The organism is Xanthomonas rydalmerensis (genome assembly GCF_033170385.1).
GTDB classification, from domain to species: Bacteria; Pseudomonadota; Gammaproteobacteria; order Xanthomonadales; family Xanthomonadaceae; genus Xanthomonas_A; species Xanthomonas_A rydalmerensis.
The window spans coordinates 385931-499861 of the sequence record NZ_CP126170.1; the positions used below are offsets into that span (position 1 = coordinate 385931).

Annotated in this window: 105 protein-coding genes and 1 tRNA gene (2 of these 106 only partly in view); 56 read left to right on the forward strand and 50 right to left on the reverse strand. The window is 68.7% G+C overall.

Features of this window, described 5'->3' with window-relative positions; translation table 11 throughout:
* Positions 1-110, reverse strand: the 5' end (the start) of a protein-coding gene (locus QN245_RS01680; RefSeq protein WP_160964488.1) for an energy transducer TonB. The gene continues 895 nt to the left of window position 1, outside the view; the window shows 110 of its 1005 coding nt (coding positions 1-110); its start codon is at positions 108-110; its stop codon lies beyond the left edge, outside the window.
* A gap of 171 nt (positions 111-281) precedes the next feature.
* A complete protein-coding gene (locus QN245_RS01685) occupies positions 282-890 on the reverse strand; it encodes a TIGR00645 family protein (protein WP_017908501.1) in 609 nt (202 codons plus the stop codon).
* A gap of 113 nt (positions 891-1003) precedes the next feature.
* Here QN245_RS01685 and QN245_RS01690 point away from each other — a divergent pair, with 113 nt between their 5' ends.
* The 4 genes from QN245_RS01690 to QN245_RS01705 all read left to right on the forward strand — a co-directional run bounded on the left by QN245_RS01690 (position 1004) and on the right by QN245_RS01705 (position 6677).
* Positions 1004-1693, forward strand: a complete 690-nt coding sequence (locus QN245_RS01690; RefSeq protein WP_184449937.1) for a glutathione binding-like protein — start codon at positions 1004-1006, stop codon at positions 1691-1693.
* A gap of 70 nt (positions 1694-1763) precedes the next feature.
* Entirely contained in the window at positions 1764-3995 is a 2232-nt protein-coding gene (locus QN245_RS01695) for a S9 family peptidase (protein WP_317844384.1), read from the forward strand.
* A gap of 46 nt (positions 3996-4041) precedes the next feature.
* Positions 4042-4623, forward strand: coding sequence for a cytochrome c oxidase assembly factor Coa1 family protein (locus QN245_RS01700; RefSeq protein ID WP_317844385.1), 582 nt, complete (start codon positions 4042-4044; stop codon positions 4621-4623).
* Between the two features lie 248 nt (positions 4624-4871).
* The gene (locus QN245_RS01705; protein ID WP_317844386.1) at positions 4872-6677 is read left to right on the forward strand and encodes a DUF885 domain-containing protein; all 1806 of its coding nucleotides are present in this window, start codon (positions 4872-4874) and stop codon (positions 6675-6677) included.
* Positions 6678-6722: 45 nt separating this feature from the next.
* Here QN245_RS01705 and QN245_RS01710 read toward each other — a convergent pair whose 3' ends face one another.
* A complete protein-coding gene (locus QN245_RS01710) occupies positions 6723-7094 on the reverse strand; it encodes a hypothetical protein (RefSeq protein WP_184449945.1) in 372 nt (123 codons plus the stop codon).
* A 283-nt stretch (positions 7095-7377) separates the two neighbouring features.
* A complete protein-coding gene (locus QN245_RS01715) occupies positions 7378-7842 on the reverse strand; it encodes a hypothetical protein (RefSeq protein ID WP_317844387.1) in 465 nt (154 codons plus the stop codon).
* A gap of 1163 nt (positions 7843-9005) precedes the next feature.
* Here QN245_RS01715 and QN245_RS01720 point away from each other — a divergent pair.
* Together QN245_RS01720 and hemB are read left to right on the forward strand one after the other, a co-directional pair.
* Positions 9006-9254: a hypothetical protein gene (locus tag QN245_RS01720; RefSeq protein ID WP_010340624.1), complete on the forward strand. Its 249-nt coding sequence runs from the start codon at positions 9006-9008 to the stop codon at positions 9252-9254.
* A 205-nt stretch (positions 9255-9459) separates the two neighbouring features.
* Positions 9460-10452 carry a porphobilinogen synthase gene (gene hemB, locus QN245_RS01725; RefSeq protein ID WP_160964472.1) on the forward strand — a complete coding sequence of 331 codons (993 nt, stop codon included), beginning with the start codon at positions 9460-9462 and terminating at the stop codon, positions 10450-10452.
* A gap of 199 nt (positions 10453-10651) precedes the next feature.
* Here the strand turns inward: hemB and QN245_RS01730 are convergent, their stop codons facing one another.
* Positions 10652-11641 (reverse strand): NAD-dependent epimerase/dehydratase family protein, encoded by a 990-nt coding sequence (locus QN245_RS01730; protein WP_317844388.1) that lies wholly within the window; start codon positions 11639-11641, stop codon positions 10652-10654.
* A gap of 91 nt (positions 11642-11732) precedes the next feature.
* Between QN245_RS01730 and QN245_RS01735 the strand changes: the two genes are divergently transcribed.
* Positions 11733-12620, forward strand: coding sequence for a LysR family transcriptional regulator (locus QN245_RS01735; RefSeq protein WP_184647390.1), 888 nt, complete (start codon positions 11733-11735; stop codon positions 12618-12620).
* 117 nt (positions 12621-12737) lie between these two features.
* On the opposite strand, the gene QN245_RS01740 is transcribed toward QN245_RS01735, so the two are convergent.
* Positions 12738-13493: a DNA/RNA non-specific endonuclease gene (locus QN245_RS01740; protein ID WP_184449955.1), complete on the reverse strand. Its 756-nt coding sequence runs from the start codon at positions 13491-13493 to the stop codon at positions 12738-12740.
* A gap of 196 nt (positions 13494-13689) precedes the next feature.
* Here QN245_RS01740 and QN245_RS01745 point away from each other — a divergent pair, with 196 nt between their 5' ends.
* A complete protein-coding gene (locus QN245_RS01745) occupies positions 13690-16197 on the forward strand; it encodes a PepSY domain-containing protein (RefSeq protein ID WP_317844389.1) in 2508 nt (835 codons plus the stop codon).
* 193 nt (positions 16198-16390) lie between these two features.
* On the opposite strand, the gene QN245_RS01750 is transcribed toward QN245_RS01745, so the two are convergent.
* A complete protein-coding gene (locus QN245_RS01750; RefSeq protein ID WP_317844390.1) occupies positions 16391-17290 on the reverse strand; it encodes a TolB family protein in 900 nt (299 codons plus the stop codon).
* 52 nt (positions 17291-17342) lie between these two features.
* Here QN245_RS01750 and aroE point away from each other — a divergent pair, with 52 nt between their 5' ends.
* The 13 genes from aroE (at position 17343) to QN245_RS01815 (ending at position 32099) form a co-directional block, all read left to right on the forward strand.
* A complete protein-coding gene (aroE, locus tag QN245_RS01755; protein ID WP_160964462.1) occupies positions 17343-18191 on the forward strand; it encodes a shikimate dehydrogenase in 849 nt (282 codons plus the stop codon).
* A 49-nt stretch (positions 18192-18240) separates the two neighbouring features.
* Entirely contained in the window at positions 18241-18567 is a 327-nt protein-coding gene (locus tag QN245_RS01760; RefSeq protein WP_184647382.1) for a hypothetical protein, read from the forward strand.
* Positions 18568-18606: 39 nt separating this feature from the next.
* Positions 18607-18963 (forward strand): hypothetical protein, encoded by a 357-nt coding sequence (locus tag QN245_RS01765; RefSeq protein WP_255421808.1) that lies wholly within the window; start codon positions 18607-18609, stop codon positions 18961-18963.
* A 67-nt stretch (positions 18964-19030) separates the two neighbouring features.
* On the forward strand, positions 19031-21160 hold the full coding sequence (gene dinG, locus QN245_RS01770; RefSeq protein ID WP_317844391.1) for an ATP-dependent DNA helicase DinG: 2130 nt from the start codon (positions 19031-19033) through the stop codon (positions 21158-21160).
* 198 nt (positions 21161-21358) lie between these two features.
* Complete coding sequence (locus QN245_RS01775) at positions 21359-22642, forward strand: HlyD family secretion protein (RefSeq protein ID WP_160964457.1); 1284 nt, start codon at positions 21359-21361, stop codon at positions 22640-22642.
* On the forward strand, positions 22639-24810 hold the full coding sequence (locus QN245_RS01780) for a peptidase domain-containing ABC transporter (RefSeq protein ID WP_184647378.1): 2172 nt from the start codon (positions 22639-22641) through the stop codon (positions 24808-24810). Before QN245_RS01775 ends, QN245_RS01780 begins: the two co-directional genes overlap by 4 nt.
* Positions 24811-24836: 26 nt before the next feature.
* Positions 24837-25004: a hypothetical protein gene (locus QN245_RS01785; RefSeq protein ID WP_167087915.1), complete on the forward strand. Its 168-nt coding sequence runs from the start codon at positions 24837-24839 to the stop codon at positions 25002-25004.
* Positions 25005-25074: 70 nt separating this feature from the next.
* Entirely contained in the window at positions 25075-26160 is a 1086-nt protein-coding gene (locus QN245_RS01790; protein ID WP_184647376.1) for an ATP-grasp domain-containing protein, read from the forward strand.
* Positions 26157-26765, forward strand: coding sequence for a DUF6624 domain-containing protein (locus QN245_RS01795; RefSeq protein ID WP_184647374.1), 609 nt, complete (start codon positions 26157-26159; stop codon positions 26763-26765). The genes QN245_RS01790 and QN245_RS01795 overlap by 4 nt, the downstream gene beginning before the upstream one ends.
* Before the next feature lie 363 nt (positions 26766-27128).
* Positions 27129-27626 (forward strand): hypothetical protein, encoded by a 498-nt coding sequence (locus tag QN245_RS01800; RefSeq protein ID WP_237475203.1) that lies wholly within the window; start codon positions 27129-27131, stop codon positions 27624-27626.
* A 523-nt stretch (positions 27627-28149) separates the two neighbouring features.
* Positions 28150-29673, forward strand: coding sequence for a catalase KatB (katB, locus tag QN245_RS01805; protein ID WP_317844392.1), 1524 nt, complete (start codon positions 28150-28152; stop codon positions 29671-29673).
* Positions 29674-29737: 64 nt separating this feature from the next.
* Positions 29738-30295: an ankyrin repeat domain-containing protein gene (locus tag QN245_RS01810; protein ID WP_184449973.1), complete on the forward strand. Its 558-nt coding sequence runs from the start codon at positions 29738-29740 to the stop codon at positions 30293-30295.
* Positions 30296-30527: 232 nt separating this feature from the next.
* The gene (locus tag QN245_RS01815; RefSeq protein ID WP_317844393.1) at positions 30528-32099 is read left to right on the forward strand and encodes an SDR family NAD(P)-dependent oxidoreductase; all 1572 of its coding nucleotides are present in this window, start codon (positions 30528-30530) and stop codon (positions 32097-32099) included.
* A gap of 206 nt (positions 32100-32305) precedes the next feature.
* Here the strand turns inward: QN245_RS01815 and QN245_RS01820 are convergent, their stop codons facing one another.
* Positions 32306-32773 carry a metallophosphoesterase family protein gene (locus QN245_RS01820; RefSeq protein ID WP_184449976.1) on the reverse strand — a complete coding sequence of 156 codons (468 nt, stop codon included), beginning with the start codon at positions 32771-32773 and terminating at the stop codon, positions 32306-32308.
* A gap of 375 nt (positions 32774-33148) precedes the next feature.
* On the opposite strand from QN245_RS01820, the gene tcuC reads away from it, so the two are divergent.
* The gene (gene tcuC / locus QN245_RS01825; protein WP_317844394.1) at positions 33149-34456 is read left to right on the forward strand and encodes an MFS transporter; all 1308 of its coding nucleotides are present in this window, start codon (positions 33149-33151) and stop codon (positions 34454-34456) included.
* A gap of 91 nt (positions 34457-34547) precedes the next feature.
* Here the strand turns inward: tcuC and acpA are convergent, their stop codons facing one another.
* The 16 genes from acpA to ilvD all read right to left on the reverse strand — a co-directional run bounded on the left by acpA (position 34548) and on the right by ilvD (position 47171).
* A complete protein-coding gene (acpA, locus tag QN245_RS01830; RefSeq protein ID WP_317844395.1) occupies positions 34548-36260 on the reverse strand; it encodes an acid phosphatase in 1713 nt (570 codons plus the stop codon).
* 162 nt (positions 36261-36422) lie between these two features.
* Entirely contained in the window at positions 36423-36713 is a 291-nt protein-coding gene (locus QN245_RS01835; RefSeq protein ID WP_184647366.1) for a hypothetical protein, read from the reverse strand.
* 34 nt (positions 36714-36747) lie between these two features.
* On the reverse strand, positions 36748-37743 hold the full coding sequence (locus QN245_RS01840; protein WP_184450108.1) for an AI-2E family transporter: 996 nt from the start codon (positions 37741-37743) through the stop codon (positions 36748-36750).
* A gap of 260 nt (positions 37744-38003) precedes the next feature.
* Positions 38004-38393: a VOC family protein gene (locus tag QN245_RS01845; protein WP_184449980.1), complete on the reverse strand. Its 390-nt coding sequence runs from the start codon at positions 38391-38393 to the stop codon at positions 38004-38006.
* Positions 38390-38728, reverse strand: coding sequence for a hypothetical protein (locus QN245_RS01850; RefSeq protein WP_184647364.1), 339 nt, complete (start codon positions 38726-38728; stop codon positions 38390-38392). Before QN245_RS01850 ends, QN245_RS01845 begins: the two co-directional genes overlap by 4 nt.
* Before the next feature lie 28 nt (positions 38729-38756).
* Complete coding sequence (locus tag QN245_RS01855) at positions 38757-39068, reverse strand: hypothetical protein (RefSeq protein ID WP_317844396.1); 312 nt, start codon at positions 39066-39068, stop codon at positions 38757-38759.
* Positions 39065-39361 carry a DUF2695 domain-containing protein gene (locus QN245_RS01860; protein WP_317844397.1) on the reverse strand — a complete coding sequence of 99 codons (297 nt, stop codon included), beginning with the start codon at positions 39359-39361 and terminating at the stop codon, positions 39065-39067. The genes QN245_RS01855 and QN245_RS01860 overlap by 4 nt, the downstream gene beginning before the upstream one ends.
* A 69-nt stretch (positions 39362-39430) precedes the next feature.
* On the reverse strand, positions 39431-39775 hold the full coding sequence (locus QN245_RS01865; protein WP_317844398.1) for a hypothetical protein: 345 nt from the start codon (positions 39773-39775) through the stop codon (positions 39431-39433).
* A 31-nt stretch (positions 39776-39806) separates the two neighbouring features.
* A complete protein-coding gene (locus tag QN245_RS21465) occupies positions 39807-40277 on the reverse strand; it encodes a DUF1161 domain-containing protein (protein ID WP_255421809.1) in 471 nt (156 codons plus the stop codon).
* Between the two features lie 5 nt (positions 40278-40282).
* Complete coding sequence (locus tag QN245_RS01875) at positions 40283-40822, reverse strand: hypothetical protein (RefSeq protein WP_317844399.1); 540 nt, start codon at positions 40820-40822, stop codon at positions 40283-40285.
* 681 nt (positions 40823-41503) lie between these two features.
* On the reverse strand, positions 41504-41755 hold the full coding sequence (locus QN245_RS01880) for a hypothetical protein (protein ID WP_317844400.1): 252 nt from the start codon (positions 41753-41755) through the stop codon (positions 41504-41506).
* A gap of 67 nt (positions 41756-41822) precedes the next feature.
* Positions 41823-42185, reverse strand: coding sequence for a hypothetical protein (locus QN245_RS01885; protein WP_317844401.1), 363 nt, complete (start codon positions 42183-42185; stop codon positions 41823-41825).
* Between the two features lie 85 nt (positions 42186-42270).
* A complete protein-coding gene (locus QN245_RS21485; RefSeq protein WP_425612897.1) occupies positions 42271-42741 on the reverse strand; it encodes an Imm8 family immunity protein in 471 nt (156 codons plus the stop codon).
* Between the two features lie 353 nt (positions 42742-43094).
* Complete coding sequence (locus QN245_RS01890) at positions 43095-43682, reverse strand: hypothetical protein (protein WP_317844402.1); 588 nt, start codon at positions 43680-43682, stop codon at positions 43095-43097.
* Positions 43683-43997: 315 nt separating this feature from the next.
* Positions 43998-44588, reverse strand: coding sequence for a hypothetical protein (locus QN245_RS01895; protein ID WP_317844403.1), 591 nt, complete (start codon positions 44586-44588; stop codon positions 43998-44000).
* Between the two features lie 744 nt (positions 44589-45332).
* A complete protein-coding gene (ilvD, locus tag QN245_RS01900; protein WP_317844404.1) occupies positions 45333-47171 on the reverse strand; it encodes a dihydroxy-acid dehydratase in 1839 nt (612 codons plus the stop codon).
* A gap of 243 nt (positions 47172-47414) precedes the next feature.
* Between ilvD and QN245_RS01905 the strand changes: the two genes are divergently transcribed.
* The 5 genes from QN245_RS01905 (at position 47415) to QN245_RS01925 (ending at position 51824) form a co-directional block, all read left to right on the forward strand.
* A complete protein-coding gene (locus tag QN245_RS01905; protein WP_425612898.1) occupies positions 47415-48776 on the forward strand; it encodes a glycoside hydrolase family 5 protein in 1362 nt (453 codons plus the stop codon).
* A 102-nt stretch (positions 48777-48878) separates the two neighbouring features.
* Positions 48879-49433 carry a DUF1190 domain-containing protein gene (locus tag QN245_RS01910; RefSeq protein WP_184449995.1) on the forward strand — a complete coding sequence of 185 codons (555 nt, stop codon included), beginning with the start codon at positions 48879-48881 and terminating at the stop codon, positions 49431-49433.
* Positions 49434-49467: 34 nt separating this feature from the next.
* Positions 49468-50649, forward strand: coding sequence for a glutathionylspermidine synthase family protein (locus tag QN245_RS01915; protein WP_317844405.1), 1182 nt, complete (start codon positions 49468-49470; stop codon positions 50647-50649).
* A gap of 67 nt (positions 50650-50716) precedes the next feature.
* Positions 50717-51316 carry a hypothetical protein gene (locus tag QN245_RS01920; protein WP_184647479.1) on the forward strand — a complete coding sequence of 200 codons (600 nt, stop codon included), beginning with the start codon at positions 50717-50719 and terminating at the stop codon, positions 51314-51316.
* A 229-nt stretch (positions 51317-51545) separates the two neighbouring features.
* Complete coding sequence (locus QN245_RS01925; protein WP_317844406.1) at positions 51546-51824, forward strand: hypothetical protein; 279 nt, start codon at positions 51546-51548, stop codon at positions 51822-51824.
* A 415-nt stretch (positions 51825-52239) separates the two neighbouring features.
* On the opposite strand, the gene QN245_RS01930 is transcribed toward QN245_RS01925, so the two are convergent.
* The 8 genes from QN245_RS01930 to QN245_RS01965 all read right to left on the reverse strand — a co-directional run bounded on the left by QN245_RS01930 (position 52240) and on the right by QN245_RS01965 (position 61107).
* Entirely contained in the window at positions 52240-53538 is a 1299-nt protein-coding gene (locus QN245_RS01930) for a DUF58 domain-containing protein (protein ID WP_167087925.1), read from the reverse strand.
* 205 nt (positions 53539-53743) lie between these two features.
* Entirely contained in the window at positions 53744-54736 is a 993-nt protein-coding gene (locus QN245_RS01935) for an AAA family ATPase (protein ID WP_184647347.1), read from the reverse strand.
* Entirely contained in the window at positions 54733-55920 is a 1188-nt protein-coding gene (locus QN245_RS01940; protein ID WP_317844407.1) for a DUF4350 domain-containing protein, read from the reverse strand. Before QN245_RS01940 ends, QN245_RS01935 begins: the two co-directional genes overlap by 4 nt.
* Positions 55917-57602 carry a DUF4129 domain-containing protein gene (locus QN245_RS01945; protein WP_317844408.1) on the reverse strand — a complete coding sequence of 562 codons (1686 nt, stop codon included), beginning with the start codon at positions 57600-57602 and terminating at the stop codon, positions 55917-55919. The genes QN245_RS01940 and QN245_RS01945 overlap by 4 nt, the downstream gene beginning before the upstream one ends.
* Positions 57592-58644 (reverse strand): stage II sporulation protein M, encoded by a 1053-nt coding sequence (locus tag QN245_RS01950; protein WP_317844409.1) that lies wholly within the window; start codon positions 58642-58644, stop codon positions 57592-57594. Before QN245_RS01950 ends, QN245_RS01945 begins: the two co-directional genes overlap by 11 nt.
* Positions 58641-59318, reverse strand: a complete 678-nt coding sequence (locus QN245_RS01955) for an RDD family protein (RefSeq protein ID WP_184450007.1) — start codon at positions 59316-59318, stop codon at positions 58641-58643. Before QN245_RS01955 ends, QN245_RS01950 begins: the two co-directional genes overlap by 4 nt.
* A gap of 173 nt (positions 59319-59491) precedes the next feature.
* Complete coding sequence (locus QN245_RS01960) at positions 59492-60403, reverse strand: DUF2167 domain-containing protein (RefSeq protein ID WP_425612899.1); 912 nt, start codon at positions 60401-60403, stop codon at positions 59492-59494.
* A 143-nt stretch (positions 60404-60546) separates the two neighbouring features.
* Positions 60547-61107 (reverse strand): RBBP9/YdeN family alpha/beta hydrolase, encoded by a 561-nt coding sequence (locus tag QN245_RS01965; RefSeq protein WP_317844411.1) that lies wholly within the window; start codon positions 61105-61107, stop codon positions 60547-60549.
* 29 nt (positions 61108-61136) lie between these two features.
* Here QN245_RS01965 and QN245_RS01970 point away from each other — a divergent pair, with 29 nt between their 5' ends.
* A complete protein-coding gene (locus tag QN245_RS01970) occupies positions 61137-61706 on the forward strand; it encodes an Lrp/AsnC family transcriptional regulator (RefSeq protein ID WP_317845432.1) in 570 nt (189 codons plus the stop codon).
* Positions 61707-61715: 9 nt separating this feature from the next.
* Here the strand turns inward: QN245_RS01970 and QN245_RS01975 are convergent, their stop codons facing one another.
* Positions 61716-62267, reverse strand: coding sequence for a gamma carbonic anhydrase family protein (locus QN245_RS01975; protein WP_160968720.1), 552 nt, complete (start codon positions 62265-62267; stop codon positions 61716-61718).
* Positions 62268-62532: 265 nt separating this feature from the next.
* Between QN245_RS01975 and QN245_RS01980 the strand changes: the two genes are divergently transcribed.
* The 5 genes from QN245_RS01980 (at position 62533) to QN245_RS02000 (ending at position 67882) form a co-directional block, all read left to right on the forward strand.
* Positions 62533-64041, forward strand: a complete 1509-nt coding sequence (locus QN245_RS01980) for a right-handed parallel beta-helix repeat-containing protein (protein WP_317844413.1) — start codon at positions 62533-62535, stop codon at positions 64039-64041.
* Positions 64042-64094: 53 nt separating this feature from the next.
* A complete protein-coding gene (locus QN245_RS01985) occupies positions 64095-65372 on the forward strand; it encodes a carbohydrate porin (protein WP_317844414.1) in 1278 nt (425 codons plus the stop codon).
* Between the two features lie 37 nt (positions 65373-65409).
* Entirely contained in the window at positions 65410-66315 is a 906-nt protein-coding gene (gene aroD / locus QN245_RS01990) for a type I 3-dehydroquinate dehydratase (RefSeq protein WP_317844415.1), read from the forward strand.
* A gap of 48 nt (positions 66316-66363) precedes the next feature.
* Complete coding sequence (locus tag QN245_RS01995; protein WP_317844416.1) at positions 66364-67671, forward strand: MFS transporter; 1308 nt, start codon at positions 66364-66366, stop codon at positions 67669-67671.
* A gap of 73 nt (positions 67672-67744) precedes the next feature.
* Positions 67745-67882, forward strand: a complete 138-nt coding sequence (locus tag QN245_RS02000; protein ID WP_317844417.1) for a hypothetical protein — start codon at positions 67745-67747, stop codon at positions 67880-67882.
* 206 nt (positions 67883-68088) lie between these two features.
* On the opposite strand, the gene QN245_RS02005 is transcribed toward QN245_RS02000, so the two are convergent.
* On the reverse strand, positions 68089-70518 hold the full coding sequence (locus QN245_RS02005; protein ID WP_317844418.1) for a membrane-bound PQQ-dependent dehydrogenase, glucose/quinate/shikimate family: 2430 nt from the start codon (positions 70516-70518) through the stop codon (positions 68089-68091).
* Positions 70519-70815: 297 nt separating this feature from the next.
* Here QN245_RS02005 and QN245_RS02010 point away from each other — a divergent pair, with 297 nt between their 5' ends.
* The 5 genes from QN245_RS02010 to QN245_RS02030 all read left to right on the forward strand — a co-directional run bounded on the left by QN245_RS02010 (position 70816) and on the right by QN245_RS02030 (position 79436).
* The gene (locus QN245_RS02010) at positions 70816-72006 is read left to right on the forward strand and encodes an efflux RND transporter periplasmic adaptor subunit (protein ID WP_184450022.1); all 1191 of its coding nucleotides are present in this window, start codon (positions 70816-70818) and stop codon (positions 72004-72006) included.
* A gap of 10 nt (positions 72007-72016) precedes the next feature.
* Complete coding sequence (locus QN245_RS02015; RefSeq protein ID WP_317844419.1) at positions 72017-75145, forward strand: efflux RND transporter permease subunit; 3129 nt, start codon at positions 72017-72019, stop codon at positions 75143-75145.
* Positions 75142-76575, forward strand: a complete 1434-nt coding sequence (locus QN245_RS02020) for an efflux transporter outer membrane subunit (protein ID WP_317844420.1) — start codon at positions 75142-75144, stop codon at positions 76573-76575. Before QN245_RS02015 ends, QN245_RS02020 begins: the two co-directional genes overlap by 4 nt.
* A gap of 431 nt (positions 76576-77006) precedes the next feature.
* A complete protein-coding gene (locus tag QN245_RS02025) occupies positions 77007-77864 on the forward strand; it encodes a PA4780 family RIO1-like protein kinase (RefSeq protein ID WP_184450029.1) in 858 nt (285 codons plus the stop codon).
* 612 nt (positions 77865-78476) lie between these two features.
* A complete protein-coding gene (locus tag QN245_RS02030; RefSeq protein ID WP_317844421.1) occupies positions 78477-79436 on the forward strand; it encodes an alpha/beta hydrolase in 960 nt (319 codons plus the stop codon).
* 398 nt (positions 79437-79834) lie between these two features.
* Here the strand turns inward: QN245_RS02030 and mnmG are convergent, their stop codons facing one another.
* Complete coding sequence (gene mnmG / locus QN245_RS02035; protein ID WP_184647324.1) at positions 79835-81724, reverse strand: tRNA uridine-5-carboxymethylaminomethyl(34) synthesis enzyme MnmG; 1890 nt, start codon at positions 81722-81724, stop codon at positions 79835-79837.
* Between the two features lie 509 nt (positions 81725-82233).
* Positions 82234-82755 (reverse strand): hypothetical protein, encoded by a 522-nt coding sequence (locus tag QN245_RS02040; RefSeq protein ID WP_160968700.1) that lies wholly within the window; start codon positions 82753-82755, stop codon positions 82234-82236.
* A 164-nt stretch (positions 82756-82919) separates the two neighbouring features.
* Between QN245_RS02040 and QN245_RS02045 the strand changes: the two genes are divergently transcribed.
* From QN245_RS02045 to QN245_RS02060, 4 genes are all read left to right on the forward strand, one after another.
* Complete coding sequence (locus QN245_RS02045) at positions 82920-83879, forward strand: pyridoxal-phosphate dependent enzyme (protein WP_317844422.1); 960 nt, start codon at positions 82920-82922, stop codon at positions 83877-83879.
* Positions 83864-84478 (forward strand): YdcF family protein, encoded by a 615-nt coding sequence (locus tag QN245_RS02050; RefSeq protein ID WP_425612900.1) that lies wholly within the window; start codon positions 83864-83866, stop codon positions 84476-84478. The genes QN245_RS02045 and QN245_RS02050 overlap by 16 nt, the downstream gene beginning before the upstream one ends.
* 53 nt (positions 84479-84531) lie before the next feature.
* The gene (locus QN245_RS02055; protein ID WP_160968694.1) at positions 84532-84960 is read left to right on the forward strand and encodes a ketosteroid isomerase-related protein; all 429 of its coding nucleotides are present in this window, start codon (positions 84532-84534) and stop codon (positions 84958-84960) included.
* A gap of 116 nt (positions 84961-85076) precedes the next feature.
* Positions 85077-86591: an ArnT family glycosyltransferase gene (locus QN245_RS02060; RefSeq protein ID WP_317844423.1), complete on the forward strand. Its 1515-nt coding sequence runs from the start codon at positions 85077-85079 to the stop codon at positions 86589-86591.
* Here QN245_RS02060 and bioC read toward each other — a convergent pair.
* From bioC to bioB, 6 genes are all read right to left on the reverse strand, one after another.
* Complete coding sequence (gene bioC / locus QN245_RS02065) at positions 86559-87449, reverse strand: malonyl-ACP O-methyltransferase BioC (RefSeq protein WP_184450042.1); 891 nt, start codon at positions 87447-87449, stop codon at positions 86559-86561. The genes QN245_RS02060 and bioC overlap by 33 nt on opposite strands.
* A gap of 124 nt (positions 87450-87573) precedes the next feature.
* Complete coding sequence (locus QN245_RS02070; RefSeq protein WP_184450044.1) at positions 87574-88356, reverse strand: SDR family oxidoreductase; 783 nt, start codon at positions 88354-88356, stop codon at positions 87574-87576.
* 732 nt (positions 88357-89088) lie between these two features.
* Positions 89089-89850 (reverse strand): pimeloyl-ACP methyl ester esterase BioH, encoded by a 762-nt coding sequence (gene bioH / locus QN245_RS02075; protein ID WP_317844424.1) that lies wholly within the window; start codon positions 89848-89850, stop codon positions 89089-89091.
* Between the two features lie 49 nt (positions 89851-89899).
* Positions 89900-90253 carry a DUF7079 family protein gene (locus QN245_RS02080; protein ID WP_317844425.1) on the reverse strand — a complete coding sequence of 118 codons (354 nt, stop codon included), beginning with the start codon at positions 90251-90253 and terminating at the stop codon, positions 89900-89902.
* On the reverse strand, positions 90250-91455 hold the full coding sequence (gene bioF / locus QN245_RS02085) for an 8-amino-7-oxononanoate synthase (protein WP_317844426.1): 1206 nt from the start codon (positions 91453-91455) through the stop codon (positions 90250-90252). The genes QN245_RS02080 and bioF overlap by 4 nt, the downstream gene beginning before the upstream one ends.
* A gap of 105 nt (positions 91456-91560) precedes the next feature.
* Positions 91561-92604 carry a biotin synthase BioB gene (gene bioB, locus QN245_RS02090; protein ID WP_160968680.1) on the reverse strand — a complete coding sequence of 348 codons (1044 nt, stop codon included), beginning with the start codon at positions 92602-92604 and terminating at the stop codon, positions 91561-91563.
* 49 nt (positions 92605-92653) lie between these two features.
* Here bioB and QN245_RS02095 point away from each other — a divergent pair, with 49 nt between their 5' ends.
* Both QN245_RS02095 and QN245_RS02100 read left to right on the forward strand, forming a co-directional pair.
* Positions 92654-93391, forward strand: a complete 738-nt coding sequence (locus tag QN245_RS02095) for a ComF family protein (protein ID WP_184647304.1) — start codon at positions 92654-92656, stop codon at positions 93389-93391.
* A gap of 231 nt (positions 93392-93622) precedes the next feature.
* Positions 93623-94129: a SecDF P1 head subdomain-containing protein gene (locus QN245_RS02100; protein ID WP_160968676.1), complete on the forward strand. Its 507-nt coding sequence runs from the start codon at positions 93623-93625 to the stop codon at positions 94127-94129.
* 254 nt (positions 94130-94383) lie between these two features.
* On the opposite strand, the gene ubiA is transcribed toward QN245_RS02100, so the two are convergent.
* Positions 94384-95286: a 4-hydroxybenzoate octaprenyltransferase gene (gene ubiA, locus QN245_RS02105; protein ID WP_317844427.1), complete on the reverse strand. Its 903-nt coding sequence runs from the start codon at positions 95284-95286 to the stop codon at positions 94384-94386.
* Positions 95287-95598: 312 nt separating this feature from the next.
* Here ubiA and QN245_RS02110 point away from each other — a divergent pair.
* The 5 genes from QN245_RS02110 to QN245_RS02130 all read left to right on the forward strand — a co-directional run bounded on the left by QN245_RS02110 (position 95599) and on the right by QN245_RS02130 (position 99531).
* Positions 95599-95675 (forward strand) — tRNA-Arg (locus tag QN245_RS02110).
* A 378-nt stretch (positions 95676-96053) separates the two neighbouring features.
* Positions 96054-96887 carry an alpha/beta fold hydrolase gene (locus QN245_RS02115; RefSeq protein WP_317844428.1) on the forward strand — a complete coding sequence of 278 codons (834 nt, stop codon included), beginning with the start codon at positions 96054-96056 and terminating at the stop codon, positions 96885-96887.
* Between the two features lie 24 nt (positions 96888-96911).
* Positions 96912-97115: a hypothetical protein gene (locus QN245_RS02120; RefSeq protein ID WP_160968670.1), complete on the forward strand. Its 204-nt coding sequence runs from the start codon at positions 96912-96914 to the stop codon at positions 97113-97115.
* Positions 97116-97286: 171 nt separating this feature from the next.
* Positions 97287-98375, forward strand: coding sequence for a lipocalin-like domain-containing protein (locus tag QN245_RS02125; protein WP_317844429.1), 1089 nt, complete (start codon positions 97287-97289; stop codon positions 98373-98375).
* A 58-nt stretch (positions 98376-98433) separates the two neighbouring features.
* Positions 98434-99531 (forward strand): lipocalin-like domain-containing protein, encoded by a 1098-nt coding sequence (locus tag QN245_RS02130; protein WP_255421805.1) that lies wholly within the window; start codon positions 98434-98436, stop codon positions 99529-99531.
* A gap of 328 nt (positions 99532-99859) precedes the next feature.
* Here QN245_RS02130 and QN245_RS02135 read toward each other — a convergent pair whose 3' ends face one another.
* On the reverse strand, positions 99860-101389 hold the full coding sequence (locus QN245_RS02135) for a YifB family Mg chelatase-like AAA ATPase (protein ID WP_317844430.1): 1530 nt from the start codon (positions 101387-101389) through the stop codon (positions 99860-99862).
* A gap of 13 nt (positions 101390-101402) precedes the next feature.
* The gene (ubiK, locus tag QN245_RS02140) at positions 101403-101672 is read right to left on the reverse strand and encodes a ubiquinone biosynthesis accessory factor UbiK (protein ID WP_317844431.1); all 270 of its coding nucleotides are present in this window, start codon (positions 101670-101672) and stop codon (positions 101403-101405) included.
* Between the two features lie 176 nt (positions 101673-101848).
* Here ubiK and QN245_RS02145 point away from each other — a divergent pair, with 176 nt between their 5' ends.
* On the forward strand, positions 101849-102187 hold the full coding sequence (locus QN245_RS02145) for a P-II family nitrogen regulator (RefSeq protein ID WP_010341856.1): 339 nt from the start codon (positions 101849-101851) through the stop codon (positions 102185-102187).
* A 500-nt stretch (positions 102188-102687) separates the two neighbouring features.
* Here the strand turns inward: QN245_RS02145 and speE are convergent, their stop codons facing one another.
* A complete protein-coding gene (speE, locus tag QN245_RS02155; protein WP_317844432.1) occupies positions 102688-103539 on the reverse strand; it encodes a polyamine aminopropyltransferase in 852 nt (283 codons plus the stop codon).
* A 353-nt stretch (positions 103540-103892) separates the two neighbouring features.
* Here speE and speA point away from each other — a divergent pair, with 353 nt between their 5' ends.
* The 3 genes from speA (at position 103893) to QN245_RS02170 (ending at position 107855) form a co-directional block, all read left to right on the forward strand.
* Positions 103893-105791 (forward strand): arginine decarboxylase, encoded by a 1899-nt coding sequence (gene speA / locus QN245_RS02160; RefSeq protein ID WP_317844433.1) that lies wholly within the window; start codon positions 103893-103895, stop codon positions 105789-105791.
* Between the two features lie 205 nt (positions 105792-105996).
* Positions 105997-107112 (forward strand): acyltransferase family protein, encoded by a 1116-nt coding sequence (locus tag QN245_RS02165; protein ID WP_317844434.1) that lies wholly within the window; start codon positions 105997-105999, stop codon positions 107110-107112.
* Between the two features lie 92 nt (positions 107113-107204).
* On the forward strand, positions 107205-107855 hold the full coding sequence (locus QN245_RS02170) for a carboxypeptidase-like regulatory domain-containing protein (RefSeq protein ID WP_317844435.1): 651 nt from the start codon (positions 107205-107207) through the stop codon (positions 107853-107855).
* A 78-nt stretch (positions 107856-107933) separates the two neighbouring features.
* Here the strand turns inward: QN245_RS02170 and QN245_RS02175 are convergent, their stop codons facing one another.
* Positions 107934-108860, reverse strand: a complete 927-nt coding sequence (locus tag QN245_RS02175; RefSeq protein WP_160968658.1) for a LysR substrate-binding domain-containing protein — start codon at positions 108858-108860, stop codon at positions 107934-107936.
* 100 nt (positions 108861-108960) lie between these two features.
* On the opposite strand from QN245_RS02175, the gene QN245_RS02180 reads away from it, so the two are divergent.
* From QN245_RS02180 to QN245_RS02190, 3 genes are read left to right on the forward strand one after another with little or no spacing between them, the layout of a single operon-like run.
* Complete coding sequence (locus QN245_RS02180; protein ID WP_317844436.1) at positions 108961-109311, forward strand: carboxymuconolactone decarboxylase family protein; 351 nt, start codon at positions 108961-108963, stop codon at positions 109309-109311.
* Positions 109311-109709, forward strand: a complete 399-nt coding sequence (locus QN245_RS02185; protein WP_167087927.1) for a tautomerase family protein — start codon at positions 109311-109313, stop codon at positions 109707-109709. Before QN245_RS02180 ends, QN245_RS02185 begins: the two co-directional genes overlap by 1 nt.
* The gene (locus tag QN245_RS02190; protein WP_317844437.1) at positions 109706-110260 is read left to right on the forward strand and encodes a DUF4865 family protein; all 555 of its coding nucleotides are present in this window, start codon (positions 109706-109708) and stop codon (positions 110258-110260) included. Before QN245_RS02185 ends, QN245_RS02190 begins: the two co-directional genes overlap by 4 nt.
* 18 nt (positions 110261-110278) lie before the next feature.
* On the opposite strand, the gene QN245_RS02195 is transcribed toward QN245_RS02190, so the two are convergent.
* From QN245_RS02195 to QN245_RS02205, 3 genes are all read right to left on the reverse strand, one after another.
* Positions 110279-111286 carry a pyridoxamine 5'-phosphate oxidase family protein gene (locus QN245_RS02195; RefSeq protein ID WP_317844438.1) on the reverse strand — a complete coding sequence of 336 codons (1008 nt, stop codon included), beginning with the start codon at positions 111284-111286 and terminating at the stop codon, positions 110279-110281.
* A gap of 179 nt (positions 111287-111465) precedes the next feature.
* The gene (locus tag QN245_RS02200) at positions 111466-113517 is read right to left on the reverse strand and encodes a TonB-dependent receptor (protein ID WP_317844439.1); all 2052 of its coding nucleotides are present in this window, start codon (positions 113515-113517) and stop codon (positions 111466-111468) included.
* A 254-nt stretch (positions 113518-113771) separates the two neighbouring features.
* Positions 113772-113931: the final stretch of an SDR family NAD(P)-dependent oxidoreductase gene (locus QN245_RS02205; protein WP_317844440.1), read on the reverse strand. It continues 596 nt past the right edge of the window; the window shows 160 of its 756 coding nt (coding positions 597-756); its start codon lies off the right edge, out of view — the gene reads right to left on this strand; its stop codon occupies positions 113772-113774.

Below are 113931 nucleotides of genomic sequence, written 5' to 3' on the forward strand. Positions count from 1 at the left end.
GCGGCGCTGGGTGGCGCGGCCTCCTCCTGCTTGGAGCAGGCCGCCAGCGCGGCCAGCAACAGGACGGGCGCGACACGGCGCGCCTTGGCGAGTGTGGTGAGTTGCGACATGCGTCCCCCTGAATCCCCGGTGTTGGCAATCAACGATGCGACGGCGGTGCGTTCGCGGTGCTGCGGCCCCCATGCCGCCAGCGCACCCCATCGGTCAATCTAGCATCCGCGGCCGCCGCGTGCGTGGCAGCCGCTGCCATGCGGCAAAAAGCGTGACGCTGCGCGTGTCGGTCAGTGTGCCGGCCGCGCCGGCGCGGACGCGGACATGATCCGGTCGGTCCAGGCGATGCCGATCGCCGACAGGATGAAGATGCCATGGATGATGGTCTGCCACAGCACGCCGGTGGCGGTCAGCGTCGCGCAGCTCTTCAGGTCCACCGTGCCCACGGCGCTGGCCAGTTGCTCCGGCGAGCACATCGGCATGCCGCCGAGCGCGCCGACTGCGATGAAGGTCTTGAGCAGGTGGATCGAGGAGATGCCGATGATCGACAGCGCCAGCTTGACCTTGAGCACGCTGGCGTTGACGTGGCTCAGCCACTCCGGCTGGTCCGGGTGGCCTTCCAGGCCCAGCCGCGACACGAAGGTCTCGTAGCCGCCGACGATCACCATCACCAGCAGGTTGGAGATCATCACCACGTCGATCAGGCCGAGCACGATCAGCATGATCTGCTGTTCGCCCAGGCTCGGCGCCTCGTGGATCAGGTGCCACAGCTCCTTGCCGAACAGGAACACGTAGACGCCCTGGGCCACGATCAGTCCCAGGTACAGCGGCAACTGCAGCCAGCGCGAGGCGAAGATCAGGTTGGACAGGGGATGCAGGCGGGGCCGCTCGGGAGTCATGGCGTGGTCTGGAATGCTGCGTTGCGGGAGCGGCCAGGGTACCCGGCCGGCGGTGACACTGCCAAGCCGGGGGGCGCCGCTACACTCGAAGGTCCCTGTCCCGGAGCGCCGCCATGATCGATTTCTACTACTGGCCCACCCCCAATGGCCACAAGGTCACCCTGTTTCTCGAGGAGGCCGGGCTGGACTACACGCTCAAGCCGGTCAACATCGGCGCAGGCGAGCAGTTCGCGCCCGCATTCCTGGCGATCTCGCCGAACAACAAGATGCCGGCCATCGTCGACCATGCTCCGGCCGACGGTGGCGCGCCGCAGAGCGTGTTCGAGTCCGGCGCCATCCTGCTGTACCTGGCCGAGAAGACCGGCCGCTTCCTGCCGGCCGATCCGCGCGGGCGCGTGGTCGCGCTGGAGTGGCTGTTCTGGCAGATGGCCGGCCTCGGCCCGATGACCGGGCAGATGGGCCACTTCAACGTCTATGCGCCGGAGAAGATCGGCTATGCGATCGAGCGCTACGGCAACGAGGTGCGGCGCCTGCACGGCGTGCTGGACAAGCGTTTGGCGCACAGCGCCTACCTGGCCGGCGACGACTACGGCATTGCCGACATGGCCAGCTACCCGTGGATCGAGGTGTACCCCGGCCTGACCCCCGACTACGCCGCCTTCCCGCACCTCAAGCGCTGGCACGACGCCATCGCCGCACGCCCGGCTACCCAGCGCGCCTACGCATTGAAGGAGCAGGTGAACCCGAACGCCGGCAAGCCGCTCAGCGACGCCGAGCGCAAGCACCTGTTCGGGCAGCGCTGAGCCGGCGCGCTTCTCAAATCCCGGGCGCACGCGCATCATCCGTGCGCTCGGTGCTCCATCAGGAACCTTCATGCGCTCTCTGTTCGCCGCTCTCGCCCTCATGCTCGCCACGCCCATCGTTCCCGCCCACGCCGAGAAACTGACCCTGGAGGCCATCACCGGCAGCAAGCCGCTGTCCGGGCCGACCCTGATGAAGCCCAAGGTGGCGCCGGACGGCTCGCGGGTGACCTTCCTGCGCGGCAAGGACAGCGACCGCAACCAATTGGATCTGTGGGAATACGACATCGCCAGCGGGCAGACCCGCATGCTGGTGGATTCCAAGCTGGTGCTGCCCGGTACCGAGACCCTGAGCGACGAGGAGAAGGCGCGCCGCGAGCGCCAGCGCATCGCCGCCTACACCGGCATCGTCGAATACCAGTGGGCGCCGGACGCGCAGGCGTTGCTGTTCCCGCTCGGCGGCGAGTTGTACCTGTACGACCTGCGCAAGACCGGCAGCGCCGCGGTGCGCAAGCTGACCCACGGCGAAGGCTTCGTCACCGATCCGAAGATCTCGCCCAAGGGCGGCTACGTCAGCTTCGTGCGCGGGCGCAACCTGTGGGTGATCGACCTGGCCAGCGGCCAGCAGCACCAGCTCACCCGCGACGGCAGCGAGACCATCGGCAACGGTGTGGCCGAGTTCGTCGCCGACGAGGAAATGGACCGCCACACCGGCTACTGGTGGGCACCGGACGATTCGGCGATCGCCTTCGCGCGCATCGACGAAACCGAGGTGCCGGTGCAGAAGCGCCCGGAGGTCTATGCCGACCATACCGAGGTGGTGGAGCAGCGCTATCCGCAGGCCGGCCAGCCCAACGTGAAGGTCCAGCTCGGCACGATCGCACCGCGCGCCGGCGCGCAGCCGCAGTGGATCGACCTGGGCAAGAACCCGGACATCTACCTGGCGCGGGTGGACTGGCGCGATCCGCAGCGGCTGACCTTCCAGCGCCAGTCGCGCGATCAGAAGCGCCTGGAGCTGATCGAGGCGACCCTGGCCAACGGCAAGCAGCGCGTGCTGATCACCGAGACCAGCCCGACCTGGGTGCCGCTCACCTACGACCTGCACTTCCTCAAGGACGGGCGCTTCGTCTGGGGCTCGGAGCGCAGCGGCTACGAACATCTGTACCTGGCCTCGGAAGACGGCCGCACGCTGCGTCCGCTGACCCAGGGCGAGTGGGTGGTGGACGAGTTGCTGGCAGTGGACGAGGCCGCCGGCAAGGTCTATTTCTCCGCGACCAAGGAGTCGCCGACCCAGACCCAGCTCTACGCCGTACCGCTGGCCGGCGGTGCGATCGAGAAGCTGTCCAAGCCCAACGGCACGCATGCCGCCAGCTTCGCCAAGAACGCCAGCGTCTATGTCGACAGCTGGTCCAACACCACCACGCCGCCGCAGATCGAGCTGTTCCGCGCCAATGGCGAAAAGATCGCCACCCTGCTGGTCAACGACCTGGCCGATCCGCAGCATCCCTATGCGGCCTACCGTGAGGCGCAGCGTCCGGTCGAGTTCGGCACCATGACCGCCGCCGACGGCAAGACCCAGCTGCACTATCGGCTGATGAAGCCGGACGGGTTCGATCCGGGCAAGCGCTACCCGGTGGTGGTCTACGTGTACGGCGGCCCGGCCGCGCAGACCGTGGTCGACGGCTGGCCCGGTCGCGGCGATGCGCTGTTCGACCAGTACCTGGCCCAGCACGGCTATGTGGTGTTCTCGCTGGACAACCGCGGTACGCCGCGCCGCGGCCGCGATTTCGGCGGCGCGCTGTACCAGCACCAGGGCACCGTGGAAGTGGACGACCAGTTGCGCGGCGTGGCCTGGCTGAAGGCGCAGCCGTGGGTGGATGCGGCGCGCATCGGCGTGTACGGCTGGTCCAACGGCGGCTACATGACCCTGATGCTGCTGGCCAAGCACAGCGAGGCCTATGCCTGCGGCGCCGCCGGCGCGCCGGTCACCGACTGGGGCCTGTACGACAGCCACTACACCGAGCGCTACATGAACCTGCCCAAGGCCAATCCCGACGGCTACCGCGACAGCCGCGTGGCCGCGCACCTGGACGGGCTGACCTCGCAACTGCTGTTGCTGCACGGCATGGCCGACGACAACGTGCTGTTCACCAATTCCACCTCGCTGATGAGCGAATTGCAGAAGCGCGGCAAGCTGTTCGAGCTGATGACCTATCCGGGCGCCAAGCACGGCCTGTCCGGCAGCAACGCACTGCATCGCTATCGCACCACCGAAGCCTTCCTGGCGCGCTGCCTCAAGCCCTGAGCGCGCCGTTTCGTATCTTCGATTTCGCACGACAAGGAGTGACGTCATGTCGAGTCCGCCGCCGCTGCCCGGCACGCCCGGTCCCACCTCCACCACGGCGCTGCCACCGGTCAAGCGCGGCTGGTGGGCGCGCCACTGGAAGTGGGCGGTGCCGCTGATCGTGCTGGTGCTCGGCGCCCTGCTGCTGGCGTCGATCGTGGTGTTCGTGCTCGGCATCGCGCGCGTCACCAAGTCGTCCGAGCCGTACCGGGTCGGCGTGATGGCCGCACAACACGATCCGCGCGTGGCGGCCGCGCTGGGCGCGCCGATCAAGGACGGCATCATGCCCAGCGGCAGCTTCAACAGCAGCGGCGGTGGAAGCGGCAATGCCGAGCTGAGCGTGTCGCTGCACGGCAGCCGCGCCAACGGCACCCTCTACATCGAAGCCGAGCGTCATGCGGGCGAGTGGCACTACACCACCTTGCAGGTACTGCCGGATGCGGGCGAGGCGATCCCGCTGCTCGATGCACTCGGGCAGGGCGATGAGGCCGACGACGAGGAAGCGGATGGCATGGCGGTCGAGGCGCCGCCGGTGCCCGCAACGAACGCAGACCACGCCACGCCGGCCGAGGACGCCGCAACCAAGTAAGCGGCGGCGAACGTTCTCTGCCGTCTTTGTCGTTGCGAGGTGCATGGCGCCATGGGCGTGGGACCGTTGTATCGCCCGTGTCCGCAGTGATGCACTCCGAATTGCCATCACTGCACGCGCGCTGCGCCGGCTGCAATGCAGGACCGCCCATATGCTGCACCGCCGCGTGGTGGCGGCCATGACCTCCGGCAGATGGCCGATCGGCCTGCGCCGCGTACCGTCCTGACATCATCTGTCGGAGCTGCGCCATGAAGCCACGTGTCCTTGCCATCGCCCTGACCCTGGCGCTGGCGGCGCCTTTGCCGTTCCAGGCGCTGGCGGCTCCGGCCGCACCGCCCGTTGCAGCGGCGAAGCGTGCGCCGGCCTGGGTGGAGCGCAGCAATGCGTTTGCGCAGATCCTGCTGCAGGCGCAGGCGCCGTTCCAGGCCGAGGAAGTGAGCTTCTTCGGCGTGCCCGGATTCGACGACCAGGTCTCCGATTTCGGTCCCGACAACCCGCGGCGTTTCCGCGAGGCCACCGCTGCCGCGCGCCGCACGCTGCAGGAAAAGCTGCAGGTGGAGCGCGATCCGAATGTGCGCCAGGATCTGACAATCCTGATCCACGCCGCCGATCAGTCCATCGAAGGCAGCACGCTCAACGAGCGCTTGCTGCTGCCCTGGGCGGATGCGCCGCAGCACGTGTTCGGCGGCATCAACAACCTGTTGTCCGAGCAGGTGCCGGCGGCGCGGCGCGCCAAGGCACTAGTGCGGCTGCAGCGCTACGTCGGCCTGGCGCCGGGCAGCACCTCCAGCCTGCTGCTGGCGCGGCAACGCTACGAAGAAAAGCGCGCTGACGGCAGCCTGCTGCAGCCGACCAAGCGCGAGGTCGAACAGGCCTTGAGCAACGTCGAGACCTACGCCAAGGGCATCCGCGCGCTGTTTGCCGAGTACAAGATCGCCGGCGCAGACGCGGCGCTGGCGGCGATGGACCAGCAGTTCCAGGACTACGCCACCTGGACGCGCAAGGTGGTGCTGCCGCAGGCGCGCGAGGATGCGCGCCTGCCGCCAGAGCTGTATGCGTTCCAGCTCAAGCAGGTGGGCATCGACATCGCACCGCAGGTGCTGATGCAGCGCGCGCAGCTGGAGTTCATGGAAACCCGCGCGACGATGCAGCAGCTGGCGCCGCTGGTGGCCGCCGCCAAGGGCCTGCGCGGCGACGATGCCCGCGACTACCGCACAGTGCTGCGCGCGCTCAAGCGCGACACCATCCCCGACGACAAGCTCGAGGCGCACTACCGCAGCGTCATCGACCGCATCGATCCGATCATCCGCCAGCAGCGCATCGTCGATGTGCCGCGGCGGCCGATGCAGATGCGCCTGGGCTCGCCGGCCGAGAGCGCCGCGCAACCGGCGCCGCATTTCCGCCCGGCACCGCTGGTCGGCAACACCGGCGAGCAGGGCACCTTCGTGCTGCCGCTGGGCAATCCGGACAGCGCCGGCAAGGGCGAGCACTACGACGACTTCAACTTCGGTGCGGCGGCGTGGACGCTGAGCGCGCACGAGGGCCGGCCCGGCCACGAACTGCAGTTCACCGCCATGGTCGAGCGCGGCGTGTCGCTGGCGCGCAGCCTGTTCGCGTTCAACTCGGTCAACGTGGAAGGCTGGGCGCTGTACGCCGAGGCCGAAATGGTGCCGTACGAACCGCTGGACGGGCAGTTGGTGGCCCTGCAGTTCCGCCTGCTGCGCGCGGCGCGGGCCATGCTCGACCCGATGCTCAACCTCGGCCTGATCGACCGCGAGCGTGCGCGCCTGGTGCTGGAGAACGAGGTCGGCCTGTCGCCGGCGATGGCGCGGCAGGAACTGGACCGCTACATGGTGCGCGCACCTGGCCAGGCCGGCAGCTACTTCTACGGCTACAGCCGCATCCTGGAACTGCGCATGCGCACCGAACTGGCGCTGGGCGCCAAGTTCGACCGGCTGAAGTTCAACAACTTCCTGCTGGACCAGGGGCTGCTGCCGCCGGACCAGCTGGCCGCGGCGGTGGACGAGGAGTTCGTGCCGTTACAGCGCAAGTGAGGGCCATCGTGCCGCTGCGGGGACGCGCAGCGGCACCGACAGGAGTCAGTGCGAGTAAGGAACGCGCTCGGGCCGTTGCCGCCCCGTCCAGTCGCTGGCCTTGCCGCCGCCGACCGGGCAAATACGCACGTACTGGTAGACCGCATCTACCGCTTTCTGCGTCCACGGTTTGAAGCATACGTTTCCGACGCAGCAAGGGCCGGTCGACGTCGGCCAAGGACAGTAGCCAGGTACCGCGACCCATACGCCGGCTTGAGGAGTCACCGGCATCCAGTTCTTGTCCTTGCCCTTGCAGCCTTGCGTGCACAAGACGAAGGGGTCGTTGTCGCGACAGGCAAGGTCCTCATAGACCTGCTGCGCCCCAGCGACGCCCTGAAATCCCAGGAACGCAACCAGAATCCATATCCATTGCTTCATCGCACTTCCCTCTGTCGAAAGCGGTCCATCCCAGACGTTCGGACCAAACGTGTCATTGCGGGGCGGGCGATACCCCGAACCCGGCCCCGCGAACGGGCCGTGCCGATTCTGCCCGCAAATAGCTTAGCAAGGGTTTCATCGCGCGAGGGGATGCCGGGCGCCATGGCCCCCAACCCGGTCCATCGGGGCTGGATGCGGAAGATGTGTTCTTGGAAGCCGGGGGTGCGCCAGCGGCGGGCGCCGGCCGGACAGGGTAGCAGGCCGCTGCCCGACCTGACCGGATTCAGTGAACGGGCGGCGGTACAGGCTGCGGGGCAGCCGGCGCCGGCGCCGGTGTTCCCGGCGGCACCCAGATCGCCATGCCGGCGGCGCGCTTCTGCGTAGTGGGGATGCCGATGCCCAGGCCGCCGCCGACGTGGCCGCCGTAGCTGCCCGCGCCGACCGACAGGCCGCCGCCGGAGCGTTGCGAACCCACGCCCATCAGTACCACGCCATTGGCGCCGAGCTTGGCCGCGTCGCGCTTGAGCCGGGCCACCGCCGCGTCGGTCTGGCCCTGGGTGCCGAAGCCGGCCGCGCTGGAGGATTCGAGCTGGGCGATATCCACCGCGCCCGGCGGCGGCGCGGAGTAGATCTGCACCAGTGCCGGGTCGATCGGCGGGCGCGCCGCACCGACCATCACCTTGGAGGAACTGGCGCAGCCGGCCAGGGCCAGCAGCAACGCCAGCGGCAACAACGGTCGGATGTTCATGGCTTTACCCCCGTGTTCGGATCTCACGCGATCATAGGCGGGCCGGGTGAATCGCGCCGAACCCGGCGCCGCCACCCTGGCAGGGCCGCCGTGATCCCCGTGCCAAGAGTCGGGGAGGCCGGGAGGGCAGCACGCCGCCGCGTTGCGCAGTGGCAGGATCGTCAGTGCTCGTAGGGCACGCTTTCCGGACGCCGGCTCGGGTCTGTCCACTCGCCTTGCTTGACGGCGGCAGGGCAGATGTCTTCGTACTGCTTCACGGCCACGATCGCGGTGGGCGTCCACGCGCCGCAGTGCGAGCCGTGCTTGCAGCAGCGGACCGGACTGGGCCGCAAGCAATATCCGGGGTCTGCCTGCCAGGAGCCGCTGATCGGGTCGACCGGCTCCAGTTCTTGTCCACGCCCTTGCAGCCTTGGGTGCAGAACACGAAGGGGGCGTTATCGCGGCACACGAGCTTCTTTTAGACGGGGGCGGCGATGGCGGGGAACGACAGCAGGCAGATCGCGAAAATCCATATCCAGCGCTTCATGGGCTGCTCCGAGATGAAGACGGTCCAGGGTTTCCGTCCCGCATTAAGACGATCCAGTGCGCGCCTCCCCTACCGGATTGCCTGGGTGCTCGGTGTGCGCCGTGACCGTGGATCGGCCGCCATCCGCTGGTCGGATGACAGCGCAGTCCTGTTGCAGCACCTGACACAGGTACGCCGGTCGCCGTAGTTGGTCCTGTCGATGCGCGGCGTGTCTTGGCGTGTCTTCAACACTTCTGGGGCCGCTGTCGCCCCCGGCTCCCGGCGACGTCCAGATCGCCACGCCCGCTGCGCGCATCCGCGTGATGGGGCGCCAATGCTCAGGCCGACACCGACGTGGCCGCCAGCGCTGCCCGCGCCGACCGACAGGCTGCTGCCGCAGCGGTCCGCGTCTACACCCTTCAGGTCCACGCCATTGGTGCCGAGCTTGGCCGCTTCGCGCTTGCGCCGGGCCACCGGGCTTCGGTTCGGTACCGCGTGTGCCGAAATCGGCCGCGTTGGAGTCATCCAGTTGGGCCATCGACCGCCTCCGGCGCCGGCCCCGAATAGACCTGCGCCAGCGCCGCACCGGCCGGCGGTCGCGCCGCGCCGGGCTGCGCAGTGCGCTATGGTGCAGGCTGACATTCGCATGGAGGCCGGCATGGGCCTGATCAGTCTGCTGTGGGGCATCGTGGCGTTGCTGTGGATGATCCTGGCCTTCATCCCGCTGCTCGGCTGGGGCAACTGGTTCCTGATCCCGTTCGCCGCGGTCGGCGCGCTGATCGCCGCGATCGGGTTGCTGTTCACCGCGGCACCCAACCGTGGCCGCGCCAAGACCGGCTTGATGCTCAATGCGCTCGTGATCGTGGTCGGGGTGATCCGGCTGAGCCTGGGAGGCGGGGTGATCTGACGCGCGTGCCGGGCGACCGGCATGCTGTGTTGCAACATCCTGCGCTGCCTGCCGCGCCGGCGGGAGTAACATACCCAGCCGACGGCGCCCGTGCGCGGGCCGCCTTGCGTTCACGCCGGTGCCGGCGGCGCGGCCCGGGTGCCTGGCGGCCTCGGACCGTGCGACTGGCGCGGCCTCCCAGATCCGCCCACCCAGGAGCCTGCACGTGGCCCATCCCCACTATCGTCCCCGGCGCATGCGCCGCGATGCCTTTTCGCGCCGCCTGATGCGCGAGCACACCCTCACCGTCGACGACCTGATCTGGCCGGTGTTCGTGCACGACGTGCCCGGCCGCACGCCGATCGCTTCCATGCCCGGCGTGGAGCGGCTGTCGATCGAGGAACTGCTGAAGGAGGCCGAGGCGGCGCTGGAGCTGGGCATCCCGGTCATCGACCTGTTCCCGGTGATCGACCCGACCGGCAAGTCGCTGGACGCGGCCGAGGCCTGGAACCCGGACGGCCTGGCGCAACGCGCGGTGCGCGCGCTGAAGACGCGCTTCCCGGAGCTGGGAGTGATGACCGACGTGGCGCTGGATCCGTACACCAGCCATGGCCAGGACGGCATCATCGACGACCGCGGCTACGTGCTCAACGACATCACCGTCGAGGCGCTGGTGCAGCAGTCGCTGTCGCATGCGCAGGCCGGCGTGGACATCGTCTCGCCGTCGGACATGATGGACGGGCGCATCGGCGCGATCCGCCGCGCGCTGGATGCCGACGAGCACCTGCACGTGCGCATCATGGCGTACTCGGCCAAGTACGCCTCGGCGTTCTATGGCCCCTTCCGCGAGGCGGTGGGTAGCGCGGGCAACCTCGGCAAGGCCGACAAGACCACCTACCAGATGGACCCGGCCAACGGCGACGAGGCCTTGCGCGAGATCGCCCTGGACCTGGAAGAGGGTGCGGACATGGTGATGGTCAAGCCCGGCATGCCCTACCTGGACGTGGTGCGGCGGGTGAAGGACGAATTCCGCGTGCCCACCTTCGCCTACCAGGTCAGCGGCGAATACGCGATGCTCAAGGCGGCGATCGGCAACGGCTGGCTGGACGAACGCGCCTGCGTGCTGGAGTCGCTGATGGCGTTCAAGCGCGCCGGCGCCGACGGCGTGCTGACCTACTTCGCGCCGCAGGTGGCGCGCTGGCTGCGCGAGGCGCGCTGAGCCAGCGTCTCTCTCTGTCTGTTAGAGCCACCTCAGTCGCGACGTAGCCTTCGAAAAGCGTCGCGACTGAAGTCGCTCCTACACAGCCGTGATCTTGCGATCCATCTGCGTGGCTCTCGTAGGAGCGGCTTCAGCCGCGACCGGGCTTTCCCGTTGCAGCCGGGTCGTGGTTGAAGCCGCACCCGCGCACGCGTCCGCACTACGCCGATGACGTCGCCGCCGGCAAACAACCCAGCCCATGCAGCGTTGCCTCCACCGCCACGTCCAGCGGCGTGTGCGGTTCTTCGCCAAGCAACTCCAGCAGCCGCGCATTGCGCATGCGTAGCGGCTGCCGCCACAGCGGGCGCATCTCGTGCAGTTCGCGCGCCAGCGGCCAGAACGGCAGGGCCAGGGTCAGCAGGGGCCACGGGAAGCGGCGCGTGCGTGGCGACGCCAGGCCATGGCTTTGCGCGACCCGCGCGATCGCCGCGGCCATCTGCGTGCCGTCGGCGTCCCAATGCCCGTCCAGATGCATGCGGGCGAAGGCCGGCAGGCGCGTGCGCTGCTGCAGCAGCGCCAGCATGGTCCGCGCCACGTCCGGCACGTAGGCCCATTGGTGGCCCACGCCCGGATCGCCCGGCAGGGTCACCGTCGCGACCGGCTGTCCCGGCCGCACCAGCCCCTGCGCGAACCAGCTGTTGCCCACGCGCGGGCCGAAGAAGTCGCCGGCACGTACCACGATCGCCCGCGCGCCCTGCGCGGTTGCGGCCTGCAGGCGCCGCTCCAGTTCCACCCGGATCGCACCCTTGCGGGTGAGCGGATGCTGCGGCGCGTCTTCGTCCGGCGCCGGATAGGCATCCGGGCCGTAGTTGTAGACCGTGCCCGGCAGGACCACGGTGGCGCGCTCGGCGATGGCCGCGGCGAGGGTGTTGTCGATCATCGGCAGCACCAGCTCCGACCAGCGCCGGTAGCCGGGCGGATTGACCGCATGCACGATCACCGCGCAGCCCTGCGCCGCCTGCAGCACGTCGGCCCGTTGCAGCGCATCGCCGCGGCGCCAGTGGATGCCGTCGCGCTCCTCGCTGGAGTGGGCGAGGCCGCGCTGCAGGGCGCGCACCTGCCAGCCGGCGTCGCGCAACTGCCGCGCCAGTTCGCCGCCGATACCGCCGCTGGCGCCCAGCACCAGGGCCGTGGAAGAAGATGGGGACATGACAGCGCTCCGTTGAGGTCGGCGGTCAGTGTCGGTGCCGGTACCGCTGAAGAAAATTGGCGAATGTCGCCGACCGGCTATACATTTCTGTATGGACAACACGATCGGCTGGGAACTCTACCGGTCCTTCCTGGCAGTGCTGGAGGAGGGCTCGCTGTCGGCGGCGGCGCGCGCGCTGGGGCTGACCCAGCCCACCGTCGGCCGCCACGTGGCGGCGCTGGAACAGGCGCTGGCGGTGCCGCTGTTCGTGCGCTCGCAGACCGGCCTGCTGCCCACCGATGCGGCCCTGGCCCTGCGTGGCCATGCGCAGGCGATGGCCAGCCTGGCCGCGTCGCTGCAACGCGCGGCGGGCCGCCATGGCGATGCGGTGCGCGGGACGGTACGCATCGCCGCCAGCGAGGTGATCGGTGCGGAGGTGTTGCCGCCGGTGCTGGCGGCCCTGCGCCGCGCGCATCCGCAGTTGCGGCTGGAACTGGTGCTGAGCAACCGGATGCAGGACCTGCTGCACCGCGAAGCCGACGTGGCGGTGCGCATGAGCCGGCCGACCCAGGACGTGCTGGTCGCGCGTCACGTCGGTGCGGTGGCGGTGGCGCTGTTCGCGCACCAGGACTACGTGGACCGGCACGGCCTGCCGCAGGCCATGGAGGAACTGCCGCAGCACGCGCTGATCGGCTTCGATGCGGAGACGCCTTTCCTGCGCGCGGCGCGCAGCGGCCTGCCGCTGTGGCGGCGCGAGGCGTTCGCGTTGCGCGCCGACAGCGACTTGGCGCAACTGGCATTGTTGCGTGCCGGCTGTGGCATCGGCTTCTGCCAGGTCGCGCTGGCGCGGCGCACGCCGGCACTGGTGCCGGTGCTGCCAAAGCAGGTGAATGTCGGTCTGGAAAGCTGGATCGTGATGCACCAGGACGTGCGCGGCAGCGCGGCCTGCAGCGCGGTGTTCGCGGCGCTGGTCGAGGCGATGACGGCGCACACCGCCTGAGGTGCGCGCGCTTGCAGTGGCGGCCGGTTTGCGCATTCGCGCATCCGGCCGCCCCGACCCGGGCAGGGTGTCAGGACGCTGTTACGAATCCCGAATCCCCACTCCCGAATCCCCGCCTTACGGCAGCGTCAGCGCGATCGGATTCGCCTTCATGCTGGCGCTGATCGCCGGGAACGGATCCACGCCGGCCATGGTGATGACGTCGTTGATCGACACCACGTCGCAGTTGATGGTGCTGTCGTTGACGCACATGTAGGCGGCCGCGCCATTGCCCGGCTCGTACACCGCCTTCCACACGTAGTTCGGCACCTGCACGTTGTCGGCGCCGATGCTGCTGCGGGTGCCGCTGTCGAAGGCCGGGCCGGTGACCACGTAGACCTCGCCGCGCTGCTTGGCCAACTGCCGCACCTGCTCCTCGATCCGCGCCCACTCGCCGGTGTTGAGCTTGTGGTCCTGCGGGACCACGTTGGCCATCGAGAAGGTTTCCTTCTCCGAGTTGGTGGTCGAGGCGTCGCCGGCCGGGGTCATGTGGCCGCGGTCGAAGCCGGAGTTGGTGTAGTCCGAGGTATGCGAGCGGTCGGCGGCCGGGATGCCGGTCTCGTCATGGAAGGAGCCGACGCGGCCGATCGATTCGGCGCCGGCGACCTGCTGATCGGTGATGTGTTCGGCCGAGTACAGCGGACCCTTGGTCACGCCCGAGGCCATCAGCACGTATTCGGTATGGCAGACCTCGGTGGTACGGCTGGTGATCGACGCGTCGAGCGTCGGTGCCTTGCCGCCGGCGTAGAGCGTGGGGCAGCTGGTGGCGGCGCTTGCCGCCTGGGCGGCGAACAGGGCAAGCAGGGCAAGACAACCGCGCAGGGAGACGGACATTGCAGGAACCTCGGCTGGTCAGGGGAGTGAAGAAACTGGCGAGGTTCGGTGTCCGTCAGATGACCATTGGATGTGTGGCAAATGGCAACTGCGCCGCTGGTCACGCTTGGCGGTAGACGCCGCGCCACGGCGGTCAATCGCATGCGATAAGCGTTCTCATTTACAATGCGCGACCGCCCCGTCCTGCGCCTCCGCCGTGATCAAGTCGTTGTTGTTCCAGTTGCACTGGCTGCTCGGCATCAGCGCCGGGCTGGTGCTGTCGGTGATGGGGCTGAGCGGGGCCACGCTGGCCTTCGAGGACGAGATCGTGCGCCTGGCCAATCCGCCGCTGGCGGCCATCGCCGCGCGCCATGCCGCCGGCGAGCAGCCCTTGCCGCTGGCCGAGCTGGCGCGGCGCCTGGACCTGGACGGGGCGCACCGCAGCAACCGGCTGCTGATCGACCCGACCGGCACGCGGCCGTCCGCGGTGCGCCTGCCCGGTCGCGACGGCGGCCGCCTGTATTTCGATCCCTACACCGGCGCGGTGCTGCCGGCGCCGCGCCTGGATGGGTTCTTCTCCTTCGTCGAAGACCTGCACCGGCGCCTGGCCGCGGGCGAGCGCGGCAAGGCGGTCACCGGCGCCTGCGCCTTCGTGCTGATCTTCTTCTGCCTGTCCGGGCTGTACCTGCGCTGGCCGCGGCGCTGGTGGAGCTGGCGCGCCTGGTGGGCGGTGGAGTGGAACCGGCAGGGACGCAGCTTCCTGTGGAGCCTGCACTCGGTGATCGGCACCTGGTGCCTGCTGGTGTACCTGCTGATCGCCGCGACCGGGCTGTATTGGTCCTACGACTGGTACCGGCAGGGGCTGGTGGCGATGCTCGGCGGCGATGCCGCGCCCAAGGAGAAAGAGGGCGGCCGCGGCGGCAAGCCACCGGCAGTGGACTACGCGCGGCTGCAGTCGGCCCTGGCGAGCGTGCCCGCCGCGCAGCGCGCCTACCTGGATCTGCGCCTGCCCGGCCGCAGCGGCCAGCCGATCGTGGCCCGTTACCTGCCGCCCGATCCGGCGCACGACCGCGCCTACGACAGCGTGGAGGTCGATCCGGCCAGCGGCCGCATCCTGCGCCGCCTGGAATACCGCGCGCAGCCGCTGGGGCGGCGCCTGCTGACCAGCATGTTCGCGCTGCACAGCGGCAGCTTCTTCGGCCTGCCCGGGCGCGTGGCGATGCTGCTGGCGAGCCTGTGTATGTCGCTGTTCTTCGTCACCGGCTGGATGCTGTACCTGGACCGCCGGCGCAAGAAGCGGGCATTGCGCGAGGCGCGGCGCGCGCTGCCGGGGCTGGTGGGCGAGGCCGCCGCCTCCTGGCTGGTGGGGTTTGCCAGCCAAAGCGGCCTGGCCGAGCGCCTGGCCTGGCAGACCGCCTCGCAGCTGCAGGCGGCCGGCCTGACGGTGGACGTGCGCTCGCTGGCGCAGCTGGACCTGGCGCAGCTGCGCGGCACCCAGCGCGCACTGTTCGTGATCAGCACCTTCGGCGACGGCGAACCGCCGGACGCGGCGCGCGGCTTCGTCCGGCGCGTGTTGCGCCAGGCGCAGGCCTTGCCGGAGCTGCGCTACGCGTTGCTCGGCCTGGGCGATCGCCAGTATCCGCAGTTCTGCGGTTTCTCGCGGGAGGTGCAGCACTGGTTGGATGCACAGGGCGCGCAGGCGCTGTTCCCGCCGCTGGAAGTGGACAACGCCGATCCGCAGGCGCTGGCGCAGTGGCAATGGCAATTGTCGGCGCTCACCGGCGTGGCGGCATCGGCACCGGTGCTGCAGGCGCCGGAGCCGCTGGACTGGCGCCTGGTCGGCCGCGTCCTGCTCAATCCCGGCAGCGCTGGCGCCCCCGTATGGCGCATCGACCTGGCGCCGCCGCCGCAGGCGCACTGGCATGCCGGCGACGTCCTGGAAGTGCAGCCCTGCCACGCCGCCGACACGGTCCACGCCTGGCTCGCCGCGCAGGCGCTGGACGCCGAACAGACGGTGCAGGCCGATGGCGTGCGGCAGCCATTGTGGGAGGCGTTGGCGTCACGCGCGCTGACGCCGCCGACGCCGGGCGACGATCCGCAGGCCTGGGTGGATGCGCTGCCGAGCCTGCCGCTGCGCGAATACTCGATCGCCTCGGTGCCGGAAGATGGCCTGTTGCAGCTCGTCGTACGCCTGACCCTGCGCGCCGACGGCAGCCCTGGCGTGGGCGCCGGCTGGCTGTGCCAGCACGCGCCGGTGGGTGCAGTGCTGCGCGCGCAGGTGCGGGCCAACCCCGGGTTCCGCCGGCATGGCGATGCGCCCATGCTGCTGATCGGCAACGGCACCGGTATCGCCGGCCTGCGCAGCCTGCTGCGCGAGGCCGAGCAGGCCGGCGTGCATGGGCACTGGCTGCTGTTCGGTGAACGCAACGCCGCGCACGATGCGCTGTTCTGCGACGAGTTGCAGTCCTGGCGCGACGCCGGCCATCTGCAGCGCCTGGACCTGTTGTTCTCGCGCGACCAGGCGCACAAGCGCTACGTGCAGGACGGGCTGCGCGAGGCCGCCGACGCGGTCCGCGACTGGGTCGCGCGCGGCGCCACCGTGTACGTCTGCGGCAGCCTGGAAGGCATGGCGCGCGGCGTGGATGCGGCATTGCGCGAGATCTTCGGCGAGGACGCGCTGGATGCGCTCAGCGCCGACGGGCGCTACCGGCGCGACGTGTATTGAGGTGATGCGTCCAGCTGCCGTGGGTCGGGACTGACGTCCCTCCCACAACGGCCTTCTGCTACAGCTCTTGTCTGCCGGCATGGCAGCAGCGTGGGCATCCCGAGATGTTCGGTGGCGGTGCAGGACGGCGCCGGCCCGCTGCACTTCGACACGCCTCGCCATGCAGCCACCCTTCAGCGCGTGGCGTCGCCGTTCAATCGGCGGGCATGCAATCGCTGCTTCCGGTGGCCGCCGGTGCCTTGATCCGGTAAAGGTCGCGCTTGCCGGCCTTCGGCGCGCGGGCGCTGCCGGACAGCAGCAGTTCGCTGGGCTTGGACGCATCCAGCACGGCGCCGGCGGTCTGGCCGTCGCTACCGTTGAACGACAGCGCCAGCGGCTGCGGGTCCGCGTAGCGGCCGCCGGCGCATTGCGCCAGCAGCACCTGGCTTCGCTCGCTGCGGTGGGCACGGGCGAACAGCAGCGCGCGGCCGTCGCCCAGCCAGGCGGCATCGGTGTCGTCGTCGGCGCTGTTGACCCCGGCCAGCGCCGTTGGCTGCGCGAACGTCTGGCCCTCCAAGTGCGCGACGAACAGGTCCAGGCCGCCGGCGCCGCCGCGGCCGTCGCTGGCGAACAGCAGCCGCGTGCCGTCCAGCGAGAGTGCCGGCGCGCGCTCGTTGCCCGGCGAATTCACCGCCGCGCCCAGGTTCTGCGGTGGGCCGTAGCCGCCGTCGGCCAGCACCGGCGCACGGTACAGGTCGGTGCCGCCGTGGCCGCCGGGACGATCGGAGGCGAAGTACAGCCAGCGGCCGTCGGCGCTGAAGAACGGGTCGCTGTCCAGGTTCGGCGAGTTCACCGGTGCGGGCAGCGGCTGCGGGTCGCGCCAGCGGCCGTCGCGCAGCACCGCCTGCCACAGGTCGCCGCCACCGGGCCCGCCGGCGCGGTCGGGACTGGCCCAGACGATGCGCTGGCCGTCGGGCGCGACGCTGCCGCGGGTCTCGTCGGCGGCGGTCGACACCACGCCCATGCCCTCGATGCCGAATTCGGAAAGCGCGAACGCACACGGCGCGCAGAGTAAACTCGCGGCCAGCGCGAGCGGCAGGACAGGGGTCCGCATGTGGGAGTCCATGGAATGTCGCCGCCAGTCTAAAACAACCAACGAGCGCTCCATGCCCAACTCCCGTTTTGCCGTGTTCGGCCATCCCGTCGCCCATTCGCTGTCGCCGCGCATCCACGCCGCCTTCGCCAAGCAGACCGGCATCGCCCTGCAGTACGAGGCCATTGACGTCCAGGCCGATGGCTTCGCCGCGGCGCTGGCCGCCTTCGCCGCGGCCGGTGGCGTCGGCGCCAACGTGACCCTGCCGCTGAAGGAAGCCGCCTTCGCGCTCAGCCTGGTGCACAGCGAACGCGCGCAATCCGCCGGTGCGGTCAACACGCTCAGCTATCGCGACGGCCAGTGGCACGGCGACAACACCGACGGGGCCGGCCTGGTGCGCGACCTGACCGGCCGCAATGGACTGGATCTGCGCGGCCGCCGCGCGCTGCTGCTGGGCGCCGGCGGCGCCGCACGCGGCGTGGCGCCGGCGCTGCTGGAGGCCGGCGTGCAGCAACTGGTGGTGGTCAACCGGGCGCCGGAACGCGCCGATGCGCTGGTCGATGCGCTGGGCGAACCGGCGCGCGCGATCTCGCGCTACTGGGAGGACCTGCGCGAGCTGGGCGATTTCGAACTGATCGTCAATGCCACCACCATCGGCCGCGACCCCACCGCCAGCTTCACCCTGCCGCTGTCGCTGATCAACAGCATGACCCTGGCGGTGGACCTGAACTACGGCGAGGTCGCCATCGCGTTCCTGGCCTGGGCGCGCGCGGCGCGTTGCCGCGACACCGTGGATGGTCTGGGCATGCTGGTGGAACAGGCGGCCGAGAGCTTCGAGACCTGGCACGGCGTGCGTCCGGAGACCGATCCGGTGTACGCCGCGTTGCGCGAGCGCGACGCGGTGCTGGTCAGCGCCGACTGACACCGACGACTGCATCAAGAGGAACGACCGCGTGGACAATGGATTTGCGATGCAACTGCTGACGACCCTGCTGTTCCAGCTGCCGGTCGTGGTGATGTACGTGGTCGGCCTGGCGCTGCTGTTCACGCGGCGTCCTGGCCGGCCACGCACGTTGGCCCTGTGCGGGTTGAGCATCATGCTGCTGGTGATGGTGCTGGGCACGGCGCTGTCGATGTTGCCGATGTTGGCGATGTCGCGCGGCGCCAGCCTTTCCGAGTTCGCCCTGTGGTTGGGGATGCTGCGCGCGGTCCTCGGCCTGATGTTGGCGGTGGGCGTGCTGCTGGTGGTGCTGGCGTTGCGCTTCGCCCTGCCGCCGCGCGTGACGCCGCCGCACTGACCGACGGAACCGGGTTCGAGGGAGGACGTGATGCTGGCGATGGGCGTGCACCCGCTTCTGGACCTGAGCGTGCTGACCGGCGCGCTGGGCCTGCTGGCGCGGCTGTTGCTGCCGCTGATCGCGCTGCTGCTGCTTCCGCGGCTGGCGCCGGGCCACGCCCGAACCCTGGCGCGGTTCGGGCTGACGGTGTTGCTGATGGGCGCGATCCTGCCGCGCCTGTTGAGTGCGGTGCTGGGCTGGGTAGCGCTGATGACACCCCAGTTCCGCAGCACTCATCCGGACGCCTCTGCGCTGGTGCATCTGCTGGACGATGCGCTGTACGTGGTCGGGCTGGGCCTGCTGCTGCGCGCGCTGTGGCTGGCGCTGCCGCGCAAGGCCGCGCCGCCGTCGGCGTAACGCTGCGCGCAACGCCGTTCAGTTCCGGCGTTTCAGTCCTTGCGACGGGACGTGAGAAAATGTCCGGATGACCGATTCCGCTTCGCCGTCGACGCCGCCCGCGTCCGGCCCGTCCCCGCGTCAGCTCACCGAACCGGTCAAGCTGGCCATCCGCGATGCCTACGCCAAGCTGCAGGCCAACACGCCGGGCTTCCGCGTGCGTCGCGCGCAGAGCCAGATGATCGGCGTGGTCTCGCGTGCGCTGGGCACCTCCGGCGGCGTGGGCGTGGCCGAAGCGCCCACCGGCGTCGGCAAGAGCCTGGGCTATCTGACCGCCGGCGTGCCGATCGCGCTGGCCAGCAAGAAGAAGCTGGTGATCAGCACCGGCACGGTGGCGCTGCAGTCGCAGCTGGTCGAGCGCGACATCCCGGCCTTCCTCAAGGCCACCGGGCTTGAGGCCACGGTGGCGCTGGCCAAGGGCCGCACCCGCTACCTGTGCACGCGCAACGTCGCCGAACTGCATGGCGAAGCCGCGCAGGACAGCATGTTCGAGGACGAGGCGCCGCTGTACGACCGCCCGCTGAGCCCGGCCGAGGCCGAACAGGCGCGCGCGCTGGCCAAGGCCTATGCCGACAAGAGCTGGAACGGCGACCTGGATGCCGCCCCGGAGCCGGTGCCGCCGTCGCTGCGCGCGCGCATCACCACCAATGCCGCCGGCTGCGCGGGGCGCCGCTGCTCGTTCGCGGTGCAGTGCCCGGTGCTGAAGGCACGCAGCGAGGTGCGCGATGCGCAGATCGTGGTGACCAACCACGCGCTGCTGCTGTCGGCGCTGTCGCTGGGCGACAGCGACAACGGCCAGCCGCTGATCGCGCCGCCGTCGGACATGCTGCTGGTGCTCGACGAGGGCCACCACATCGCCGGCGTCGCCATCGATCAGGGCGCGGCCAATCTCCCATTGGACGAGATGGCGCGACGCACCGGCCGCCTGCAGGCGCTGGTCGGCGCCGCCTACCGGCTCGCCGACAAGGACCGCATCGGCAACCAGCTGCCCAACGAGGCGGTCGAACTGGCCGCGCAGGTGGCCAAGGGCCTGAAGGCATTCCGCGCCGAGATCGAACGGGTGTGGGTGCCGGAGCCGGGCCAGGACGAGCCGATGTGGCGCGCGCCCAACGGCCGCCTGCCCGAGGACTGGAAACCGCTGATCGACGCGCAGGCGCAGGACACCGGCGCGCTGCTGAACTGGGTGCAGGCCGCGCACCAGATGGCGGCCAAGTCCAAGCAGGAGGATGCGGCCAAGGAGCGCCTGCAGCGCAACCTGGGCATGGCCCTGGAGATGGTCGAGCAGCAGTACGCGCTATGGCTGGGCTGGCGCCGCGAGGACCAGGACGGGCAGCCGCCGATGGCGCGCTGGATCACCGCATCGCGCGATGCCGACCTGATCTGCCATTGCTCGCCGGTGTCGGCCGCGCAGGTGCTGCGTTCGCTGCTGTGGAGCGAGGTGGACGCGGCGGTACTGACCTCGGCCACGCTCACCGGTGGCGGCGATTTCCAGGCGCTGGCGATCGACAACGGCCTGCCCGCGCACGCCGAGATGGTGTCGCTGTCCTCGCCGTTCGACCTGCCCAACCAGGCCGAGTTGATCGTGCCGGCGTTCCCGGTGGCACCGGACGACCGCGAAGGCCATCCGCGCGAGGTGGCGCGCTACCTGGTGCGCGAGCTGGACTGGGGCAAGGGCTCGATCGTGCTGTTCACCTCGCGCTGGAAGATGCTCAAGGTGGCGGACCTGTTGCCGATCGCGCAGCGCAACCGCGTGCTCGTGCAGGGCGACGGCTCCAAGTCGCAGATGATCGGCGAGCACATGCGCCGCATCGCCGCCGGCGAAGGTTCGGTGCTGTTCGGCCTCAATTCCTTCGGCGAGGGCCTGGACCTGCCGGGCGAGGCCTGCACCACGGTGGTCATCACCCAGGTGCCGTTCGCCGTGCCGACCGATCCGCAGACCGCCACCCTCGGCGAATGGTTCGAGAGCCGCGGCCTCAACGCCTTCAACCTGATCGCGGTGCCGCACGCGTTGCGCACCCTGACCCAGTTCGCCGGCCGCCTGATCCGCACCTCCGACGACCACGGCCGCGTGATCATTCTCGATTCGCGGTTGCTGACCAAGCGCTACGGCAAGCGCATCATCGACGCGCTGCCGCCGTTCAAGCGGGTGATCGGCTAGCGGTTGCACGTGCGATGGCGATGGTCGTGCGCGTGTCGCCGACCGCGCCGATCGTCACGCAGCGTGCGGTGTCGTCGCAACAGGAATTGTCTACCGCACCGACCACGCATGTGCAGCTGCGCGCTTGACGGCGTTTATCCGGCAAGCGATAAACATTCACGCGCTAGGAACGCATGCAGCGCCGCTCAGGGGATGGCAATGGCGGACGGATTCTTCAGGGAAGAAGTGTTTCGAGCGCGCCGCGAGGGCTGGCTCGGCGCCGTGCGCCTGGACGCACCACGCTTCGGTTGGGCTTACTTCTGGGTCAGCGTCGCGCTGCTCGTAATTGTTCTGGTGCTGCTGTGCATCGGCAGTTATACGCGACGAGAAGCGGTCAACGGCACGCTGGTACCCGATCGCGGACTGCTGACCATGACGCCTTCCGCATCCGGACGGGTCGTGCGCACGTTCGCCAAGGAGGGTGCAAAAGTACGTGCGGGACAACCGCTGATCGAGATCTCCGGCGAACAGGACAGCGCATCGCTCGGTGATACGCAGGCATCGGTGATCGCGCAGTTGCGCGTCAAGCGCGAGCGCCTGCGTTCCGACATCGAGGAACAACGCAGCCTGTCGCAAGCACAGGATCGCGACCTGCGCACGCGCATCGAGTTGCTGAAGGGCCAGATCGCCAGTACCGAAGAACAGATCGGTCTGCAGCGGCAACGTGCCGAAAGCGCCATGCGCCTGTACGAACAATGGTCCAGTCCCAGTAATCGCGGGGTGCTGACCAAGGTACAGCTGCTGCAGCAGCAGGATGTGGCGATACAGAATCAGGCGCAGCTCAAGGATCTGCAGAAGCATTCGCTGGAACTGCGTCAGCAGCAATCCCAGTTGCGGACACAGTTGGAGCAGCTTCCGGCAACGCTGATCGGAAAGAACAACGAGATCGACCGGCAACTGGCGGACGTCGCGCAGTCGATCTCCGAGAGCGAGGCCCGCCGCGCGGTGATCCTGCGCGCGCCATCGGACGGGATCGTCGGCAATCTGCTGGTGTATCCGGGGCAGCCGGTCGCCGCGCAGCAGCCATTGATGACATTGTTGCCGCGGGACACGCGTCTGCGCGCCGAGCTGTGGGTGTCTTCGCGGGCGGTCGGGTTCGTCAGCCCGGGCGACCGGGTGGTGCTGCGCTATCAGGCATTCCCGTATCAGAAGTTCGGGCGCCATGCCGGCCGTGTCGCGGAGATTTCGCGCAGTGCGATGAGTTCGGGCGATCTGACCCGGTTGCTGGGCCAGGACATCAAGGAGCAGCGTTACCGGGTGATCGTCGAACTGGGTAGCCAGGATGTCGTGGCGTATGGGCGCAAGGAACCACTGCGTCCCGGAATGGCGTTGGATGCGGACATCCTGCTCGAACGCAGGCACTTGATCGAATGGATGTTCGAGCCGGTCTACGAGCTGGCCTCCGGCATGCGCGACATCCCCTCGAACGAGCGTGGATCATGAGCCGGTCCTGGTCGCCCTGGAGGTCGCCGTTCGCGACGCGGATCGTGCCGATCATGCAGACGGAAGCGGCAGAGTGTGGCCTGGCCTGCCTGGCAATGGTCGCGGGTTTCCACGGCCAGAAGGTCGACCTGCCCAGCTTGCGTCGACGCTTCAGCATCTCGTTGCAGGGCGCGCGTCTCGAACGCCTGATGCAAATCGCGCGCACGATCGGTTTCGACGTCAGACCGATGCGCGCTGAGCTCGACTACCTGGCCGCCGTTGGCGGTCCCTGCGTCCTGCATTGGGATCTGAGCCACTTCGTGGTCCTGGAGCGGGTGACGCGAGGCGTCGCGGTGATCCACGACCCTGCGCGCGGACTGCTGCGGCTGCCGTTGGCGGAGGTGGGCAAGCACTTCACCGGGGTGTTGCTGGAACTGGTGCCCAGCCCGAGCTTCGAGAAGGTGGCGGCGCCGCAGCCGGTGTCCTTGCGCATGTTGACCGGCAGGATCGTTGGGCTGCGTCGCGCGCTCGTGCAGGTCTTCGCGCTGGCGCTGGCGATCGAGATGTTGGTGCTCCTGATGCCATTCCAGATGCAATGGCTGATCGACCATGTCCTGGTCTCTGCAGACATGCCGTTGCTCAAGATTCTGGCGATCGGATTTCTGATCGCAGTGCTGGCGCAGACGTCGCTGATGCTGGCGCGCAGCTGGGTGGTCAGTTGGCTGGGTGCCTCGCTCAACAGCCAATGGATCAACAACCTGTTCGGCCACCTGATGCGGTTGCCGCTGGACTACTTCGAAAAGCGGCATATGGGCGATGTGCTGTCGCGGTTCGGATCGCTGAAGTCGATCCAGACCACGTTGACCGGAAGCTTCGTCGAAGCGGTCCTCAACGGCATGACCGGCATGCTGGCGCTGGTGGTGCTGTTCTTCTACAGCGCCAAGCTCGCCGGCGTGGTGCTGGCCGCATTCGCGTGCTACTTGCTGCTGCGCGTGGCGATGTACCGGGTCCAGTTCGGCATCACGCGTGATCAACTGTTCCATACGGCGCGCCAACAGAGCGAGTTGATGGAGTCGGTCCGTGGCATCCAGGCGATCAAGCTGGCCAACAAGCAGGGCTTGCGTCAGAGCCGGTTGTTCGCGGCGACCGTGCAGGCCGCTAGTCTGGATATGCAGTCGCAGCGCATCGGCCTGGCGTTCACGGCATTGAATGGCGGCGTCTTCGGGATCCAGCGCGTCCTGTTGATCAGTATCGGTGGCTATATGGCGCTGCAGGACGCGTTGTCGGCTGGCATGCTGGTGGCGTTTCTCAGCTACGCGGACTTGTTTACCAGTCGGGCGGGAAGCCTGGTCGACAAGTGCATCGAGTTCCGCATGCTGCGACTGCATGCCGAGCGCATCGCCGATATCGCCATGAGCGATCCCGAGCCGCATGCGCTGGGACACTACAGTGGGCCCGAGCTCGCGCCGGAGATCGAGTTCAAGGGAGTGAGCTTCCGTTACTCCGACGACGACCCGTGGGTGCTGCGCCACTTCGATCTCAAGGTCCGCGCAGGCGAGTCGGTGGCCATCGTCGGACCGAGCGGGTGTGGGAAATCCACCTTGGCCAAGCTTCTGCTGGGTTTGCTTGCGCCAACCGAAGGACAGATCGAAGTGGGCGGCGTGGAGATTCGAAGACTGGGGTTGGAGACCTATCGCGGCATGGTCAGTGCGGTGATGCAAGACGACCAGCTTTTCGCCGGCTCCCTGGCCGACAACATCGCGTTCTTCGACCCTGACGCCAGCCTGCAGCGCATCGTGGCAGCCGCAAAGCTGGCGGCCATCCACGATGACATCGTGCGTATGCCGATGGGATACGAATCGCTGGTGGGCGACATGGGATCGATCCTGTCGGGTGGACAACGGCAGAGAGTGATTCTTGCGCGCGCGCTGTATCGGCAGCCCAAGATCCTGGTGCTGGATGAGGCCACCAGCCATCTGGATCGGCAGCGCGACGAGATCGTCAATGCGCACATCAAGGCGCTGAGCATGACGCGCGTGCTGATCGCGCATCGAGAAGACACCATCGCCTCGGCCGACCGCAAGGTCGTGCTGGGGGCGGAGCGGAATCAAGGCGTGCGACATGGCGCCGAAAGACTTGACGCGTCGCGAAGCGTCGAGAAGCTCGCCGGCATCGTCGCTGGCGAATAACCCTGCTGTCTTTCAAGGAGAGTGTAATGGAAAATGTCGTGAACACGGAAAATTCGCGTCCCGTTGCCCAGCGTTTCGCGCGTGAGATGACCCAGGAGGAAGTCAGTGCGATTTCCTGCGGTGGCGGTCAGGACACTCTGATTATCATCGTCGTCGAGGCCGTGGACACCGAGACGGTCATCATCTTCAGCTGATCGGACGGCGCATGGCGGTGCTGCAGCGCCGCCATGCATCTGGCGAGGATGCACAACGGATGTCCGGACGATGCAGGAAGACGCAAAGAACGTATTGATCGTGGCGCCGCAGCACGATACGCACGCGGCGACCATCGCCGCCATGATCGTTGCGGCAGGACATAAGGTGAATTTCTTCGATAGCGGTGCCTGGCCGACGGGCCTGGCCGGATCGATGCTGTGCGATGCACACGGTGCCCGCTTCGTACGCGACGGGGCGCCGCTCTGCTATGACGCTGCCTGGTGCCGACGGTTGCTGTTCAAGAAGCAGGCGCCGCCGGGTGTGCACGAGCAGGATGTAGGGTTCATTCGTTCCGAGGGAATGCTGTTCGACCTCGGCACGCTGGCCGTCATGGGCAGTGGAGTCGGCGTGCAGCGCTGGATCAATGCGCCGATGCAGGCGTTGATGGCGGACCAGAAGGCGTTGCAGCTGTCCACGGCGGCGTCCAGTAGCCTGCGCGTCCCACGGACGCTGATCAGCCACCGTGCGGAAGACATTCGCCGCTTTCGCAGTCGCGAACCGGACGGCGTTGTCGTCAAGCCGTTCAACGTCGGCGCCTGGTCGGAGAATGCCGGCTACAGCGTGTCGTATGCGACGCGCGTCAGCATCGAAGAGACCTTGGCCGATGGCGACGTGAGCGCGTGCCCGACCAACTATCAGGAGGTGGTGCGCCACCGCGGCGATGTGCGCATCGTCTGCCTTCAGGGCGAGTATGTGGCGGTCAAGATGACGCACGCGCTGGAGGGAGAGATCGATTATCGTGCCGTTCGCCACAAGACGACGATTACGTATGCCGAAGCTGCGCTCCCTGATGAGTTGATCGCCAAGCTCGAACGCCTGCGGCGAACGCTGGGCATCGACTTCTTCTGCGCTGATTTCCTTGTGCCAGCGGATGGAGGGGAGCCGATCTTCATCGAGCTCAATCCCGGCGGCCAGTTCCTCTATCTGGATCAGAGGCTCGCGCAACTGGATATCGCACGTAAGTTCTGTAGCTTGCTGGTGTATGGAGCAACTGCGCGTTATCGAGAATTTCCGAAGCCTGTTGCAGCGGCGCCGTCTGCCCAAGCCCCCGCGCGGGTGTCCACCCCTTCCGAAGCGAATCCCCTATGCGAATGATGATGCGCCTGGCCACCGCGGCCACCCTGCTTGCGATCGCTGGCGGAGGTTTCGCCCGTCCTCAACAGGAGCAATCGATGTCCCATTCCGTTGAGGCCGAACACTTCAACGCCGACTACCGGCAGCAGCTCCTGCAGTTGGCCCAAGCCGACCAGCAGATCCGTGCAGACGCCCTGAAGAAATACACGCCGCAGCAGTTGCAGAGTGACCCCGGCAGCGCACGTGCGCTTGCATTGCAGATTCATGCCTCGCAGCAACAGAATCAGCAGACGCTTTCCGCCTTGATGGCCAAGTACGGCTTTCCTGATACGGCGGTCGCCGGCAGTGACGGCGCACATGCAGGCTTTCTGGTGGCACAGCATGTCGGCGACCGGGCGTTCCGCGATGCGTTCCTGAAAGGCATCGAAGCCGCTGCAGAACAGGGACGCTACAGCAAGGAGGATCTTGCGCTGTTCGTGGATCGCAATCGGGTCCTGAGCGGGCAGCCGCAACTTTACGGCACCCAGCACAAGGCCGATGGCAGTCTGTTCGACGTTGAACAGCCCGAACAACTGCAGCAGCGCCGAGCCGCGATGGGATTGCCGCCGGACGTCGCCGGACACTGAAGCACTCAGTACGTGCGGTTCGGGCACCTGGCTATTCTGGCGAGCGTCCGGGCGGCGGGCTCGATCGCGGCGGCGCGCTGGGTCACGAGCTAGGGAGCGGCGCTGAGCTTCTACGGCGGTTCTGTGTTTGCAGATCGGGTGGCCGCGGGCGATAGGGCGCCGAGGCCGGCTGCCAGTGGGCATCTGAATGGCTATGCCACGGCGCGCTGAAGACTTCGCATAAATGAGTGATCTGGTTCGATCTATAGATGTGAGTTCCATCGATAATTCCATGTCGCATAGGCGGCGATCTGTGTTGTCCAGCCCAGATCGGGGACAGGTCGCGCTTACTGGTCTACTATCCCCGCGACAGGGGGAATCATCATGCGAATCGCCAGGCAGTGGGCGTTCGGAGCGGCGTTGTGCGTGCTGACCAGCATCGCCGCGGCGCAGCCGACGGGCACACCGACAGAAGACACCGCGGTGGCGGCGCCGGCCAATCCGGCCTACCGCACGCAACTGCTGCAGTTGATCAGCGACGACGCGCAGGCCCGCGCCGATCTCAAACGGGACTACACCCCGCAGCGGCTGCAGCACGATACCGTCTCACTGCGCGCGTTCGCGCGAGAACTGAGGATGGCGCAGAAGGAAAGCTTCGGGCGCCTGACCGAGTTGATCCGGCGCCAGGGATTTCCCGATGCGCACGCGGTCGGTGCCGATGTGGCGCATGCGGCCTTCCTGATCGCCCAGCGCATCAACGAGCCTGGGTTCCGCGCCGACTTCCAGCGCGGCATCGACGCGGCCGTGCAGCGCGAGGCCTATAGCCGTGCCGATCAGACGCTGTTCGCCGATCGCAGCCGGGCGCTGAGCGCGAAGCGCTAGCCGCCGCCATCGCGGCAAAGCCAGGAAGGGCGGCGACGTTGCACTGGCCCCGTCGCTGTCGCGACGCGCGCGCAACGACGGCCCACTTCGCAGATGCCGCCGCATCGGTCGCGTGCGGAGGTTGTGCGCACGCGCGTTCGGCAATGTCGCTTGCTGCGATGTGGCCCGAAGCCGGCAGACGCCTGTCGCCGATAGACGCCGCAACCTTGTCTCTTGACGTTGTTCGGCCGCGCGTCTTCCGACGTGTGGCGTCCCGTTGTGTCGCTGCCCGCGCATTCCACCACGCGCTGCTGCCGCAGACGGCCTGGCGCGCGTCTACATTTTGCGGCCGATCTGCGCCGGCACGACCTCCGACTGACGTTGCGCCTGCGCTGCAGCTGCAACGCATTGCGCGCTCCACCCGCGTTCGCGGTCACAGTGCATGCGCACGATTGGCCGTGTCGATGGCAGTGATTGCAAGGAACGAATGTTCTGCGCGTCGCACTGCCGCCATGCTGCAGCTCCCTTCACACGAGCCGACGCCATGCGCCCTGGATCCCTGCTGTTGCTTGTCCTGTTGTCGCCTTCCCTGATCCTGTCGGCCAGCGCCGCGCAGTCCACGCTCACTCGCGACAACGGCGCGCCGGTGGGCGACAACCAGAACTCGCAGACCGCCGGACCCAACGGCCCGACGCTGCTGCAGGACGTGCAATTGATCCAGAAGCTGCAGCGCTTCGATCGCGAGCGTATCCCCGAGCGTGTGGTGCACGCGCGCGGCACCGGCGTGCATGGCGAGTTCACCGCCACCGCCGACATCTCCGACTTGAGCAAGGCCAAGGTGTTCGCGTCGGGCACCACCACGCCGGTGTTCGTGCGCTTCTCTTCGGTGGTGCATGGCAACCATTCGCCGGAGACGCTGCGCGATCCGCACGGCTTCGCCACCAAGTTCTACACCAGCGAAGGCAACTGGGACCTGGTCGGCAACAACTTCCCGACCTTCTTCATCCGCGATGCGATCAAGTTCCCGGACATGGTGCACGCGTTCAAGCCGGACCCGCGCACCAACCTCGACGACGATGCGCGTCGCTTCGATTTCTTCTCGCACGTGCCCGAGGCAACCCGCACGCTGACCCTGCTGTACTCCAACGAAGGCACGCCGGCCGGCTACCGCTTCATGGACGGCAATGGCGTGCATGCCTACAAGCTGGTCAACGCGCAGGGCCAGGTCCATTACGTGAAGTTCCACTGGAAGAGCCTGCAAGGCCTCAAGAATCTGGATCCGCAGCAGGTGGTGGCAGTGCAGGGCAAGGACTACAGCCACCTGACCAACGACCTGGTCGGCGCGATCAAGCGTGGCGACTACCCGAAGTGGGACCTGTACATCCAGGTGCTCGCGCCCGAGGACCTGGCCAAGTTCGACTTCGATCCGCTGGATGCCACCAAGATCTGGCCGGGCGTGCCCGAGCGCAAGATCGGGCAGATGGTGCTGAACAAGAACGTGGACAACTTCTTCCAGGAGACCGAGCAGGTGGCGATGGCGCCGGCCAATCTGGTGCCGGGCATCGAGCCGTCGGAAGACCGCCTGCTGCAGGGGCGCATCTTCTCCTACGCCGACACGCAGCTGTACCGCGTCGGCACCAATGGCCTGAGCCTGCCTGTGAACCGGCCGCGCGTGGCGGTCAACAACGGCAACCAGGACGGCGCGATGAATGCCGGCAGCACCAGCAGCGGCGTGAACTACGAGCCGAGCCGGCTCAACCCGCGGCCGCAGGATCCGAACGCGCGCTACAGCCAGCTACCGCTGTCCGGCACCACCCAGCAGGCCAAGATCACCCGCGAGCAGAACTTCAAGCAGGCCGGCGAACTGTTCCGCAGCTACAGCAAGAAGGAGCAGCAGGACCTGATCCAGAGCTTCGGCGAATCGCTGGCCGGCACCGACGACGTGAGCAAGCACCTCATGCTCTCGTTCCTGTACAAGGCCGACCCGGCCTACGGCAGCGGCGTGACGCGGGTGGCCAAGGGCGACCTGGCGCGGGTCAAGCAACTGGCCGCGCAGCTGCAGGACTGATCCGTCCCACGCGCGGCCCGGCGGCGCCATCGCCGCGCCGCGCACCTTCTTGCGGAGACCCCCTATGCGTCGTGTTGTCCTCTTTCTTCTCGGCCTCGCGGTGAGCGCCACGGCCGCCGCCGCACCGGCTGCCCCCGCGACCCCCGATCCGGCTGCGGTGCAGGCGCAATTGCGCAGCTACTTCTTCGATGCCGCGCGGCAGGGCCGCCAGGACATGCTGGCCGAGTTCATCCGCGCCCATTACGACCTCGATACCCGCGACGACAAGGGCTACACCGCGCTGATCCTGGCCGCCTATCACGGGCAACAGGCAGCGGTGGAACAGTTGCTGCGCGCCGGTGCCGACCCCTGCGCGCAGGACAAGCGCGGCAACACCGCGCTGATGGGCGCGATCTTCAAGGGCGAGCTGAGCATCGCCAAGCGGCTGATGCAGGCCGATTGCGCGCCGGACCAGCGCAACAACGCCGGACAGACCGCGGCCATGTACGCGGCGTTGTTCCAGCGCACCGAGGTGCTGAAGGACCTCGCCGCCAAGGGCGCCGACCTGCAGGCCCGGGATGCGCAGGGCAACGACGTGGCCCGGCTGCAGCGCGGCGAGTTCGCGACCGCACCGGCGCGCTGAGCGGTCCCGCCCCGCCTCCGGGGCGGGTGCCGGGTCGGGCAATCGCACGGCGCGTGGATCGCAGGCCCCGGATCGGCGAAAATGCCCGGGTGGCCGGTTCCTCCGGCCCGCCGCGGCCCATGCGTCGCCGTTCCCGCTGCGGCGGGCGGTGTCACATCAGGGTCGCGTGCTGCCCTGTCGGCATCGTGCCGGCGCTCTGCCGCGGCTCGCCGTCGCCCATCCCGGATCTGTCTTGAACGCCACTGCCCCCGTTTCTCCCGACGACCTGCCCCAGGCCGAGCGCCTGCGCATCGCCCTGGACCTGCTCGAGACCATCGCCGCCGACCGGCGCGTGCTCGATACCCTGCCGGAGCCCGAGCGGGTGCGCCTGCTGCAGGTGGTCGCCCAGGTCTTCAACCCCGAACCCAAGGCGCGGCGCAAGCTGCTCAAGGACCAGGCGCGCGAGCGCCACCAGGAGAAGGTGCGCAAGGCCGAGGAACTGCTGGCGCAGACCGGCATTCGCGCGCTGCGGCGCAAGCCAGTGTTCAGCACGCCCAACTATTTCCCGCCGCACACGCCGGCCGCGTTGGCGCATGCGCAAACCGTGGCCGAGACGCCCGCGACGCATTCGCCCGAATTGCGCCACTGTTACGTGTGCAAGCAGAAGTACACCGAACTGCACCACTTCTACGACCAGATGTGCCCGCCCTGCGCCGAGTTGAACTACTTCAAGCGCACCGAGACGGCGGACCTGCGCGGGCGTGTGGCGCTGCTCACCGGCGGCCGGGTCAAGATCGGCTATCAGGCCGGGCTCAAGCTGCTGCGCGCCGGCGCCGAACTGATCGTGACCACGCGCTTCCCGCGCGACTCGGCCGCGCGCTACGCGGAGGAGCCGGATTTCGCCGAGTGGGGCCACCGCCTGCAGGTGTACGGGCTGGATCTGCGCCACACGCCCAGCGTCGAGGCGTTCTGCAGCGAACTGCTGGCGACCCGCACCCGCCTGGATTTCATCGTCAACAACGCCTGCCAGACCGTGCGACGGCCGCCGCAGTTCTACGCGCACATGCTGGCCGGCGAGACCGCCGCGCTGCACGACCTGCCCGAGCACGTGCGCCGACTGGTGGGCCAGTACGAAGGCCTGCGCGGCCCCGACCTGCTGCCGGCCGGGGGAAACACGCTGCCGGCTGGAGCGGGCCAAGGGCGAAGTGGCGCCGACGGCCTGCTGCGCGCCGCGGAGCTGTCGCAGGTGCCGTTGCTGGCCGACGATCTGCTCGCCCAGCAGCACCTGTTCCCGGAAGGGCGCCTGGACCAGGACCTGCAGCAGGTGGACCTGCGCGGACGCAACTCCTGGCGCCTGCTGCTGGACGAAGTGTCCTCGGTGGAACTGCTGGAGACGCAGCTGGTCAACGCGGTCGCACCATTCGTCCTCAACGCGCGGCTCAAGCCGCTGATGTTGCGCACGCCCGAGCGCGACAAGCACATCGTCAACGTGTCGGCGATGGAAGGGCAGTTCTACCGCAACTTCAAGACCACCCGGCATCCGCACACCAACATGGCCAAGGCCGCGTTGAACATGATGACCCGCACCTCGGCGGCGGATTACCAGAACGACGGCATCCACATGAACAGCGTGGATACCGGCTGGGTCACCGACGAGGATCCGGCCGAGATCGCCGCGCGCAAGGTGGAGGAGGAGCGCTTCCATCCGCCGCTGGACATCGTCGACGGCGCCGCGCGCATCGTCGATCCGATCATCCACGGCTTCAACACCGGCGAGCACGTGTGGGGCCAGTTCCTCAAGGACTACGCGCCGACCGACTGGTGAGGCGGCGCCGCTCGACCGGAGCGGTGCGCGCGATGTGCATCCGCTCCGCGCTCGGGGACTAGCCGCGGTCGCGTCCTGCGGTCGTCGCGGTGACGGCGGCGGCGTCCTTCTCGCGGCCCCGGCACTGAACAGCGAAGAACACGCGCGTTCGCCGCCTGCCGCCGCACGCCGCGTGTCCCTGCGTCGCGGCGCCGGACCCGCCCGTACTAGCCCAGGGTTTGCAACTCGCCGCGCGGGCCGGCTGATGTCAGATACAGGTGGCCGAGGCTGATCGGCAGGCGAAAGCGGCGCGGTCCGGCGCTGCCGGGATTGAGGTAGAGCACGCCGTCGCGGGTCTGCAGCGACGGCATGTGCGAGTGGCCGCTGATCACCACGTCCACGCCGTCGGCGACGTGTCCCAGCGTCTTCAGGTCGTGGCGCACGTGCAGGCGCACGCCGTCGATGTCCAGGTCCAGGGTTTCGGGTAGCGCCTGCGCCCACGGCGCGGTATCGATGTTGCCGCGGATCGCGTGCAGTGGCGCCAGTTCCCGCAGCGCTTCCAGCACGGCGGGCTTGCCGACGTCGCCGGCATGCACGATCGCGGCGCAGCCGCGCAAGGCCGCCAGCGCCTCGGGACGCAGCAGGCCATGGGTGTCGGCGATCACGCCGAGATGCAGCGGTCGAACGGGACGCATCGGTGGCGCTTCCTGGTGCGTGACCAGTGTCCAGCCTACGCATTCGGACGTGGTGGCGCCGTCGCGACCGCCGTGTAGGTGCCACGGTCCATGGAGCGAGTCGCGCCAGCGCAGCGAGCGTGGACGCGCAGGGTTCGCACGCCGGCATCGGTGCGTCGGCGTGCAGCGGTAAGCGCGGCAGTGCCCCCGCGATTGGCAGCCACCGGCCCTGCCGGGACCGCGCCATCGCGCTCGAGCATTAACCTGCACGGAGCGGCGCGCGCGCCGAGTGCGGCGGACGCACACGGCGTGTTGTACCGTTGCCATCCGCGTTCAGCCCTCGATGTCGCGCGACCGCGCAGGGCGTTGCCTTTCTTCTCCAGCAGACTTCGACCGATGACCTCTTCCGCTACGCCCCCTGCCGCCGCCGATGCCGCGCCGCACGGCGCCGCCGCCGTGTTCCGCGTGGTCACCGGCAACTTCCTCGAGATGTACGACTTCATGGTCTATGGCTTCTATGCCACGGCCATCGGCCATGCCTTCTTTCCCTCGCACAACGCGTTCGCCTCGCTGATGCTGTCGCTGGCCACCTTCGGCGCCGGCTTCCTGATGCGGCCGATCGGCGCGCTGGTGCTGGGCGGCTACATCGACCGGCACGGGCGTCGCAAGGGGCTGATCCTGACCCTGGGGCTGATGTCGGCCGGCGTGCTGCTGATCGCCTTCGTCCCCGGCTACGGCACCATCGGCGTGCTGGCGCCGGTGCTGGTGCTGATTGGCCGCCTGCTGCAGGGCTTCTCCGCCGGTGCCGAACTGGGTGGCGTGTCGGTGTACCTGGCCGAAATCGCCACGCCGGGACGGCGCGGTTTCTACGTGGCCTGGCAGTCGGCCAGCCAGCAGGTAGCGGTGGTGTTCGCCGCCGCGCTCGGCGTGGCCCTGCATGCATTGCTGTCCGACAGCGTGATGGACAGCTGGGGCTGGCGCGTGCCGTTCGCCATCGGCAGCCTGATCGTGCCGCTGATCTTCCTGATCCGCCGCTCGCTGCAGGAAACCCCGGAGTTCGCCGCGCGCCAGGCGCCGGACCTGGCCGGCATCGCGCGCTCGCTGCGCGCCAATGTCGGGCTGATCCTGGCCGGCGTGGGCATGGTGATGATGACCACCGTGTCGTTCTACCTGATCACCGCCTACATGCCGACCTACGGCCGCGCCGAACTGCATCTGAGCGAACTGGACAGCCTGGTGGTGACCGGCTGCATCGGCCTGTCCAATTTCGTGTGGCTGCCGGTGATGGGCGCGCTGAGCGACCGCATCGGTCGCAAACCGCTGCTGGTGGTCGCCAGCGTGGCCATGTTGCTGACGGTGTGGCCAGCGCTGCAGTGGCTGGTCGACGCACCCTCGTTCGGTCGGCTGCTGCTGGTCGGCGAGTGGCTGTCGCTGCTGTACGGCGCCTACAACGGCGCGATGGTGGTGGCGCTGACCGAGGTGATGCCGGCGGAGGTGCGCACCACCGGTTTCTCGCTGGCCTACAGCCTGGCTACTGCGACGATGGGCGGCTTCACCCCGGCAGTGTCCACCTGGCTGATCCACGCCACCCACAGCCGCGCCGCGCCGGCGCTGTGGCTGTCATTGGCGGCGCTGATCGGCCTGGCCTGCACCTTGCTGCTGTTCCGTCGCCAGCGCGGCGCCGACACGTTCCACGCCGCCTGAGCGCGGCACTGCGTGGAGGAGGGCAGGGCGGCGGCAGTCCGCCGCGCTCTGCCTGGGCAACGCGCCCCCCCGGTATGCGTCCGGCGCCGGTCTAGCTCAGATCCAGTGCGGCAGTCAGATCGCCCGGCACCACGCCGCTGGCGGCGTGCATGGCGCGTTCGCGTTCGACCAGGCCCGGCAACGGCTCCAGGCCGAAGCGGCGGGTGATGAAGCGCAGGATCGAGCCGGTGTCGTAGACGCTGTGGTCGACATGGCCGCGCTTGGCGTGCGGCGACACCACCAGCGCCGGGATACGCGAGCCCGGACCCCAGCGGTCGGCTTTGGGCGGCGCCACGTGATCCCACCAGCCGCCGTTCTCGTCGAAGGTGATGAATACGACGGTCTTGTCCCACAGCGGGCTGTTGCGCAGCGCGTCCACCACCATCGCGATGTGGCGATCGCCGGCGGCCACGTCGGAATACCCGGCGTGCATGTTGAGGTTGCCCTGCGGCTTGTAGAACGTCACCGGCGGCAGCGTGCCGGCCTGCACGTCGGCGAGGAAGCGGTTCTCCGGGGCGCTGTCGCCCAGGCCGCCGTCGCGCAGGTGCCGCGCCCGTGCCGGCGTGCCCGGGGCGAGGTTGGCGAAGTAGTTGAACGGCTGGTGGTGGATCTGGAAGTTGGGGCTGGTCGGGAACTCGCTGGTGTCGCCGGTGTCGCCCTTGCCCTGCACCGCCAGCGCCCAGCCGCCGGCGTACCAGGCCCAGTCCACGCCCTTGGCGTCGAGCGCGTCGCCGATGTGGCGGTGGGTCTGCGGCGGCAGCGTGTTGGGGCTGTTGGGGTCGGCATAGTCCGGGCGCGCCGGGTCCTGGCTGGTGCTGGGCTGGAACGGCGGGCTCAGCGTGTTGATCGCCCAGAAGTCCGGGGTCAGCGCGCCGTTGCGCACGAAGCGCGGCCGGCCGTTGAGCGCGCTGCCCGGCGAATCGTCCTGCACCGCCAGGCGGATCTCGTCGGGACGGTCGCTGGCCAGCACGCTGATCTGCGTCCGCCCCGGGCTGCTGTCGGCCTTGGGATAGTACGGCGCCTGCGCGGCGACCAAGTACTGATGGTTGAGGAACGAGCCGCCGAACGCGCCCATGAAGAAGTTGTCGCACAGCGTGTAGTCGCGGGCCAGGCTCCACAGCCGCAGCGTGGCCGGCGCATCGGCGTAGTGGCCCATCACCAGGCCGCCGGCGTCGCTCCACGCGGCGAAGCCGTCGTTGCGGCCGCCGTTGATCTGCATCTGGTTCTCGTAGAAGCGATGCACCAGGTCGCGGGTCACGATGCCGTGCGGCAGCAGTTGGCCATCGGGCGTGCGCAGCGCGAACGGCGCATTGGGCAGCGGCCCGATCGCGTCCTCGCCGATCTTGTAGCGGCGGTGCGCCACCACCTGTTCGTCCGGTGCCAGCCCGCCCCAGATCGGCGGCAGGATGTCGAGCACGCTGCCGTCGCGGTCCACCTGCCGCGCCTGCGCCGGCGTCACCTTGGACAGCGGCTGTTGCAGCCCCGGGAACTCGGGGAACAGGTTGTTGAAGCTGCGGTTTTCGGCGTAGATCACCACCACGTGTTCGATCTTCTGCCGCAGTTGCCGATCCAGCTCCATCGGCGACAGCGCACGCGCTGGCGCGCGCTTGGCGGTCTCGGCGTGGACCTCGGCGGGACCACCGATCGCGAGCGCGCTGCCGGCCAACGCCAGGCCACCGAGCAGGCGCCGGCGTTGCGGGTTTTCGGGGGTGGTGTCGGTGTCGGCGGGCGTGGTGGACGCAGGATCCTGGGGCGGCTTCTTCACGGGGTCATCGGGCGAGGGAAAGGCACCCGCCAGTGTGGGCCGCGTGAATGACAAGTCAAAGCCAGCTCGTCCCAGCGCCAGACTCGCGTTCAGCGGCCGTATCGCAGAGCGCGCTTCCCGGGTTATGGATGACGCTGCGGCAGGTGGCGCCCGGAGCTACCCTCAGCGGCAGGCGCGCACGCTGCCGAATGCCTGCTCGCACAGCGCCACATAGATGCCCGAGCCGTCGCGCGCTGCCGCGCCGCTGGCGATGGCGGCATTCAGCGCCGGGCCGAGCCGCGCCTCGCCCAGACGCGCAGCCAACTCGGTCAATTGCGCCTGGAACCGGTGCTGCATGTCGGCGATCTGCTGGGCATCGTGCCCGAGCCAGGCGTAGCCCTTGTCGTTGTACGCGGCGGCACCGTGCAAGGTGTCGGCCAGGTCGCGCTGCGGGTCCTGCGGAGCGGTGGGCATCGTGGGTTGGGGGAGAGATATGCGGCAGCGCCGGTCAGGCAGGCTTCCCGGCATCTTCGGCGCCCTCGGCATCGCCCAGCGCATGTTGCACGTACAGGCGCTTGACCAGCACGTAGACCACCACGGTGAGCGGCGCCGCCAGCACCACGCCCATCGGCCCGAACAGCACGCCGATGCCGAACAGCGAGAACAGCAGCAGCGCCGGCGGCAGGTCCACCGCACGCGCCTGGATCAGCGGCTGCAGCACGTGGCCTTCGAGTTGCTGCAGCACCACGAACAGCAGCAGCGCGCCCAGCGCCACCTGCGGGCTGACGGTGAAACCCAGCAGGATCGCCGGGACCGCGGCCACGATCGGGCCGACGATGGGGATGAAGTCCAGCAGCGCGGTCAACAGGCCGATGCCCAGCGCCACCGGCACGCCCAGCAGCCACAGGCCGATGCCGGTCAGGGTGCCGATCACCGCCATCGCCAGCAACTGCCCGGTCAACCACGCACGCAGCGCCTGGCCGCTGGCGGTCAGCGCCTCGTCGGCGACGCCGCGGCGGTCGCGCGGCAGCAGGTGCAGCAGACCCTGCCGATACAGCTTCGGCTGCGCGGCCAGGTACAGCCCGCCGACCATCATCAGCACCGCATCGGTGACGCCGCCGCCGGCCGACAGCACGATGGCGCCGGCATGCGTGGCCAGGGTCGAGGCGCCGTCGCGCAACTGATCGGGGATGCGCTCGATCTGCGGCCCCAGCGGGCCGGACTGCAGCCAGGCATGGAACTTGTTCCAGGCCGCGGGCAAGGTGGCGCGGAAGGTATCGATCTGCGCGGCGACCTCGGCACCGAACAGCAGCACGATCGCCGACAGCGCCAGCACCAGCACCAGGATCACCAGCGCCAGCGCCGCCCACTCCGGCAGCGGCAACCACTTGCGCAGCAGCGTGGCCAGCCCGTGCAGGAGCACGCCCACCACCACCGCGCCGAACACGATCAGCAGCAGCTCCGACAACTGCCAGGCCAGCAGCGCCAGTGCGCCCAGCGCCATGACGACCAGGACCCGCGCCGTGAAGGGACGCAGGGGCGAGGGGGAACTCGGGAGGGAGGCATTCATCGGCGGCGCAGATCCCGATCAGGACAATGAGCGCGGACAGTAGTGATAGCGCAGTGCAGGGCGAGCGAAGATCGAGTGCCGGCCGTCGGCCGCACCCACCCACCGGTCGGCGGCCATGGGCGATGCCGGCGGGCGCCAGCATGTGGGGCGGCTTCGACGCTCGTTGGTCGGGCGCCCAGCGGTAATTGCCGGCGCTACTGCCCTGCGGGCGGTTGCCAGAGTTCCACCTTGTTGCCTTCCGGGTCGATGACCCAGGCGAATGCGCCGTATTCGGATTCGTCGATGCGCTCCAGCACGTGGCAGCCTTCCTCGCGCAGCGCCGCGACCAGGGCGTGCAGATCGTGCACACGGTAATTGATCATGAAGGGGGCCGTGCCGGGCGAGAAGTGCGGCTCCTGTGCCGCCGCGCCGATCGACCAGACGGTGGAGCCGGTCACCGGCGCGCCGCTGTCGTCGTTCCAGGCAAAGGCGGTGCCGCCCCAGGCCTGCACGTCGATGCCGAGATGCCGCTGATACCAGGCCTGCAGTGCGGCCGGATCCTGTGCCTTGAAGAAGATGCCGCCAATCCCGGTGACGCGCTTCATGGAGCCTCCGCTGATCCGATGGTGGGCTGACCGGGCAGCGGTTCGTAGCCGTCGCCGCGGCCGCTCAGCCAGCGCAGTCTACGCTTGCCGGCCCCGGCCAGGTACGCGGCGGCGGCCAGCAGCAGCGGATGCCGCAGGTCCGCATCCGTCATCGTCCTGGCGCGTCCTTCCACTTCGATGCTCAGGAAATGCGCCTGCTCCGCCTCGTCGTCGTAGCTGCGTGCCAGCAGCCGGTCGCGGCCGTCGCTGAAGTGGTAGAGGGTGTAGGCGTAGTAGTAGCCGTCTTCGTCGTCGGGCTCGCTGGCGTCTACGTGGTGGCTGATGTCGACGTGCATGTGGGCTCGGTGTGGACCGCCGTGTTCGTCAGGCCGTACTCGAGACCACGTGGCCTGTCCCGGCGTTGCCGTTCGCCCAGAGCGTGAAATCAGTGCCTGCCGGGAAACATGCAATTGCCTCAGACATCAACAACTGTACCGCTGCCCGGAACGTATCGCCGGGCGACGGGCTGCCGGTGAAGGTGAGGCGGGCCGACCACGGTTGCTGATCGATGCAGAGAATGGCGCACCACTGGCCGGGGACGAGCGCAATCGCCTTGCTTCCTGGCTGCGCAGGATGCAGATGCAGGTCGGCCAGGAAGTGATACGGCAGGCCTGCATCAGGCATATGTCCGGTCACGGCTTGCCCCAGCGCTCCTCGACATTGAACAGCACCTCGCAATCGCAGAAGCCGCCGTGCGCACCGAGCCAGGGGATGACCGACTCCGGCGCGACACCGTGGGACGCGAGGAACTGCGTAGTGAGCCGCAAGGAATGATCGCAGCCATCGGCAAGCGCGTCATTCAAGTGATCGAACAAGGCCCAGAGTGTTTCCTTGGGAAGGGGAAGCGCGGCCTTTTCAGATGTGCGCTGCTCGAACTCCACCTTCCTGCGGAGCGCTTTGCGACCTTGGGCTTTCGGGTCTTCTGTCATTGTCGCTGTCGCTGGTAGAAAACAATGCTGCGGCGGAAGTAGCGGGGAAGTACGGCGCGCGCCGGACGATCAGTTGTCCTTGATCCAGGCCTTGATCGCCAGGTTGACACGCTGGCGGGTCTCGGCATCCGCCTTGCGAACCAGATACGGTGACCGATTGCCCAATACCCCCGGCGCGGTCGACTGCACACGCTCGGCGAGCTGCCCGATAAAATCACGTCCAAGGGCGCGGAACTGCGCAATTTCCTGGGCAGTCAGTGCCATGGTCCACTCGTAACCGACGGGGCCATGGCTGCAGTTGACGTCGAGCAGCAGCGTGTCGCCATCGCGCAGGAGGAACCAGGCATGAGGCGCGTGATCCACTACCTGCATAGCACGTTCCTTCGACGCGCGAGGACAATGCTTCGCGTCCATGTTGCATGCATGACGTAACAGCTCCTGTCGCTTACGTCGACGGCTTGTTCTTGCTGTACACGATCTTCTTGCGTCCTGCCTCGCAACTGCCAATGACCTTGCGATCCTTGACATCGGCGTTGTCGACGGCGTCCAGCGTGTAGTTCTTGACGCCGTGGGCATCGAGTTTCGCGGTGAGCTCTGCCTTCAACTCATCGCAGTTCTTGCCGGCAAGCGCCGGCGACGATACGAGGGCAAGCAACAGGAAGGCGATTGCGTATTTCATGATGGGGCCGATGGTTGAGGAAAGGGATCTTTCGGAGTCAGCAAAAAGAGGTGCCGGATTGACGGTGAAACCGAACACTTGCCTGCAGAGAGCGCTAAGTGAGACCTGCATGTATGCGTCGAGTGTAGCAACTTGCCGATTGCGGCAATCGCCACGGGCCGTCGCACTCTTCTTGCGGTCCGCCATGCCAGACGCGGCAGGCGACGTGCTGACGAGGGTGCGCGAGCCGTACTGCATCGCGTTCAAGGGTCGGCCCAGACGCCCGAGTCGTACATCAGCCGCATGGTGTAGTTGAGCTGCAGGGTCTGGTTAGGGCCGCAGGCGATCTGCGTGATCTTGTCCGACGCTCCAGGTCCGGAGACGGAGATGGACGAGGCGGATCGGAGTGGATCGAACAGGCTGTACCGGTAGCCGCCGTTGCTGAACTCGATCGATGCATTGCCGTTCAGGAACGAGGTGTAGGTGAAAAGCCCAGTCGGCGGCTTCTTGTCGGCGGGATACTGCATCACCAGTTTGCCACCGTCCGACGCCCTGTACTGCAGGTAGCCCGAGGTCCGGTTGACCACCTTCGAGGAACATAGAGAGAACACGCGTTTGCGAGTTTGGCACGTCCACAAGGTGAGTTCTTCCTTGGTGCAGAGCGGGCTGTGTTGGTACTCGCTCTCGGAGTCCTGCAGCGTCGCTTGGGTGATGGAAGGGCCGGGTTCGGAGGCCTGTGCTATTGAGAGTGGCGCGAAAAAGGCTAGAGCGACTGGAGAAAAGGCAAGAAGGACGTGCTTCATGATGGCTGAGTCCGGAGTGCGGCCGGATCGCGAGCTTGCACTTGATGAGGAATCAGCTGCCATTCGACGAATCTGCCGAGATTTCCCGCTCGACCTTCGCCCAGTCTATGACACTGGAAAGCAAAGGCCACACCTTGATGCTCTGATGCAGGCTGTGGGCGAACCCAAGCAGTACTCCGGTGGCCACGGCAACGACGTTGGGGATACAAGACGGACCAAGTGTGTATCCGAAGAGGAGCCCCGAAGCGATGAAGAGTAGGATCCACTGAAGCAGCGATCTGCGATTGTCCCAGACAGCATGCGCGAATGATACTGGGCGATTGCGCGCTGCTTGCAAACGCAAAAGGAACGCTATCCGGGGCACTGCGTCGTCTCTCATCATGAAAGCTGATACCTGATTTTTGAGTGGGATTTTATGATTTCTTGAGCTTGGTCTAGATGCTGGCCGTCATGCGTGAGGCAGAGTATTGCCGTCATCACTAGCGAGCGGAAGACAGCGCCTTGTGTCATATCCGTAGATTGCTTGCCGGACCTAAAAATTCGTTCTTGGAGTTGACCCCCTGAACGTCTCCTGGAGATCTTGGGTGGTTCCATGATGCTTGATGCTGAAGTTGAGCGGCGGGGAAGGCTTCCGCCTTGAGCGATATATTAGGCCACGCAAATTGCAGCGTTCCAAGAGAATCAAGGGAAGTGCTGATCAAGATATGTAGCAGCTTGCTCCGAGAGTGCAATCGGTTCCGGTCCGCCGCCTGTGATGAAATCTGTCATCCGGCCAGGACAGGACAGGCTTTTTCCATTGACGAATACGATGCCGTGGTCGTCGCCGCGATAATCATGCCAGTATCGAGCGACCAGTTGATTGCCCTTATAGACACGGTAGCCGTAGCTACCGAAGGCATCACGTCCAGGTTCCTGTTCGATTCGGTATCGCACGAGTGAGTCCTATGATGCCTAACTCTGGAATTTAGACCCACGGAGCAAGTTCGGCTTGAATGAACTGTTAGGCGACTTCATGCCTAAATTCCTCGAATGGAAGTTCGATGGGGGATAAGATGAACGACACGCCATCTTCCTCCTGCTTCACGTGCCATAGCACGATGCCCTCCGGCGGAATGCCAAGCGCCAATGGAAATACAAAGGGAGGCAGCCATAGCAGGCCAATGTCTCCATCGCCGGCCCAGCCGGCCTCGGTGAACATCTCTCTGGCAATAAGCAGGAATGTATCTACCGCGTCGACGATGAAGTTCTTCGGATCAGCAAGAAAGTGAAGGTTGTCGATCCATTCGAAGCCATAGACGCTGAATGATCGAAGTGCTTCAGGTGCGTACGGGAGCACATGGTGTTTTGGAATGGTGTAAGCCAACGACTAGCCTCCTGTGCGCGTTAACGCTTGAGTTAAGCCACGTCGCGAAACAAAGTCGGCTTGAATGAATTGATGGGCGCGCGGTTCATGCATGCTTGTAGTTCCCGAACTCCCACTCAAAGCACTGGCTCAACTTATGCGTCGCCTCATCCCAAGTTGGCTCATTGATCTGATGTCGGATTTCGTCAATTGCATGTTTAACGGCGTCCCAAGAGTGGTGCTTGACTAAAATCTTCTTGCGTCGAGAAAGAGTGGCCGCATCTCGATTGTGAGCGACAGCCTCTGAGGGAACATTGACGTAGAACAAGTGTGCGCCCTCCTCATTAGCTGAGCTGATGTGTATACAAAGCTTATAATCGACATGCGCAGGATCGTCTGGATCGTCTGGCTGCCATGTCTCAATAGGATCATGGGCGGAGCAATCTTGTGCCTTGAATTGGAGCGTCATAATCGCCAATGAAATGATAGAGGTTGCGCCATTGCACGTAGCCATGAGCCTAAACTTGGACTTGACAGGATGATCCTCAATTGCCCGAACACCGTCAATGATGCACATTACGCAGAACACAGTTGCATATACATTGTGAAAGAGTATGTGTTGTTCGCTATCGGCGTGCTAGGAAGTTCAGGCTTGCTTTATGGCGGCCAAGGCGAGGCTTGTGCTTGAATCAACGTTGTCGAGAACATAGTCGCCCAAACGACGAAGATATATGCAACTACCCAAGTACTCTGAAAAAGCCGAGCATCGCTCTCCAACTCTAGAAATTGGTGCGCTGCCTCAAGGTCGTCAAGAACTTTTCGTGCAGTTACGGTCATCTTTGTTTATTGCCTAATGTTTTGTATGACCGGCATGACCTGGGTTGCCGGGCATGTCAGGTTGATTGAAGGGTTAGGCATGGCTTATTGCCGCTAGGTACAGACTGCTTCAAAACGGGTGCGAAGCTCAGGAGCCTCGGACATAAACCACTCAATCATTTCCCAGCGGTCTAGGTTGCTGGTTGTGTTGCCCATACTTTTTCGAATCTCAAGGAGGAGTGTTCCCATAAGGGAAATCCAATGAGCTGTCTTTTCTTCTACAGGGCGAGGGTCTGACTCTGTGTGATAGAAGAACTGCATGAGTGTGTTGTAGGCACGCACGACTTCGTCGCCTGCAACAAGCGAAAGCTTGAACCCAAGTTGCCTGTACTCGACAGAGAGCATTCGAGCGATGGCGATCTCATCTTTTTTCTGGCCCTTGTATTTCTTGTCGAGTGCAAACGCTGCCTCACTTGTGAACATGAGAAAGAAGGGCTCCAAGATTGAGTTGTAGGTAGCGATCCGATCCTCACGGAGCTTGTCTTCAAGTTCACGGATCCGGACCTGCTGCGAATCCTGCTTGGCTTGGTTAGATGTGATTTTTTGCTGAATGAGCCAGCCCAGTCCACCGAGGAGTACGAGAAGCATTGGCGTGGCAACTGTGGCCACGGCAGAAATGGTGTCGAGAGTTTCTTTTTGCATATGGCTCGGTTCCTTGCGAGTGCTTCGCGATGCCTAACACCTGAATTAAGCCGGCGCCGCAAAGCGGCGCCGGCTTGAATGGCTGTTTAGGCACCAGCACTTGGGGCTGAAGCCTGACTGCCTATTATCCGCTCACCACGGAAAATTTTCGTTCAGGATCGTGCGACGCCCACAACGTGGGAAAATATCCGGAGCCGACCCCGTGCACACCGGGGGCTGGCAGAAAATTCGAGCAACGCTGCTATCGCTCCACCACGACTTAATGCTTGAGTTAAGCCGTGCCGAGAATCGGTGCCGGCTTGAATCGTTAGCTAGCTACCGCAATGCCCAGAAGATTGGTTGACTTCCTCGTAGCATCAACACGTAGTTATCCTTTCCGTGTGCAAAAATGGAATAATTATTTCCAATGAGCCACATGAAATCATTGTTTGTAGAGTCTTTTGACGGCTGGCCGAATGCCTCGACAAGCTTTTTGTAAAGAAAGTCGCCCGAGTACTTTGATCTAAACATGGGCATGTCAAAAGAGATATGTGAGATCTTGGCATCGTCAGTTTTATCTGAGAGGTGATAAGTGACTCTTTCAAAAGGGGAGTCAGCAAGGTTGACCGTGACAATGTCTGGATCGTTAGGGCTAATTTCAATTTTTGCGTCTGGATATGCCCTAATAATCTCGTCCTTCTTCATTCCAATGCGCACTAATCCGAGCCCATTTGGATAAGGGTTTTCGGCAGAAAAAATATTTGCGGCTCTTGCATCAACGAGGTCTTGTTCTAAAGAAGATATCTTGGATTTGAACGCGGAAATTTCTTGGTCTTTCCGTTTCGAAATCCCTTCCAAGGAGCTGCTCTTTTTTTCTGATGTCGCAATGGCATTGGAAAGATTTTGATTGGCCTCTTTCATTTTCATGAGGTCAATCTCTAGTTTGGCGTTCTGTGTGGGCGCTACGATTTGTGTGAAAATTGTTAGGCATAGAAGAAACGTCGCGGCAGCGCTGCCAGATGCAACGATGACTGGGTTGTTACGCCACTCGAAAGGCTGAGGCGACGGAGTGGGATTGGCTTTAATCTTCCTGGCGGATCTTCTTGTCATCTGAATTAGCCAGCTAACTACTGTTGGGCCGCCTAAAAGCGGTGATGCGCCAAGTATCTACCAACGCCAGAAATCTGCAAAGAGGGAATTTCTACCCTTCATCAGCGATTTGCCTGATGGTAGCCCGGCTCCTGAGGTCGATGCTGGCTGCGTTGTCCGACGTCCGAAGTTACACCAGGAAGATTAATGCGTAACGGCACATACACCGCCGAGATTGCTAGAGCAGGTGTTTGGCCAGTTGCAGCTTTGGCATTACAGCCTGCGTACCGAGCAAGCCAATGTTGACTGTATACGGGGCTTCATTTTGGCTAACGGCGAACAGCATCCAGCGCTTATGGGCAGGCCTATCAGATCTAGGCGCATGTGCTGGGGAGTTGCTTGTCTGTGCGCGCAGTCCGCTGGATTGGGCGTCGACGAACTACGCTAGCATCAAGAAAAGCAACGAACAACATCAAGAAAAGCCCCTAGCTGTGGTCCCGCGTCGGGACTGAAGTCCCTCCCGCAGTGCAGTGCCAGGAAGCCATGAAGACCGCGGATTTCCACGGCCTTCAGGGCAACACCTCACCCGTCCAGCAGCGCCTTGTTGCGCACCGCACCCTTGTCCGCACTGGTCGCCAGCAGCGCATATGCCTTCAATGCCGTGCTGACCTTGCGCGGGCGCGATTCGGCTGGTTTCCAGCCGCGGGCGTCCTGCTCGGCGCGGCGCGTGGCCAGCTCCGCGTCGGAGACCAGCAGGTCGATGCGGCGTTGGGGGATGTCGATGCGGATGCGGTCGCCGTCGCGGACCAGGCCGATGGCGCCACCGGCCGCGGCTTCAGGCGAGGCGTGGCCGATCGACAGGCCGGAGGTGCCGCCGGAGAAGCGGCCGTCGGTGAGCAGGGCGCACTGCTTGCCCAGGCCCTTGGACTTCAGGTAAGAGGTGGGGTACAGCATTTCCTGCATGCCCGGGCCGCCCTTGGGACCTTCGTAGCGGATCACCACGACGTCGCCCGCTTTCACTTCGTCGGCGAGGATGCCCTTGACCGCGGCGTCCTGGCTTTCGAACACCTTGGCGTTGCCCTCGAACACGTGGATGGATTCGTCCACGCCCGCGGTCTTCACCACGCAGCCGTCCACGGCGATGTTGCCGTACAGCACCGCCAGGCCGCCTTCCTGCGAATAGGCGTGGGCGACGTCGCGGATGCAGCCGGTGGCGCGGTCGGCGTCCAGGCTCGGCCAGCGCGTGGCCTGGCTGAAGGCGACCTGGGTGGGAATGCCGGCCGGCCCGGCCTGGTAGAAGGTCTGCACCGCGGGGTCTTCGCTCTGGGTGATGTCCCACTGCGCGATGGCATCGGCCAGGCTGCGGCTGTGCACGGTGGCCTGGTCGGTATGCAGCAGGCCGCCGCGCGCCAGTTCGCCGAGGATGGCGACGATGCCGCCGGCGCGGTGCACGTCCTCGATGTGGTACTTCTGCGTGTTCGGCGCCACCTTGCACAGCTGCGGCACGCGCTTGGACAGGCGGTCGATGTCGCGCAGGGTGAACGGCACTTCGGCCTCCTGCGCGGCGGCGAGCAGGTGCAGGATGGTGTTGGTGGAACCGCCCATCGCGATGTCCAGGGTCATCGCATTCTCGAACGCTTCGAAGGTGGCGATGCCGCGCGGCAGCGCGCGCGGGTCTTCGGCGCCGTACCAGCGGTGGCACAGTTCCACTGCGGTGCGGCCGGCCTTCAGGAACAGTTGCTCGCGGTCGGCGTGGGTGGCGACCACGGTGCCGTTGCCGGGCAGGGCCAGGCCCAGCGCTTCGGTCAGGCAGTTCATCGAGTTGGCGGTGAACATGCCCGAGCACGAGCCGCAGGTGGGGCAGGCGCTGCGTTCGAACGCGGCCACCTTCTCGTCGGAGGCGGTGGGATCGGCGGCGATCACCATCGCGTCGATCAGGTCCAGGTTGTGGTCGGCGAGCTTGGTCTTGCCGGCTTCCATCGGCCCGCCGGAGACGAACACGGTGGGGATGTTGAGGCGCAGCGCGGCCATCAGCATGCCGGGGGTGATCTTGTCGCAGTTGGAGATGCACACCAGCGCGTCGGCGCAGTGCGCGTTGACCATGTACTCCACCGAGTCGGCGATGATCTCGCGGCTGGGCAGCGAGTACAGCATGCCGTCGTGGCCCATGGCGATGCCGTCGTCCACGGCGATGGTGTCGAATTCCTTGGCCACGCCGCCGACGCGCTCGATCTCGCGCGCGACCAGTTGCCCGAGATCCTTCAGGTGTACGTGGCCGGGCACGAACTGGGTGAAGGAGTTGGCGATGGCGATGATCGGCTTGTGGAAGTCGGCGTCCTGCATGCCGGTGGCGCGCCACAGCGCGCGGGCGCCGGCCATGTTGCGGCCGTGGGTCGAGGTCTTGGAGCGATAGTCGGGCATGGGAGCAGCGAACGAGCGGGCGGGGAGGCTGGCGATGGTGGCGCGATCGGATCGTTGCTGCTGCAACCGTCCTGGCGCCCACCGGTGGGCCGACCACGTTAGCACGCACGCTGGCGCCGCCGCGCGCCGGCCAGGAGTGCGAAGCGGGTCGCAGACCCGCCTGCCTGCGCTTGGCAGACTGCGGAGGCCGGTGCGTCAGGGGGCGTAGGCCCGGCTCGCCCATCATGACCACAGGAGGTGTCCATGCTCCGGCATGTGCGTTCGTCTTCCGCTGTTTCCTCCCCCACCCCGTCCCTCGCCTCCACCCCGGCCGATCCGGGCCGCCGCAGCGTGCTGCGCGCCGGTGTCGGCATCGCCGCCGGTGCCGCGCTGTGGGGCCTCGGCGGCCAGGCCCGCGCTGCGGGCACGCTGCCGTTCGCCGGCCTCAACCTGTCCGGGCTGGCGTCCAACAATTTCGTGGACAACGCCGTCATCGACCGGCACTACCGCGACATCCGCGATCAGCACATCGCCGCCGCCGGCGCCTGCCCGCTGTTCCGCCTGCCCACCACCGCTGCACGCTTCAGCACCGGCCAGGGCATGCCGCTCAACGCCACGTATTGCGACCAGGTCGAGCAGGTGCTGAATCGGCTCGCGCAGCGCGGCAAGGTGGCGATCCTGGAATTGCACGACTACATGCGCCTGCCGATCAAGGTCGCGAGCAAGTCCGGTTACCGGCGCGATAGTTCCGGTCAGTTGGTAGGGCCCGATGGGCGCGCGGTCACCGATCCCGCCGACCAGACGGTGTGGGACGGCACCTACCGCAAGGGCAATTTCCTGTACCTGGGCTATTTCGATCCTGCCGACAGCCTGCTCAAGCTCTACGAGTACCGCGTGATCGGCACGCCGGGCTGCACGCTGTACAACGCCGCCGGCCTGCCGGACCTGTGGAGCCGCATCGTGCAGCGCTTCCGCTCGCATCCGGCGATCTTCGGCTGGGGCCTGATGAACGAGCCCTACCAGGGACCGGAGCTCAACGCAGACGGCAGCAAGCTGGTGATGGCCGACCACTGGCTGCGCACCGCCACCGCCACCGCAGCGCGCATCTTCGATTTCGACCGGTCGCATTACGTGTTCGTCTGCGGCAACGAATACGCTAGCGCCCGCCGGTGGAAAGAGGTGTCCAACAACCTGGACACGATCCCCGATCCGTACGATCGCATCGTCTACGAGGCCCACAATTACCTTGATAACGAGGGCCGCGGAGGCGGTGCCTGGGCCAATCCCAATGAATCCGTTGCGCCGGACACCGGCATCGAGATGGTCACGCCCTTCATCGACTGGCTGGCACATAGGGGCAAGCGCGGCTTCCTCGGCGAGCACGGCTATCCGGCGGGCAACGCCAGTGCGGAATTGGCGACCAGGCGCATGCTCGCGCACCTGCAGGCCAACAACATCCCCAGCACGCAATGGTGCTTCGGTCCCGGTTGGCCCGACAACGACGTGCTGGGCATGAGTCGCGACGTCGGCATGGATATCCAGGTCAAGTCCAACATCGCCGCGGTGCAGCCGTACTTCGACGCGCGCCTGTCCAGCTACGTGCCGCCGCCGCCGCCCACGAGCTGACGCGTCGCGACCGCGTCCGCCGTGACGTCCAACCGCCGGCCGCGGGTTTCCGCGGCCGGCGGAACCGGGCATCATCGTGGCTGGACTCAGGAAGACGTTGCCATGAAAAGGTCGAAGACGACCGCATTGTTGCTGATGAGCGCCGCGCCGCTGCTGTTTACCGCCTGCGGGCGCGAGCCGGAAGCCAAGGCCCAGGAAGGCCTGTACACCTCGGTGGATGCCTGCGTGGCGCAGACCCACGACATCGCCACCTGCCGCGAGGCCTTCGCCCAGGCGCAGAAGCAGGCAGCCGAGCAGGGGCCCAAGTACGCCAGCCGCGAGCAGTGCGCGCAGGACTATTCGCAAGATCGCTGCGTGGAGCAGCGCGACAGCCACGGGCATTCCTTCATCGGGCCGATGATGACCGGCTTCTTCCTGTCGCAGATGCTCAACAACAACCGCGCCGCCGGGTTCAATGCTGCGCCCGCGTATCAGGACCGGCAGAACCAGTGGCAGCGGCCGGCGTCCTATTCCGGCGGTGCCGGTGCGGCCGCGGCCGGCAGCAGCCTGCGCGGCAACCAGACCATGACCCATATCGGCGCCACACCGAACCGGGCGGTCACCGTCAGCCGCGGCGGCTTCGGCGAATCCGGCGGTGGGCGCGGCTTCGGCAGCTGAGCACGGCTTTTTCCCTCTTCGCACGAGACCCCGCATGAAACGCATCGCGATCGTCGAGCGCGGCGACTGGCGCGCCCAGGCCGCGGAGTACGGTTTCCGCTTCCACACCATCGACGGCCAGCGCTATTGGGACGAACGCGCCTACTACGCGTTCAGCCTGCGCCAGATCGAGCGCGACCTGGAGGATCCCAGCGCCGAACTGCATGCGATGGCGATGGGCCTGCTCGACGACATCGTCGCCAGCGAGGCGCTGATGCAGCGGCTGGCGATTCCGCCGGCGTTCCGCGACTGGATCGCCGACAGCTGGCGGCGCCGCGAGCCGCATCTGTACGGGCGCCTGGACCTGGCCTACGACGGCCGCGGCCCGGCCAAGCTGTACGAACTGAACTACGACACGCCGACGTCGCTGTTCGAATCGGCGTTCTTCCAGTGGCAATGGCTGGAGGACCAGCGCGCGCAGGGCCGCTTGCCGGACGACGCCGACCAGTTCAACTCCATCCACGAGGCCTTGCTGGAGCGCTTTGCCGCGCTCGCCGGCTGGCTGCCGCCGCCGCTGTACTTCGCCGCGGTGCGCGATTCGGAAGAGGATCAAGGCACGGTCGCCTACCTGCGCGACTGCGCCGCGCAGGCCGGCGTCGCTGGCGAGCTGATCGCGATCGAGGACATCGGCCTGTCCAGCGACGGCCGCTACACCGATCTGGACGACACGGTGATCGGCGCGCTGTTCAAGCTGTATCCGCTGGAGGACATGTTCGCCGAGCGCTTCGGCCAGGCGCTGCCGGGATCGGGCCTGCGCCTGCTGGAGCCGCCGTGGAAGGCGCTGCTCAGCAACAAGGGCATCCTGCCGCTGCTGTGGGAGCGCCATCGCGGCCATCCCAACCTGCTGCCGGCCGCGTTTGACGATGGCAGCGCGTTGCCGCCGGGTTGGGTGCGCAAGCCGCTGCATTCGCGCGAGGGCGCCAACATCGTGCTGCATCTTGACGATGGCCGCGTGCTGGAGAGCGATGGCCCCTATGCCGGGCCTTACATCCGCCAGCAGGCGCATCCGTTGCCGGCGTTCGAGGGCCGCTACCCGATGGTCGGCAGCTGGATCGTCGGCGACCGCGCCTGCGGCATCGGCATCCGCGAGGACGACGGCCCGATCACCCGCGACAGCGCCCGGTTCCTGCCGCATGCCATCGTCGAGGACGCGCAGCCGGGTGTGCTGTATGCCTGAGTCTGTGTCGCGCGCCGATGCGGTGTCGCCTGGCGCGCCGCGTCGGCATCGCAACGACGGCACGCCTTTGGCCGCCTATGCGGACCAGGTGGCGGTGCGCTGCCATCGCTGCGGTGCGCCGGGCTGGGTGCTGGCGCAATGGGAGCCTTACCGGTGGCAGGCGCGATTCCGTTGCGGCCAGTGCGCTGCGGGGCTGGACAGCGACGCCGACGATTGGGTGGGCGCGGTGCAGCTGGAAGGTCATCGCGCTTGCGGCCATTGTGGGCACAAGTGGGTGCGGGTGCGTGCGACGTCGACCGGTGCAACCGCAGCGCCCGCGACCTTGCCCGGGCGTTGCGCGCATTGCGGGAAAAGCAGCGCGGTGGCGGTCACCACGTATCGCGTGCGCGATGGATCGCCCTGCGATCCGCATTTCGGCATGCCGCTGGTGCTGGTTGCGCCGACCCGCGCCGGGGTGCTGTGGGCCTACAACCCGCGTCATCTGCAGGAGTTGCAGGACTACGTGGCGGCGACGCTGCGCGAACGCCGCGGCCTGTTCGGTCGCTCGATGGTGGCGCGGTTGCCGGCGTGGATGAAGCTGGCGCGGCACCGCCCACTGATGCTGCGGACGCTGCAGCGCCTGCAGCAGGCCTGCGCGCAGTTGCCGTCGTTGCCTGCGGCAAAGTGAGCGGCAGCGGTATTCGGGATGCTGTAGCCGTCGTCGCGCGAGCGCAGGGTGTGGACCTGATCGACTCGACGCGGTTGACACGCGTTGCGGAAGCGATGATGCGGTGTTGGCGGGGATGCTGGACTGCCGGAGGGGACGCAGCCAGCGTCAGCACGCCGAGGCGTGAAGTACGGCTGACGTGCCCGGCGTTGCGCATCGGGAGAAACGGTGCGCCAGTGGGGCACTGGCCATGACCAATCAGACCAAGGACGCCGTCGTCCTGCAGATCGCCGACGTGGTCGGCCCGTTGCTCGAGCCTCAGGGCTTCGTGTGCCGGCGGCATCGGTTCGAAGCGGCCGATGGCGGCAGCAACCTCCGTGGTTATGAGATTTGTCTTTCCAGGAGCAAGGCGCATCTTGCGTTGCACCTGCGATTGACGCTGCTGGAGCGCAGGTACGAAGAGGTGTTGTCCAAGAGCAGATCGAAGAACGAAGTGGCCTTGTTCTTCACGCATCTGACCATGCACTGACGCGCGTGCAGCGCTGCCCGGCATGCGCGTTTTTGGCATGTTGCGGTTGCTGCGCGTTGCCGACATGGGAGCGGCTTCGGCCGCGACGCACGATGGCGTGAACGTCGGTCGTCTTCGGACGCTGTCGGGACTGAAGGGTGTCTCTAATAACGCGCGTTGCCGCGGCGCAGCCGGACACGTCGTTATCCTCGTAGGAGCGGCTTCAGCCGCGACGGGCATTCCCGGTAGAGCTTGTCGCGGCTGAAGCCGCTCCTACAACGGGACTCTGTGGTTATTCGAGGTCCCCTGAAGTCCCTCCCACAGTGCACCCATCACGCCAGCCTCGTTCTCGTCAGGAGCGGCGGGGCCGATGCAGCCGCCATGTGCTGGCCATACCGCGGGCGGCATGCCACCGCACTGCATCGACAGCGTCGCGCTACAGCAATCCGTCGCGCTTCACCGCCAGGTAGCGCTCGATCAGCGCGGCGGGCAGTTCCTCGCCGGTGACGTCGAGCACCATCACGCCGTGGCTGCGCAGTGCGTCGTGCGCGGCGCTGCGCTGCTGCAGGTAGCGCGCCACTGCACCGGCCTGCACGGCCTGCGGCAGCTCGTGGACGTCCTCGGCCAGCGCCTGGTCCAGTTCGCGCTCGCGCAGGCTGGCCACGCACACCAGGTGGCGGCGCTGCAGCAGGCGCACCGCGGCCAGCAGGTCCTCGATGTCCTCGTCGCGCACGTTGCTGACCAGCATCACCAGCGCGCGGCGGCGCTGGCGCAGCGACAGTTCGGTGGCCGCGGCCAGGTAGTCGGTGGCCACCGGCTGCGGCTGCAGGTCGTAGCTGGCGCGCAGCAGCACGTCGACCGTGGCCATGCCGCGCTGCGGCGCCACCCAGCGCGCGTCGCCGCCGCTGGCCATCATGCCCACCGCATCGCCCTGGCGCAGCGCCAGGTACGACACCACCAGCGCCGCGTTGAGCACATGGTCGAAATGCGACAGGCCGCGTTCGCTGGCCAGCATCCGTCGCCCGGTGTCGATCAGCATCAGCAATTGCTGGTTCTTCTCGTCCTGGTACTCGCGCGAGATCAGCTTGCGCGCGCGCGAGGTGGCCTTCCAGTCGATCTGGCGCAGGCTGTCGCCGATCCGGTACTCGCGCATCTGGTGGAAGTCGGTGCCTTCGCCACGGCGACGCTTCAGGTGCGCACCGACCAGGCGCGAGGCCTGTTCGGCGCTGAACAGGGCGAAGCGGGTCAGCGGCGCGAAGTTCGGATACACGCGCACGGTCTGCGCCGGCCCAGCCAGGCGTTGTTGCCACCACAGGCGCCAGGGCGCATGCAGGCGCAGGTGCGTGCCGTCGAACACGAAGCGGCCGCGCGCGGTCGGGCGCAGCTGGTAGCGCACCTGGGTCTGGTGCGCGGCGGGCAGGGTCAGCCGCTGCGGCAGGCCCTGCAACTCCCAGCCGCTGGGCACCAGGTCGAACAGGTCCACGCGCTGGCGCTGTGCGCTGTCCAGATACAGCACCACCTCGCGCTGCACACTCAGCGGCAACGCCTCGGGCAGCTCACGGCGTAGCTGCGGTGTCGGCCGCCGCCACAGCCGCCACGCATCGAACGCCGCGACCAGCGCGATGGCCGCCGCGACCGCTTGCCAGCTCCACAGCGGTAGCCAGCCCAGCGCCACGGCCAGGCCGTACAGCGCCCACAGCGCAAGCAAGGCCAGCAGGGGCGGGGCGGGTCTCATCGGGGGGCCGGGATTCGGGATTGGGGAGTGGGGATTCGCAGAGGCGCGCACTGGCGGCCGCAGCGCCATGTGGCGGTGAGGCGGCGTCGAGTTACAGGGAGCGCGGTACAGCGGATCGGCCAGGACGCGCTGACGCAGTCAGTGGCATGCGCCGCCGCCGCACCGCGCTGTTGCCAATCCCCACTCCCGACTCCCCAATCCCCGCTCATTTCCGCGGCGCCTCCACCTTGGCCAGCAACGCGCCCAGGGCGTCGTCGGCGCTCTGGCCTTCGATCTGCAGTTCCGGGGCCAGGGCGATGCGGTGGCGCAGGGCGGGCTTGGCCACGTCGCGGATGTCGTCGGGAGTGACGAAGTCGCGGCCGGACAGCACCGCCTGCGCGCGCGCCGCGCGGACCAGGGCGATGCTGCCGCGCGGGCCGGCGCCCAGGGCGATGCCGGGCCAGCGGCGGGTGGCGGCGACGATGCGCACGGCGTAGTCGATGACCTGCGGATCGACCGCGATGGCAGCGGTGCCGGCCTGCATCGCCACCACGTCCTCGGCGCCGAGCACGCGCGGCACTTGCGACAGGTCGAAGTCGCCGGCGCTGCGGCCGCTGGTGACCGCGGTGACCATGCGTGCCTCGTCCTCCAGTTGCGGGTAGTCGATCAGGATCTTCAGCAGGAAGCGGTCCAGCTGCGCTTCCGGCAGCGGGTAGGTGCCTTCCTGCTCGACCGGGTTCTGCGTGGCCAGGGCCAGGAACGGCGGCGCCAGCGGGAACGGCTTGCCTTCGATGGTGACCTGGCCTTCCTGCATCACTTCCAGCAGCGCCGACTGGGTCTTGGCCGGAGCGCGGTTGATCTCGTCGGCCAGCAGCAGATGGGTGAACACCGGGCCGCGGCGGATCTTGAAGCTCTCGGTCTTGGGGTCGTACACGGCGTGGCCGCTGACGTCGCTGGGCATCAGGTCCGGGGTGAACTGCACACGTGCGTAGTTCAGTTCCAGCGCCTGCGCCAGGGCGCGCACCAGCAGGGTCTTGCCGAGGCCGGGCACGCCCTCGATCAGCACGTGGCCGCCGGCCAGCAGCGCGATCAGGATCTGGTCCAGCACCTCCGGCTGGCCGATGAAGGCGTGGCCGACCGCGGCGCGGATCGCCTCGGCGCGTTCGATCAGGGCAGGGCCGGCGAGCGGCGCGACGGCGTCGGAGGAGGCGGTGGTCATAACTGGTTTCTCATCTGGACGAGGAGGCGGATGCGCTCGCGCAAGGCGGCGGGTTGGTTGGGCGGCGGCGGCTGCAGCGCCTGTTCGACCTGCGCCGTCGGCAGTTGCAGGCGTTCGGCGATGGCCGCGGCCTGGGCCGGGCCCTCCAGCGCGGCGGCGATCGGCGCGCGCCGGCGCAGCCGCGCCAGGAACGCCTCGCGCATCGCCGCATGCAACAGGTCGGCGCGGCCATAGCGCAGCAGATGTTCGCCGCTGGCGCGCACGTGTTCCAGCAGCGAGCGGCGGTCGGCCGGCGGTGCGGCAAGCAGCGGCCCGAAGCGCTGCATGCGCGACCACAGCCAGGCCAGCAGGATCAGCAGCGCGGGCAGCCAGGCCGGCCAGCCACGGGTGAACAGGGTGCGCCACAGCGACGGCAGTTCGGCAGAATAGATCAGGTGGATGGTGCCCTGGCCGTAGTTCGGCCCCAGCACTTGCCGAGTCAGCAGGCGGTTTCCGGCTTCGCGCAGCCCGCCCTTGCGCAGGATCGGGTCGTTCTCCATCGGCGAGCCATCGAACATCGCGCCGATCCGGTTGTCCTGGTTCTCGAGGAAGTCCAGCTCCGACAGCACGTCCACGTTGCCATCGCCGTAGGGAACGCGCGCAAACACGAAGTCGTCGTCCTCGCCGCTCCACCAGTTGTCGGGCGTGTCCGGATCGATGTGGAAGCGGCGGCCGTCGCAGAACACTTTCTGCGGGGCTGCGCCCGGCACCGCCATCATCAGGCAGTTGTCCGGGCTGCGCGCCTCGACGGTGATGTCCAGCGCGTCCAGGATCGGCACGTCGCCGTGCTTGACCTCCGCGGTGGGCGTGCGCAGCACCAGATGTCCGCCATGCTCCACCCAGTCCAGCAAGGCGTCGCCGTCGGCCTTGCCGAGCATGCGCGGATCGCCGTACAGCACCACGCTGTCGTGCGGGCGCAGGCGCATCGCCGCCAGGTCCAGGCGTTGCCGCGACTCGGCGCGCACGCCGTCGGCGCGCAGGGTCTGGCGCAGCGCGTACAGCGGGTTGTAGGCGGCCTCGCCGCGCGGCGGCAGCACGATCACCCGCTCGGCGCGTTCGTAGCGGCCGAAGAACCAGGCCGCGGCGACGCTGGCCAGCAGCAGGCCGACCAGGAAGATCAGCGCATTGCGCGTGCCGCTGTTCATGCCTGCCACCGGAACTGGCGCTGCAGGTCGTCGACCAGCGCGTCGAAGGCGCCGTCCTCGGGCAGCCGGCCGGCGTAGGCGGCGTGCTGCCAGACCCGCACCATGCGGGCGAACAGGCTGCGGTCGGCGTCGTCGGGCAGGCGTTGCGCGGCGCGCAGGCACTGCGCCTCGGTGGCGCTGGGCGGCAGCACCAGGTCGGTGCGCTCGCACAGCGTCGCCACGCTGGCCCGGTACAGCAGCGCCAGCGCATCGCGGTGGCGCCCCTCGCGCCAGGCGCGTCGTGCCACCGTCGCCACGTCGTCGGGCAGCGGTTGCGGCGCCAGCACCGGGGTGTGCTCCGGCGCCGCCGGCACCGGCGCGCGTCGGCGCCCGGCGCCGCGCATCCACGGCAGCCAGTGCCTGGCGGTGAGCAGCAGCACCAGCACCAGGATCCCCGCCAGCACCCACATGCCCCACTTGCCGGCGAAGGCGATGGCCTGGGCGGCGGCCTTGATCCATTGGCCGAACGCGGTGAGGTCCTGCTTCTTGTCGTCCGGCTTGGGCGGTTCGTCGGGATTGCGCTTCTTCCAGTAGCCGATGGTGCGCTTGGCGGTCAGCAGCGGGTCGTCGTAGGCGCGGTCGGCGGCGCGGGCGAAACGCGCATCGGCGGCGGGAACGGTGTCGAACACCTCGTCCAGCGGGACCGGGCGCGCGCCGTGGTGCTGGCTGTCGGCGGCGTGCGCGGCAGCGGTCTTGACGTCGGTATCGGTGTCGGTGTCTGCGCCCTGGTCGGCGTCGGTCTCGTCAGCGCCATCGCGCTTGTCGTCGTCGGGGGCAGCGTGCTCCGCCGCGGTCTGCACCGCCGTGTCGGTGGCCGGTTGCGCACGCAGCGCCGCCATCGGTGCGGCGAGCAGGGCCACGCACAGCAGCGCCAGCGGCGCAGAAGTGCGCAGGCGCGCGGCCATCCGCCGCAGCGCCATCTCCACGTCCCAGGCTTCGAGCTGGGTGCGCCGGTTGAGATACAGGCCGAAGCCGGCGCCGACAAAGAACGGTTCGATCAACGTCATCGCCAGCCAGGCGATGGCGTTGAAGCCGATGTCGGCCCACACCGGCGTCTGCTGGCCGATCAGCGACCAGGCCGCGCGTGCGGTTTCCGGCAGCAGGTCGATGGGCACGAACAGGAAGATGGTGGCGATGCAGGCCAGGCTGAGCATGCCTTCGAACGTGGCGAAGACGCTGGCCATCAGCAGTGCATGGCCGTAGATGGCGCCGCCCAGGGTGCGGCGGCGCTCGCGCTGCTGGTCGGCGCTTGCGCCTTCCAGCAGCTCCAGCGGCATGAACACGCTGCGCGCCGGACTCAGCCGGCGCCAGGTCAGGTAGCCGATCAGGGTGCGCCAGCCCCAGCCGCCCTGCGCGCGCACGGTGTCGCGCACGCGCGGCACGTCGCCGAACACCGCACGCGAGATCACGAACAGCGGAATCCGGTCCAGCACCGGCTTCAGCCACCACAGCAGCAGCGGCGCCAGCCACAGCTGGTCGATCGCCCAGGCGCCGAGATTGAGCGCGGCGAACAGCGGCAGGGTGACCAGCAGCCACGGCTTCCAGATCGCCCCGGCATGGCGGCGGACCAGGGCACTGCCCAGTTCCATCGCTTCCCAGGCCGAGCGTGCGCGCAGCACCACGTCCAGGCGCTCAATCCGCATCGATGGCCTCCGCGCGGCCGCGCCCGCCGCGCCACAGCCACGCCAGCACCAGCGTCCACAGCACACCGGAGACGCTGTACTTGATCCACGCCGGCACGGTCGCGATGGACGACCAGAACGCCTCGATGAAGGCGGCCACCAGCAGCATCGCGGCCACGCCCAGGCACAGCCGGGCGCCGATCTTGCCGCCTTCCACCAGCGCGTCGATGCGCCGCCGCCGCCCCGGCGCCAGCACCTTCAGGCCGAGCTGCAGGCCGGCGCCGCCGGCGATCACGATCGCGGTCAGTTCGAACGGCGCATGCCCGGCGACGAAGCGCCAGAAGGTGACGCCGTAGCCGATCTGGTGCAGGTGCCCGGCCACCGCGCCGATGGTGATGCCGTTGAACAGCAGCACCAGCACCGTGCCCAGTCCGGCTAGCAGGCCGCTGGCGAAGGTGCGCAGGCCGATGCTGATGTTGTTCATGATGTAGTGGCCGAACATCTGCCAGTCGGTGCCGCTGTCGCGGCCGAGCTTCTGCGCGCTGGCGGCCGGGTCGTACATGCGCTCGATCTGGCTGACCTGCATCGGGTCCATCAGTCCGTGGATCAGTTCCGGGCGGAACTGCAGCAGCACGAAGATGGTCACCAGCGGCACCACGAACAGCGCGGTGGCCGCGGCCATGTAGCCGGCCTGGCTGCGCACCAACTGCGGGAATTCGGCGAACAGGAACTCCGCCGCGCGCCGCCAGCGCGGACGCGGCGCCCGGTACAGGACGGTGTGGCCCTGCTGCATCAGGTGCTGCAGGCGCGCGGTGACCTGCGGGCTGTAGCCGCGCTTGCACGCCAGCGCCTGCTGCTGGCACAGGCGCCGGTAGCGCGCCGGCATGTCCTCGTCGGCGAGCGGCGGCTGGTGCGCGTTCGGCGGCGTGACCGCATCCGTGGCGTCGTTTGCGGTGGATTTGGGTGCCGGCTTGCGCCCGTTGCCGCTGCCGCTGCGCTGCAGCCAGGCCTCGAACGCCTGCCACTCGTGCTGATGGCGGAGGACGAACTGTTCCTGTTTCATCGGCGGCCCAGCAGCCAGTTGGCCATCGCGTACAGGCGCAGCACCCCGGCCTGGCCCGGCGTGTCGGTCAGCGGCTGCGCCAGCGCGGCCAGTTCCAGTTGCCGCTCCGGGGTGAGGCGCGGCGCGCGCTCGGCGAAGGCGATCAGCGCCGTCTGTTCGGCCGGCAGCAGCGGCCGCGGCGGCGCGAGCGCACTGGCGATCGGCGGCAGCGCCTCGTCCGCGCGCGGCGGCTGGTGCACCACCAGCGTGCCTGCGACCAGGTCGCCCAGGCGCCGCGAATGGGCGTCGAACAGGCAGGCGATCAGGCCGACCGCATAGCCGAACGGCAGCATGTCCACGGTGCGCAGCAGGTTGCGGGTGATCGCCGCCATCCACCCCACCGGCGCGCCGTCGCGCGCCACCACGCGCAGGCCCAGCGCCTGCTTGCCGAGGGTCTGGCCACGCCAGCCCTCCAGCACGATCGGGTAGCCCCAGAACACCAGGAACATCGCCACCAGGTACAAGCCCTGGCCGAGGCCACCGAGCAGGCCGAGGAACATGCCCATGGCGGTGAGCAGGGCGAAGCGCAGCGCCAGGTCGATCAGCCAGGCCAGCGCGCGCGGCACCGCGCCGGCGGCCGGCAGGTGCAGCGCCACGCCCTCGGGCGTGATGACCTCGCGGTAGGTATCGAGCATGCGTGTCACCGCCGCCGCGCGGCGCGGCGGACAAGGGCGCCTGCGATGTGGGGAGGCCGTCCTTCCGTTCGGCCGGCTGCCTGTGGCGGCATGCTGCTCTCGACTGCGTCCTGCTTCCGAAGCGGCACTTTAGCCGGCGTGACGTGAATTGCCCAGCACGCCGGCGGCGCCGATCAGCGCACCGTGCCGCCGTCGCGCTGGCGCCCGGAGAACAGCTTGCGCACGCCGGCGACCAGGGCCATCAGACCGACCAGCACCAGCTTCCAGGCCTTGGCCAGCAGCAGGCCGAGCTTGGCGAACAGGCCCGCCTTGGCCGCCAGGCCGCCGCCGATCAGGGTGGCCACGCCGTAGCTGGCGATCTTGTCGGTGGAGGGGTTGTGGTCGGCGTAACGGGCGCCGCTGTCGAACTCGGCCATCGGCAGCAACTGCTGCATGCCCTCGCGCACCTGCGCCAGTTCGCCCATGCCCGAGACCGCATTGAGGCTGAGGTAGCCATGCCGTCCGAGCACGCGGATGTCGTAGTTCAGGGTGTGCTCGCCCTCGCCCGCGAACGCCAGCTCGCGCGCCCAGTACAGCTTCTTGCTGCCGGTGTCGTAGCGCGGCGGCACCGCCCAGCCGACCAGGTCGACCTGCTCGTAGCCGGCCTTCTTGCGCTGCGCGTTGGACTCGCGCGTCTCCTCCTGCATGTCCTTGAGCATGGCCTGGTAGTCGATCTTGCTGGCGTCCTCGTCGGACACGTAGCCATCGTCGGAATAGGTGACGACCACCGCCCAGCTGCCCTTCTCGTCGAGTGCGGGCTGGCGCGGCACGATCAGGCCCAGCACGTCGTCGTCCGGCGGGTTGCCCCAGTAGCTCTCCAGCACCTTGCGCGCGTCGGCCTTGTCCAGGAAGCGGAACGCCGGGCCGAGATCGAAATGCACCTTGGCCTGCGGCAGTTCGATATGGCCATCGCGGAAATGCAGTGAGCCGACGAACTGTTCGGCGGTCATGTCCGGGCCGCTGTCCTGGGCCAGGGCCGAGCCGGCAGTGGCGCACAGCGCACAGAAAAAAGCGGCCAGCAGGCCGCGCAGCGAGGTCTTGAGCATTGGCGATTCCATTCGTTCGGTGGCGTCCCCACGCCATAGGCGCCTAGTGTCGCGCAAGCGTGCATGGCGCGCCAGTCGCGAACGCGCCCGTTTGGTGGTCCACGGCGCCGCGTGGCGTCCTGCCGGCGATGCGCCGGCAGCGCTCAGTCGGGTGAGGCCGGTGCAGGCCCGAGGCCGGCATCGAAGGCGGCCAGCAACTGCGCGCCGTGCGGCCATGCGCCCAGACCGCTGGCGGCATTGAGGTGTCCCAGTCGGTCGAGTTCGACTAGCCCGCTGCCCCAGTCGGAGGCGCAGCGGCGGCTGTAGGATGGCGTTGCATAGGGATCGTCGCTGCTGGCCACGATCAGGCTGGGAAACGGCAGGCGCGCCGTCGGCACCGGGACGAAACTGGCGGCCTGCGCATGCGGGAACGCGTCGCTGTCCGGATCGGGAACCGCGACCAGGAAGGCGCCGCGCGGCAGGCGGTCGGCGCGCGCGGCCCAATGCGCGACCAGCAGGCAGCCCAGGCTGTGCGCGACCAGCAACGGCGGCGTGGCGCAGTCCTGCACGCAGCGGTCGAGCGCGCGCAGCCAGTCCTGCAGTTGCGGGTGCGCGAACGAGTCCGGTTGCAGCCGGCGCATGCGCGTGTCCTGCCGCTGCCAGAGGGTTTGCCAGTGCTCCGGCCCCGAGTCGCCGATGCCCGGCACGATCACCACGTCCTGCATGCGCTACGCTCCGTCGAAAGGAAGCGTGAGTGTCGCGCTGCCCGCCCGGCATCGCCATGGCGATGCATCGGCGCATGCGGCGTTTTTCCGATGAATCCACGGTGCAGGGCAAGGGGGCGAGGCGAGTGGCGGCGAAGACCTGGCGGGGCGATGCCCTGGATTACGCGATCCTGGAGGCGCTGCAGTGCGACGGACGCATCGCCCTGGCGGCGCTGGGGCGGCGCATCGGGCTGTCGCAGCCGGCGATGTCAGAGCGCGTGCGCCGGCTCGAGGAACAGGGCGTGATCACCGGCTATACCGCCCGGGTCGATCCGCGCGCGCTGGGCCTGGCGACCTCGGCCATCGTCCGCCTGCGCACCACGCATGCGCAGATCGGCGCATGCCTGGAACTGTTCGCGCAGATGCCGCAGGTACTGGACGTGCATCGGGTCACCGGCGAGGACTGCTTCGTGCTGCGCGTGCTGGTGCCCGCGCCGGCGCAGCTGGAGCCGGTCATCGACGCCCTGGCGCGCTTCGGTGCGGTGACCACCAGCGTCGTGCTGCGCAGCGAGACGCCGCGCCCGATCGGCCGTGCGCTGATGGCGTTGGCGGCCGAGTAGCGGCGCCGCCTACTGCGGCGACGCCGCGGCCGCGGCCAGGTAGCGGTCCTTCAGCCGCACGTAGTGCTGCGCGGAGTAGTGCAGGCTCTCGATCTCCTTGTCGCTGAGCATGCGCGCCTTGCGTGCGGGATTGCCCAGCCACAGCTCGCCCTCGCCGACGGTCTTGCCCGGGCCGACCACCGCACCGGCGCCGACGAAGCCGTATTTCTTCACCGTGGCGCCGTCGAGGATGCACGCACCCATGCCGATCAGGCACAGGTCCTCGATGGTGCAGGCATGGATGATGGTGCCGTGGCCCACGGTCACGTCCGCGCCGATCAGGGTCGGGTAGCCGGCCGCGTTGAACGGGCTGTGGTGGCTGACGTGGATGATGGTGCCGTCCTGGATGTTGCTGCGCGCGCCGATGCGCACGTGATTGACGTCGCCGCGGATCACCGTGCCCGGCCACACCGACACGTCGTCCTCCAGCACCACCTCGCCGATCACGGTGCAGGCCGGGTCCACATAGACGCGTGCGCCCAGTTGCGGGGTCTTGTCGAGGAACGGACGGATCGGGGACATGGCGCTCTCCGGCGATAGGGCGGCCGGCGGCCACGCGGCTGGCGATGATAGCGCGGTGACCCGGGCCGGCCGCCGCGCGCCGGCGGGTCCGGGAAACGCCATTGCGGGTGGTGTTGTGCGATAAACGCACCGCCAATCGATATTCGCACTTGAATGGTGCACTGCGATAAAACTAGCGTTGCCGCTGTTCCGGCGCCGTGCCACGGACGCGACGGCGTCCGGCGCGCCGCCGCCGGTGCGGTCCCGATCCTGTTGGAGATGGTGCATGTCCCCTGTGTGTTTCCGCGGCCTGGCCCTGCTCGCGGCCCTGCTTCCCGGCGCCGTGCGCGCCTACCAGGCCGAGCCGCCGCCGCCGGAGCGCAGCGTGCTGACCGTGGATCGCTACGCCGACGACGCCGCCCCGGGCTCCCTGCGCTGGGCGATCACGACCGCCAACCAGGCCCCCGGCCGCTACCGCATCGAGATCGCCGCGGTGGGCGCGCCGCCGTACGTGATCCGCCCGCGTGCGCCACTGCCGGCGCTGCAGGGGCCGCTGCAGGTGGTCGGCCTGGCGCGGGCGCACGACGGCCAGTACATCGCCATCGACGGTGCCGGCTACATTCGCGGCAAGGGCACCGCCGCCTGCCCGGGCGCGGAGAAGGGCCAGTTCGGCACCAACGTGCGCAGCACCACGCTGCCGGGCCTGGTGCTGCGCGACACCCATGGCGTGGAACTGAGCGGCCTGGAGATCCGCAACTTCTGCATCGGCGTGCTGATCAACCGCGCCAGCGACAACGTGCTGCGCGACAACCGCATCGTCACCAACCACGGCGGCGCCGGGGTGATGCTGACCGGCGACGACGGCAACGGCCAGTCCACCGCCACCACCACGGTGCGCAACCGCATCGTGCGCAACGACTTCCTCGACAACGGCGACGGCCTGGAACTGACCCGCGGCGCGGCCTGGAACCTGGTGGCCGACAACGTGTTCCGCTCCACCGACGCCAACCCCGAGCCCTCGCAGGGCATCGAGATCCTGTGGGGCAATGACAACACGGTGCTGCGCAACCGCTTCGAGCGCTACTCCGACGGGCTGCAGATCAACTGGGGCAACCGCAACACCATCGCCGACAACGACTTCGCCGGCAATTCGATCGGGGTCAGCGTCACCGGGCGCGACAACCTGATCGAGGGCAACCGCCTGGTCGGCAACGGCATCGGCATCGCGGTGCGCCCGCAGCCGCGCAGCGAACCAAATCGGTTCAGCGCCAACCTGCTGTCCGGCAACGGCCTGAAGATCGAACGCTGTTTCGCCGGCGGCACCTGCGTCCCGGGCCAGCCGCGCGGCGCCATCGTGTTCGGCGTGCCCGGCCTGGAGCATGCGCCCTTCGTCGGCTCGCGCGGCATCGGCGTCGATCCGGACCCGCGCAAGCGCGCGGCGATCTGCGGCGCCGCCGCGGCGGAGGGCTGCCAACCGCCGCCGAACTTCGGCCAGGCCGCGCCGCAGCTGCGCGCGATCGAACGCGACGCCGGCGTGTCGCGGGTGCAGGGCAGCTTCGTCGGCCGCCCCGGCCACCTCTACACGGTGGAACTGTTCGGCAACCGCCGCCCCGGCGACGACGAGGCCGAACGCTATCTCGGCCGCGTCGAAGCGCCGGTGGATGCGCAGGGGCAGGGCCGGTTTGTGGTGCCGCTGGACGGCGATGCCGTGGAGTTGGCCACGCTCACCGCCACCGTCACCAGCGACGACGGCGCGACTTCGCCGCTGAGCGCACCGCTGGCGGTGGCGCCGTGAGCCGCGCTGCATCGGCTGGCGCTCGCGCTCGCGCGGTACGACGCCCGCCGTCGTTGCCGGCCTGGTCGCTGCTGGCCGCGGCCGTCGCCTTCGTCCCGGCGGTCGCCGCCGCGCAGGACGCCACCGATCTGGCGCACAGCACCTTCAGCGGCGACTGGAACGGCACGCGCAGCGACTGGCTGCAGCGCGGCGTCGCCGTGCGCGGCGACTACGTCGGCGAAGCCATGGGCGTGGTCGACGGCGGCCGCGGTGAGCGCGGCGCGCGCTACGCGCAGCAGGTGCGGCTGGGCGTGGACCTGGACCTGGCCAAACTCGCCGGCTGGGACGGCGGCACGCTGCATGTGACCGTCAACGACCGCCGTGGCCGCAGCACCTCGGCCGATCTGCTCGGCAACCGCTTCCCGATCCAGGAAGCCTACGGCGGCCAGTTCACCCGGCTGACCGAACTGAGCTACGACCGCCGCTTCAACGACGGGCGCAGCTACATCAAGGCCGGCTTCTACGCGATGGGCAACCAGTTCGGCGCGCACACGCTGCTGACCAACTTCGTCAACGCCGCGTTCTGCGCGCATCCGCTGGCGATGTCCGGCAACAGCGGCTGGTACAACTATCCCAACGCGCGCTGGGGCGCGGAGGCGGCGCAGCAGCTGACGCCGGCGACGAACCTGCGGGTCGGCTGGTTCCAGGTCAATCCCAGCACCAACAACAACGTGCACACCGCGTTCGACCTGGACGCGCGCGGCACCACCGGCTCGCTGTTCCCCGTCGAGCTCACCTGGACGCCGGGCGCCGGCGATGCCTATCCGGGCACCTACAAGTTCGGTGGCTACTACGACTCCTCGCGGGTGCCGCGCAAGGGCCTGGATCCGCGTGCCACCACCGGCCGCGACGGCGCCTACCTGCTGGTCGAACAAAAGTTGTACTCGCCCGGTGGCGAGCGCGGCCGCGGCCTGACCGGCTTCGCCCAGTACATGGTCTCCGACCGCGCCACCGCGCAGATCACCCGCTGGTACGCGCTGGGCGGCGTCTACCAGGGCATCGGCCGGCGCAGCCAGGACCGCATCGCCCTGGGCTATGTCGGCGCCGACATCAACCACCGCCTGCTCGACGCGCGGCGTGCGGCGCTGCTCGATGCCGGTGTACCGCCGGACGCGCCGGTGTTCGCGCTCGACACCGCCGAGGAACTCTACGAACTGTCCTACAGCGCGCAGCTCACCCCGTGGCTGATGCTGCGGCCGGATGTGCAGTACATCGTCAACCCCGGCACCTTCGCCTATGCGCGCACCGACAACGCGCTGGCGGTGGGGCTGCAGGTCAAGCTCACCTTCTGAGCGCGCGCTGCGCGCCTCCTTGCCCAGGCCGATCCCGATGCCCCTGTTTCCTTCCCGACTGACCTTGCTGTGCTGCGCAGCCCTGCTGCTGGCCTCGCCGCTGCAGGCCGCGGCTGCGGCGCCTCCAGCAACTGCGCCGGCGTCGCCGCCCACGGCGGCCCCGTTGCCGGCGCCGCACGTCCTGCAGGTTCGCGGGCTCGCTATCGGCGCCGGCCTGCCCAAGATCATCGTGCCGATCACCGCGAAAGACGCCGAGCAGGCGCTGGTGCAGGCGCAGCGCATCGCCGCCTCGCCCGATGCGGATCTGGCCGAATGGCGCATCGATCTGATGGACGACGCCACCGATGCGGCGGCGCTGGCGGCACTGGGGCCGCGCCTGGCGCAGGCGCTGCACGGCAAGCCGCTGCTGCTGACCTTCCGCACCAAGGCCGAGGGCGGTGCGGCGGCGATCGACGATGCCGCCTACGGCGCGCTGTACGCCCGCCTGCTGGAGGCGCGCTTCGCCGACCTGCTCGACGTGGAGATGTTCCGCGATCCGGCGGTGGTGCGGCAGCTGGTGGAGCATGCGCACCGGCAGGGCGTGTACGTGGTGATGTCCAGCCACGACTTCCACGCCACTCCGCCGGTGGCGGAGATCGTGGCGCGGTTGCAGCGGCAGCAGGCACTGGGCGCCGACGTGCTGAAGATCGCGGTGATGCCGCGCGATCCGGGCGACGTGCTGCACCTGCTCGACGCCACCTGGCAGATGCGCCAGCGCAGCGGCCAGCCCTTGCTGACCATGGCGATGGGGCCGCTGGGCGCGGTGTCGCGGTTGTCCGGCGGTACCTTCGGGCAGAGCCTGACCTTCGGCATGCTCGGCAGCGCTTCGGCGCCGGGACAGATCGACGCGGCGCGGTTGCGGCAGGCGCTCGACGCGCTGCAGGCCGCCGCGCCCTCCAAGTAATTCCGCGACGCCGCGGTTCCCGTTCGCCGTTCTTGCAGGAGTGTTGCCATGAGCCATGCCGCCGCCCCGCCTTCCGCGCTCGTCCTGGACCGCATGAGCGGTTTCCAGTGGACGGCGATTGCGGTCTGCGTGCTATTGAACATGCTGGACGGGTTCGACGTGATGGTGATGGCGTTCATCGCCCCGCACGTGTCGGAGGCCTGGCACCTGTCCGGCAAGCTGCTGGGCATCGCGCTCAGCGCCGGGCTGGTGGGCATGGCGCTGGGCTCGCTGTTGCTGGCGCCGCTGGCCGACCGCTGGGGCCGGCGCAACATGATCCTGTGCTGCCTGGCGATCCTGACCGTGGGCATGACCGCCTCGGCGCTGGCCCAGGACATCTGGCAACTGGCCGCGCTGCGCGTGTTCACCGGCATCGGCATCGGCGGCATGCTCGCCGGCGTCGGCGTGATCACCGCCGAATACGCGAGCCCGAAGTGGCGCAGCACCGCGGTGGCGCTGCAGGCCACCGGCTATCCCATCGGCGCCACGCTGGGCGGCTTGATCGCCGCGATGCTGCTGGAACGCTGGGGTTGGCATGCGGCCTTCCTGTTCGGCGCACTCGCCTCGCTGCTGTGCATCCCGGTGGTGCTGGCGCTGCTGCCCGAATCGTTGGACTTCCTGCTCAGCCGGCGCCCGCCGGATGCGCTGGCGCGGCTCAACGGGCTGCTGACGCGCATGCGCGCACGGACCCTGGATGCCCTGCCGCCGCGCCCGCCGGTGCAGGAGAAGGCGGGCTACGCGGCGCTGTTCACCCCGCGCCTGCGCCGCAACAGCGTGCTGATCGCGCTGGGTTTCTTCATGCACATGTTCGCGTTCTATTTCGTGCTGAGCTGGACGCCAAAGCTGCTGGTGCAAGCCGGGGTGTCGGCCGAACAAGGCGTCACCGGCGGCGTGCTGCTGAACCTGGGCGGCATCGTCGGTGGTGCCTTGTTCGGCGGTCTGGCCGCACGCTTCGCACTGCCGCGCTTGACCGCGGCCAGCTTCCTGATCGCCGCACTCGCGATGGCGGCGTTCGCCACGCTCGGCGCGCAGCTGCAGTTGGCCTTCCCGGTGGCCTTCGTGATCGGCGCGGCGCTGTTCGGCTCGATGGCCGGCCTGTATGCGTTGGCGCCGATCGTGTTCGCGCCGACCGTGCGCACCACCGGCCTGGGCTGGGCGATCGGCATCGGCCGTGTCGGCGCGATCCTCTCGCCGATGACCGTCGGCGTGCTGGTCGACGCCGGCTGGCAGCCGGCCAACCTGTACTACGTGCTGGCGTTGCCGCTGCTGGTGGCCATTGCCGCGGTGCTGACGATGCGGCTGCAACCGTCGCGTTGAGGCCGGGGCGGTGCGGGCGCGGGTCTGGTCCAGAGGCCGAAAACAACACGCGTGACGGCTCTGGCGGCGCCACTTGGCCTACGTCACCCTCTCGGCGCCGCCGTCCGGCACTGCGACCGATGTGTCGGCGGTGAAGGCCGGCGACAGTCAGTGCCAGCGCCGGACCGGTACCGACGATACCGCGCGCTGGTACCGCGCCAGCTTCGAATGACGACCCACCACATTTCCTATCGTCGATGGCGTGGTCGACCCGTCCGCGCATGACGTGGTGAGTGTGCAGCGTGTGCGTTGCTCGGCGCCCGGCATGGCGGTGGCGGCCAACGTGCTGCATCCGCTCGAGGCGGCCTGATGCCCCACGGACGCGGAGCCGCGCTATCCAGGGCCACCGCGCGCAGGCGTTGCCTGCGCGCGACCTTGCTACTTGGCGTCCGGCAGCGCGTAGGCGATCACGTAGTCGCCGCGGTCCGGCGACTGCCGCGCGCCGCCGGCGGTGATCACGATGTACTGCTTGCCGTTCCTGGCCGACAGGTAGGTCATCGGCCCGCCCTGGCTGCCCACCGGCAACCGCGCCTTCCACAGTTCCTTGCCGGTGCCGCTGTCGTAGGCGCGCAGGTAGTAGTCCTGGGTGCCGGCGATGAACACCAGGCCGCTTTGGGTGGCCAGGGTGCCGCCCAGGGTCGGCATGCCGATCGGAATCGGCAGGTGCATCTTGAAGCCGAGCGGGCCGGTGTCCTGCACCGTGCCCACCGGCACCTGCCAGGCGATGCGGCGGGTCTTCAGGTCGATGGCGCTCAGCGTGCCGAACGGCGGTGCCTGGCAGGGGATGCCCAGCGCCGACAGGAAGCGGTTCTTGTTGACAGCGTACGGCGTGCCCTTCAGCGGCACCGCGCCCATGCCGGTGTTGACCGCCTCGCCGCCGCTGGAGGCCGCCGCCTTCTCGGCCTTCTGCGGAATCATCTGCACCCACAGGCCCAGGCGCATGTCGTTGGCGAACACCACGTCGTGCAGCGGATCGACCGACAGCCCACCCCAGTTCATGCCGCCCAGCGAGCCGGGGAAGCTCAGCGACACGTCGGTGCCGGGCGCGGTGTACAGGCCCTCGTAGCGCATCTGCTTGAAGGCGATGCGGCACAGCATCTGGTCCAGCAGGGTGGCGCCCCACATGTCGGCTTCGGTCAGATGCTTGGTGCCGATCTGCGGCATGCCCACCGACAGCGGCTGGGTCAGCGCATACGGTTCGTGCGGGATGTCGGCGGCCTTCACCGGCACCTCGCGGACCTCGGTCAGCGGCTTGCCGGTGGCGCGGTCGAGCACGTACAGCTGCCCGGCCTTGGTGCCGATGATCAGCGCCGGCACGCGGCGGCCGTCGGCCATCGGGAAGTCGATCAGGCTCGGCTGCATCGGCAGGTCGAAGTCCCACAGATCGTTGTGCACGGTCTGGTAGACCCACTTGACCTTGCCGGTGCTCGCGTCCAGCGCGGTGATCGAGGCGCCGAAGCGGTGGTCCAGCGCGGTGCGCTCGGCGCCGTACAGGTCGGTGGACGGGCTGCCCATCGGCAGGAACACGGTATTGGAGGCGGCGTCGTAGGACATCGGCGCCCACACGTTCGGCGTGCTGCGCACGTAGGACGTGCCCGCGGCCGGCGGTTGGGTGTCCTGCGGGTTGCCCGGGTCGAAGGCCCAGCGCTGCGCACCGGTGATCACGTCGAAGCCGCGGATCACGCCGCCGGGCATGTCGGCCTGGACGTTGTCGGCGACGCGGCCGCCCACCACCACCGTGGTCCCGGCCACGGTCGGCGCCGAGGTCAACTGGTACAGCGGATCCGGCGCAGCGCCGAGGCCGGCCTTCAGGTCGACCTGGCCGTTCTGGCCGAAGCCGCTGCAGAACGCGCCGGTGTCCGCATCCAGCGCGATCAGCCGCGCGTCGATGGTGTTGGTCAGCACGCGGCGCCGGCAATTCGCGCCGGCCGGCAGCACCGCCGCCGCGACCGGCGAGGCGCCGACCGCGCTGGGCTGCGCCAGCGGCGCATCGGTATCGAAGTAGGCCAGGCCGCGGCAGCGCTGCCAGACCGAGGACTGCGCGTTGATCTCGCGCTTCCACAACTGCCGGCCGCTGCTGGCATCCAGCGCGATGACGTTGTTGTGCGGGGTGCACACGAACAGCGTCTCGCCGATCTGCAGCGGGGTGGTCTGGTCCTCGGCGCCGTTGCCGTCGCTGAGCGCGATGTCGCCGGTGCGGTAGGTCCAGGCCACCTGCAACTGGCTGACGTTGCCGCGGCCGATCTGGTCCAGCGCGGCGAAGCGGCTGCCGCCGGCGGTGTTGCCGTAGTGGCCCCAGTCGCGTTGCGCCTGCGCCGGGGTCACCGGTACCGGTGCCGGGCCGGGGCCGCTGGCGGCCACCGGCGGGTGCGGCACGAACATGCCGGCCAGGCCGCCGGCGCAGGCCAGTGCCAGCACCGCCGCCAGTGCATACGCACCGCGTCCGCCGGGCAGGCCGCGGGCGCGGCGCAGGGTCGGGTAGACCAGGGCGACCAGCAGCGCCAGCACCGCCGGCATCATCAGCCGCGAGACCAGCGGCCAGAACGCCAGGCCCGCGTCCCAGTAGGCCCAGGCCACGCTCAGCACGAAGGCCAGCGCGTAGAGCCAGGCGCCGGCCGGGCGCCGCCGCAGCACCAGCAGCGCCGAGGCCACGCAGGCCGCGCCCATCGCCAGGAAGTAGACGCTGCCGCCGAGCGTGGCCAGGCGGATGCCGCCGACCAGCAGCGCCAGCCCGATCAGTGCCAGCAGCAGGCCGACGCTCCACAGCACGATCCGGCCACCGGCCGACACATCCGATTGGGTTTGCACGTTTTCGATCCTCTGCAGGGTAGGCGCGCGGCGTCCGCTGCCAGCCACGACGGCGGCGAGGGCGGGGCGTGCGCACGATGGCATGCCGCGGCTCGAAAGAGCGTCGGCAGGTTGGGCGATTATCGCATTTGTGTTCGGTAATAGAACGAATGGCCATGTCCGACGGCGCGCTGCTGCGCGCCGGCTCCGACGTTTCTCCGACCTTGGTGAAGCCCGTACAACACACCGTTACAGGGATGGTGCGATGCGACACACCGGTGGAGTAGCGTTGCGCGTTTCTTCCCAGCCGCACTCCCCATGTCCGACCTCTTCCAGGCGCCTCGTCGTCCCGTTCGCTGTGCCCTGTTGCTGGCCATTGCCGTGGCCGGAGGCTGCTCCGGCGACAAGCCGGCGGCCGCGCCGCCGCCGCGGGTGGGGGTGCTGACCCTGGGCGCGCGCACCCTGCCGGTCGAGCGCACCCTGGCCGGCCGCACCGTGGCCTACGAGACCGCCGACGTGCGCCCGCAGGTCGGTGGATTGCTGCGCCAGCGCCTGTTCCAGGAGGGCCAGGAGGTCAAGGCCGGGCAGGCGCTGTACGTGATCGACCCGGCGCCGTACCAGGCCGCCTACGACATCGCGCGCGGCAACCTGGTGCAGGCCGAGGCGGCGCTGGCCAGCGCGCGGCCCAAGGCCGAGCGCACCCGCAGCCTCACCGACATGGACGCGGCCAGCAAGCAGGACGCCGACGACGCGGTGTCCGCGCTGCGCCAGGACGAGGCGGCCGTGGTCGCCGCCAAGGCGTCGTTGCAGGCCGCGCGGATCAACCTCGACTACACCCGCATCACCGCGCCGATCTCCGGCACCATCGGCACCTCCGCCTACACCGTCGGCGCGCTGCTCACCGCCGCGCAGGACGCGGCGCTGACCACCATCCAGCGGCTGGACCCGATCTACCTGGACGTCACCCAGTCCAGCACGCAGATGCTGGCGCTGCGTCGCCAGCTCGATGCCGGGCAGATCCACGCCATCGACGGCAAGGCGCAGGTGCAGGTGCGGCTGGAGGACGGCAGTACCTACCCGCATGCCGGCACCCTCGAATTCGTCGGCACCCAGGTCAACGCCGGCACCGGCAACGTCACCCTGCGCGCGGTGGTGCCCAACCCCGAGCACCTGCTGCTGCCGGGCATGTATCTGCGCGCGGTGCTGCCGATGGCCACCGACCAGGGCGCGGTGCTGGTGCCGCAGCAGGCGGTGACCCGCGACAGCAAGGGCGAGCCGGTCGTGAAGCTGCTCGACGCGCAGAACAAGGTGGTGGAGCGCCACATCCGCACCGGCGAGGCGGTCGGTCACGACTGGGTGGTGGAGTCCGGGCTCAAGCCGGGCGAGCGCCTGATCGTGGTCAACGGCAGCCGCGCCGAACTCGGCAAGCCGGCGCAGCCGTATCCGGTCACCGCCGCCCAGCTCGATGCCGCGCCGGCGCTGCCGGGCGACGACGCCCAGGCCGACTGAGGACTCCCGCATGTCGCGCTTCTTCGTCAACCACCCGGTGGTGGCCTGGGTCATGGCCATCGTCATCGTCCTGATCGGCATGCTGGCCATCCATGGGCTGCCGGTCGAACGCTATCCGCACATGGCGCCGCCCACCATCACCGTGCGCGCCACCTACACCGGCGCCTCGGCGCAGACGGTGGAGAACACCGTCACCCAGCTGATCGAGCAGTCGCAGCAGAGCCTGGACCACCTGCTGTACATGACCTCCACCAGCGCCTCGGACGGCAGCGCGCAGGTCAATCTGGTGTTCGAGACCGGCACCAATGCCGACACCGCGCAGGTGCAGGTGCAGAACCAGTTGCAGTCGGTGATGTCGGTGTTGCCGCAGGCGGTGCAGCAGAACGGCCTGGTCATCACCAAGTCCAGCGGCTCGCTGTTCGAGGTGGTGGCGTTCACGTCCGACGACGGCAGCATGGACAACTTCGATGTCGCCAACTACATGGAATCGAACATCGACGACCAGATCAGCCGCGTCAGCGGCGTCGGCAACATCCAGCCGATGGGCTCGGAATACGCCATGCGCATCTGGCTGGACCCGGAGAAGCTGCGCAAGTACGCGCTGATGCCCTCGGACGTGGAGAACGCGCTGCAGTCGCAGAACACCGACGTGTCGGCCGGCGAGATCGGCGGCCAGCCGGCGCTGCGCGGGCAGCGCCTGGACGCCACCGTGACCACCCGCAGCCGCCTGCAGACCCCCGCGCAGTTCGGTGCGATCGTGCTCAAGAGCGACGCCAGCGGCGCCGCCGTGCACCTGTCGGACGTGGCCAAGATCGGCCTGGGCCCGGAGACCTACGACAGCATCACCCGCTTCAACGGCAAGCCCTCGGCCTCGCTGGGCATCGAGCTCAACTCCGACGCCAACGCGGTGGAAACCTCCAAGGCCATCGACCAGCGCCTGCAGGAACTCAAGCAGTACTGGCCGCACGGCTTCAACTACCACATCGCCTTCAGCACCACCCCGTTCGTCACCACCTCGATCAAGGAAGTGGTCATCACCCTGATCGAAGCGGTGTTGCTGGTGGTCGCGGTGATGTACCTGTTCCTGCAGAACTGGCGCGCCACGCTGATCCCGACCATCGCCGTGCCGGTGGTGCTGATGGGCACCTTCGGCGTGCTCGCCGCCTTCGGTTACTCCATCAATACCCTGACCATGTTCGCGATGGTGCTGGCGATCGGCCTGCTGGTCGACGACGCCATCGTGGTGGTGGAGAACGTGGAGCGGGTCATGGGCCAGGAAGGCCTGCCGCCGAAGGAGGCGACGCTGCGCTCGATGCAGCAGATCGGCGGCGCCCTGGTCGGCATCGTGCTGGTGCTGACCGCGGTGTTCGTGCCGATGGCGTTCTTCAATGGCGTCACCGGCGTGATCTACCGGCAGTTCTCCATCACCATCGCCGCTTCGATGATCCTGTCGGTGCTGGTGGCGATGACCCTGACCCCGGCACTGTGCGTGACCATCCTCAAGCCGCTGCACCAGGGCGAGGCGCCGATCGGGTCGCACGGCCGCCTGGGCTGGTTCTTCGTCTGGTTCAACACCCGCTTCCGGCACCTGTCCGAGCGCTACCGCACACTGGTCGAGCGGGTGCTGGGCCGACGCGCGCTGGGCCTGATCGCCTATGCGCTGCTGATCGCGGTCACCGGCCTGCTGCTGTGGCGCCTGCCCGGCGCGTTCCTGCCCGACGAGGACGAGGGCATGCTCAACGTGCTGGTCAAGCTGCCGGCCGGCTCCACCCTGGAGCAGACCCTGGCGGTGACCGACCGGCTGACCAAGGCCGCGCTGAAGGATCCCGGCGTGCGTTCGGTGCTGTCATCGGCCGGCTTCAGCGTCACCGGCGCCGGCCAGAACGTCGGCATGGCGTTCGTGCGCCTGAAGGACTGGGACGACCGCGACGACGATGCGGCGACCATCGCCGACCATCTGAACAAGGCGCTGGCCGACGTGCCCGACGCGGAGCTGTTCGTGACCTCGCCACCGGCGATCACCGGCCTCGGCGACGCCTCCGGTTTCACCTTCGAACTGATGGACTACGAAGGCGCCGGTCACGCCGCCCTGGTCGCCGCGCGCGACAAGCTGCTGCGGCTGGCCCAGCACGATCCCAAGCTGATGAACGTGCGCTACGCCAGCCTGGAAGACGCGCCGGTGTACGCGGTCAAGATCGACGACGCCAAGGCGCAGGCGCTGGGCGTGGACCCGGGCGACATCAACGCCACGCTCAATAGCGCGCTCGGCGGCGACTTCGTCAACAACTTCATCTACAAGGGCCGCATCAAGAAGGTCTACGTGCAGGGCGATGCCGACGCACGCATGGCGCCGCAGGATCTGGACCGCTGGACGGTGCGCAACGGCGGCGGCGACATGGTGCCGATGTCGGCGTTCACCCGCTCGCACTGGACCAGCGCGCCGGCGGCGCTGGAGCGCTACAACGGCGTGTCGGCGATGGAGCTGACCGGCCAGGCGGTGCCCGGGGTCAGCTCCGGCGCGGCGATGGACGCGATGGCCGAACTGAGCAAGCAACTGCCGCACGGCTTCGGCTACGCGTGGTCGGACATGGCCTATCAGGAAAAGCTGTCGGCCAACCAGGCGCCGGCGCTGTACGGGATCTCGCTGCTGTTCGTGTTCCTGTGCCTGGTGGCGTTGTACGAGAGCTGGTCGATCCCGTTCGCGGTGATGCTGGCGGTGCCGGTGGGCGTGTTCGGCGCGGTGTTGCTGATGACCTTGCGCGGCCTGGAGAACGACGTCTACTTCCAGGTAGGCCTGCTGACCACGGTGGGCCTGGCGGCGAAGAACGGCATCCTCATCGTCGAGTTTGCGCGCGACCTCGAGCACCGCGGCGAAAGCCTGCTCGCCGCCACCCTGCACGCGGTGCAGATGCGTCTGCGGCCGATCCTGATGACCTCGCTGGCGTTCCTGCTCGGCGTGCTGCCGCTGGTGTTCAGCAAGGGCGCCGGCTCGGCCGCGCGCCACTCGCTGGGCACTGGCGTCACCGGCGGCACCCTGGCCTCGATCACCCTGGGCCTGTTCTTCGTGCCGCTGTTCTACGTGATCGTGCGGCGGATGTTCCCCGGGCCGTCGGTCGCCCACTCGGAGACGCAGGCATGAGCGCCGCATCGCGCATGAGCGTGGCGGTGGCCACGCTGCTGGCCCTCTCCGGCTGCACCCTGGCGCCGACCTACGTGCGCCCGGCGGCGCCGGTGCCGGCCGATCTGGCGGCGGTCGACGCGGCGCCCGTCGCGGGCACCGCCACCGATACCCTGGCGATGCCGGACTGGCAGCAGGTGTTCCTGGATCCGCGGCTGCGCCAGACCATCGCGCTGGCGTTGCAGAACAACCGCGACCTGCGCGTGGCGATGCTGTCCATCGACAAGGCGCGCGCGCAGTACCGCCTCCAGCGCGCCGCGCAGTTGCCGTCGTTCGATGCCAACGCCAGCGTGAACCGCAGTCGCACCAGCGCCGCCAGCAACGACGACGGCGTTCCCGAGGTCAGCACCAGCGACACGCTGCAGGTCGGGCTCAGCAGCTGGCAGTTGGATCTGTTCGGACAATTGCGCAGCCTCAAGCAGGAGGCCCTGCAGAACTGGCTGTCCAGCGCCGAGAATCAGCGCAACGTGCGCCTGACCCTGGTTGCCCAGGTCGCCGCGGCATGGCTGACGGTGGGCGCGGACCAGGAACAACTGGACCTGGCGCAGCAGACCCTGGACAGCCAGACCCAGACCCTGCAACTAACCGAGCGTCGGCACGACATCGGCAGCGCGTCCGGGCTGGACCTGGCGCAGCAGCAGACCAGCGTGGAGTCGGCACGTGTCGCCGTCGCCAGCGCCGCCACCCAGCTGGCGCAGGCGCGCGATGCGTTGCAACTGCTGGTGGGCGCACCGGTCGATGCGGCGCTGCTGCCCACCGCGCAGGCCATGCAGGGCAGCGTCGCACTGGCGCCGCTGCCGGCGCACCTGTCCTCGATGGTGTTGCTGCAGCGTCCGGACGTGCTCGCCGCCGAGCACACCTTGCAGGCGGCCAATGCCGACATCGGCGCCGCGCGCGCGGCGTTCTTCCCGTCGCTGAGCCTGACCGCGTCCACCGGGCGCAGCAGCGATGCGCTGTCCACGCTGTTCTCCGCCGGCAGCCGCACCTGGTCGTTCGTGCCCAGCATCACCGCGCCGATCTTCCACGCCGGTGCGCTGAAGGCCTCGCTGGACGCCTCCAAGCTCGGCAAGGACATCGCCGTGGCGCAGTACGAGAAGGCGATCCAGTCGGCCTTCGCCGAAGTGGCCGACGCCCTGGCCACGCGCGATCACCTGCAGTCGCAGCTGACCGCGCAGCAGGCCCTGGTCGACGCCAGCCAGCGCAGCTACACCCTGGCCGACGCGCGCTACCGCGCCGGCCTGGACGGCCACCTGCCGGTGCTGGATGCGCAGCGTTCGCTGTTTGCCGCGCAGCAGGCGCTGATCGCGCTGCGCCTGCAGGACGCCAGCAACCGCGTCACCCTGTACCAGGTGCTCGGCGGCGGCGCCGACGCCCAGGCCGCCGCGCCCTGAGCACGGCGGCAAGCAGCAACGCGGACGCAGCGCTGCATGGCCAAGCTGCCCACGCCGCGGGGCGGCGTGGTCCCTCCGCGGACGGCATGGACGCTTCCGTCCATCGGCGCCGTCCGCGCTGTGTCCGACCCCGTCCGCAGCGTTGCGGCGGGGCCGGATCCACTCAGCCCTTCTTCTTTTCCTGCTTGGCCGCGCGCTTTTCCTTCAGCGTCTTGGTCGGCTGCTTCTTCTCGCTCTTCTTCTGATCCATGCCCTTGCTCATGACACCCTCGTGACGTTCATGCTGTGGAAACCCGGACTCTGCCGCACTGGCGGCGACCGTGGCCGTCACTCTACTCCGCCGGCGCACGCCGGCGCTGCGATTGTTTGTCGACGGGCGCGGCGCGGGGGTGGGCCATAATCCCGGCTCCACCCCAAGGTGCCCGTATCTGATGAAGATCCCCCCGAGCCTGCAGCCGCTGATCGACGATGGCGTCATCGACGGCGTGCTGCGCCCGCTCAAGAGCGGCAAGGAGGCCGCGGTCTACGTGGTCCAGGCCGGTGACGACGTGCTCTGCGCCAAGGTCTACAAGGACATGGCGCAGCGCAGCTTCCAGGCCCGCGTGCAGTACCAGGAAGGGCGCAAGGTGCGCGGCAGCCGCCAGGCGCGGGCGATCGGCAAGGCCAGCAAGTTCGGCCGCCGCGAGCAGGAAGCCGCGTGGAAGGACACCGAGGCCAACGCCCTGTACCAGCTGGTCGATGCCGGCGTGCACGTGCCGCAGCCGCGCGGCTACTTCCATGGCGTGCTGCTGATGGACCTGGTCACCGATGCCGACGGCCAGAGCGCGCCGCGGCTGGGCGAAGTCGAGCTGGAACCGGCGCAGGCGGAGGCCTTCCACACGCAGTTGGTCGGCGACGTGGTGAAGATGCTGTGCCTGGGCCTGGTCCATGGCGATCTGTCCGAATACAACGTGCTGGTCGGCGCCGATGGCCCGGTGGTGATCGATTTCCCGCAGGTGGTGAGCGCCGCCGGCAACAACGCCGCCCGCACCATGCTGCTGCGCGACGTGCACAACCTGCGCGACTGCCTGGGCCGCTTCGCGCCCGAGCTCAACGCCACCCATTACGGCGAGGAGATGTGGGCGCTGTACGAGAAGGGCACGCTGCGCCCGGACAGCGTGCTCACCGGCCGCTTCACCTTCGATACCCGCCGTGCCGACGTACGCGCGGTGCGCGCCTCGATCGAGGACGCGCGGCAGGAAGCCATCATCCGCCAGCAGGGCCGCGAGGCCGCCGAGCAGGACGACTAGGGCTGTCATTCCTCCCGCGAGCATGCCGTGCCGTAAACGAGCACGTGGCCCAGTCTCTCTGCCTGGGCGACCGCATGCAGCAGCCCCACGGCCGCCTGCAAGGCGCCCATGGCCTCGGCGAGACTGAACGTATCGGCTGATCTGCTCAATCGGGGCCTGTGCGATTGCACCGAATCCAATATCGCCACGTGACCACAGGCGCGCGACCGTGCCCTTCGGTTGGGGCTGATCAACGCGCCGCCGACACAGCGCGGCGTGACCGGACGCCAAGCGGGCGCTGCGACCCACAACGCCAGCGGACGCTCGCCAACCTCGACGCGGCGCACCTGGGAATAGGTGGCACGCCGTGGCGCGAGCCCCATTCGCGCACGCCCATGCTGCGCTGCAATGCGGCGGCGGTGCAGGTGCGATACCGGCCAGTGTGCGCCGCAAGCCGCGCGAAGCCTTGCCACGCCTGCATTGCGCACACCTCTTCGCCACCGCGACCGGCCACCTGCCGCTGACCCGCCAAGCGCCGTGATGGTCGTTCCATTTCGCTTATTTGCGAAAATGGTTATCGGCAATAACAATTTGGCCGACGCCGCTTGTGCAGCCGCCCTGGGAGGGCCACCCATGTATTTCGATCCAGACGTCGTCCGTTTCTTCGCCCTGGCGCAGCAGTCCGGGCAGCCACCGATGGAGGAACTGCCCTTGCCCGAGGCGCGGGCGATGATGCGTGGCGTCGCTGCGCAGTTCGGTTTCGCGCGTTTGGAAATGGCAGAGGTCCGCGACCTGCAGGCGCCGGGTCCGGCCACGCCGATTCCGCTGCGCCTGTACCGGCCGCACGGCCTCGACGCAGGCCCGGCGCCGACCTGCCTCTACGCGCATGGCGGTGGCGGCGTGGTCGGCGACCTCGACTCGCACGACGACGTGTGCCGACAACTGGCAGCGCGTGCCGGCTGCCAGGTGCTAGCGGTGGACTACCGGCTGGCGCCCGAGCATCCGGCGCCGGCCGGCATCGAGGACGTGATCGCCGTGTTGCACTGGTTGGCCGCGCACCCGGGCGAGGTCGGCGCCGATGCGCAGCGCCTGGCCGTCGCCGGCGACAGCATGGGCGGCGCCCTGGCGGCGAGCGCCGCGCTGGCCGCGCGCGATGCCGGCATCGCCCTGCGCTGCCAGATCCTGATCTATCCGCTCACCGACGTGCGCCCGGACAATCCCTTCCCCTCGCGCGTACACAACGCCGGCATCCCGCCGCTGACCGAAGCGGCGATGCGCTTCTTCGACAATCAGTATCTGCCCGACCCGTCGCTTGGGTCGGACTGGCGCATCTCGCCGGTGGTCGCGCCGGACGTGGCCGGCGTCGCCCCGGCGCTGGTGGTACTGGCCGACCGCGACGCGCTGCACGACGAAGGCCTGCACTACGCGCAGCGCCTGCGCGAGGCGGGCGTGGAAACCCTGGTGCGTGTCCACCCCGGCATGATCCACGGCTTCATCAACATGGGCGGCGTCATGCGCGTGGCCGGCGAAACCCTGGACCTGGCGGCGCTGCTGCTGCGACAGCGTCTGCTGCCGGTGGTCGTCCGGGACTGAATGCCGCACGGCGCGATCGCAATGCATCGCGCCGTGTACCGCCCGCATGCTGTAGTAGCGGCTTCAGCCGCGGCAGGCGTTAAGGGAACCTGTCGCGGCTGAAGACAGGGGACTCCTAACGATGCACGGTCGGTTGCCGGCACGGACCTGTCGAACTGCTTGTTCTGGGAGGGACTTCGGACCCGAGCGCTCCGAGGTCCGATCGCCGGCCCACTCCGCTCGTCGCGGCTGAAGCCGCTCCCGCAGGTGCGGCACTCGCCTTGTCGGAGGACTGCACTGTGGGAGGGACTTCAGTCCCGACGACGGCGGGTGTCAGTCGGCTTTCGGCTTCGCTTGTCGCGGCTGCATGACAGTGGACGCCTACGCGAATGCCGCGGGCGATGCGCGTCCGGGGCAGATCACGCCACCCGGCTGCGCCGCGCCCGTTCCAAGTGCACCAGCAGCAGCGAGATCGCGGCCGGGGTCATGCCGGGGATGCGCTGCGCCTGGCCTACGGTCTGCGGACGCACGCGCTCGAGCTTCTGCTGCACTTCGGCCGACAGCCCGCGCACCTGCGCGTAGTCGAACGTGGCCGGGATCGGGGTGTCTTCGTGGCGCTGCTGGCGCGCGATCTCTTCGCGCTGGCGGTCCAGGTAGCCGGCGTACTTGATGCCGATCTCCACCTGCTCGGCCACCTGCGTATCGGCCACGCCCGGGCCCAGCGACGGCACCCGCATCAGCGCGGCGTAGTCCAGCTCCGGGCGCTTGATCAGGTCCAGCACATTGGTTTCGCGGCTCACCGCCACGCCCAGCGTGGCCGCGACCTCGCGGCCCAGCGCGTTGCCCGGCGTGGCCCACAGCGCGCGCAGGCGCTCATTCTCGCGTGCCACCGCCTCCTGCTTGGCCTGGAAGCGCGCCCAGCGCGTTGCATCGACGATGCCCAGGTCGTGGCCGATCCCGGTCAGGCGCGCGTCGGCGTTGTCCTCGCGCAACTGCAGCCGGTACTCGGCGCGGCTGGTGAACATGCGGTACGGCTCGCTGGTGCCGTGGGTGATCAGGTCGTCGATCAGCACACCGATGTAGGCCTGGTCGCGGCGCGGCGACCACGGCTCCAGCCCGCGCACCTGGCGCGCGGCGTTGAGGCCGGCGATCAGGCCCTGCGCGGCGGCTTCCTCGTAGCCGGTGGTGCCGTTGATCTGCCCGGCGAAGAACAGCCCGGGCATGGCCTTGGTCTCCAGCGAGGCCTTGAGCCCGCGCGGGTCGAAGAAGTCGTATTCGATGGCGTAGCCGGGGCGGGTGATGTGGGCGCGCTCGAAGCCGCGGATCGAGCGCACCAGCTCCAGCTGCACGTCGAACGGCAGCGAGGTGGAGATGCCGTTGGGGTAGATCTCGACCACGTCCAGGCCTTCCGGCTCGACGAAGATCTGGTGGCTGGCCTTTTCGGCGAAGCGCACCACCTTGTCCTCGATCGAGGGGCAGTAGCGCGGGCCGATGCCCTCGATCTGCCCGGTGTACAGCGGCGAGCGGTCCAGCGCGCCGCGGATGATGGCGTGGGTGCGCTCGGTGGTGTGGGTGATCCAGCACGAGACCTGGCGCGGATGCTGGGCGACCTCGCCCAGGAAGGACATCACCGGCAGCGGATCGTCGCCGGGCTGTTCCTCCATCGCCGTGTAGTCCAGGCTGCGCCCGTCGATGCGCGGCGGGGTGCCGGTCTTGAGCCGGTCCACGCCGAAGCGGCCATCGCGCAGCGCCTGCGCCAGCGCGGTGGCCGGCGGATCGCCGGCGCGGCCGCCGGCGTACTGGGTCTGGCCGATGTGGATCTTGCCGGCCAGGAAGGTGCCGGCGGTCAGCACCACCGCCGCGGCCTCGAAGCGCAGCCCGGTCTGGGTCAGCACGCCGCGCACGCGCTCGCCGTCCATCACCAGGTCGTCCACCGCGGCCTGGAACAGGGTCAGGTTCGGCTGCGCCTCGACCAGGCGCCGGATCGCGCTGCGGTACAGGTTGCGGTCGGCCTGGCAGCGGGTCGCGCGCACCGCCGGGCCCTTGGAGGCGTTGAGGGTGCGCCACTGGATGCCGGCCAGGTCCGCGGCCTGGGCCATCGCCCCGCCCAGCGCGTCGATCTCCTTGACCAGGTGGCCCTTGCCGATGCCGCCGATGGCCGGGTTGCAGCTCATCGCCCCCACCGTTTCCACGTTGTGGGTCAGCAGCAGGGTGCGCGCGCCGGCACGCGCGGACGCCAGCGCCGCCTCGGTGCCGGCATGGCCGCCGCCGATCACGATCACGTCATAGCGGTAGAAGGAGTCGCTCATCGGGGTCTCGTCGGCCGGCGCGGGACCGGCAGCAGGGGGCCGCAGGCGGGATCGCCCAGGGCGGGAACAGGAATTTTAGCGGTTGCATCACAAATTGCAGATCCGGGCCTCAAGTTGGCACGCAATCTGCAGATATTCCCACTGCACCCAACGTGGCAATGCGTCAGGGGCGTATGACTGGAATTGGAACAGGGGCCAGTCACGCGCACGTTGGGGGAGCTGGGGGCCGGTAGTCGGGGGACTACCGGCCCTTTTTTATGCCCGTCTTTCGCGCATCGCCGGCGCCGCGCCAGCAACGGCAAGGCCCCAACGCGAAAAGCCCCGGCGAACCGGGGCTTTTCGTTGTGAGGCGCCGACGCCCGACAGGGCCGGAACAGGGGGGATCCAGATTTCCCTGTCGGACATCGACATAGACGGTGGGGTCGACCCCTTCGGGTCATAAAGCGACGCAGACGGTCACCCCGTAGGACGTAGAGTGCGTGCTGGGACAGGCGAACGCAAGCCCTTTCTCAGGGTTCGAGTGTGCGACGTGTCCCATTGCTGCGACCCATATTGCCGGGGCGCGGCGCCGGCGGACGCTGCATGCCTTCCGGACGCTGCATCGCTGGCCGCGCCGGCTGCATGGACTGCGGCCGCGGCGCCGAATTCAGCGCGTCCGGACGGCGCAGGCGATCCATGTCGCGCCAGGGCGAGGGCACCCGACCGCCCACGCTGGGCGGCGGCGGAGGCGGGCGCGAACCGCCGTCGTCCGGCCGCGGACGCGGTGGCGGGCGGTGACGCGGGCCGTCGTAGCCACGGTAGTAGTAATACGGCACGCCATACCCGTAGTAGCCGTAGTACGCCGGGCCGTAGCCGTAGTAGGGCACCGCACCGTAGGGCGAGTAGTACTCGGAGTAACCGGCCGGATAGCGGTATTCGACCGAGGGGGCGCCACGGTAGTAGCCACCGTCGCCGCCTCCGGCGTAATCGTAGGTGGCGCAGCCGCCCAGTGCGGCCAGCAGTCCAGCGGCGCAGATCAGGCGCAGTTTCATGGCGTTTGCCCTCCAGCAGGCTGGCTGACAGGTTCGGTCCGTGGCATTGAATCCCCCCTTAACTTCATCGGCCGCACTTGAACGCTTAAGTTGCGCGCAACGGCGGCGAACCGGCACGGTTGGCGGACGCTGCACGTTGGCGACGATACGCTACCCTTTCGCGCATGGTCTCACGTTTTCTGCCCGAGTTCGGCGACGTCCTGGCGGCCGCCGCACGCATTGCCGCGCACGCGCGGCCGACCCCGGTGCTGCGTTCGCAGGCGCTGGATGCCATTACTGGCGCACAGCTGTACTTCAAGGCCGAACACCTGCAGCGCGGCGGCGCGTTCAAGTTCCGCGGTGCCTGCAACGCGGTGTGGGCACTTGACCCGGCGCAGGCGAAGCGCGGCGTGGTCACCCACTCTTCCGGCAACCACGGCGCGGCCCTGGCACTGGCCGCGCGCACCCGTGGCATCGGCTGCCATGTGGTGGTGCCGGAGGGGGCGGTCGCCGCCAAGCTCGCCAACATCGCCCGCCACGGCGCCACGCTGTGGCGGTGCGCACCGAGCATCGCCGCGCGCGAGGCGCTGTGCGCCCAGGTGCAGCGCGACACCGGCGCGACCCTGGTGCATCCCTATGCCGATCCGGCGGTGATCGCCGGGCAGGGCACCGCCGCGCTGGAACTGCTGGACGCCAGCGGCGGGCTGGATTTGCTGGTGGTGCCGGTCGGCGGCGGCGGCCTGGCCGCGGGCAGCCGCCTGGCCCTGTCGGCGCGGGCGCCACAGGCGCAGCTGCTGCTGGCCGAGCCGGCCGGCGCCGCCGACACCGCGCGCTCGCTGGCCGCCGGCGAGCGCCGGGTGGACATGCAACCGGACACCGTCTGCGACGGCCTGCGCGGCAGCCTCGGCGAACCCAACTTCGCCCTGCTGCATGGCCATGCCGAGGTGTTGGTGGTCGAGGACGCGGCGACCGTGGCGGCGATGCGGTTGCTGTGGCAGGTGCTCAAGCAGGTGGTGGAGCCGTCCTCGGCGATCGCCCTGGCGGCGGTACTGGCGCAGCCGGCGCGCTTCGCCGGGCGCCGGGTGGGGGTGATCCTGTCCGGCGGCAACGTCGACCTGGACGCCTTGCCGTGGGGCGCGGCATGAGCGCGCGCGGCGGCTTCCGCTGGCTGCGCTGGCTGCTGCGCCTGGCGGCGTTGCTGGGGCTGTGGCTGCTGGGCGTGGCGATCTACATCGTCTGGGTCGGCGACCGCGACCAGGCGGCGCCGGCGGACGCGATCATCGTGCTCGGCGCGGCGGCCTACGACGCCAAGCCCTCGCCGGTGTTCGAGGAGCGCATCCGCCACGGCCTGGACCTGTACCAGCGCGGCTACGCGCCGACCCTGATCTTCACCGGCGGCTTCGGCAACGGCGCGCGCTTCGCCGAGTCGCAGGTGGCCCGGCGCTACGCGCTGCGCCACGACGTGCCGGCCGACGCGATCCTGATCGAGACGGTGTCGCGCACCACCCGGCAGAACCTGATCGAGGCGCGCCGGCTGATGCGCGAGCACGGCCTGCACCGGGTGATCGTGGTCAGCGATCCGCTGCACATGGCGCGGGCGCTGCGGTTGTGCCAGGAACTGCAGATCGACGCGCTGGCCTCGTCGACGCCGAGCAGCCGCTTCCGCAGCTTCCAGACCCGCTGGCGCTTCCTGCTGCAGGAGCTGTACTTCTTCCATCGCGACCTGCTGGAGCAGGCCGCCTGAGCGCGGCGGCGAGACCGTATGATGGGCCTTTCCACGGCCCGAGGGCGGCAGCCATGAGCAACCACGGAGTTCCTGTGCAGGATCAGGCCATCGCCCTGGTCCAGGCCTATTACGCCGCGTTCAACCGCGGCGACTGGGACGGCATGCTGGGTATGCTCAGCGACGACGTCGCCCACGATCTCAACCAGGGCGCGCGCGAGACGGGCAAAGAGGCGTTCGCCGCCTTCCTGCAGCGCATGAATGCCAGCTACCGCGAGCAGTTGCAGGACATCGTGGTGCTGGCCGCGCAGGACGGTCGCCGCGCCGCGGCCGAGTACGTGGTGCACGGCGAATACCATCACACCGACACCGGCCTGCCGGAGGCGCGCGGCCAGCGCTACGTGCTGCCGGGCGGGGCGTTCTTCGACATCCGCGACGGCAAGATCGCCCGGGTCAGCAACTACTACAACCTGGAAGACTGGATCGCGCAGGTCTCCGCGTGAGTCGCGCGCCGGCCTGAAGCCGGCGCGTTCGCGCTGTCGCAGAACTGTCCGCCGGCCGTCATCTGCGGCCGCAGGCGCCGCGGCTATGGTCGCCGCGCCGACCGAGAGGACTGCCGATGCGCGCGCTGCTCCGTTCCCCGGCCGTCGCGGTGGCGCTGCTCGCCTGCACGCTCGCCCTGGCCCTGCTGGGCATGCGCGGGATCTGGGACGCCGACGAAGGCCGTTACTCCAACGTCGCGCTGAACATGCTGCACAGCGGCGACTGGCTCACGCCCCGGCGCAGCGAGGACGTGGCGCACTGGACCAAGCCGCCGCTGACCTACTGGGCGATCGCCGCCAGTGTTGCCGTCTTCGGGCCGTCGCCGTGGGCGGCGCGGCTGCCCTCGGCGTTGGCGTATCTGCTGTGCGTGCTGCTGGTCTGGCGCCTGGCCGCGCGGCTGTTTCCCGAACGGCCCGAACTGCCGGCGCAGGCGGCCCTGCTCTACGCGACCATGCTGGCGCCGTTCGGCGCGTCGCAATGGATTTCCACCGACTTCCTGCTCGCCGCCTGCGAGACCCTGGCGGTGTGGGCCTTCGTCGAAGCGCGGGCGCATCCGCCCGGCCAGGGCAAGCGTTGGATCGCGGCGATGTGGGCCGGCTTCGCCCTGGCGTTCATGACCAAGGGCCCGCCCGGCCTGCTGCCGCTGCCGGCACTGTTGCTGTTCAACGCGGTGACGCCTGGGCCGCCGCGGCGCGCGCTGCAGATCTCCGGCATCGTCCTGTTCGCGGTGTTGGCGCTGCCCTGGTATCTGGCGGTGATCCACGGCCATCCGGGATTGCTGCAGTATTTCGTCGGCGACGAGGTGGTCAAGCGTGTGGCCAGTGACGCGTTCGGGCGCAACGCGCAGTGGTACGGCTGGGCGGTGGCGTATGCGCCGATCCTGGTCCTGGGCACGCTGCCGTGGACGCCGGCGCTGGCGCGCTGGGCCTGGCAGCTGCCGCAGCACCTGCGACAGTGGTGGCGCGATCCTGCACTGCGCCTGCAGCAGGCCGCGCCGCTGCTGCTGACGCTGTGGCTGCTGGTGCCGCTGCTGGTGCTGTGCCTGTCGCGCTCGCGGCTGCCGCTGTACGTGCTGCCGCTGTTCGTACCGCTGGCGCTGCTGGCGGCATGGCAGCGCGCGCAGGAGGGGCGCGTGCCGTGGCGCTGGCCGTGGCTGCTGGCGTGGTGCGCGTTGTTGCTGGCGCTCAAGCTGGCGCTGGCGCTGCTGCCCACACACAAGGACGCCGGCGCCTGGGCGCAGGCGATCGCCCAGCGTGCCGGCGCACCGGTGCGCGAGGTGGTGTTCGTCGAAGACATGGCGCGCTACGGCCTGCGCCTGGAACTGGGCGCGCAGGTGCGCAAGATCCGCCTGGAGCCATTGCCCGACGCGCCGCGCTTCGGTCCCGAGTACGACGCCGACCTGGCGACGCTGCTGCGGCAACCACGTGCCGGCCGCGTGTGGGTGTGCAAGGAGGTGGCCTGGCCGCAGGTGGCCGAACGCATCGCCATGCAGGGTATGCACGCGCAGGCGCTCGGCGTGCCCTACCAGGGGCGGGTGCTGTTCCGGGTGCGGCCCGGCTCAGTCGCCGCGGCGGCGGATCGGGATCGCTGACAGAGGCACCGCGGCGATCTCGCCGCCGCCCTCGCGGATCGGCGCACCCGGCGGCGGTGCCCAGGCGTGCGCGTAGATCACTTCCCAGGTGCTGGGCAGGGTACCGTCGGCGCCGCGCAGCGGCTCGTAGGCGGCGGTGGCGGCAGCGAACCGGCCACGGCCGGTGAGGGTATGGCGGCGCGCCTGCAGCGCGTTGGTGGCGCCGATCGCGCGCAGTTCGCGCATCAACGCGGCGAGGTCCGGGTAGGTCAGGTTGAACACGTCGCGGTCCAGCACCGGATCGCGGAAGCCCGACAGCATCAGTGCATCGCCGAACTGCGCGATCGGCGCGAAGCGACTCACATGCGGCGTGGTCCGGTCGGCCTGGGCGAATGCCTCGCGCAGTTCGATCAGCGTGTCCGGGCCGAAGCTGGAACACAGCAGCAGCCCGCCGGGCTTGAGCACGCGGCGGAACCCGGCGAACACCGCCGGCAGGTCCTCGACCCACTGCAGGCACAGATTGCTGAAGATCACATCGACGCTGTGCTCGGCCAGCGGCAGCGCGCGCGCATCGGCGCAGACGCGACCGAACGGCTTCCACCAGCCGGCCTGGCGCTTGGCCTGTTGTAGCATCGGCAGGGCCTGGTCGAGCGCGATCACCTGCGCGCGCGGCCAGCGCTTCTTCATCGCCGCGGCGGCATGCGCCGGGCCGCTGCCCACGTCCAGCACCACCTGCGGGACGCGGTCGCCGAGGTAGTCCAGCGATTCCAGCAAGCGCCCCTGCACCTCGCGCTGTAGCGCCGCGGCGGCGTCGTAACTGGCGGCGGCGCGCGCGAACGCGCGGCGGATGTGCTGGGAGTCGAACGCGGAAGGATCCATCCGCGCATTATCGCCGGCCGCGCCGCGCTGCGGCCAGTTGTGGCGTCTGCATCGCCGCGTTCTGCGCACGCGCCGCCAATCTCGGCTTACGAATCCCCAATCCCGAATCCCCAATCCCGGCTTTTCAGAACGTCCCCGGATAGCTGCCGCCGTCCAGCAACAGGTTCTGTCCACTCAGGTAACCGGCTTGCGCGCTGCACAGGAAGGCGCAGGCCGCGCCGAACTCCTCCGCGGTGCCGAAGCGCCCGGCCGGAATCTGCCGGCGCTTGCGTTCGGCCAGTGCGGCGGGGTCGACACCCTCGCGCTGTGCGGCGTGGGCGATGTTGCCGCGCAGGCGATCGGTGTCGAACTGCCCCGGCAGCAGGTTGTTGATGGTGACGTTGTGCGCCACCGTGCGCCGCGCCAGTCCGGCGACGAAGCCGGTGAGGCCGGCGCGCGCCCCGTTGGACAGGCCCAGGCTGTCGATCGGCGCCTTCACCGCGGCCGAGGTGATGTTGACGATGCGGCCGAAGCCGCGCGCCTGCATCGCATCGACGGTGGCGCGGATCAATGCGATCGGCGCCAGCATGTTGGCGTCGAGCGCGCGCAACCAATCCTCGCGTTCCCACTCGCGGAAATCGCCGGGCGGCGGACCGCCGGCGTTGTTGATCAGGATGTCGACCTGTGGGCAGGCGGCCAGTGCGGCGGCGCGTCCGGATTCGGTGGCGATGTCCGCGGCCACCGCGACCACCTCGCCACCGCCGTCGAGCGCGCGCAACTGCGCCGCGGCCGCATCCAGCCCGGCCTGGCCGCGCGCCACGATCGTCACGTGGACGCCTTCGCGGGCCAGCGCCTGCGCGCAGCCCAGTCCCAGCCCCTTGCTCGCGGCGCAGACCAGCGCCCACTTGCCGGCGATTCCCAGGTCCATGCGTGCACTCCGTTTCGAAGAAGTCGCAATGATCGGACATCGGCGTTGCGGCGGCCAGCGTCGCAGCGCGACGGCAGGACGGTTGAGCGCGCAAGACCTGTGCCGGAGCGGCTTTCGCTGCGCTGCGCGCGGCTGCCATGCGTCGCGACTGAAGGGCACCTCTAAAAACCTCGACTTAAAGAAGTGCGCGCCAGACGGATCAGTCGGTTGCGAAAGATGCAGATCGAGTTTTCGGGGTCGAGGTGTCCTGAAGCCGCTCTCGCAGGGATGGGGTGGGCATCCTTGTGGGAGGGACTTCAGTCCCGACGACGGAGGGTGTCAGCGGGCTTTCGGCGTCGCTTGTCGCGGCTGCATGACAGTTGAGTTCCATGATGGAGCCGCTTGCGTCTTTCTGACGTCGGTACGGGGTGCGTGATGCAGTGTGGGAGTCGACCGTCATGCGGTCGCGACGAACGGAGTGGGGAAGTCCACCGTCTTCGGACGCGATCGGGATGCCATGCGTCCGCGCGTTGCAGGACTGTCTGGGTGAGAGGAATGGAGGCCGCCAGGTCCAGTCGTCGGGACTGAAGTCCCTCCCACAGTGCAATCGCAATCGCCCCGCGGTCCCGGAAGAATTCCGATTTCGGCTTTTTATGGGATTGACTTCAGCCGCGACGCGATTGGCCGAACATGCGCCGCGACCGACGCCGCTCCCACGGCACGGCCGTGGATCGTCCACGCGGCGCGACGCCGCTAGTCCAGCGCCGCCAGAAAGTCGCGCAGCGCTTCGGCGACGGCGTCGGCATGGCCGAGGAACGGGGCGTGGCCGCCGCCGGCGACGATCAGTGCGCGCGCGTTCGGCGCTAGCGCCGCGGCAGCCTCCATGCCCGCGGGCGGGACCAGGCGGTCGCGTTGGCCGCCGATCCACAGGCTGGGCACGCGCAGGCCGGGCAGGGCGCGGCGCAGGTCGGTGCGTTCCAGCAGGGTCAGGCCGTCCTGCAGCACGTGCGGGTCGGGTGCGCCGCGGGCGTCGAGCGCGTCGCGCAGGGTGCGCAGTTCGGCGCGGGCGTGCGCCGAGCCGAGCGTGTCCAGTGCCAGGAAGCGGTCGAGGGTGCCGCGGTAGTCCTCGGCGAGATCGCGGCCGAACTGTTCGAATACCTGCGGCTCTACCGCGTGCGGCCAATCGCTGCCGCGCACGAAGCGCGGTGTCGCCGCAAGCATCGCCAGGCCGCGTACCTGCGGCTGCGTGGCGGCGGCGTGCAGCGCGAACAGTCCGCCCAGCGACCAGCCCAACCACACTGCCGGCGGCGTGGCCGCGGCGATCGCGCTGACCACGTGCGGCAGCGCCAGCGGCGTGTCGTCGCCGCGGCTGTGGCCGTGCCCGGGCAGGTCCACCAGGTGCAGGCGGTACTGCGCCGACAGGCGCTCGACCAATGGTGCGAAGATGCCGCCGTTCAGTGCCCAGCCGTGCAGCAGGACCAGGTCGGGGCCTTGTCCCAGGGTGTCGATATGCATCGTCGTCCGTCGTCGCAAAGGAACAGGAAAGGCGGCGTCGGCTGCCGCGTCAGTGCGCCGCGCGCTGCGCCAGCACCTGTGGCAGCAGCAGCTGCCACTGCCGGCGGGGATAGTCGCGGGTGCGCCAGGCCGACCAGCGGCGCACGCCGCTGCGGCGCTGGATCGCCGCGCTCAGCCAGTCGCCGTCGATGCCCTGCCAAGCGCCGGCCGGCGTCAGCAGGTTCGGCGCCAGCCGCGGATGCACGTCGTCGCGCAGCATCTGCCTCAACGCGTCGGTGGCGAACGGCGAGGCGGCGAGCACGGCGGCGATCTGCGGATGGTGCGCGTCGACCGCGGTGTCCAGGTACAGCTCGGCCAGCGCGTCCCACACCGCGCGTCGCGCGGCGAGGTCGGGTGCGCTCACGCCGGCACGCCGGGCGGATGCGCGGCCACGCGATCACGGGCCAGCGCCAGCGCATCCAGCAGCGCCTGCACCTGCGCCGGCGTGTGCAGGGCCGACAGGGTCACGCGCAGCCGCGATTTGCCTTCCGGCACGGTCGGTGGACGGATCGCCGAGACCAGGTAGCCGGCCTGTTCCAGCGCCGTCGACCACGCCATCGCGGTGCGCTCCTCGCCGCACAGCAGCGGCTGGATCGGCGTGTCCGAAGCCATCAGTTCCAGGCCATGACGGCGTGCGCCGCCACGGAACAGGGCGATCAGTTCGACCAGGCGTTCGCGCCGCCACTGGTCGCGCCGCGCCAGCTTGACTGCCGCCAGCGACGCGGCGGCCTGCGCCGGTGGCAGCGCGGTGGTGTACAGATACGGCCGCGCGGTTTCGGCCAGGTGCCGGATCAGCGCCGCATCGCCGACCACTGCGGCGCCGTAGCCGCCCAGCGCCTTGCCCAGGGTCACCAGTTGTAGCGGAACGTCGTCCACACCCAGGCCGGCCTCGGCGACGCTGCCGCGCCCATGCGGGCCGACCACGCCGACGCCATGCGCGTCGTCCACGTACAGCAGCGCCTGCTGCGTGCGCGCCACCAGCGCCAGCGAGCGCAGCGGGGCGACGTCGCCGTCCATGCTGAACACGCCATCGGTGGCCAGCATCGCCGCGCCGTCGGCGGCGTGCTTCAGTTGGCGCATCGCGCCTTCGGCATCCAGGTGCGGATAGCGGCGCAGGCGGCAGCCGGCCAGGCGGCTGGCGTCGAGCAGGCTGGCGTGGTTGAGCCGGTCCTGCACGCACACGTCTTCTTCCTCGCTCAGCAGCGCCTGCTGCACCGCCAGGTTGGCAATGAAGCCGCTGCCGAACAGCAGCGCCTGCGGATAGCCGAGCCAGTCGGCGATCTCGCGTTCCAGCGCCTCGTGCAGCGCGTGGTGGCCGCACACCAGGTGCGAGGCGGTGGCGCCGGCGCCCTCGCGCGCGGCCGCGTCCTGCAGCGCCGCGACCACTTCGAACTGCTGGGCCAAGCCCAGGTAGTCGTTGCTGCAGAAGCCGGTCAGCCAGCGGCCGTCTAGCTCAAGGCGCACGCCGTCGCGGCGGCCGACGCTGCGGCGCACGCGCAGGCGCCCCTGCGCTTCGCGCAAGGCGCGTGCGGACTGGATGCGGTCGTGCAGGTCGGGACGGGCCATGGGCGCGGGACGGGCAACGGGCCGGTTAGCGTAGCGCGTCCCCGGCCGGGCCGGGCGCCGCCGGCGATGGACGGCCGGATCGGCGGACGGACGCGCGCCCTGGGCTCAGACCAGGGCGGCGGCGATCGCCGGCGTGGGCTGGGCGGTGATGTCCGCGTGCACGGTGCCGGGGTGGTCGTGCGCGTCGGCATCCACCGTCACCTGCATCGGCCGCAGCCCCAGCCGCGCGAACAGCGCCTGGTCGCGCTCGGTGTCCGGGTTGCCGGTGGTCAGCAGCTTCTCGCCGTAGAAGATCGAGTTGGCGCCGGCGCAGAAGCACAGCGCCTGCAGTTCGTCGCTCATGCTCTCGCGCCCGGCCGACAGCCGCACCATCGCCCGCGGCATCGCGATGCGGGCAACGGCAATCGTGCGCACGAACTCGAACGGGTCCAGCTCGACCGTGCCGTGCAGCGGGGTGCCGGCGACCTGCACCAGGCGGTTGATCGGCACCGAGTCCGGATGCACCGGCAGGTTGGCCAGCGCTTGCAGCAGGCCGGCGCGCTGGTCGCGCGACTCGCCCATGCCGACGATGCCGCCGCAGCAGGTCTTCAGGCCGGCGTCACGGACGTGGGTCAGCGTGTCCAGGCGGTCCTGGTACTGGCGGGTGTGGATGATCGAGTCGTAGAAATCCGGCGCGGTGTCCAGATTGTGGTTGTAGTAGTCCAGCCCGGCCGCCTTCAGCGCCTGCGCCTGGGTGCCGTCGAGCATGCCCAGGGTGGCGCAGGTCTCCAGGCCCAGCGCCTTCACCTCGCGGATCATCTCCGCCACCTTCGGGATGTCGCGGTCCTTGGGCGAGCGCCAGGCCGCGCCCATGCAGAACCGCGAGGCGCCGGCGGCCTTGGCCTGGCGCGCCTTGTCCAGCACCGCCTCGGTGCTCATCAGCTTCTGCGCTTCCACGCCGGTGGCGTAGCGCTGCGCCTGCGGGCAGTACGCGCAGTCTTCCGGGCAGCCGCCGGTCTTCACCGACAGCAGGGTGGACACCTGCACCTGTGCCGGATCGAAGTGTTCGCGGTGCACGGCGGCGGCGCGGTGCAGCAGTTCCGGGAACGGCAGATCGAACAGGGCAAGCAATTCCTGGCGTTGCCAGTCGTGTCGGACGACAGCGGACATGGGGGTTTCCTGACGGTCAGCGGCTGGGAAAGCGGGCAGTCTGGTGAGCATGCAAAGTCCTGTCAACTTCACGATGCTTGGTTTGGTTGACGGTGGCTGGCGGTGGCTGCAGCGCCGCCTGCTGCCGGAACGCTGCCTGGTCTGCGGGGAGCCTGGCGTGCCGGGCCTGGACCTGTGTGCGGCCTGTCGCGAAGGCGTGCCCTGGAATGCGGCGGCCTGCTGCCGCTGTGCGCTGCCGTTGCCGGCGCTGGATGCCGAGCAGGTCTGCGGCGTGTGCCAACGCCGGCCGCCGCCGCTGGAGCGGGTCGCCAGCGCCTGCGTGTACGCCGCGCCGGTCGATGGCCTATTGCGTCGCTTCAAGTTCCACCAGGACCTGGCGGCCGGGCGGTTGCTCGCCGCGCTGCTGCAGGCACGCTGCGCGGCGCTGCCGCGGCCGCAGGCGCTGCTGCCGGTGCCGCTGCATCCGGCGCGGCTGCGCCAGCGTGGCTACGACCAGGCGCTGGAACTGGCGCGGCCATTGGCGCGCGCGTTGGCGCTGCCGCTGTGCCTGGAGCTGCAGCGAGTGCGCGCGACCGCTGCACAATCCGAACTGGATGCCCGCGCGCGCCGGCGCAATCTGCGCGGTGCGTTCGCGGTGCCGGCGTCGGCGTCAGCGGTGCTGCCGGCGCATGTGGCGCTGGTCGACGACGTGATGACCACCGGCGCGACCCTGCACGCCGCGGCACAGGCACTGCGGCGTGCCGGCGTCGCCCGGGTCGATGCCTGGGTGGTGGCGCGGGTGCCGTGAGCGTGGCGCCTCTGTCGCGCGTGTGTGCAGGCGGCTGGGCTCAGCTGGAAGGCGCCCGGGGCGGGACGCTTTGCGTGCCGTGCAAGACAACCGGTACGCGCCGCGTTGCGCGCGTATCGGCCGACGCGCTGCAGCGGCGGTCTCCGCCAGGCGCTTGTGCCTGTGCGTATGAACGGTCGGCAGACGCACGCGGCTTTATGATCGTGACGACCTCAACGAAAGGAGCTTGCGATGCGCTGGATGGCTTTGGGTCTGTCGATGGCGCTGTGTGTCTTCGGTGCCACCGGGTGTGGAGACGGCAAGGCGCCGGACGCCGCCGATGCCAGCCCGGTCAAGGCGAAGATGGAATGGCGCCTGGTCAGCCACACACCCGCGCCCGACTATGCCCAGGCCGACTACCACGGGCAGCCGGTGTACCTGGCGCCGCAGCCGCTGCTGGTCGTCGAGAATGCGGCGACCGTGGCGCCCGCCGACAACGGCGATGGGCAGCCGGCGCTGGATCTGCGCTTTCCTGGACACGGCCAACGTCTGACCCAGGCCACCGAGCAGAATGTCGGCAAGCCGATCGCGCTGTTGGCCGACGGCCGGGTGCTGACCGTGGCCACGATCATGGCGCCGTTGCCGGGCGATAGCCTGCGGATCAGCGGGCTGCAGGACGTGCAGGAACAGCAGCGGGCATTCGCGCTGTTGACCCGCGCGCCGGCCGCGGATGCGCCAGCGCAGGACGGCAAGCGCTAGAACGTGCCGGTGCGATGAGGCGCGGCCGGATGCCGCGTCGTTCTCCGGTCCTGCGTGGGGCGAACCGCTGGCGTGGCTGGAGATGGGCGCTGCCTGGGCGTCACGATGTCGGCATTGCGCGTCGGGGCGAGCCAGCGTTTTGCGAGGCCGCGGCCGGCACGGCGCATCGCTGCTGACTCGCGACGGCCTGGCGCGAGAGTCGGCCCGTGCAGGGTCGAGTTTCAGAGCGCGCTGCGCGTGGGCGACGACAGGCCCTAGGCCGCGCGCAACGCCAGCGCCGCGGCGATGCCGGCGAAGATCGCCAGGCCGACCCAGTTGTTGTGCAGGAAGGCGCGGAAGCACGCCGCGCGTTCGCGGTGCCGGGCCATGCGGAACTCGGCGGCCACCAGCAGTGCCGCCACGCCCAGGCCGGCCCAGTACCACACGCCCAGGGTGGCGCGGTGGCCGACGAAGGCGAGCGCGACGAACATCAGCGCGTACAGCACGCCCTGGATGACCAGGTCCAGTTCGCCGAACAGGATGGCGGTGGACTTGGAGCCGGCGCGCAGGTCGTCCTCGCGATCGACCATCGCATACCAGGTGTCGTACGCGGTGGCCCACAGGATATTGACCGCGTACAGCAGCCAGCCCAGCGCCGGCACTTCGCCGCGGATCGCCGCGAACGCCATCGGGATGCCCCAGCCGAAGGCCATGCCCAGGTAGACCTGCGGCAGGTAGGTGTAGCGCTTCAGGTAGGGATAGCTGGCGGCCAGGAACAGCCCGACCACGCTCAGGCCGATGGTCAGCGCGTTCATCGTCAGCACCAGCGCGAACGCCACCAGCATCAGCACCGCGAACACCGCCAGCGCCTCGCGGCCGCTGACGGCGCCGGTGGCCAGCGGCCGGCTGCGGGTGCGCTCGACCTGCGGGTCCAGCCAGCGGTCGGCGTAGTCGTTGATCACGCAGCCGGCCGAGCGGGTCAGCCACACCCCGGCGGTGAACACGCACAGGGTCCACAGCGGCGGCACCCCATCGGCGGCCAGCCACAGCGCCCACCAGGTCGGCCACAGCAGCAGCAGCACGCCGATCGGCCGGTCGCCGCGCAGCAGCTTCCAGTACTGGCCCAGGCGCGCGCGCGGCGGCAGCGCGGCAGGCGTTTCGTAGCGTTCGTAACCCATCGCGCAAGGGTAGCAGCCGTGCCGTGTGGGCGGGCAGCACGCGATGATGCTGCGGTGGCGTGCGCTGCCGCGCCTGGGGCTGGCGATGGTGGGGCCGAGTGGGCGCCGGGCTGGCGTCCGCCGTTGCGCCGATCATGCAGGCAGACGACGCTGCGCGCGCTTTCAGCGCCGAGGGCCTGGTCGCCAGGCTTGGCGCGATGCCAGGCGCAGCGGGGTGCGGCGAGCTCAGCGGCCGGTCCGGGAAGGCGCATCGCTGGCCAGGGCGCGTGGGGGAGACGCGGCCCGCGAATGTCGTTAGAATGCGCGTCCGTTGCGCCCGTAGCTCAGCCGGATAGAGTAGTGGCTTCCGAAGCCATTGGTCGGGGGTTCGAATCCCTCCGGGCGCGCCAACTCAGTACCGCACTGCATGCCCTGCTCGCATGGCGGTTTCCGGCGACCGATCGCCGACGCCGCGTGTCTTCCCCGCTGGCCGCGATGACTGCCTCGACCCAGAAGCGCCGGAACTGGCATTGCCCGGCTGGCAGGTCGCGAGCGGAGGGCGCCGCACCGGGTTCCACCGAGCATCGGCCTGACGATCCGGTTGCTGGGCCGACAGGCGGGCCAGCGTCGCCACGCCTGCGTCTGCAACACCGCTATCGTATGCGCATGCCTGCACCCATCTTGTTGCTTCCCGTGTCCGCGCGTGTTGCCCGATATCGCAGCACGGACGCCGACACTGACGGCTTTCGCCCGCGCGCCAGGTCTGTTCCGTCGAGAAGCGCAGGGGCATGACCAGTCCGCGGACGCCCTTGCCCAAGCCTGCGGTGCGCCGGCTCGGCGCGGATGATGCGCTGGCCTATCTGCGGGTGGGCGAGGGCGCGCCGGTATTGCTGGTGCACGGGGCGCTGTGCGACTACCGCTACTGGTCGCCGCAACTGCGCGGCCTGGCCGATCGCTTCCAGCTCAGCGCACTGAGCCTGGGCCAGTACTACCCGCGGCTGCCCTCGGCGTCGCGACATGCGTTCGGCTGGCGCTGGCATGCGCAGCAGCTCGCCGCCTTCATCGCCGAGGAAGCGCGACCGGTGCATCTGGTCGGCCATTCTCGCGGCGCCGCCGTGGCCTGGCAGGCGGCGCTGCTGCGGCCGGATGCCATCGCGAGCCTGACCCTGTTCGATCCCGGCGGCCCGCAGCCGCAGGGCCTGCCAGCCGAGGTGCAGGCGGTCCGCGCGAAGGCGATCGCGCTGCTGCAGAGCGGCCAGGTCGAGGCGGGCCTGGAATGCTTCGTCGATTCGGTCAGCCAGCCCGGCGCCTGGGCGCGCAGCAGCGCGAGTTTCCGGCAGATGGTGCGCGACAACGCGCAGACCCTGGTGCCGCAGATCGGCGATGCACTCCCGGCGTACCGGCCCGAGCAGGCCGCCACCCTGGCGATGCCGGTGTTGCTGGTCGCCGGCGAACGTAGCCCGGCCCAGTACCGCGACAACGCCGCCGCGCTGGCGGCCTGGCTGCCGCAGGCGCGCCATGAGGTGCTGGCCGGGGCGTCGCACGGCATGACCTTCACCCATGCGCGCCGTTGCAACGCGTTGATCGCCGATGCGGTGGCCGCGGCCGATCGGATGCTTTGAGCCTCTGCTCACGAATACCGCGGCGTGGAACAACTTGCGCTGGACGATTATTTAGACAGGAAGCGTGACCGGCGGATTTTTATGCGCGGCAGGTCCGTTCTTATTGCGAGCGAAGAGTATGGGCAATCTTTTTGCGAGTTGCGCATTGCCTCGGTGCGCCTGTCAGAAACTGGTTATAAATCGGACGATCGCGAGCATCGATTGAAGCGTCGCGCACTGTCACGATGAGACGTCCGTTACAGGATCGAAGTATTTAAAGATGAAGCATTGACAGCCGAAAAGGCGGGAATAGATGTTCGTCGAACACGATATCGCTGCACTGCACAAGGCGACGTCGTGTTCCACGCATTTCATCAGCTGCAGTTGCTACTTACTCAATACCAGTCAGGGGATTCCGTCATGAAAATGATTCGGATGCACGGGCTCGTGCATGCTTTCGCGATCGCCGCTCTCGCGTTTTCTGCGACAGTGCTTGCGCCGGTGGCGGCAGCGCAGGCGATCGGGACATTTCCACCCATCGAAACAAGTATCTCGCTCCCGCACGACGAAGCTTCCCATCGCCAGCCCGCCGAATGGTGGTATATGACCGGTTTCCTGGACGGGACCGATCCTTCTGGGGGAAAACACTCATACGCGTACGAATTGGTGGTATTCCAGATTGTCGGCGTCGCCAATACCCCGCCGATCTACGATGCGCATTTCGCGATCTCGGATCTGGACCGCGGCGACTTTCGCTTCAAGAAGCAGGTAGTGACCGGGCCATTCACCACCTCGACCGATCGTTTCGATCTGGATGTGGCCGGCTTCCAGATGGGCGGTTCGATGGGGAGTTACTATGCCAAGGCCGCGCCTGTGGACATGGATTACGCCATCGATCTCGGCACGCAGGCGCTGCAGAAACCCACGTTGAACGGCACCAATGGCGTGGAAACCTACGGTGAATTCATCTCGCCGTATTACTCCTTCAACGTTAATGCAACCAGCGGCACGGTGTGGGATCACGGCGTGCCGGTCAAGGTCACCGGAACCTCCTGGTACGACCACGAGTGGGCCAACGGTATTCCCGGCGATGCCAAAAGCGGATGGACCTGGTTCGGCGTGTCGCTGGACGACAACAGCCAATACAACATCAGTTTCTTCATCAAGGGCGACGGCACGGTCGATCAGGCGCTCGCCGTCAAGACCGCCGACGGGCACTACACGCCGCTCGATCCCAGTGCGCTCAAGCTCCAACGGATCGGCAGCTGGACGAGTCCCAATACCGGCTACACCTATCCGGCGCAATGGAAGGTCACCTTGCCGGACGGCGCCATCACCATCACGCCGATGCTGCAGGACGCCGAGCTGTATGCGCCGGCCACGCAGAAGTTCTATTTCGAGGGTCCGGCCAAGGTGGTCGGCACCGTGGCGGGGAAATCGATCACCGGCAAGGCGTTCGCCGAAATGAATCCGTGGGGCGTGGAATGGGGTGCGCGCGTCCTGCCTTGAAGTCGTCCAATCGCATCCAGCCAGCATGACATCCGTCATCACTTTTCAGGGGATCACAATGCGTCTATCCACCAGAACGTTCAGCCGCTTCCGCGGCTGGCTCGCCGCTGCCATGGTCATCGCGTGCGGCTTCTCGTCCGCACCCGCGGCCGCGCAGGTGTTCGAAGAGCCTGCACCGATACAATTGCCGCGCGACGAAGGTCCGCACCACAGCCAGTTGGAATGGTGGTATTTCGTCGGCCACCTGTATGGCGTGGACCCGAGCGGTGCCAAGCGCGAGTTCGGTTACGAAGTCACCGTGTTCCAGTTGTGGCCGATCGGCTCCGGACCTGCCACCTACTCCTGGCACTTCGCGGTGACCGACGTCAACAACAAGCTGCACAAGGTGGAAGAGCGCGTCGTCACCGAGCAGATTCCCGATCGGAAGGGATCGTTCGATTTCACCAACAAGGACTGGTCGATCAGCGGTTCGCAGCAGAATTACACGATCAAGGGCGCCCTCGGCGATGGACGCTTCGCCATCGACCTCAAGACCAGCAGCGACTTGCCGTTCGTGCTGCATAACGGCAATGGCGTGGTGGACTACCGGCCCATCGCCAAGACCTCCGCCTACTACTCGTCCACGGCGCTGGATACCGAAGGCACGGTCTACGACAACGGCGTGCCGATCAAGATCATCGGCACGTCGTGGCAGGATCGCCAGTGGTTCGTGAAGGGCATGGCGTCGGACGAAAACGGCTCGTTCTTCGGCGGCGGCTGGAACTGGTTCGCCATCCAGATGGATAACGACACCCAGTACATGCTGTATTACCTGCAGGATCCCAACACCGGCGCCATCACCAACAAGTTCGGCACGCGCGTGTCCAAGGGCGTGGCGACCCCGGTGTCCGGCGACCAGATGGACCTGCAGCGGCTGGCGACCTGGACGAGTCCGAACTCCGGCTACACCTACGAGTCGAAGTGGAACGTGATCCTGCCGGAAGGCAACCTGCTCATCACGCCGCTGGTCGACGACCAGGAGATGCTCTGGACCGGGCACCGCACGTATTGGGAAGGCGCGTCGCAAGTGGTCGGCACCCTCAACGGCGCCGCCGTGACCGGCCGCAGCTACGTCGAAGTCAATCCGTGGCGGCAGCCCTACACCTCGCTGCCCTGATCGACCCGACGCATTGCCGTGGTTGTGTTCCAGGCGGAGAAATCCGCCTGGAACATCTGTATCTGAGGGGGCTGTGGCCCTCAGTAGCCGTGGCATCGTGCCGAGCGGCGATGGCCGGCGCTCAGTGGACCGATTGCGCGACCGCCAGTCCTGAACGATGCGGCGGAAGCAAGTGTAAAAAAGCGTCCCAGGCGATCGACATCCGGGCGCGCATGCGCGATGCCGCCGATCACCTGTCCGCAAGGCGTGCCCACGCCAGGTCGTGCGGCGAATTGGGCAGACATCCGCCGTACCCAGCCGGCAGCGATGCAACCGTGTCCCGGATGCCTTACGCGCTGCGGGCCACCGGCGCCTGTGCGGGCTCGCCCCGGTCCAACTGCCGGTAAGCGATGGCCTCGGTCAGGTGCGCGGTGGCGATGCGCTCGCTTGCGTCCAGGTCGGCGATGGTGCGGGCTACGCGCAGGATCCGATGCAACGAACGCGCCGACAGCCGCAGACGTTCGATGGCCTGTTCCAGCAGCGCCTCGTCGCGTGGCTGCAGGCGGCAGTCGCGCAGGGTTTCGCTGTGGCCGAGCTGGCCGTTGGGCCGGCCGGCACGCGCCTGCTGGCGTTGCCGGGCCAGCTCCACGCGCTCGCGCACGACGGCGCTGGCTTCGCCGGGCGTCGCATCGGCGCGCAGCGCCTGTGGCGGGAGTCGTGGCACTTCCACGTGCAGGTCGATGCGGTCCAGCAGCGGGCCGGAGATGCGCGCGCGGTAGCGCCGCACCGCGTCCTCGCTGCAGCGGCAGCGGCCGCTGGGGTCGCCGGCCCAGCCGCAGGGGCAGGGATTCATCGCCGCCACCAACTGGAAGCGCGCGGGAAACTCGGCGGTGCGCGCCGCGCGCGACACGGTCACCTGGCCCGACTCCAGCGGCTCGCGCAGCACTTCCAGCGCATGCCGGTTCCACTCCGGCAGTTCGTCCAGGAACAACACGCCGTGGTGCGCCAGCGAGATCTCGCCCGGACGCGGATGGGTGCCGCCGCCGACCAGCGACACCGCACTGGCGGTGTGGTGCGGTGCGCGGTACGGGCGTTGCCGCCAGCGCGACGGATCCACGCCGCGGCCGCTGACCGAGGCGATGGCCGCGCTCTCCAGCGCCTCGGCCTCGCTGGCCTCGGGCAGGATCCCGGGCAGGCGCGAGGCCAGCAGGGTCTTGCCGCAGCCCGGGCTGCCGATCAGCAGCAGGTGGTGATGCCCGGCCGCGGCGATCTCCAGGGCGCGCCGCGCCTGCGCCTGGCCGCGCACGTCGCTCAGGTCGGGAAAGGGTGCGGCGACCGCGGGCGGCGCCGTTGCGGCGGGCAGGGTCTTGCTGCCGTTGAGCAGCGCGCAGACCTCCAGCAGGGTGCGCGCGGTGAAGGCCTGCACGTGTTGCGCCAGTGCGGCCTCGGCGCCGTTGTCGGCCGGGACGATCAGGGTGCGGCCGGCCTGGGCGGCGGCCAGCGCGGCCGGCAGGACACCGTCGACCGGGCGCAGTTCGCCGGTCAGGGCCAGTTCGCCGAGGAATTCGTACTGGCCGAGCACCTGCGGGTCGAGCTGGCCAGCGGCGGCGAGGATGCCCAGCGCGATCGGCAGGTCGAAGCGGCCGCCCTCCTTGGGCAGGTCGGCCGGGGCCAGGTTGACGGTGATCCGACGTGCGGGGAATTCGTACTGCGCGCAGAGCAGGGCGGCGCGCACGCGATCGCGCGACTCGCGCACCGCCGCCTCGGGCAGGCCGACGATCTGCGTGGCCGGCAGGCCGCCGGACAGATGGACTTCGACCCGAACCGGAGGCGCTAGCACCCCCGCGCGGGCACGGCTGTGCACCAGCGCCAGGCTCATGGTGGCGGGTGGATCAGGCGTTGGCGCTGGGCGTCTGGCCGCTGCGCGCCGCTTCCAGCGCGGCGACGCTGCGCTCCAGCGCTTCGAGCTTCTCGCGCGTGCGCAGCAGCACTGCGCGCTGCACTTCGAACTCCTCGCGGGTGACCAGGTCGAGCTTGCCCAGCCCGGCCTGCAGCGCGCTCTTGAAGGTGCTCTGCAGTTCGTCGCGGGATTGGCGCAGGCCCGGCGGCACCAGGTCGCTGAGGCGGCGGGCGAGGTCGTCGAGATGGTTGAGGTCGATCATGGCTGTGCTCCGGCAGGTGGCGTCAGAGTGCGGCACCGGAAAGGTCGGGACCATCGGGATCGGACGCGGCGCGCTGTCGGAAAATTCCGGCGTTGGGGGCGCGCGATCATTGAACCCGACGGCCGCCGATCGCGCAACCGCGCTATCCTGAGGCCATTGTGATTGGAGAACGCCGCATGAAGATGATCATGGCCGTGATCAAGCCGTTCAAGCTCGACGACGTGCGCGAAGCGCTCGCCGCGCAGGGCGTGGCCGGCATCACTGTCACCGAGGTCAAGGGCTTCGGCCGGCAGAAGGGCCACACCGAGCTGTACCGCGGCGCCGAGTACGTGGTCGATTTCCTGCCGAAGGTGAAGCTGGAAGTGGCGGTCAGCGAAGACCAGGTCGAGCGCGTGGTCGAGGCCATCGTCAAGGCCGCCGCCACCGGCAAGATCGGCGACGGCAAGGTGTTCGTCTACGACCTGGGCACCGTGGTGCGGATCCGCACCGGCGAACTGGATGCCGACGCGCTGTAGTGCGCTATGCGGTTCTTCGATCCGGCGCCCCCGCGCGTCGGCGCTGACATGTTCGTGTTCCGTCCGTGTGGGAATCAACTGTCATGCCGCCGCGACACGCGAGGTGGCGCGCTTTCCGATGGCGTAATGCGTCGTGACTGAAGTCCCCCCCGCAGCGCACCCGGCGAGTTCGCCGCAAGCCCTGCGGGAGTCGACTGTGATGCAACCGCGCCAAGCGAAGCCGAAAGCCGACTGGCACTCTCCGTCGTCGGGACTGAAGTCCCTCCTACAGTGCAGTCTTCCGACAAGGCTGGTGCCGCACCTGTGGGAGTCAGCTGTCGCACCCCTGCGATGCCAGGAGGAGCGTACGGGGCGTGATCGCGTGCGATGGCATTGAGCCAGCGCAGGAACGTGTGCATGCAGGCCACGATGGCGACTTTGGCTGGTTTGCCGGCCGCGCGGCGGGTCGGCAGCGGTATCGGCGCACGCCCGAATGCGCGCGCCGATGCCGGCGGCGGCGATCAGCCGCCCAGCGCCTCGGCCACGAACGGCGGCAGCACCTGGGTGCCGGTGTGCAGGTGCGCGCTGTAGTAGCGGGTGGCGAACGGCTTGGCCGCGGCGTCGTTCTGGCGGAAGTCGAAACCGCCCTGCTTGCGCGCCATGGTCACGCTCCACCAGCCGGTCGGGTAGCACGGCTGCGGGAACGGCACGGTGTGGAAGCTGGCGAAGCCGACCTTGCCCATCTCCGCGCGCATTTCCTTGATCAGGTCCAGCAGCGCCAGTGGCGATTCGGACTGCTGCACCAGGATGCCGTCGTCCTTCAGCGCCTTGAAGCAGCTCTCGTAGAAGGCCTTGTTGAACAGGCCTTCGGCCGGGCCGACCGGGTCGGTGGAGTCGACGATGACGATGTCCACGCTGCCGGCCGGGCAGTTGGCCATGTAGGCCACGCCGTCGTCGAACAGCAACTCGGCGCGCGGGTCGCCGTTGGATTCGCACAGCTCCGGGAAGTACTTCTCGGCCATGCGCGTGACCTGCTCGTCGATGTCGCACTGGGTGGCGCTTTCCACGCCCGGGTGCTTGAGCACTTCGCGCAGGGTGCCGCAGTCGCCGCCGCCGATGATCACCACGCGCTTGGGCGCGGCGTGGGTGAACAGCGCCGGGTGGCTGATCATCTCGTGGTAGAAGAAGTTGTCGCGCGTGGTCAGCATCACCGCGCCGTCGATCACCATCAGCTTGCCCCAGTCGGTGGTGTCGTAGATCTCGATCTTCTGGAACGGCGACTGCACCTCGTCCAGCTTGCCGGTGATGCGGTAGCCGATGGCCGAGCCGGTGGGCTGGAAGTGTTCGATGTACCAGTTGTCGTTGACGCTCATGCAGATGTCCTAGGAAAGCAAGAAATGAAGCGGCGATTCCTTCTCCCACCGGGAGAAGGTGGCGCGAAGCGCCGGATGAGGGTCGGGCGCAGCCTCGTGCAGCCAAGCCACGCGACGCTGTTACCACACTCTCGCCGGATGAGGCTCGTGCGCAGCCTCGCGCAGCCAGGCCACGCGGGACTGTGACCGCGCCCTCTCCGGATGAGGGCGAGGCGCAGGCCACGCCAGGCGCCCGCGAACCCGGCCCGGCTCCACCAGGAGCCGAGGGCGTCGGAACGGCGCGGATTGTAACGGACCCCACGCGTAGCAGGGGTTACAATCCACGCCCTTTTTCCGTCAGCCGAGCCGCCACGATGAGCGATTGGTCCCTCGACCAAGCCCGCAAGACCTACTCGATCCCGCACTGGGCCGACGGGTACTTCGACGTGGACGCGGCCGGCCGGGTGGTGGTGCGGCCCCAGGGCGCCGACGGCGTGGCGATCGCGCTGCCGGAGGTGGTGGACGCCGCGCGCGCGGCCGGGGCCAAGCTGCCGATGCTGGTGCGCTTCCCGGACATCCTCGGCGAGCGCCTGGGCAAGCTGCAGAGCGCCTTCGCCCAGGCCCAGGCGGACTGGGACTACACCGGCGGCTACACCGCGGTGTACCCGATCAAGGTCAACCAGCATCGCGGCGTGGCCGGCACCCTGGCCAGCCACCAGGGCGAGGGCTTCGGCCTGGAGGCGGGCAGCAAGCCGGAACTGATGGCGGTGCTGGCGCTGTCGCGGCAGGGCGGGCTGATCGTGTGCAACGGCTACAAGGACCGCGAATACATCCGCCTGGCGCTGATCGGGCGCAAGCTCGGCCTGCAGACCTTCATCGTCATCGAGAAGCCGTCGGAGCTGAAGCTGGTGCTGGAGGAAGCGCGCGCGCTGGACGTGAAGCCGGGCCTGGGCGTGCGCATGCGCCTGGCCTCGCTGGGTGCCGGCAAGTGGCAGAACAGCGGCGGCGACAAGGCCAAGTTCGGGCTGTCGCCGCGGCAGGTGCTGGACCTGTGGAAGACCCTGCGCGACACCGAGTACGCCGAGTACGCCGACGCGCTGAACCTGCTGCACTTCCACATGGGCTCGCAGATCTCCAACGTGCGCGACATCGCCAACGGCATGCGCGAGGCCACCCGCTATTTCGTCGAACTGTCCAAGCTGGGCGCCAAGATCAGCCACGTCGACGTCGGCGGCGGCCTGGGCATCGATTACGAAGGCACCCGCTCGCGCAGCTACTGCTCGATCAACTACGGCCTGCACTCCTACGCCAGCAACATCGTGCAGCCGCTGGCCAGCGCCTGTGAGGAGCACGGCCTGGCGCCGCCGCGCATCGTCACCGAGTGCGGGCGCGCGATGACCGCGCACCATGCGGTGCTGATCGCCAATGTGTCGGAGGTGGAGCAGGCGCCGGAAGGCCGCGTGCCGGACGCGCACGACGACGAGCCGGCGGCGATCCGTCACCTGCGCGAGATCCATGCCGAGTTGGACCAGCGCCCGGCGGTGGAACTGTTCCAGGAGGCGCAGCATTTCCACGCCGAAGGCCTCAGCGGCTACGCCCTGGGCCAGATCGACCTGACCCATCGCGCGCGCATCGACGACCTGTTCTATGCCATCGCCCACGGCGTGCGCGCGCGGCTGAGCCACGAGGAAAAGAGCCACCGCCCGGTGCTGGACGAGCTCAACGAGCGCCTGGTCGACAAGTACTTCGTCAACTTCAGCGTGTTCGAATCGATTCCCGACGTATGGGCGATCGACCAGGTGTTCCCGATCGTGCCGATCGAGCGCCTGAACGAGGCACCGGCGCGGCGCGGCGTGGTCTGCGACATGACCTGCGATTCCGACGGCATGGTCAAGACCTACGTCGAGAACGAAAGCCTGGACAGCTCGCTGCCGTTGCACGCGCTGCGCCCGGGCGAGAGCTACCGCATCGGCTTCTTCCTGGTCGGCGCGTATCAGGAGATCCTCGGCGACATCCACAACCTGTTCGGCGACACCGATGCGGTGGAAGTGGCGGTGGAGGGCGACGGCTACCGTATCGCCCAGCAGCGCCGCGGCGACACCACCGACGTGATGCTGGACTATGTCGGCTACCGCCTGGACGACCTGCGCGCCGCCTACGCCGAACGCGTGGCCGCCGCGCAGCTGCCGGCCGCGCAGGCGACGGAACTGGCCGACGCGCTCGAGGCCGGTCTGACCGGCTACACCTACCTGTCGGACGAACCGCTGGGCTGACAGCGCGATCCGCTCAAGCCCCTCTCCCCCCGGGAGAGGGGTTGGGGTGAGGGTACGTCCGCGCACGCGAGCATGGGGTTGGTCGCATAGCGCAGCGGCTGCGTTTCTAGGCGCGATGCGATCGTGCGGACGCCCGTGGACGGCCGCGGCCGCAACCGCCAACGCAGCCAGTAAGCTGCGCGCTCCCCACCGCCGCCTTCCTACGATGCGCTATCCCGGTCTCGACCTGCTGCGCGCCATCGCCATCGTCTGGGTGATGCTGTTCCATTCCTTCGTGGTCGGTGGGCTGGGGCCGGACTGGCAGTGGCTGTCGCGCTACGGCTGGATGGGCGTGGACCTGTTCTTCGTGCTCAGCGGCTTTTTGATCGGCGGCCAGGTGCTGGCGCCGCTGGCCCGTGGCGAGCGGCTGCACTACGGCCAGTTCTACCGCCGCCGGGCCTACCGCATCCTGCCGGCGTACGCGGTGGTGCTGGCGCTGTACCTGGCCTGGCCCGGTTTCCGCGAAGCGCCCGGGATCGCGCCGTGGTGGCTGTTCGCCAGTTTCACCCTCAACCTGGGCATCGACTACGCCAACCAGCAGGCGTTCTCGCATGCCTGGTCGCTGTGCGTGGAAGAGCATTTCTACCTGGTGTTCCCGCTGCTGGCGGCGTGGATGCTGCGGCGGCCGTCGGCGCCGCGTTTCGTGGCGCTGTGCGTGGTCGTGGTGCTGGCCGGCGTCGCCCTGCGCAGCGCCATCTGGCTGCACGACAGCGCGCTGGATCGCATCGGCGCCGGACTGCAGCGCAACTGGTTCATCGAGGATCTCTACTACCCCACCTGGAACCGCCTGGACGGCCTGCTGGCCGGCGTGGCGCTGGCGGTGCTGAAGACCTTCCGGCCGCAACACTGGCAACGGCTGCAGCGCCACGCCAACGCCCTGGCGCTTGCCGGCATCGTGGTCTGCGCGCTGGCGATGTGGCTGTCCCGCGACCGCACCGGCCTGCTCGGCAACGCGATCGGCTGGCCGGTGCTGTCGTTGGGGCTGGCGCTGCTGGTCGGCGCCGGCGCCTCCACGCAGGGATGGCTGGGGCGTTGTCGGGTGCCGGGTGCGGCCTGGCTGGCCGCGGTGTCCTACAGCCTGTACCTGAGCCACAAGGCCGCGTTCCATCTGACCCAGGCGTGGTTCGGTGCGCAACTGGACGGGCGTGGGCCGCTCGCCTTCGCTGCCTATGCCGGCGTGGCGCTGCTGTTCGCGGCCGTCCTGCACTACGCAGTGGAGCAGCCGTTCCTGCGCCTGCGCGAGCGGCGCAGCGCGCCGGTCGCGGCGGCGGCGCGTGGCTGAACGCACGGTGGCCGACCCGTGCGGCACACCCCTGTAGCGCCGCGGTGGATCGTGCTAGCGTGCGCGCCTTCATGGACGAATAGGGGAATGCAATGCCGACGATCACACGCCGTGGCTGGGTCCTGCTGCTTAGCTGCGGACTGGCCGCCGCCGGCCAGAGCGCCGCACAGGTGCGCACGTCGCCAACCGTGGACAGCACGCCGAAGATCCGCCAGACCTCGCCCAGCCTGCCGTTCGACAAGGCGGCAGCCGAGGCCGCGCTGGCCAAGGGCCATGCGACCATCACCGGCGTGGCCTGTGCCTATCACGACAAAGGCATGTATCTGGCCGACAACCGCAAGGTCATGCTGTTCCCGGCAACCCCGTACTTCGAACAATGGGTCGCCCTGCGCAAGAAGTCGGACCGCAGCAAGGAAGCGGTGACCATGTCCGATCAGGCCTACAACACCCGGGTGGAAACCCAGACCGACGGCAAGGGCGCGTTCCAGTTCACCGACATGCTGCCAGGCCGTTACATCCTGGCCATGCAGTTCGAGTTCAACCAGGCCAAGTCGCGCGATGTGTATGTGGGCAGCAGCTACGGCGATGCCGCCCAGGTGGACCATTACGAGCGCCAGGACTACACGGTTGCGCGCAACGACGAGATGTTCAGGGACGTGGAAATCAAGAGCGACGACAGCGTCGTCAAGACCTCGATCAGCAGCGGCGGCGGACTGATCGGCAAGATGTTGCCCTGCAAGTAATCCCGGTACTGCTGCAGGCGCTGCCGTTGGGTGTGGCGCGCGGTGGCAGGTCGCGCGCCACACCATCGGCGCGGCGTGTCATGCCGCCGTCGCTCGCCCATCCCCGACCAGCGCCGCATGCGCCGCCTGCAGGCGCTGTTGCAGGATCTCCGCCAGCCGCGCCACCGCCGGTGGCGGCACGGCGACCGCGCGATGCAGGCCCAGCCCCAGCGCCGGCAGCGTCGGCAGGCCGCCGGCGCCGGGCGGGAGCAGGGCCAGTCCGGCCGGCACCCCGGCCGGCGTGCGCAGGGTGATGCCCAATCCGGCGCGCACCGCGGCCCACACGCCGCCGAGGCTGGCGCTGGTGAAGGCGATGCGCCACGGGATGCCGGCACGGTCCAGTGCGGTGGTCGCGGCCGTGCGCAGCAGGCAGGGTGCTTCCAGCATCACCAGCGGCAGCGGCGCTTCACCGCTCCAGCTGGCGGTCGCGGGCAGGCTGCTGCGCTCGGCGGCGGCGATCCAGCGCAACGGCCACGCGGCTTGCGCTTGCCGATGCGCCGAGGCCGCGCCGGACTCCCAGGCCAGCGCCAGATCCAGTTGTCCGGCCTCCACCCGCGCCAGCAGTTCCTGGTGGCGGGCGATGCGTGCTTCGATCCGCACCTGCGGGTGGGCACGGGCGAAGCGCCCGAGCACGTCCGGCAGCATGTGCTCGCCGAAATCCTCCTGCAGGCCCAACCGCACCCAGCCTTGCAGCGCCGTGTCCTGCAGCGCCACGACCGCTTCGTCGTTGAGCTCGAGCAGCCGCCGCGCGTAACCCAGCAGCGCTTCGCCGGCCTCGGTCAGGGCCAGGCCGCGGCCCTGGCGACGCAGCACCGGTTGCCCGGCCTGCTCCTCCAGCTTCTTCAGCTGCGCGCTGATCGCCGAGGTGGAGCGCCCGCGGCGGTCGGCCGCCCTCGCGAAGCTGCCCAGTTCCACGCCGGCGACGAAGCTGCGCAGTGCATCGAGGTCGAAAGTCACGGGGCGCATCGGTCGATCCTGTTTTTCCGAATGGTCGGTTCGATATTTTCCGATTTTTCGGAAGGTCTTGCGCGACTAGGCTGTGCCCGTTCCCACTGCGAGACCTCCGATGTCCGACCCTGTTACGCCGTTTCCTTCCCCGCAGGCCGCGTTCGGCGACATCGCGCCGGCCTTCGCCCGCCTCACCGACGAGGTGTTGTTCGCCGAGATGTGGCAGCGCCCCGGGCTGTCGCCACGCGAACGCAGCCTGGTCACCGTGGCGGCGCTGGTGGCGCTGTCCCGCCTGGAGCAGTTGCCGCTGCACCTGGCCCGCGCGCTGGACAACGGCCTGGACCGCGACACCCTGGCCGAAGCCATCACCCACCTGGCGTTCTACGCCGGTTGGCCGTGCGCGGCGTCCGCACTGCCGTTGCTGCGCACAGCCGCGGCGGCGGCGCCGGCCATGACGGAGACGCGCTGATGCCGTACGCCCGCATCTCGCTGCTGCGCGGCCACGCGCCCGCCTACCTGCGCGCGCTGTCGGCCAGCCTCTACCAGGCCATGCACGAGGCCTTCGAGGTGCCCGCCGGCGACTGCTTCCAGGTCATCCATCAGCACGACCCGGACGAACTGGTGTTCGACCGCCATTACCTGGGCGGGCCGCGCTCGGATGGCTTCGTGCTGATCGCCATCACCGCCGGCCGCGAACGCAGCGCCGCCTGCAAGCAGGCGTTCTACCGGCGCCTGGTCGAGTTGCTGGCGATCGCGCCGGGGATCGCGCCGGAGGACGTGATGGTCAACATCGTCACCACCGCGGCGCAGGACTGGTCCTTCGGCGGCGGCCGCGCCGGCATCACGGCCAGCGGAGCGCCGGCATGATCGCCATGCAGTACAGCATCGCGTTGCCGGCGGACTACGACATGGCCATCATCCGCCGCCGCATCGCCGACAAGGGGCCGCTGCTCGACACGCTGCCGGGGCTGCAGTTCAAGGCCTACCTGGTCGCCGATCGCACCGATCCGCTCCTGCCCGGCCGGCAGAACCTGTATGCGCCGTTCTACCTGTGGCGCGATGCCGCGGCGATGCATGCCTTCCTCGCCGGGCCCGCGTTCGCCGCGCTGTGCGACGCCTTCGGCCGCCCGGCGGTGCAGACGTGGATGGTCGGCACGGCATGGTCGTCCGCGGCGCTGCGCACGGCGCGCTACGCCACGCGCGTGCTTCAGGCAGCTTCGCCTGCCTTGGGGAACGACCCCGCCGACGCGCACGCGCCCGACGAACGCGTGCTGGCCACGGTGAGCGGTTATGAACCGCAGGGATGGACACTCCTGCATTTCCGCCTGTGGCGCGAACTGCCGCCGGCAGACGACGAGGCACAGCGCTATGCCGTGCATCACCTCAGCGCACCCGGCGCGATCGGCGCAGCCGGGTGAGCCAGCTGGGTCGCACGCTCAGTACATGTTCTTCTTGTAATCGGCCTGCAGCCCCGTGCGGACCACGCCGGGCACCGAGACCGCCGCGCGCATCAGCGCGGCCTGGGCACCACGCGCGCCGCTGAGCCTGACGTGGTCGCGGAAGATCGCCGGCGGATCCAGGTCGTGTGCGATGGCGGCGGGCGGCCAACGGTCGAAGCGACCCAGCGCCGGGCTGTGCGTGTCTTCGAGGAGCGCCGGCAGCACCCGTACCGCCAGATGCGGAACGCGTCCATCGACGGCGAGCGCGTTGCGGATCGCCTCATCGGTGCTGGGGCGGGCGAGACCTTCGATGCGCACGCAGCGCGCGCTGCCGGGGCGTAGCGCCAGCAGCGCGATTTGCGGCCGCGCCAGCAGGTTGCCGAGGCTGTCGACGCGGCGGTTGCCCGGCCGGTCGGCAAACCACCAGGCGTCGCGGTGGGCTTGCAGCAAGGCCCCGGCGCGATCGCCGCGCGGACTGACATCGACGCGGCCCTCGGCATCGGCAGTTGCCAGGATCAGCAGCCGGCAGCTGGCGAGCAATCCCTCCGGCGTTTCCGCCGGCGTGGCGCCGGTCTGCGCCTCGGCGTGCCACCAGTCGGCGCGGAGCAGGGCCTTGGCGCAGTGCAGATAGCATTCCTCGACCGCGACGAACACGCGCGTGCCGTCGTCGCCGGCGATGCGGCCATTGATCCGCAGGGTCTCGCCCAGGCCGGGCACCAGGAACAGCGAGCCGAAGCCGGCGCCGACATGCGCGTGGGCCGCATCCAGCGCCTGCAGCGGGATCGACAGCAAATGCGGAGTGTCGCCGCGCGCGAAGCCTGGCGCGCCGCTGCCCGCGCTCAGCGCCAGGCGCTGGCTGGCGACGCCGGCGAACAGCAAGGGACTGGCGGCCAGCCAACGCAACGCGTGCGCGTCCAGGTGGTCGATCACCTTCAGGTCGCGCGGACCGGGCAGGCGGCCCACGCAGTCCTGCAGCTGCGCCGCGTCGGTGACGAAGTCGGTCATCGTGGCGTCTCCCGCAAAGGGAAGGCGACGTGGTCGAGCAAAGAGGGAGAGAGCATCGCAAGGCACTCCTGTGAACGAGGGAGGCTTGCGCAAAGGCTGGCGACGCCTGGAACCGTACCACACACGCGGCGGACGCCGCTTCGGACGACTGCGCGGCCCGCCTTGGCCGCATGACGCCGTTACAACCGCAGTTCGAACCCGAGATAGGCCGAACGCCCGGGTGCTGGCGAGAACATCGGCTGGTCGTTGCCGCCCCAGAAGAAGTTGTCGTACCAGACGTAGGCGTAGCGGCTGTCGGTGAGGTTCTTCACCTGCAGGTCGAGGCTGGTGCGCGGGCCGAGCTGGTAGCGCACGCTGGCGTCGACCACGCGGAAGCCGCCGTACTTGCCCTGCGCATTACGCTCGTCGATGTAGTAGTCGCCCTGTGCGCGCGCCTGCAGCCCGAACTTCCAGCGTGCGTTGGGCCGGTAGTCGACGCCGGCGTTGCTGATGTAGCGCGGTGTGGAGAACACCTCGCGTCCGCGCAGCGGTTCGCCGGTCGCGGTGAAGGCGCTGACCACCTTGGCTTCCTGGATCGCGTGCGACAGCCACAGCGTCCAGCGCTCGCCCAGTTGCGAGCTCAGTTGCAGGTCCACGCCTTGCCGGCGGGTCTGGCCAAGCCCGACCGTGGTGCCGGTGCTGGGCATGTTGGCCACCTCGTCGGTGGCATCCTGACGCCAGACCGCCACGCGCGCCTCGGTGCCGGCGACCGGCTGCAGCTTCAGGCCCAGCTCCTTGCCGGTATTGATCGAGGGCCGGAATGCGCTTTGCCCGGGCGTCAGGTAGGCCGGGGCGGTGGAGCCGGTGAGGATCTGGAAGGTGCGGCCCCAGTTGGCATACACACTCAGTTGCGGGGTCAGCGCATAGATCACGCTGAGCTTGGGCTGGTCGATCCAGCCATAGCGCTGCAGTGGCGCATGGATACCGCCGGGCAGCGCGGTGTCGCCGGAGAAGCGGTCGACGCGGTACGCGGGGACGATCTTCAGCGCATCGCTCGGTTGGATCACCGCCTGCAGGTACAGACCGAGATTGTCCAGGCTGTAGCGGTCGTCGTTCTGCACGCGTGCCGGGGCGCGATCGAAATCGGTCGGCACGCTGTACGCGTAGCGCGCGCGTCGGTAGCGGTTGTCCTGGTGCTCGGCGTTGAGGCCTGCTTCCACGCTCAGCAGGTCGCTGGCCTGCCAGGTGACGGTGCTGAGCAGCCCGGTCTGGGTTTCGTCCCACTGCCGGCGCTGGCGCGGTGCGTTGCCCAGCGGGTAGCTGGTGAAGGTGACCCGGCGGTCGTCCTGGTAGCGGTTGAGGTACAGCGTGTTGCGCAGCTGCAGGCCGTCGCCGAGCCTGAAGTCGGCGTGCACGCTGGCCTGGCGCATGTCGCGGTCGTCGCCGTCGTTGGCGTTCTTCGGCGGCGACTGTTCGCGGTCCTGGGCCAGTTCGGTGGCAGTGAGGAAGCCCGGTTCGTCGGCCTCGTGGTGGTAGACGCGGGTGATCAGGCCGATGCGTGCGGCATCGTCCTCCTCGCCGTAGAACCACTTGCCGCCGAGGGTGTACTTGCGCGAGCTGTCGTGCGCACGATAGCCGTGCGCGGCCTGCACGCCGACGAAGTAGTTCTGCGCAAGGCCATCGGCCTCATGGCCGGCGGCATACTGCAGTTCGCGCGTGGCGAAGCTGCCGCCACTCAGCCGCAGGTCCTGGTAGTTGCCGCCCTGGCGGGTGGCGATGTTGAAATTGCCGCCGATGTTGTGCAGGCCGTAGCGCGGGTCGTTGGTGCCGCGCACCACTTCGATGTAGGCGATCTCCAGCGGGAAGATCATGTCGATGAAGCGCTGGTTGCCGCTGTTGACGTTGCTCGGCACGCCGTCGATCAGCACCTTGATGCCGTTGAGGTAGCCCTCGCCGTTGAAGGCGCGGAAGGTGACCTTGCCGGACTCGGCGCCCTGCCGGGTTTCGGTGAGTTGCATGCCGGGCATCTGCCCGAGCAGCTCCCAGCTGTTCATGACGTTCTTGTCGCCGATCTGCTCGCTGCCGAGCACGTCGACCGAGCTGAGGATGTTGCGCGTGGACAGCGAAGCGGCGCTATGGCGCCGCGCTTCCACGGTGCCGAGGGTGGTGGTGGTGTCGGTGGTCGTCTGCGCGGCGCCGTCGCCGGCCGCGAGTCCAGCCAGCACGGCGAGGGCACGGGAATCGATCTTCATGGTGTCTGCGAAAGAAAGTGGAGTGGAAGCTGGCGGCAGCGGCGCGGCTGCAGGCGAGCGGGTGGTGCACGGTCCGATCCACGAACGCGACTCCACAAAAGTGATGTTATATCATTTCGTTAAGGGTTGTCGGAATCGCCGTGTGGCGATGCCACAAGTGCTGCCTTCGCCATGCAGGCTGCCGAGGGCCTTCGCCACGATGGCGGGAGAAGTTGGAGGTGTCGTGGGGCCGCGCGTGGCGGCCCCGCGGCCGTTCAGGCCGGTTGCCGTGCGACCTGGAAGCCGGCGAAGGACTGCGTCACCGGCATGATTTCCAGCCGATTGATGTTCAGATGCGGCGGCAGCGTCGCCACCCAGAAGATCTGTTCGGCGATGTCCTCGGCGGTCATCGGCTGCGCGCCCTGGTAGAGCGTG

Coding starts and splice junctions, on each gene's coding strand:
- QN245_RS01980 (WP_317844413.1), top strand. CDS start 62,533: ATGTCCCCTGTGTGTTTCCGCGGCCTGGCCCTGCTCGCGGCCCTGCTT.
- QN245_RS01925 (WP_317844406.1), top strand. CDS start 51,546: ATGACCAATCAGACCAAGGACGCCGTCGTCCTGCAGATCGCCGACGTG.
- aroD (WP_317844415.1), top strand. CDS start 65,410: ATGCCCCTGTTTCCTTCCCGACTGACCTTGCTGTGCTGCGCAGCCCTG.
- QN245_RS01905 (WP_425612898.1), top strand. CDS start 47,415: ATGCTCCGGCATGTGCGTTCGTCTTCCGCTGTTTCCTCCCCCACCCCG.
- speE (WP_317844432.1), bottom strand. CDS start 103,539: ATGAGCGTCAACGACAACTGGTACATCGAACACTTCCAGCCCACCGGC.
- ubiA (WP_317844427.1), bottom strand. CDS start 95,286: ATGGGTTACGAACGCTACGAAACGCCTGCCGCGCTGCCGCCGCGCGCG.
- QN245_RS01715 (WP_317844387.1), bottom strand. CDS start 7,842: ATGAACATCCGACCGTTGTTGCCGCTGGCGTTGCTGCTGGCCCTGGCC.
- bioH (WP_317844424.1), bottom strand. CDS start 89,850: ATGCATATCGACACCCTGGGACAAGGCCCCGACCTGGTCCTGCTGCAC.
- QN245_RS01945 (WP_317844408.1), bottom strand. CDS start 57,602: ATGCGGATTGAGCGCCTGGACGTGGTGCTGCGCGCACGCTCGGCCTGG.
- QN245_RS01930 (WP_167087925.1), bottom strand. CDS start 53,538: ATGAGACCCGCCCCGCCCCTGCTGGCCTTGCTTGCGCTGTGGGCGCTG.
- ubiK (WP_317844431.1), bottom strand. CDS start 101,672: ATGATCGACCTCAACCATCTCGACGACCTCGCCCGCCGCCTCAGCGAC.
- QN245_RS01820 (WP_184449976.1), bottom strand. CDS start 32,773: ATGCGTCCCGTTCGACCGCTGCATCTCGGCGTGATCGCCGACACCCAT.
- QN245_RS01960 (WP_425612899.1), bottom strand. CDS start 60,403: ATGCTCAAGACCTCGCTGCGCGGCCTGCTGGCCGCTTTTTTCTGTGCG.
- QN245_RS02060 (WP_317844423.1), top strand. CDS start 85,077: ATGCGCGCGCTGCTCCGTTCCCCGGCCGTCGCGGTGGCGCTGCTCGCC.
- QN245_RS01940 (WP_317844407.1), bottom strand. CDS start 55,920: ATGAACAGCGGCACGCGCAATGCGCTGATCTTCCTGGTCGGCCTGCTG.
- QN245_RS01890 (WP_317844402.1), bottom strand. CDS start 43,682: ATGCAAAAAGAAACTCTCGACACCATTTCTGCCGTGGCCACAGTTGCC.
- QN245_RS01800 (WP_237475203.1), top strand. CDS start 27,129: ATGCGAATCGCCAGGCAGTGGGCGTTCGGAGCGGCGTTGTGCGTGCTG.
- ilvD (WP_317844404.1), bottom strand. CDS start 47,171: ATGCCCGACTATCGCTCCAAGACCTCGACCCACGGCCGCAACATGGCC.
- QN245_RS02055 (WP_160968694.1), top strand. CDS start 84,532: ATGAGCAACCACGGAGTTCCTGTGCAGGATCAGGCCATCGCCCTGGTC.
- QN245_RS01750 (WP_317844390.1), bottom strand. CDS start 17,290: ATGCGGACCCCTGTCCTGCCGCTCGCGCTGGCCGCGAGTTTACTCTGC.
- speA (WP_317844433.1), top strand. CDS start 103,893: ATGAGCGATTGGTCCCTCGACCAAGCCCGCAAGACCTACTCGATCCCG.
- QN245_RS01875 (WP_317844399.1), bottom strand. CDS start 40,822: ATGAAGCACGTCCTTCTTGCCTTTTCTCCAGTCGCTCTAGCCTTTTTC.
- QN245_RS02145 (WP_010341856.1), top strand. CDS start 101,849: ATGAAGATGATCATGGCCGTGATCAAGCCGTTCAAGCTCGACGACGTG.
- QN245_RS02100 (WP_160968676.1), top strand. CDS start 93,623: ATGCGCTGGATGGCTTTGGGTCTGTCGATGGCGCTGTGTGTCTTCGGT.
- QN245_RS02200 (WP_317844439.1), bottom strand. CDS start 113,517: ATGAAGATCGATTCCCGTGCCCTCGCCGTGCTGGCTGGACTCGCGGCC.
- tcuC (WP_317844394.1), top strand. CDS start 33,149: ATGACCTCTTCCGCTACGCCCCCTGCCGCCGCCGATGCCGCGCCGCAC.
- QN245_RS01850 (WP_184647364.1), bottom strand. CDS start 38,728: ATGCACGTCGACATCAGCCACCACGTAGACGCCAGCGAGCCCGACGAC.
- QN245_RS02045 (WP_317844422.1), top strand. CDS start 82,920: ATGGTCTCACGTTTTCTGCCCGAGTTCGGCGACGTCCTGGCGGCCGCC.
- QN245_RS01935 (WP_184647347.1), bottom strand. CDS start 54,736: ATGACCACCGCCTCCTCCGACGCCGTCGCGCCGCTCGCCGGCCCTGCC.
- QN245_RS21485 (WP_425612897.1), bottom strand. CDS start 42,741: ATGTGCATCATTGACGGTGTTCGGGCAATTGAGGATCATCCTGTCAAG.
- QN245_RS01965 (WP_317844411.1), bottom strand. CDS start 61,107: ATGCAGGACGTGGTGATCGTGCCGGGCATCGGCGACTCGGGGCCGGAG.
- QN245_RS01810 (WP_184449973.1), top strand. CDS start 29,738: ATGCGTCGTGTTGTCCTCTTTCTTCTCGGCCTCGCGGTGAGCGCCACG.
- QN245_RS01955 (WP_184450007.1), bottom strand. CDS start 59,318: ATGCTCGATACCTACCGCGAGGTCATCACGCCCGAGGGCGTGGCGCTG.
- QN245_RS01845 (WP_184449980.1), bottom strand. CDS start 38,393: ATGAAGCGCGTCACCGGGATTGGCGGCATCTTCTTCAAGGCACAGGAT.
- QN245_RS02130 (WP_255421805.1), top strand. CDS start 98,434: ATGCGTCTATCCACCAGAACGTTCAGCCGCTTCCGCGGCTGGCTCGCC.
- QN245_RS01915 (WP_317844405.1), top strand. CDS start 49,468: ATGAAACGCATCGCGATCGTCGAGCGCGGCGACTGGCGCGCCCAGGCC.
- QN245_RS01795 (WP_184647374.1), top strand. CDS start 26,157: ATGATGATGCGCCTGGCCACCGCGGCCACCCTGCTTGCGATCGCTGGC.
- QN245_RS01780 (WP_184647378.1), top strand. CDS start 22,639: ATGAGCCGGTCCTGGTCGCCCTGGAGGTCGCCGTTCGCGACGCGGATC.
- QN245_RS01700 (WP_317844385.1), top strand. CDS start 4,042: ATGTCGAGTCCGCCGCCGCTGCCCGGCACGCCCGGTCCCACCTCCACC.
- aroE (WP_160964462.1), top strand. CDS start 17,343: ATGCCCAACTCCCGTTTTGCCGTGTTCGGCCATCCCGTCGCCCATTCG.
- QN245_RS01740 (WP_184449955.1), bottom strand. CDS start 13,493: ATGTCCGTCTCCCTGCGCGGTTGTCTTGCCCTGCTTGCCCTGTTCGCC.
- QN245_RS21465 (WP_255421809.1), bottom strand. CDS start 40,277: ATGCAGTACGGCTCGCGCACCCTCGTCAGCACGTCGCCTGCCGCGTCT.
- QN245_RS01710 (WP_184449945.1), bottom strand. CDS start 7,094: ATGAAGCAATGGATATGGATTCTGGTTGCGTTCCTGGGATTTCAGGGC.
- QN245_RS01720 (WP_010340624.1), top strand. CDS start 9,006: ATGGGCCTGATCAGTCTGCTGTGGGGCATCGTGGCGTTGCTGTGGATG.
- QN245_RS01775 (WP_160964457.1), top strand. CDS start 21,359: ATGGCGGACGGATTCTTCAGGGAAGAAGTGTTTCGAGCGCGCCGCGAG.
- QN245_RS01910 (WP_184449995.1), top strand. CDS start 48,879: ATGAAAAGGTCGAAGACGACCGCATTGTTGCTGATGAGCGCCGCGCCG.
- QN245_RS01865 (WP_317844398.1), bottom strand. CDS start 39,775: ATGGACGCGAAGCATTGTCCTCGCGCGTCGAAGGAACGTGCTATGCAG.
- QN245_RS02010 (WP_184450022.1), top strand. CDS start 70,816: ATGTCCGACCTCTTCCAGGCGCCTCGTCGTCCCGTTCGCTGTGCCCTG.
- QN245_RS01685 (WP_017908501.1), bottom strand. CDS start 890: ATGACTCCCGAGCGGCCCCGCCTGCATCCCCTGTCCAACCTGATCTTC.
- QN245_RS02015 (WP_317844419.1), top strand. CDS start 72,017: ATGTCGCGCTTCTTCGTCAACCACCCGGTGGTGGCCTGGGTCATGGCC.
- bioB (WP_160968680.1), bottom strand. CDS start 92,604: ATGTCCGCTGTCGTCCGACACGACTGGCAACGCCAGGAATTGCTTGCC.
- QN245_RS01860 (WP_317844397.1), bottom strand. CDS start 39,361: ATGACAGAAGACCCGAAAGCCCAAGGTCGCAAAGCGCTCCGCAGGAAG.
- QN245_RS02135 (WP_317844430.1), bottom strand. CDS start 101,389: ATGAGCCTGGCGCTGGTGCACAGCCGTGCCCGCGCGGGGGTGCTAGCG.
- QN245_RS01760 (WP_184647382.1), top strand. CDS start 18,241: ATGCAACTGCTGACGACCCTGCTGTTCCAGCTGCCGGTCGTGGTGATG.
- katB (WP_317844392.1), top strand. CDS start 28,150: ATGCGCCCTGGATCCCTGCTGTTGCTTGTCCTGTTGTCGCCTTCCCTG.
- QN245_RS02165 (WP_317844434.1), top strand. CDS start 105,997: ATGCGCTATCCCGGTCTCGACCTGCTGCGCGCCATCGCCATCGTCTGG.
- QN245_RS02125 (WP_317844429.1), top strand. CDS start 97,287: ATGAAAATGATTCGGATGCACGGGCTCGTGCATGCTTTCGCGATCGCC.
- bioC (WP_184450042.1), bottom strand. CDS start 87,449: ATGGATCCTTCCGCGTTCGACTCCCAGCACATCCGCCGCGCGTTCGCG.
- QN245_RS02030 (WP_317844421.1), top strand. CDS start 78,477: ATGTATTTCGATCCAGACGTCGTCCGTTTCTTCGCCCTGGCGCAGCAG.
- mnmG (WP_184647324.1), bottom strand. CDS start 81,724: ATGAGCGACTCCTTCTACCGCTATGACGTGATCGTGATCGGCGGCGGC.
- QN245_RS01995 (WP_317844416.1), top strand. CDS start 66,364: ATGAGCCATGCCGCCGCCCCGCCTTCCGCGCTCGTCCTGGACCGCATG.
- QN245_RS02020 (WP_317844420.1), top strand. CDS start 75,142: ATGAGCGCCGCATCGCGCATGAGCGTGGCGGTGGCCACGCTGCTGGCC.
- QN245_RS02040 (WP_160968700.1), bottom strand. CDS start 82,755: ATGAAACTGCGCCTGATCTGCGCCGCTGGACTGCTGGCCGCACTGGGC.
- QN245_RS02190 (WP_317844437.1), top strand. CDS start 109,706: ATGATCGCCATGCAGTACAGCATCGCGTTGCCGGCGGACTACGACATG.
- QN245_RS02095 (WP_184647304.1), top strand. CDS start 92,654: ATGCAAAGTCCTGTCAACTTCACGATGCTTGGTTTGGTTGACGGTGGC.
- QN245_RS01975 (WP_160968720.1), bottom strand. CDS start 62,267: ATGTCCCCGATCCGTCCGTTCCTCGACAAGACCCCGCAACTGGGCGCA.
- QN245_RS02070 (WP_184450044.1), bottom strand. CDS start 88,356: ATGGACCTGGGAATCGCCGGCAAGTGGGCGCTGGTCTGCGCCGCGAGC.
- QN245_RS02170 (WP_317844435.1), top strand. CDS start 107,205: ATGCCGACGATCACACGCCGTGGCTGGGTCCTGCTGCTTAGCTGCGGA.
- QN245_RS02115 (WP_317844428.1), top strand. CDS start 96,054: ATGACCAGTCCGCGGACGCCCTTGCCCAAGCCTGCGGTGCGCCGGCTC.
- QN245_RS01735 (WP_184647390.1), top strand. CDS start 11,733: ATGGACAACACGATCGGCTGGGAACTCTACCGGTCCTTCCTGGCAGTG.
- QN245_RS01695 (WP_317844384.1), top strand. CDS start 1,764: ATGCGCTCTCTGTTCGCCGCTCTCGCCCTCATGCTCGCCACGCCCATC.
- QN245_RS02025 (WP_184450029.1), top strand. CDS start 77,007: ATGAAGATCCCCCCGAGCCTGCAGCCGCTGATCGACGATGGCGTCATC.
- QN245_RS01730 (WP_317844388.1), bottom strand. CDS start 11,641: ATGTCCCCATCTTCTTCCACGGCCCTGGTGCTGGGCGCCAGCGGCGGT.
- QN245_RS02185 (WP_167087927.1), top strand. CDS start 109,311: ATGCCGTACGCCCGCATCTCGCTGCTGCGCGGCCACGCGCCCGCCTAC.
- QN245_RS01765 (WP_255421808.1), top strand. CDS start 18,607: ATGGGCGTGCACCCGCTTCTGGACCTGAGCGTGCTGACCGGCGCGCTG.
- QN245_RS02175 (WP_160968658.1), bottom strand. CDS start 108,860: ATGCGCCCCGTGACTTTCGACCTCGATGCACTGCGCAGCTTCGTCGCC.
- QN245_RS01950 (WP_317844409.1), bottom strand. CDS start 58,644: ATGAAACAGGAACAGTTCGTCCTCCGCCATCAGCACGAGTGGCAGGCG.
- dinG (WP_317844391.1), top strand. CDS start 19,031: ATGACCGATTCCGCTTCGCCGTCGACGCCGCCCGCGTCCGGCCCGTCC.
- QN245_RS01690 (WP_184449937.1), top strand. CDS start 1,004: ATGATCGATTTCTACTACTGGCCCACCCCCAATGGCCACAAGGTCACC.
- QN245_RS01790 (WP_184647376.1), top strand. CDS start 25,075: ATGCAGGAAGACGCAAAGAACGTATTGATCGTGGCGCCGCAGCACGAT.
- QN245_RS01840 (WP_184450108.1), bottom strand. CDS start 37,743: ATGGCGCTGGGCGCACTGGCGCTGCTGGCCTGGCAGTTGTCGGAGCTG.
- QN245_RS01895 (WP_317844403.1), bottom strand. CDS start 44,588: ATGAAAATGAAAGAGGCCAATCAAAATCTTTCCAATGCCATTGCGACA.
- bioF (WP_317844426.1), bottom strand. CDS start 91,455: ATGGCCCGTCCCGACCTGCACGACCGCATCCAGTCCGCACGCGCCTTG.
- QN245_RS01785 (WP_167087915.1), top strand. CDS start 24,837: ATGGAAAATGTCGTGAACACGGAAAATTCGCGTCCCGTTGCCCAGCGT.
- QN245_RS02180 (WP_317844436.1), top strand. CDS start 108,961: ATGTCCGACCCTGTTACGCCGTTTCCTTCCCCGCAGGCCGCGTTCGGC.
- QN245_RS01705 (WP_317844386.1), top strand. CDS start 4,872: ATGAAGCCACGTGTCCTTGCCATCGCCCTGACCCTGGCGCTGGCGGCG.
- QN245_RS01835 (WP_184647366.1), bottom strand. CDS start 36,713: ATGCCCACCGCTCCGCAGGACCCGCAGCGCGACCTGGCCGACACCTTG.
- QN245_RS02195 (WP_317844438.1), bottom strand. CDS start 111,286: ATGACCGACTTCGTCACCGACGCGGCGCAGCTGCAGGACTGCGTGGGC.